The sequence below is a fragment of the Cellulomonas sp. B6 genome (genome assembly GCF_001462455.1).
Taxonomy (GTDB): Bacteria; Actinomycetota; Actinomycetes; order Actinomycetales; family Cellulomonadaceae; genus Cellulomonas.
Genome location: NZ_LNTD01000072.1, coordinates 1 through 97,975, shown reverse-complemented (window position 1 = coordinate 97,975; position 97,975 = coordinate 1). Strand labels below are relative to the sequence as shown.

At 75.3% G+C, this 97,975-nt stretch carries 80 protein-coding genes and 1 pseudogene; 23 read left to right on the top strand and 58 right to left on the bottom strand.

Going from position 1 to position 97,975, the window contains the following annotated elements:
• The 11 genes from ATM99_RS06535 to mraZ form a co-directional block, all read right to left on the bottom strand.
• A partial coding sequence (locus tag ATM99_RS06535) for a cell division protein FtsQ/DivIB (RefSeq protein WP_223304832.1) occupies positions 1-773 on the bottom strand: 773 nt, incomplete at its 3' end.
• Entirely contained in the window at positions 770-3,433 is a 2,664-nt protein-coding gene (murC, locus tag ATM99_RS19910; protein WP_062102098.1) for a UDP-N-acetylmuramate--L-alanine ligase, read from the bottom strand. The genes ATM99_RS06535 and murC, both read right to left, overlap by 4 nt.
• Entirely contained in the window at positions 3,426-4,697 is a 1,272-nt protein-coding gene (gene ftsW, locus ATM99_RS06525) for a putative lipid II flippase FtsW (RefSeq protein WP_082659352.1), read from the bottom strand. The genes murC and ftsW overlap by 8 nt, the downstream gene beginning before the upstream one ends.
• Positions 4,694-6,157 carry a UDP-N-acetylmuramoyl-L-alanine--D-glutamate ligase gene (murD, locus tag ATM99_RS06520; RefSeq protein WP_062102097.1) on the bottom strand — a complete coding sequence of 488 codons (1,464 nt, stop codon included), beginning with the start codon at positions 6,155-6,157 and terminating at the stop codon, positions 4,694-4,696. The genes ftsW and murD overlap by 4 nt, the downstream gene beginning before the upstream one ends.
• A complete protein-coding gene (gene mraY, locus ATM99_RS06515) occupies positions 6,158-7,240 on the bottom strand; it encodes a phospho-N-acetylmuramoyl-pentapeptide-transferase (protein ID WP_062102096.1) in 1,083 nt (360 codons plus the stop codon). It lies immediately after the preceding gene.
• Positions 7,237-8,667: a UDP-N-acetylmuramoyl-tripeptide--D-alanyl-D-alanine ligase gene (gene murF, locus ATM99_RS06510; protein WP_062102116.1), complete on the bottom strand. Its 1,431-nt coding sequence runs from the start codon at positions 8,665-8,667 to the stop codon at positions 7,237-7,239. The genes mraY and murF overlap by 4 nt, the downstream gene beginning before the upstream one ends.
• On the bottom strand, positions 8,664-10,226 hold the full coding sequence (locus ATM99_RS06505) for a UDP-N-acetylmuramoyl-L-alanyl-D-glutamate--2,6-diaminopimelate ligase (protein WP_062102095.1): 1,563 nt from the start codon (positions 10,224-10,226) through the stop codon (positions 8,664-8,666). The genes murF and ATM99_RS06505 overlap by 4 nt, the downstream gene beginning before the upstream one ends.
• 23 nt (positions 10,227-10,249) lie before the next feature.
• The gene (locus ATM99_RS06500; protein WP_223304831.1) at positions 10,250-12,118 is read right to left on the bottom strand and encodes a penicillin-binding protein 2; all 1,869 of its coding nucleotides are present in this window, start codon (positions 12,116-12,118) and stop codon (positions 10,250-10,252) included.
• 116 nt (positions 12,119-12,234) lie between these two features.
• On the bottom strand, positions 12,235-12,654 hold the full coding sequence (locus tag ATM99_RS06495; RefSeq protein ID WP_062102094.1) for a hypothetical protein: 420 nt from the start codon (positions 12,652-12,654) through the stop codon (positions 12,235-12,237).
• Positions 12,651-13,649 (bottom strand): 16S rRNA (cytosine(1402)-N(4))-methyltransferase RsmH, encoded by a 999-nt coding sequence (gene rsmH, locus ATM99_RS06490; protein ID WP_062102093.1) that lies wholly within the window; start codon positions 13,647-13,649, stop codon positions 12,651-12,653. Before rsmH ends, ATM99_RS06495 begins: the two co-directional genes overlap by 4 nt.
• A gap of 218 nt (positions 13,650-13,867) precedes the next feature.
• Positions 13,868-14,341 carry a division/cell wall cluster transcriptional repressor MraZ gene (gene mraZ, locus ATM99_RS06485; protein ID WP_046528177.1) on the bottom strand — a complete coding sequence of 158 codons (474 nt, stop codon included), beginning with the start codon at positions 14,339-14,341 and terminating at the stop codon, positions 13,868-13,870.
• 477 nt (positions 14,342-14,818) lie between these two features.
• Here mraZ and ATM99_RS06480 point away from each other — a divergent pair, with 477 nt between their 5' ends.
• Genes ATM99_RS06480 through ATM99_RS06470 form a run of 3 tightly spaced genes read left to right on the top strand, consistent with a single transcriptional unit; the run spans position 14,819 to position 19,499 of the window.
• Positions 14,819-15,817 carry a MoxR family ATPase gene (locus ATM99_RS06480; RefSeq protein ID WP_062102092.1) on the top strand — a complete coding sequence of 333 codons (999 nt, stop codon included), beginning with the start codon at positions 14,819-14,821 and terminating at the stop codon, positions 15,815-15,817.
• Complete coding sequence (locus ATM99_RS06475) at positions 15,817-17,073, top strand: DUF58 domain-containing protein (protein ID WP_062102091.1); 1,257 nt, start codon at positions 15,817-15,819, stop codon at positions 17,071-17,073. The genes ATM99_RS06480 and ATM99_RS06475 overlap by 1 nt, the downstream gene beginning before the upstream one ends.
• Complete coding sequence (locus ATM99_RS06470; RefSeq protein WP_150118174.1) at positions 17,070-19,499, top strand: DUF3488 and transglutaminase-like domain-containing protein; 2,430 nt, start codon at positions 17,070-17,072, stop codon at positions 19,497-19,499. The genes ATM99_RS06475 and ATM99_RS06470 overlap by 4 nt, the downstream gene beginning before the upstream one ends.
• A 67-nt stretch (positions 19,500-19,566) precedes the next feature.
• Here ATM99_RS06470 and ATM99_RS06465 read toward each other — a convergent pair whose 3' ends face one another.
• The 3 genes from ATM99_RS06465 to ATM99_RS06455 all read right to left on the bottom strand — a co-directional run bounded on the left by ATM99_RS06465 (position 19,567) and on the right by ATM99_RS06455 (position 20,947).
• Complete coding sequence (locus ATM99_RS06465; protein ID WP_062102089.1) at positions 19,567-19,881, bottom strand: hypothetical protein; 315 nt, start codon at positions 19,879-19,881, stop codon at positions 19,567-19,569.
• A 69-nt stretch (positions 19,882-19,950) separates the two neighbouring features.
• Complete coding sequence (locus ATM99_RS06460) at positions 19,951-20,355, bottom strand: DUF3040 domain-containing protein (RefSeq protein WP_062102088.1); 405 nt, start codon at positions 20,353-20,355, stop codon at positions 19,951-19,953.
• Between the two features lie 151 nt (positions 20,356-20,506).
• Entirely contained in the window at positions 20,507-20,947 is a 441-nt protein-coding gene (locus tag ATM99_RS06455; protein ID WP_062102087.1) for an SAV_6107 family HEPN domain-containing protein, read from the bottom strand.
• A gap of 202 nt (positions 20,948-21,149) precedes the next feature.
• Between ATM99_RS06455 and ATM99_RS06450 the strand changes: the two genes are divergently transcribed.
• Entirely contained in the window at positions 21,150-21,995 is an 846-nt protein-coding gene (locus tag ATM99_RS06450; RefSeq protein WP_223304830.1) for a spermidine synthase, read from the top strand.
• A gap of 49 nt (positions 21,996-22,044) precedes the next feature.
• Here the strand turns inward: ATM99_RS06450 and ATM99_RS06445 are convergent, their stop codons facing one another.
• The 5 genes from ATM99_RS06445 to ATM99_RS06425 all read right to left on the bottom strand — a co-directional run bounded on the left by ATM99_RS06445 (position 22,045) and on the right by ATM99_RS06425 (position 26,862).
• Complete coding sequence (locus tag ATM99_RS06445) at positions 22,045-22,248, bottom strand: cold-shock protein (RefSeq protein ID WP_046528172.1); 204 nt, start codon at positions 22,246-22,248, stop codon at positions 22,045-22,047.
• Positions 22,249-22,562: 314 nt separating this feature from the next.
• Positions 22,563-23,501: a proteasome assembly chaperone family protein gene (locus ATM99_RS06440; RefSeq protein ID WP_062102086.1), complete on the bottom strand. Its 939-nt coding sequence runs from the start codon at positions 23,499-23,501 to the stop codon at positions 22,563-22,565.
• A gap of 85 nt (positions 23,502-23,586) precedes the next feature.
• Positions 23,587-24,024: a response regulator gene (locus ATM99_RS06435; RefSeq protein WP_062102085.1), complete on the bottom strand. Its 438-nt coding sequence runs from the start codon at positions 24,022-24,024 to the stop codon at positions 23,587-23,589.
• A 1-nt stretch (position 24,025) separates the two neighbouring features.
• Positions 24,026-25,618, bottom strand: coding sequence for an ATP-binding protein (locus ATM99_RS06430; protein ID WP_062102113.1), 1,593 nt, complete (start codon positions 25,616-25,618; stop codon positions 24,026-24,028).
• The gene (locus ATM99_RS06425; protein ID WP_369798009.1) at positions 25,615-26,862 is read right to left on the bottom strand and encodes a PP2C family protein-serine/threonine phosphatase; all 1,248 of its coding nucleotides are present in this window, start codon (positions 26,860-26,862) and stop codon (positions 25,615-25,617) included. The genes ATM99_RS06430 and ATM99_RS06425 overlap by 4 nt, the downstream gene beginning before the upstream one ends.
• A gap of 193 nt (positions 26,863-27,055) precedes the next feature.
• Between ATM99_RS06425 and ATM99_RS06420 the strand changes: the two genes are divergently transcribed.
• Positions 27,056-29,326, top strand: a complete 2,271-nt coding sequence (locus ATM99_RS06420) for an AAA family ATPase (protein ID WP_062102111.1) — start codon at positions 27,056-27,058, stop codon at positions 29,324-29,326.
• 109 nt (positions 29,327-29,435) lie between these two features.
• Positions 29,436-30,635: a phosphoglycerate dehydrogenase gene (serA, locus tag ATM99_RS06415; RefSeq protein WP_062102084.1), complete on the top strand. Its 1,200-nt coding sequence runs from the start codon at positions 29,436-29,438 to the stop codon at positions 30,633-30,635.
• Positions 30,636-30,782: 147 nt separating this feature from the next.
• On the opposite strand, the gene ATM99_RS06410 is transcribed toward serA, so the two are convergent.
• From ATM99_RS06410 to ATM99_RS19640, 3 genes are all read right to left on the bottom strand, one after another.
• A complete protein-coding gene (locus ATM99_RS06410) occupies positions 30,783-30,971 on the bottom strand; it encodes a DUF5302 domain-containing protein (RefSeq protein WP_062102083.1) in 189 nt (62 codons plus the stop codon).
• A 132-nt stretch (positions 30,972-31,103) separates the two neighbouring features.
• Positions 31,104-31,601, bottom strand: coding sequence for a transcriptional regulator NrdR (gene nrdR / locus ATM99_RS06405; RefSeq protein ID WP_062102110.1), 498 nt, complete (start codon positions 31,599-31,601; stop codon positions 31,104-31,106).
• A 479-nt stretch (positions 31,602-32,080) separates the two neighbouring features.
• Positions 32,081-32,329, bottom strand: coding sequence for a LysM peptidoglycan-binding domain-containing protein (locus ATM99_RS19640; RefSeq protein ID WP_062102082.1), 249 nt, complete (start codon positions 32,327-32,329; stop codon positions 32,081-32,083).
• Between the two features lie 485 nt (positions 32,330-32,814).
• On the opposite strand from ATM99_RS19640, the gene lexA reads away from it, so the two are divergent.
• Positions 32,815-33,585: a transcriptional repressor LexA gene (gene lexA / locus ATM99_RS06395; RefSeq protein ID WP_062102081.1), complete on the top strand. Its 771-nt coding sequence runs from the start codon at positions 32,815-32,817 to the stop codon at positions 33,583-33,585.
• An 89-nt stretch (positions 33,586-33,674) separates the two neighbouring features.
• Positions 33,675-33,947 (top strand): Rho termination factor N-terminal domain-containing protein, encoded by a 273-nt coding sequence (locus tag ATM99_RS06390; protein WP_062102080.1) that lies wholly within the window; start codon positions 33,675-33,677, stop codon positions 33,945-33,947.
• Positions 33,948-34,047: 100 nt separating this feature from the next.
• On the opposite strand, the gene ATM99_RS06385 is transcribed toward ATM99_RS06390, so the two are convergent.
• From ATM99_RS06385 to hflX, 4 genes are all read right to left on the bottom strand, one after another.
• Positions 34,048-35,049: an L-lactate dehydrogenase gene (locus ATM99_RS06385; protein WP_062102079.1), complete on the bottom strand. Its 1,002-nt coding sequence runs from the start codon at positions 35,047-35,049 to the stop codon at positions 34,048-34,050.
• A 79-nt stretch (positions 35,050-35,128) separates the two neighbouring features.
• Positions 35,129-37,174 carry an ATP-dependent DNA helicase gene (locus tag ATM99_RS06380; RefSeq protein WP_223304833.1) on the bottom strand — a complete coding sequence of 682 codons (2,046 nt, stop codon included), beginning with the start codon at positions 37,172-37,174 and terminating at the stop codon, positions 35,129-35,131.
• A gap of 231 nt (positions 37,175-37,405) precedes the next feature.
• On the bottom strand, positions 37,406-39,433 hold the full coding sequence (locus ATM99_RS06375; protein ID WP_062102078.1) for a S9 family peptidase: 2,028 nt from the start codon (positions 39,431-39,433) through the stop codon (positions 37,406-37,408).
• Between the two features lie 80 nt (positions 39,434-39,513).
• Positions 39,514-41,004 carry a GTPase HflX gene (hflX, locus tag ATM99_RS06370; protein WP_062102108.1) on the bottom strand — a complete coding sequence of 497 codons (1,491 nt, stop codon included), beginning with the start codon at positions 41,002-41,004 and terminating at the stop codon, positions 39,514-39,516.
• Between the two features lie 137 nt (positions 41,005-41,141).
• Here hflX and ATM99_RS06365 point away from each other — a divergent pair, with 137 nt between their 5' ends.
• Both ATM99_RS06365 and ATM99_RS06360 read left to right on the top strand, forming a co-directional pair.
• Positions 41,142-41,759: a class I SAM-dependent methyltransferase gene (locus tag ATM99_RS06365; protein ID WP_062102077.1), complete on the top strand. Its 618-nt coding sequence runs from the start codon at positions 41,142-41,144 to the stop codon at positions 41,757-41,759.
• Positions 41,756-43,315, top strand: coding sequence for an MFS transporter (locus ATM99_RS06360; protein WP_223304829.1), 1,560 nt, complete (start codon positions 41,756-41,758; stop codon positions 43,313-43,315). The genes ATM99_RS06365 and ATM99_RS06360 overlap by 4 nt, the downstream gene beginning before the upstream one ends.
• A 26-nt stretch (positions 43,316-43,341) precedes the next feature.
• Here ATM99_RS06360 and ATM99_RS19635 read toward each other — a convergent pair.
• From ATM99_RS19635 to ATM99_RS06345, 4 genes and pseudogenes are all read right to left on the bottom strand, one after another.
• Positions 43,342-43,533: pseudogene (locus tag ATM99_RS19635) on the bottom strand (thioredoxin family protein); the annotation flags it as partial.
• A 62-nt stretch (positions 43,534-43,595) separates the two neighbouring features.
• A complete protein-coding gene (gene dapF, locus ATM99_RS06355) occupies positions 43,596-44,564 on the bottom strand; it encodes a diaminopimelate epimerase (protein ID WP_082659346.1) in 969 nt (322 codons plus the stop codon).
• Entirely contained in the window at positions 44,561-45,517 is a 957-nt protein-coding gene (miaA, locus tag ATM99_RS06350; protein ID WP_062102106.1) for a tRNA (adenosine(37)-N6)-dimethylallyltransferase MiaA, read from the bottom strand. Before miaA ends, dapF begins: the two co-directional genes overlap by 4 nt.
• Complete coding sequence (locus ATM99_RS06345) at positions 45,514-46,278, bottom strand: hypothetical protein (protein ID WP_150118172.1); 765 nt, start codon at positions 46,276-46,278, stop codon at positions 45,514-45,516. The genes miaA and ATM99_RS06345 overlap by 4 nt, the downstream gene beginning before the upstream one ends.
• An 88-nt stretch (positions 46,279-46,366) precedes the next feature.
• On the opposite strand from ATM99_RS06345, the gene ATM99_RS06340 reads away from it, so the two are divergent.
• The gene (locus tag ATM99_RS06340; protein ID WP_062102075.1) at positions 46,367-46,951 is read left to right on the top strand and encodes a YbjN domain-containing protein; all 585 of its coding nucleotides are present in this window, start codon (positions 46,367-46,369) and stop codon (positions 46,949-46,951) included.
• Positions 46,948-47,469 (top strand): YbjN domain-containing protein, encoded by a 522-nt coding sequence (locus ATM99_RS06335; RefSeq protein WP_062102074.1) that lies wholly within the window; start codon positions 46,948-46,950, stop codon positions 47,467-47,469. Before ATM99_RS06340 ends, ATM99_RS06335 begins: the two co-directional genes overlap by 4 nt.
• 44 nt (positions 47,470-47,513) lie before the next feature.
• Here ATM99_RS06335 and ATM99_RS06330 read toward each other — a convergent pair whose 3' ends face one another.
• Positions 47,514-49,103, bottom strand: coding sequence for an aspartate:alanine exchanger family transporter (locus tag ATM99_RS06330; protein WP_062102105.1), 1,590 nt, complete (start codon positions 49,101-49,103; stop codon positions 47,514-47,516).
• 149 nt (positions 49,104-49,252) lie between these two features.
• Positions 49,253-50,854, bottom strand: a complete 1,602-nt coding sequence (miaB, locus tag ATM99_RS06325; RefSeq protein ID WP_062102073.1) for a tRNA (N6-isopentenyl adenosine(37)-C2)-methylthiotransferase MiaB — start codon at positions 50,852-50,854, stop codon at positions 49,253-49,255.
• A gap of 153 nt (positions 50,855-51,007) precedes the next feature.
• On the opposite strand from miaB, the gene ATM99_RS06320 reads away from it, so the two are divergent.
• The 4 genes from ATM99_RS06320 to ATM99_RS06305 all read left to right on the top strand — a co-directional run bounded on the left by ATM99_RS06320 (position 51,008) and on the right by ATM99_RS06305 (position 54,384).
• Complete coding sequence (locus ATM99_RS06320) at positions 51,008-51,802, top strand: amino acid ABC transporter ATP-binding protein (RefSeq protein WP_062102072.1); 795 nt, start codon at positions 51,008-51,010, stop codon at positions 51,800-51,802.
• Positions 51,803-51,878: 76 nt separating this feature from the next.
• The gene (locus tag ATM99_RS06315; protein WP_062102071.1) at positions 51,879-52,745 is read left to right on the top strand and encodes a glutamate ABC transporter substrate-binding protein; all 867 of its coding nucleotides are present in this window, start codon (positions 51,879-51,881) and stop codon (positions 52,743-52,745) included.
• 89 nt (positions 52,746-52,834) lie between these two features.
• Positions 52,835-53,524: an amino acid ABC transporter permease gene (locus tag ATM99_RS06310; protein WP_046528151.1), complete on the top strand. Its 690-nt coding sequence runs from the start codon at positions 52,835-52,837 to the stop codon at positions 53,522-53,524.
• Positions 53,521-54,384, top strand: a complete 864-nt coding sequence (locus ATM99_RS06305; RefSeq protein ID WP_062102070.1) for an amino acid ABC transporter permease — start codon at positions 53,521-53,523, stop codon at positions 54,382-54,384. Before ATM99_RS06310 ends, ATM99_RS06305 begins: the two co-directional genes overlap by 4 nt.
• A 66-nt stretch (positions 54,385-54,450) precedes the next feature.
• Here ATM99_RS06305 and rny read toward each other — a convergent pair whose 3' ends face one another.
• The 6 genes from rny to ATM99_RS06275 form a co-directional block, all read right to left on the bottom strand.
• Entirely contained in the window at positions 54,451-55,983 is a 1,533-nt protein-coding gene (gene rny / locus ATM99_RS06300) for a ribonuclease Y (RefSeq protein ID WP_190278785.1), read from the bottom strand.
• Between the two features lie 128 nt (positions 55,984-56,111).
• On the bottom strand, positions 56,112-56,699 hold the full coding sequence (locus ATM99_RS06295) for a regulatory protein RecX (protein ID WP_062102068.1): 588 nt from the start codon (positions 56,697-56,699) through the stop codon (positions 56,112-56,114).
• Between the two features lie 5 nt (positions 56,700-56,704).
• Positions 56,705-57,742 carry a recombinase RecA gene (gene recA, locus ATM99_RS06290; protein ID WP_062102067.1) on the bottom strand — a complete coding sequence of 346 codons (1,038 nt, stop codon included), beginning with the start codon at positions 57,740-57,742 and terminating at the stop codon, positions 56,705-56,707.
• 250 nt (positions 57,743-57,992) lie between these two features.
• The gene (locus ATM99_RS06285) at positions 57,993-58,814 is read right to left on the bottom strand and encodes an MBL fold metallo-hydrolase (protein ID WP_062102066.1); all 822 of its coding nucleotides are present in this window, start codon (positions 58,812-58,814) and stop codon (positions 57,993-57,995) included.
• On the bottom strand, positions 58,811-61,042 hold the full coding sequence (locus ATM99_RS06280) for an alkaline phosphatase family protein (RefSeq protein WP_223304828.1): 2,232 nt from the start codon (positions 61,040-61,042) through the stop codon (positions 58,811-58,813). The genes ATM99_RS06285 and ATM99_RS06280 overlap by 4 nt, the downstream gene beginning before the upstream one ends.
• 53 nt (positions 61,043-61,095) lie before the next feature.
• Positions 61,096-61,338, bottom strand: coding sequence for a DUF3046 domain-containing protein (locus ATM99_RS06275; RefSeq protein ID WP_062102065.1), 243 nt, complete (start codon positions 61,336-61,338; stop codon positions 61,096-61,098).
• Between the two features lie 63 nt (positions 61,339-61,401).
• On the opposite strand from ATM99_RS06275, the gene ATM99_RS06270 reads away from it, so the two are divergent.
• Positions 61,402-66,492, top strand: coding sequence for a DEAD/DEAH box helicase (locus ATM99_RS06270; protein WP_062102064.1), 5,091 nt, complete (start codon positions 61,402-61,404; stop codon positions 66,490-66,492).
• Between the two features lie 123 nt (positions 66,493-66,615).
• Complete coding sequence (locus ATM99_RS06265) at positions 66,616-67,437, top strand: DNA-formamidopyrimidine glycosylase family protein (RefSeq protein WP_062102063.1); 822 nt, start codon at positions 66,616-66,618, stop codon at positions 67,435-67,437.
• Between the two features lie 69 nt (positions 67,438-67,506).
• Here ATM99_RS06265 and ATM99_RS06260 read toward each other — a convergent pair whose 3' ends face one another.
• The 3 genes from ATM99_RS06260 to pgsA all read right to left on the bottom strand — a co-directional run bounded on the left by ATM99_RS06260 (position 67,507) and on the right by pgsA (position 69,148).
• Complete coding sequence (locus ATM99_RS06260) at positions 67,507-67,866, bottom strand: helix-turn-helix domain-containing protein (RefSeq protein WP_150118171.1); 360 nt, start codon at positions 67,864-67,866, stop codon at positions 67,507-67,509.
• A 191-nt stretch (positions 67,867-68,057) separates the two neighbouring features.
• On the bottom strand, positions 68,058-68,558 hold the full coding sequence (locus ATM99_RS06255; protein ID WP_062102062.1) for a CinA family protein: 501 nt from the start codon (positions 68,556-68,558) through the stop codon (positions 68,058-68,060).
• Entirely contained in the window at positions 68,555-69,148 is a 594-nt protein-coding gene (pgsA, locus tag ATM99_RS06250; RefSeq protein ID WP_062102061.1) for a CDP-diacylglycerol--glycerol-3-phosphate 3-phosphatidyltransferase, read from the bottom strand. Before pgsA ends, ATM99_RS06255 begins: the two co-directional genes overlap by 4 nt.
• Before the next feature lie 111 nt (positions 69,149-69,259).
• Between pgsA and ATM99_RS06245 the strand changes: the two genes are divergently transcribed.
• Entirely contained in the window at positions 69,260-70,591 is a 1,332-nt protein-coding gene (locus tag ATM99_RS06245; protein WP_062102060.1) for a CapA family protein, read from the top strand.
• A gap of 9 nt (positions 70,592-70,600) precedes the next feature.
• On the opposite strand, the gene ATM99_RS06240 is transcribed toward ATM99_RS06245, so the two are convergent.
• The 6 genes from ATM99_RS06240 to ATM99_RS06215 form a co-directional block, all read right to left on the bottom strand.
• Positions 70,601-72,766 (bottom strand): bifunctional diguanylate cyclase/phosphodiesterase, encoded by a 2,166-nt coding sequence (locus ATM99_RS06240; protein WP_062102059.1) that lies wholly within the window; start codon positions 72,764-72,766, stop codon positions 70,601-70,603.
• A gap of 11 nt (positions 72,767-72,777) precedes the next feature.
• Positions 72,778-75,393, bottom strand: a complete 2,616-nt coding sequence (locus tag ATM99_RS06235; protein WP_082659344.1) for a DNA translocase FtsK — start codon at positions 75,391-75,393, stop codon at positions 72,778-72,780.
• Positions 75,394-75,571: 178 nt separating this feature from the next.
• Positions 75,572-77,257 (bottom strand): ribonuclease J, encoded by a 1,686-nt coding sequence (locus ATM99_RS06230; RefSeq protein WP_062102058.1) that lies wholly within the window; start codon positions 77,255-77,257, stop codon positions 75,572-75,574.
• A gap of 37 nt (positions 77,258-77,294) precedes the next feature.
• Positions 77,295-78,224 carry a 4-hydroxy-tetrahydrodipicolinate synthase gene (dapA, locus tag ATM99_RS06225; RefSeq protein WP_062102102.1) on the bottom strand — a complete coding sequence of 310 codons (930 nt, stop codon included), beginning with the start codon at positions 78,222-78,224 and terminating at the stop codon, positions 77,295-77,297.
• Positions 78,225-78,288: 64 nt separating this feature from the next.
• Positions 78,289-78,771: a dihydrofolate reductase gene (locus ATM99_RS06220; protein WP_062102057.1), complete on the bottom strand. Its 483-nt coding sequence runs from the start codon at positions 78,769-78,771 to the stop codon at positions 78,289-78,291.
• A gap of 2 nt (positions 78,772-78,773) precedes the next feature.
• On the bottom strand, positions 78,774-79,610 hold the full coding sequence (locus ATM99_RS06215; RefSeq protein WP_062102056.1) for a thymidylate synthase: 837 nt from the start codon (positions 79,608-79,610) through the stop codon (positions 78,774-78,776).
• 71 nt (positions 79,611-79,681) lie between these two features.
• Here ATM99_RS06215 and ATM99_RS06210 point away from each other — a divergent pair, with 71 nt between their 5' ends.
• From ATM99_RS06210 to ATM99_RS06195, 4 genes are all read left to right on the top strand, one after another.
• Positions 79,682-81,151, top strand: a complete 1,470-nt coding sequence (locus ATM99_RS06210; protein ID WP_062102101.1) for an NAD-dependent succinate-semialdehyde dehydrogenase — start codon at positions 79,682-79,684, stop codon at positions 81,149-81,151.
• Positions 81,152-81,238: 87 nt separating this feature from the next.
• Positions 81,239-81,943, top strand: coding sequence for an AzlC family ABC transporter permease (locus tag ATM99_RS06205; RefSeq protein WP_082659343.1), 705 nt, complete (start codon positions 81,239-81,241; stop codon positions 81,941-81,943).
• A complete protein-coding gene (locus ATM99_RS06200) occupies positions 81,940-82,254 on the top strand; it encodes an AzlD domain-containing protein (protein WP_062102054.1) in 315 nt (104 codons plus the stop codon). Before ATM99_RS06205 ends, ATM99_RS06200 begins: the two co-directional genes overlap by 4 nt.
• A 27-nt stretch (positions 82,255-82,281) precedes the next feature.
• Positions 82,282-82,833, top strand: a complete 552-nt coding sequence (locus ATM99_RS06195) for a GNAT family N-acetyltransferase (RefSeq protein ID WP_062102100.1) — start codon at positions 82,282-82,284, stop codon at positions 82,831-82,833.
• A 57-nt stretch (positions 82,834-82,890) separates the two neighbouring features.
• Here ATM99_RS06195 and ATM99_RS06190 read toward each other — a convergent pair whose 3' ends face one another.
• The 11 genes from ATM99_RS06190 to infB all read right to left on the bottom strand — a co-directional run.
• Positions 82,891-83,382, bottom strand: a complete 492-nt coding sequence (locus ATM99_RS06190; protein ID WP_062102053.1) for a hypothetical protein — start codon at positions 83,380-83,382, stop codon at positions 82,891-82,893.
• Positions 83,379-84,137, bottom strand: a complete 759-nt coding sequence (gene dapB / locus ATM99_RS06185) for a 4-hydroxy-tetrahydrodipicolinate reductase (protein WP_082659354.1) — start codon at positions 84,135-84,137, stop codon at positions 83,379-83,381. Before dapB ends, ATM99_RS06190 begins: the two co-directional genes overlap by 4 nt.
• 82 nt (positions 84,138-84,219) lie before the next feature.
• Positions 84,220-85,047 (bottom strand): helix-turn-helix transcriptional regulator, encoded by an 828-nt coding sequence (locus ATM99_RS06180; protein WP_062102052.1) that lies wholly within the window; start codon positions 85,045-85,047, stop codon positions 84,220-84,222.
• Between the two features lie 78 nt (positions 85,048-85,125).
• Positions 85,126-86,448, bottom strand: coding sequence for a pitrilysin family protein (locus ATM99_RS06175; protein ID WP_062102051.1), 1,323 nt, complete (start codon positions 86,446-86,448; stop codon positions 85,126-85,128).
• A 1-nt stretch (position 86,449) separates the two neighbouring features.
• Complete coding sequence (locus ATM99_RS06170) at positions 86,450-88,690, bottom strand: polyribonucleotide nucleotidyltransferase (protein WP_062102050.1); 2,241 nt, start codon at positions 88,688-88,690, stop codon at positions 86,450-86,452.
• Positions 88,691-88,893: 203 nt separating this feature from the next.
• On the bottom strand, positions 88,894-89,163 hold the full coding sequence (gene rpsO / locus ATM99_RS06165; RefSeq protein WP_046528127.1) for a 30S ribosomal protein S15: 270 nt from the start codon (positions 89,161-89,163) through the stop codon (positions 88,894-88,896).
• Positions 89,164-89,298: 135 nt separating this feature from the next.
• Positions 89,299-90,285 (bottom strand): bifunctional riboflavin kinase/FAD synthetase, encoded by a 987-nt coding sequence (locus tag ATM99_RS06160; RefSeq protein ID WP_062102049.1) that lies wholly within the window; start codon positions 90,283-90,285, stop codon positions 89,299-89,301.
• A 172-nt stretch (positions 90,286-90,457) separates the two neighbouring features.
• Positions 90,458-93,721 carry a glycoside hydrolase family 9 protein gene (locus ATM99_RS06155; RefSeq protein WP_223304827.1) on the bottom strand — a complete coding sequence of 1,088 codons (3,264 nt, stop codon included), beginning with the start codon at positions 93,719-93,721 and terminating at the stop codon, positions 90,458-90,460.
• A 201-nt stretch (positions 93,722-93,922) separates the two neighbouring features.
• Positions 93,923-94,879 (bottom strand): tRNA pseudouridine(55) synthase TruB, encoded by a 957-nt coding sequence (gene truB / locus ATM99_RS06150; RefSeq protein ID WP_062102047.1) that lies wholly within the window; start codon positions 94,877-94,879, stop codon positions 93,923-93,925.
• Positions 94,876-95,310 (bottom strand): 30S ribosome-binding factor RbfA, encoded by a 435-nt coding sequence (gene rbfA / locus ATM99_RS06145; protein ID WP_062102046.1) that lies wholly within the window; start codon positions 95,308-95,310, stop codon positions 94,876-94,878. Before rbfA ends, truB begins: the two co-directional genes overlap by 4 nt.
• A gap of 196 nt (positions 95,311-95,506) precedes the next feature.
• Positions 95,507-97,975: translation initiation factor IF-2 (gene infB / locus ATM99_RS06140; protein WP_062102045.1), on the bottom strand; the 2,469-nt coding region annotated here is incomplete at its 5' end.

Genomic DNA, 97,975 nt, shown 5'->3' with positions numbered 1-97,975 from the left:
GCCGCGACGGGCTCGCGCGACACGAGCTGCACGGCGAGGCCGTCCGGCCACTCCCGCACGACGCGCGCCTCCCGCACGCCCGGCACGTCGAGCACCGCGTCCCGCAGGCCGACCGTGTCCAGGCGCGGCAGCGGCGTGCCCGCGCGCTCGGCGACCACCGCGAGCACCTGGTCGACCGCGACCACGGTCCCCGCGCCCGTCACCTCGACCTTCGTGGGGTCGAGCGCCAGCACGGGCGACACGAGCAGCAGCCACGCCAGACCACCGACGCCCAGCACGCCGCCCGCCGTGAGCAGGACCTGCCGACGCGCGAGGTTGCGGCGTGCCCGCGCGCGCTCGGCGAACCGCTCGCGCGACGTCGTCGAGACGACCGCCGGTCGCACCGGCCCGGTGAAACCGCCGGTGGTGTACGTGGTGACCGTCCGGGTCGGCCCGGTCGGGGGCTCCGAGCCGCGGGTCCGCGCGCCGCCCGGCTCCTCGGCGTCGGGCGCGAGACGGTCCGCCCGCGGACGCACGGGGCGCGGCGGCACGTCGGGACGCGCGCGGTCACGCACCGGGCGTGCGCCGTCGGCGGCGGGCGCGTCGCCGCGGCCGGCCGGCGTCGCGCGCGGCGACCGGGCCGCCGGTGCACCGACGCGCGTCGGCGTGGTGTCGGGCGACTCGTCCGTCGCGGGTGGTGCGGCGGGCCGGTCGGGGCGACCGGGCGCGCGCCGCGGCGTCGCCGGCCGCGACGCCGCCGGGCGTCGTGGCGTCGGCGGACGCTGGGGGCTCACGGCCGTGCACCACCCGGGAGGTCGTCGGCGGGGTCCTCGCGCGTCGCCCGCGCCGCGAGGTCGGCCAGCACGACCGGGCCGAGATCGGTGACGTCGCCCGCCCCGACCGTGAGCAGCAGGTCGCCGGGTCGGGCGAGCGCCGCGGCCGCGTGCGCCGCGTCCACCCGGCCCGGGACGAACACGGCCTTGCCGGGCGTGGGCACGTGGTCGACGACGAGGGCGCCCGTCACGCTCGGGTCCGGGTCCTCGCGCGCGGCGTAGACGTCCGTCACGACGACCGCGTCGGCGAGGTCGAACGCCGCGCCGAACTCGCGCGCGAACGTCCGCGTGCGGGAGAACAGGTGGGGCTGGAACAGCGCGACCACCCGGCCGCCGCCCGCGACCTGGCGCGCGGCGCGCAGCAGCGCGGCCACCTCGGTCGGGTGGTGGGCGTAGTCGTCGACCACCCGCACGCCGTCGGCCGTGCCCCGGTCCTCGAACCTCCGCCCCGTCCCGACGAAGTCGTCGAGGCCCGCGGCCGCGGCCTCGCCGGCGACGCCCAGGCGCCGCAGCGCGCACCACGCGGCGGCGGCGTCGAGCGCCAGGTGCGCACCCGCCACGCGCAGGTGCAGCGTCACCGCGGGCTCGTCGCGCGGCGTCAGCTCGACGCGCCACCGACCGTCGCCGGTCGGCGTGCTCTCCCCCACGCGCACGTCGGCGTCCGCGGCCGTGCCGAACGTGCGCACCGCGACGCCACGCGCCGCGAGCCGCTCCCGCACGGCGTCGACCAGGCGCACCGCGCCGTCGTCGTCGGCGCACACGACGAGCAGACCGCCGTCGCGCACGCGGTCCGCGAACCGCTCGAACGCGGCCTCGAAGCGCTCACGCGTGCCGTAGTGGTCCAGGTGGTCGGGCTCGACGTTCAGCACCACCGCCACGAGCGGCTCGTACGCGAGGAACGACCCGTCGGACTCGTCGGCCTCGGCGACGAACGGGCCGTCGCCGTGCCGCGCACCACCCAGCGTGCCGGCGGTCGCCCGCACGACCCCGCCGATCGCGAAGGACGGGTCGGCACCGGCGTGCACGAGGGCCGCCGCGACCATGCCCGAGGTCGTGGTCTTGCCGTGCGCGCCCGCCACCGCGACCGCGTCGCGGTCCGCCATGAGCGCGGCGAGCGCCTCGGAGCGGTGCAGCACCGGGACGCCCCGCTCGCGCGCCCGGACGACCTCCGGGTTGGTGTCCCGCACAGCCGAGGACACCACGAGGGTGTCGACGTCCTCGACGTGCGCCGCGTCGTGACCGACGTGCACCGTCACGCCCGCGGCGCGCAGCCCGGCGAGGGCCGGGCCGTCGTGCGCGTCGGAGCCGCTGACCCGCAGGCCGCGAGCCGCGAGCAGCGGCGCGATCGCGGACATGCCGGCGCCGCCGACCCCCACGAGGTGGACGCGTCCGAGGTCGGCCAGCGCCACGGGACCGCGCTCCCCCGGGTCGGCGACCGCGGGTGCGGGCCGCGAGGTGGTCGGCGCCACGACCGGCGTCGCGGCCGCGACCACGTGCGGCGGCAGCTGGGCCTCGACGAGGTCGGCGACGCGCGCGGACGCGTCCGGCACGCCGGCCGCCGCCGCGGCGGCGCCCATGCGCTCACGCGTCGCGGCCGCCTCGCCGCCGCCGAGCAGCTCCGGGACGTGAGCGGCGACCCACCCGCTCGTGAGGTCGCGGTCGTCGACCAGGACGCCACCGCCGGCGGCGACGATCCCCGCCGCGTTGAGCCGCTGCTCGCCGTTGCCGATGGGCAGCGGCACGTAGACGGCCGGCAGGCCGAGCGCGGCGAGCTCGCAGACCGTGCCGGCGCCCGCGCGACCGACGACGACGTCCGCGACCGCCAGCGCACGCTCCATCGCGGTGAGGTACTCGACCACGTGGTACCGCTCGGCCCCGGGCACGCCGGTCAGCGCGGCGCGGACCTCGTCCGCCTTGCCGCGGCCGGTGAGGTGGAGCACCTGCGCGCCCGTCGCCAGGAGCGCCGTCGCCGCACCGGCGACCGCACGGTTGACGCTCACCGCACCGCTCGACCCGCCCGTGACGAGGAGGGTGGTGAGCGCCGGGTCGAGGTCGAGGGCCGCGGCGCCCGCGCGGCGCGCCGCGTCGGGGTCGCTCGCGCGCGCGACGAGCAGGTCCTGCACGGCCGTGCGCAGCGGCAGCCCCGTGACCTGTGCGCCCGGGAGGGCCGTCGTCGGGAAGGTCACCGCGACCGCGGCGGCCCAGCGTGCGCCGAGCCGGTTCGCGATGCCCGGGCGCGCGTTCTGCTCGTGCACGACGACCGGCAGCCCGCGACGCCGCGCGGCGAGGTAGGCGGGCGTCGCGACGTAGCCGCCGAAGCCGACGACGACCTGCGCGTCGACCGCGTCGATCGCGTCCTCGGCCGCGCGGACCGCGGCGCGCAGGCGGCCGGGCAGGCGCAGCCAGTCCGGCGTGGGACGGCGCGGCAGCGGCACGCGCGGCACGACGTGCAGGTCGTACCCGTGCTCGGGCACGAGCCGCGCCTCGAGACCCTCCGCGGTCCCGAGGACGCCGAACCGCCCGTGCGGGTGCCGGCGACGCAGCTCGTCGGCGACCGCGAGCAGCGGGTTGACGTGCCCGGCGGTACCACCGCCGGCCAGCAGGACGCCGGCCTCAGCCACGGGTGCGCCCGATCACCGCGAGCGAGCGGCGCACGACCGACGGGCGCGCGGCCAGCGCCTCGGCGGCGCCCGGCTCGGTGCGGGCGAACGACAGCAGCATGCCCAGGGCGGCCATGGTCATGATGAGTGCGGAACCTCCGGCGGAGACGAGCGGCAGCGGCACGCCGATGACGGGCAGCAGACCGATGACGACGGCGATGTTGATGACGGCCTGCCCGATGACCCACGCGAACACCGCCGCCGTGGCGATCTTGACGAACGGGTCGGTGTGGCGCCGCATGATGCGCACCATCGCGAACGCGAGCAGCGCGAAGAGCGCGAGCACGAGCAGCGTCCCGACCAGGCCGAGCTCCTCGCCGAGGATCGCGAAGATGAAGTCGTTGTGGGCGGCGGGCAGGTACGACCACTTCTCGGCGCTCTGGCCGAGGCCGACGCCGCTCCAGCCGCCCGTGGCCAGTCCCCACGCCGCGTGCTGCGTCTGGTAGCACTCGTTGGTCACGTCGCAGTCGGCGGAGAGCCACGCCGTGATGCGGTTGACCCGGTTCGGGCTCGTGATGGCCAGCACGGCGACCCCCGCCGCGGCGAGGATCCCCGCGACCCCGAAGATCCGCAGCGGGACGCCCGCGACGAACATCGCCCCCGCGACGAGCAGGACCATGACCATCGCCGTGCCGAGGTCGTGCCCCAGCAGGACGGCGCCGATCGCGACGCCGGCGACCGGCACCACCGGCACCAGCGCGTGCTTCCACTCGTGGATCAGCCGCAGCTTGCGCGAGAGCACGGCCGCGAGCCAGACCACCAGGGCGAGCTTCACGGCCTCCGAGGGCTGGGCGCTGAAACCCGGGACGCACACCCAGTTCCGGTTGCCGCCGGACCCGCACCCCAGGCCCGGCACGAACACCAGCATCTGGAAGGCGATGCCCGCGACGAGGGCGGGCCACGCCGCGGACCGCAGCACCCGGACCGGCAGCCGCGACATCACCAGGAGCACCGGCAGGCCCATGAGCGCGTACTGCGCCTGGCTGAAGAACACCGCGTAGGGCGACTTGCCCGCCGCGAGGGACTCCACGCTCGAGCTCGACAGCACCATGACGAGGCCGATGGCCGCGAGCAGCAGCGTCGCACCGAGCAGCACGTAGTAGCTCGTGACCGCGGAGTTCCACGTCCCGAGGAACGCGGGCTCGCGGGCCTCGGGCGTCCCGCCGGGAGGTGTCACGGCCGGCGTGGGCGCCGTGCGGGGACGCGCGGTCGGCGGCGTGCTCACGGCGCGCCGTCCGCGAGCCGCTCCTGCCCGGCCTCGGCGAGCGCACGCACGGCCGCGGCGAACGCGTCGCCCCGAGCGGCGTAGGACGTGAACTGGTCCATCGACGCGCACGCCGGGGCGAGCAGGACGGTCGTCGGCAGCCCGGCGGGCGCACCGGCGGCGAGCCGACGCGCTGCGGTCACGGCGCGGTCCATCACCGGTTCAGTGTCACCGGCGTCGACCTCGACGACCGGGACGTCGGGCGCGTGTCGGGCGAGCGCGTCCCGCAGCGGCGCGCGGTCGACGCCGACGAGCACGACGCCGCGCAGCCGGTCGCGCCGGTCGCGCACGAGGTCGTCGAACGCGGCACCCTTGGCGAGCCCGCCCGCGACCCACACCACGGACGCCGGCTCGAACGCCGCGAGCGAGGCCGACGCGGCGTGCGCGTTCGTGGCCTTGGAGTCGTCGACGTACGCGACGCCGTCGACGCGTCCGACCGTGACGATCCGGTGCGCGCCCGGCGCGAACGCCCGCAGCCCGTCCCGCACGTGCCCCGGCTCGACGCCGTGCGCGAGCGCGAGGGCCGCGGCCGCCAGGGCGTTGCGCACGACGTGCGGCGGCACGACGCCGCCGGGCCCGGCGAGCTCCGCGAGGTCGGCCAGGGTGCCCAGCTCGGCGGCGTGCGTGTGGCGCAGGCGCGCGAAGCCGCGGTCCACGAGCACGTCGTCCACGAGCCCGAGCTGCCCGACGCCGGGCGTCCCGAGCGTGAAGCCCACCGCGACGCAGCCGTCGACGACGTCGGCCTCGCGCACGAGCTCCTCGGTGACGGGCTGCGTCGCGTCGTAGACGCACGCGACCTGCGCGCGCTCGTAGACGCGTCCCTTGTCCGCCGCGTACGCCGTCATCGAGCCGTGCCAGTCCAGGTGGTCGGGCGCGACGTTGAGCACGGCCGCCGCCTGCGCCGACATCGAGTGCGTGTGGTGCAGCTGGAAGCTCGAGAGCTCGACGGCCAGCACGTCGAGCGTCGGGTCGGTCGCCGCCAGCACGACGGGCGTGCCGACGTTGCCGACCGCGGCCGTGTGCCGGCCCGCGGCACGCAGGATCGACTCGAGCATGCCGACCGTCGTCGTCTTGCCGTTGGTTCCGGTCACGGCGAGCCAGGGCGCGGGCTCGCCGACGCCGTCGCGGGCGACGCGGACCTGCCAGGCCAGCTCGACCTCGCTCCACACGGGCACGTCCCGCTCGCGCGCGGCGACCAGCAGCGCGTGGTGCGGGGGCAGCCCGGGCGACACGACGACGAGGTCGGCACCCGCGAGACCGTCGGCGACGAGCGCGGCGACGTCACGGACGTCCGCCTCGGGCGCACGGTCGTCGTACGTCACGACGTGCGCCCCGCGGTCGGCCAGGACCTGCGCCGCCGCCCTGCCGGAGACCCCGAGGCCCGCGACGAGGACCGTGCGGCCGTCGAACCGTGCGTCCACCTACTGCGCCACCCACTCCGCGTAGAAGATGCCGACCCCGAGCGCCACGAAGAGGCCGGCGATGATCCAGAACCTGATGACGATCGTCACCTCGCCCCACCCCGACAGCTCGAAGTGGTGGTGCAGCGGTGCCATCTTGAACACCCGCTTGCCGGTCATCTTGAAGAAGCCGATCTGGATGACGTCCGACAGCACGATGAGCACGAACAGGCCGCCGATGATCGCGCCGAGGATCTCGGTGCGGGTGAGGATGGTCAGTGCTGCCAGCGCGCCACCCAGCGCGAGCGAGCCCGTGTCACCCATGAAGATCTTGGCGGGGCTCGCGTTCCACCACAGGAACCCGAACAGCGCGCCGGTGATGGCTGCGGCGACCACCGCGAGGTCGAGGGGGTCGCGCGTCTCGTAGCACCGTGGCCCGGCGGACAGGATGGCCTGGCAGCTCTGGTTGAACTGCCACACGCCCACCAGGACGTAGGCACCGAAGACGATGAGCGAGACGCCTGTCGCGAGACCGTCCAGGCCGTCGGTGAGGTTCACCGCGTTGGACCACGCCGTGATGAGGAAGTTGGCCCAGATCACGAACAGCACGAGGCCGACGGTGACGCCCGCGAACGCGAGGTCCAGGTTCGTGTCGCGGATGAACGAGATCCGCGTCGAGGCCGGCGTGCGGAACTGCCCGTTGGGGAACTGCAGCGCGAGCACCGAGAACACGACGCCGACGACGCCCTGCCCCACGATCTTCCACAGCGGCGACAGGCCGAGCGACCGTTGCCGCGAGATCTTGATGAAGTCGTCGAGGAACCCGACGACGCCCAGCCCCGTCATGAGGAACAGCGCGAGCAGCGCCGACGCGCTCGGGCGCGTCCCGGTCAGCAGCAGGCCGAGCGCCCAGCCGACCAGCGTCGCGCCGATGATGACGACGCCGCCCATCGTGGGCGTGCCGCGCTTGGTGAAGTGCGCGGTCGGCCCGTCCTGCCGGATGAACTGGCCGTACTGCCGACGGACCAGGAACCGGATGAACAGCGGCGTGCCGAGCAGCGCGAGCAGCATCGAGATGCCGCCCGAGATGAGGACGGCCCTCATGCGTCGGCCCCCGTGAGGATGTCGCCGAGACGCCACAGGCCCGCGTCGTACGACGACTTCACGAGCACGACGTCGCCGGCGCGCAGCTCGTCGGCGAGGAACGCGGCGGCCGCGTCGACGTCGTCGGCCAGCACGACCTCGTCACCCCACGACCCCTCGTGGTTGGCGCCGTCACGGATCGCCCGCGCGCGCTCCCCCACCACGACCGTCAGACCGATGTTGAGCCGCACGACGAGCCGCCCGATCGCGTCGTGCGCCGCGCGGTGCTCGTCGCCGAGCTCGCGCATCTCCCCCAGCACCGCGACGGACCGACGCTCACGGCCCGCGATGACCGCGAGGGCCTTGAGCGCCGCACGCATCGAGTCCGGGTTCGCGTTGTACGAGTCGTCGACGACCGTCACGCCGTCGGCCCGGTCGACCACGTGCATGCGGTGCGGCGACAGCGCGTCCGCGGCCGACAGGCCCGCGACGACGTCGTCGAGGTCGAGACCGAGCGCGAGCGCGGCGGCCGCGGACGCGAGCGCGTTGTGCACGTGGTGCTCGCCCACGAGCCGCAGGTCCACGCGCCGCTCCTGCGCGCCGTGCACACCCGCGTGCACGAGCGTGAACGACGCGCGCCCGACCGCGTCCAGACGCACGTCGGCCGCGCGGACCTGCGCGTCGGGGGCCACGCCGAACAGCACGACCGGCCCGGGCGCCTGCGCCGACATGGCGCGCACCCGGTGGTCGTCGGCGTTGAGGACCGCGGTGCCGCCCGGCACGAGGCCCGCGACGATCTCCGCCTTGGCGCGCGCGACGCCCTCGACCGTCCCGCCGAAGCCGCCGAGGTGGGCGTGCCCGACGAGCAGCACGACCGCCACGTCGGGCGGGGCGACGTCCGTGAGGTACGTGAGGTGCCCCGGACCGCTCGCGCCCATCTCGAGGACCAGGAACCGCGTCGACTCGTCGGCGCGCAGCACGGTCAGCGGCAGGCCGATCTCGTTGTTGAACGAGCGCACCGGTGCGACCGTCGGACCGGCCGCGCCGCACAGCTGCGCCAGGAGGTCCTTGGTCGTGGTCTTGCCAACCGAGCCGGTGACGCCCAGCACCTGCAGACCGCTGCCGCCGGGAGCGGCCGCGGCCTCGCGCAGGCGCACCAGCACGTCACGCGCGAGGTCGCCCAGCGCGCGCTCGACGTCCGGGACCACGACGCACGGCACGCCGTCGAGCGGGCGCGCGGCGAGCACGAGCGCCGCACCGGCCTCGACCGCGGCGTGGGCGTAGTCGTGCCCGTCGACGTGCTCGCCGGGCAGCGCGACGAACAGCCCGCCGGGCAGGACCTCGCGCGAGTCGATCACGACGGGACCGGTGACCACCTGACCGGGCGCGACGCCCGCGGGCGCACCGCCCGTCGCGGCGGCGATCTCGGCGACGGTGAGCGCGATCACGCGTGCTGCTCCCGGCACTCGGCGCGCACGGCGAGGAACACGTCACGGTCGTTGTAGCGGTGGAACACCCCGGCGATCTCCTGGGTCGGTTCGTGGCCCTTGCCCGTGACGATCACGGTGTCGTCCGGGCCTGCCAGACGAAGGGCGTCGCGGATGGCCTGCGCGCGGCTGGTCGCCTCGTGCACGTCGGCCAGGTCGGGGCGCACGTCGCGCACGCCCTCGAGGATGGCGGCGCGGATGGACGCGGGGTCCTCCGAGCGCGGGTTCTCGTCGGTGACGACGAGCACGTCGGCCAGGCGCGCGCCCACCTGCCCCATGATGGGCCGCTTGCCGCGGTCGCGGTCGCCGTCCGAGCCGTAGACCAGCACGAGACGGCCAGGCGTGATGGGGCGCACCGCCTCGAGCGCGAGCGTCAGCGCGTCGGGCGTGTGCGCGTAGTCGACGAGGCACAGGGGCAGGCCCTCGCCGCGCTCGACCACGCGCTCCATGCGCCCGGGGATCGCGTGCGCCTGCCCGACCGCGGCGATCGCGACGTCGAGCGGCACGCCGGAGGCGTGCGCGAGCACGACGGCCAGCGCCGCGTTGGAGACGTTGACGAGTCCGGGCAGCGGGCTGTGGGCCTCGTGGACGCGCCCGTCCGGACCGCGCAGCGAGAACCGCGACCCGACGCCGTCGAGACCGACGTCGGCGTCGACGACCACCCAGTCGGCACCCGCGCACACGGGCGTGCCGGGACGCGTCGCGACGCTCTCCACGGGGATCGGCGACTCCTCCGCGAGCCGCTGGCCCCACGCGTCGTCGACCACGACGACGCCACGGCGCGCCTGCTCGGGCGAGAACAGCCGCGCCTTGTCGCGGAAGTAGCCCTCCATGTCGCCGTGGAAGTCGAGGTGGTCGCGCTGCAGGTTGCTGAAGCCCACGACGTCGAACCGTGTGCCCAGCACGCGGCCGAGAGCGAGGGCGTGCGACGACACCTCGGTGGTCAGCGCGCTGGCACCGCGCTCGAGCGCGAGCGCCAGCAGCGACTGCAGCACCGGCGCCTCGACGGTCGTGCGGGGGCTCTCGACGGCGTCGTCGCCCACGCGCAGCTCGACCGTGCCGAGCACCGCGGTCACCGGGTGCACGGCGCGCAGCGCGGCGTCCACGAAGTACGTCGTCGTCGTCTTGCCGTTCGTGCCCGTCACGCCGACGGTCACGAGCCGCTCACCGGGGTCGCCCAGCGCCCACGCGGCCACGGGGCCGGCCAGCAGACGGGGGTCCTCGGACAGCAGCACCGGCGTGCCGGTCGGCACCAGCGCGGCGCCGTCGTCGTCGGTCAGCACGGCCACGGCCCCGCGAGCGACCGCGTCGGCGGCGAACCGGGCGCCGTGCACCTTCAGGCCCGGGACCGCGACGAACACGTCGCCCGGCTCCACGTCGCCGCTCGCCATGGACACACCCGTGAAGGTGGTCCCGGCGGGGTCGCTGCCGGTGGTCCGCAGCGCGAACGCCGCGACGAGGTCGTCGACCCTGCGGACCGGCGGGTGCTCAGGGCGCAGCCGGCCCAGGGGGGACGTCATGGGGAGGAATCTACCCCGGCCGGTCACTCCCACGTCGCCGGGTACAGCGTGGGGGCGGTGCCCGACGGGGCGATCCCCAGCTGGCGCAGCGCGTAGCCGGTGACGTCCGCGAAGACCGGCGCGGCCACCGTCCCGCCGTACGTCGAGGTGCGCGGGTTGTGCAGGATCACGGCCGTGACGACCTGCGGGTCGTCGACCGGCGCGACCCCGATGAACGAGGACGTGTAGCCGCTCGGGTTGAAGCGCTGCGCGGTGCCGGTCTTGCCCGCGACGCGGTAGCCGGGGATCGCGGCGTTGCCGCCGGTCCCGTCGTCGACGACGCTCTCCATCATCGACAGCACGCTCGCGGCCGTCTGCTCCGAGACGACGCGCGTGGCCTCGGGCGCCGGCTTCTCCTGGAACGTGCCGTCCTGGTCGGTGTACCCGGCGACCATGTGCGGCGGGACGCGCACGCCGCCGTTGGCGATCGTGGCGAAGACGCTCGCGGCCTGCAGCGCGTTGACCGACACGGCCTGGCCGAACATGACCGCGTACTCGTCGCGACCCTGCCACTTGTCGGGCGTGCGCAGGCTGCCGGCCGTCTCGCCGGGCATCTCGATGCCGGTGCGCTGGCCGAACCCGAACCTGCTCATGTAGTCGTACCGCTGCTGCTTGGACAGCCGCTGCCCGAACTCGACGGTCCCCACGTTCGACGACTCGGCGAAGATCCCGGTGGCCGTGAGCTTGAGCACGGGGTGGTCGTGCGAGTCCTTGATGGTCTCGCCCTGCGGCGTCTGCCACCGGTCGGCGACCTCGAACCGCTCGGTCGGCTGCACCAGCCCCTCCTCCAGCGCGGCCGCCATCGTCACGACCTTGCTGGTGGAGCCCGGTTCGAACGGGTCGGCGACGCTGCGCGAGAGCGCCCCCGCCGCGGCGTCCCCGGGCGCGTTGGGGTCGAACGGCGTCGAGTCCGCGAGCGCGAGCACGCGCCCGTCCTTGGACATCACGACGACCGTCCCGCCCTCGGCACCCGTCGCGGCGACCTGGTTGCGCAGCGCCTCCTCGGCCTTCCACTGCAGGTCGGAGTCGAGCGTGAGCCGCACGGACCGGCCGTCGCGCGCGGGGGTCTGCTCGTTGACGCCGCCCGGCAGCGGCTGCCCGCCGCGCCCGCGCTCGAAGCTCTCCTTCCCCGCGGTGCCCACGAGCTGGTCGTTGAGGGTGTACTCCAACCCTTGCAGCCCGACGCCCTCGGAGTTGACGAAGCCGACGATGTTCCCCGCGACGGCCCCCTTGGGGTACACACGCTCCGCGACGCGCCGGACGGTGATCCCGTCCAGCCGCAGCGCGCGGATCTCGCGAGCGATCTCGGGCAGCACGTCGTTGGCGACGACGAGCCACCCACGGTCACCCACCAGACGACCGCCGAGCTCGGCGGCGCTCATGCCGAGCAGCGGCGCGAGCTGCTGCGCGACGCCCGCGGCACCGTCCATCGCGTCGGTCGTGCCGCGAGCGCGGTACTGCGCCACGAGGCGCTGGTTCACCTCGACCTCGTAGCGCTCGACCGACGACGCGAGCACGACGCCGTGGGCGTCGGTGATCGCCCCGCGCTCCCCGATCGTCGAGACCGTGGTCATGCGCTTGCCCCGCGCCTCCGCCGCGAGCTCGGGACCCGCGACGCCCTGCACGTAGACGAGTCGGCCCACGAACACGGACAGCACGAGCGCGAACACCACGACGAGCGCGACCACGCGACCACGCGACGCGACGACGGTCCGTGGGGCCGGCGGGTCCTGCGGAGGACGCCCGCCGGCGCGGACCGAGCCCGTCGCCGGGCGCGCCGCGACGCCGCCGGTCCGGGTCGACCGCACCGCGTCGGGCCGGCGGCGCGGGACGGTCGTGCTGCGCTCGCTCACGCCGCCCACCGTGCCACGCGGTGCGCGCCGGTCCGCCGCGACGCGCGGGACCGCCGCACCACCACGGGCGTGGGGTACGCGCCGGACGCGGGGGGACTCCCCCCGGGCGCGGGTGGTCATCCGGCGGCGGGTGCGGGGGCTCCCTGGACGCTGCCGTCCGCGAGCCGGAGCCACCCGGTGCCGTTGGCCTCGACCATGCCCAGTCCGCGCGCGGCCTGCGCCAGCTGCGTCGGCGACGACTTCGCGTCGAGCTGGGCCACGAGGTCCATGCGGTCCTGGCGGAGCTGGCCGAGCTCGTTCGACAGCTCGTACCGCTCGAACGCGAGCGAGGCGACCTGCGTGTTGAGCAGCAGGGCCGCCAGCAGCGCACCGCCCAGCACCGCCATGCAGGCCAGTACGAACGGCACACGGGACCGCGCCTGCGCGGGCGCGCGGACGACGCGCAGCCGCGGCGGGGGCGCCGCCGCGGGACGTGCGGGCTGTGGGTACGCACGGGCCGCGCCGGTGCGGGCGGCGGCCAGGGGCAGGGCGCTCATGCGGCTCTCCTCGGGGTGCGCAGGTGGTCGGGGGTGGGACGCAGCCGCTCGGCGGCGCGCAGGCGGACGGACTGGGAACGCGGGTTGCGGGCGAGCTCGGCGTCGTCCGCCTCCTCCGCGCCGCGGGTCAGCAGACGCAGGTAGGGCGCGTGGGTCGCGGGCTCGACCGGCAGGTCGGGCGGCGCGCTCGACGTGGCGCCCGCGGCGAGCGCGCGCTTGACGAGCCGGTCCTCGAGCGACTGGTACGACTCGACGACGATCCGACCGCCGACGGCGAGCGCCTCGACCGACGCCGGCAGCGCGCGCTCGAGCGCGGCGAGCTCGCCGTTGACCTCGATGCGCAGCGCCTGGAACGTGCGCTTGGCCGGGTGGCCGCCCGTGCGTCGCGTGGCCGCGGGCACGCCGGCGCGCACGACGTCGACGAGCTCGGACGTGCGCGTCAGCGGCTGCTGCTCGCGGCGGCGCACGACGCCCCGGGCGATCCGTGCGGCGAAGCGCTCCTCGCCGTACTCGCGCAGGACCCGCGCGATCGCGCGCTCGTCGTACGTGTTGAGCACGTCGGCCGCGGTGGCCCCGGTGGTGGGGTCCATGCGCATGTCGAGCGGTGCGTCGTGGGCGTAGGCGAAGCCCCGGTCCGCCTCGTCGAGCTGCAGCGACGACACGCCGAGGTCCATGAGGACGCCCTGCACCGCGGGGACGCCGAGGTCGTCGAGCACGTCCCGGATCTCGTCGTAGACGGCGTGGACGCCGGTGAACCGGTCGCCGAACGGCGCGAGCCGGTCCGACGCGAGCGCGAGCGCCTGGGGGTCGCGGTCGATGCCGATCACCCGCACGTGCTCGAACGCCCGCAGGACGCCCTCGGTGTGGCCGCCCATGCCGAGGGTGGAGTCGACCATCACGGCACCCGGCTCGCTCAGCGCGGGGGCGAGCAGGTCGAGGCAGCGCTGCAGCAGGACCGGCGTGTGCCGGCTCGCGGCCTCGTGCTGCTCGTCCATCTGCCCTCCCCTGCGGGTCTCGGTCGTGCCGGTCTCGGTCCTGCGCGTCGGTGGTGCTCGTCGTGCTGGTGGATGGCCGGACGGTCCCTCCTCCGTCCGGCCAGATCCCCCACCGACCCTCTGGCGCCGGGGAAGTGGCGTCAGAGCGGACGGGAGGAGGTCTCGTCGGGCGGAGCAGCGGTCGTGCGGCGGTCGTGCGGTCGTCGTCGTGGGTCGGGCTAGAAGGGGCCGTTCGGGAAGACCTCCTCGGTGGTGTCGGCGTACCCGGCCTCCTGCTCGGCCAGGTACGTCTCCCAGGCCTGCAGGTCCCAGATCTCGACGCGGGTGCCGGTGCCGATGACCGCGACGTCCCGGTCGAGACCCGCGTAGGTGCGCAGCATCGGCGGGATCGAGATGCGGCCCTGCTTGTCGGGCTGCTCGTCGCTGGCGCCGGACAGGAACACGCGCAGGTAGTCGCGGGCCTGCTTGCTCGTGACCGGCGCGGTGCGCAGCTGGTCGTGCATGCGGCGGAACTCGTCCATCGGGAGCACGAAGAGGCAGCGCTCCTGCCCGCGGGTCATCACGAGCCCACCGGCCAGCTGCGGCCGGAACTTGGCCGGGAGGATGAGCCGCCCCTTGTCGTCCAGGCGCGGCGTGTACGTCCCGAGGAAGGGCGCGAAGGAGCCGAAGGCGCCGGACGACTCATACGACACCTCACTCCCCTCCCGATCGCCCCGACCCGTGTGGACCATCCCCGGCGCGGTCCTCGCGGAGCGTGCGCGGCGGCGGCCAGGGCCGGTTCCCCCCAGCCCTCACCACGTGCCTCCACGGTACTCCACTTCCCTCCACCCGCATCTTCTGATACCGCCAAGTTCACCCGTTCGATCGGCGTCGTCGCAGGTCAGAGCGGTGGTGCAGAGTGGAGGGCGCGATCTGCCAGGAAGAGCGCCACGGCCACGTCGCGCCCGGACGAACCAGTGCGAACGACGGCAATCCGGCACGCCGAGAGGCCCACACGCGCCGACGAGGTGCGCACGGGGAGCCACCGTGGGGGGAAGTGGGGGGGGCGCCCGCCGCGCCCCGCCACCCGCGCCCGACCCGCGCGGACGGGTGAGGTCCGCCCGCCAAGCCCGCCCGCACGCCCTGCGCGATGCGTACGCTCGTCCCAGTCCGACGAGGGAGCCGCACACATGTCGTCACTGCCGACACCGGACGAGCTCGCCGGGCTCGTCGCCGTCACCACCCGCCTGCGCACGAGCATCGAGTCCGTCGTCACGGGCCGACCCGAGCTGGTGCGCACGTCGCTGGCGGTCCTGCTGGCCGAGGGGCACCTGCTCCTCGAGGACGTCCCCGGGGTCGGCAAGACCACGCTCGCCAAGGCGATCGCGCGCAGCATCGACGCCCAGGTCGGCCGCATCCAGTTCACGCCCGACCTGCTCCCGAGCGACCTCACGGGCGTCAACATCTTCCGCGCGCAGACGCACGAGTTCGAGTTCCGGCCGGGCCCGGTCTTCGCGCACGTCGTGATCGGCGACGAGATCAACCGCGCGTCACCCAAGACGCAGTCCGCGCTGCTCGAGTGCATGCAGGAGGCGCAGGCCACCGTCGACGGCCGGTCGTACCCGCTCCCCCGCCCGTTCCTGGTCGTCGCGACGCAGAACCCGGTCGAGATGGAAGGCACCTACCCGCTGCCCGAGGCGCAGCGCGACCGCTTCATGGCGCGCCTGACGGTCGGGTACCCGAGCGTCGAGGCCGAGCTCGACATGCTCGACGCGCAGGAGCTCGCCGACCCGCTCGCGCGCCTGCGGCCCGTCACCGACGCCGCCGAGATCCAGCGCTGCATCGACGTCGCGCGCCGGCTGCACGCGGCCCCCTCCGTCAAGCGGTACGTCGTGGACCTCGTGACGGCGTCGCGTTCCGACCCGGGCCTGCGGCTGGGCGCGTCCCCGCGCGCCGCGATCCAGCTGCTGCGTGCCGCGAAGTCCGCCGCGGCCATGGCGGGCCGCGACCACGTGCTGCCCGACGACGTGCAGGAGCTCGCCGTCGCCGTCCTCGCGCACCGGTTGCTCCCGAGCACCGAGTCCCGCCTCGCCGGCCGCACGACGCAGGACGTCGTCGCCGGCATCGTCGCCCGGACGCCGCTGCCGACGGTCGAGCCCGCCGTGCACGCACGGCGGACGTCGGGCTGATGCGCCTGCGCCCGACGCCGCGCGGCTGGGCGCTCGCCGCGGCCGGGGTCGTCGCGCTGCAGGTCGGCATCGGCCTCGGCTCGCTCGACCTCGTGCGGATCGGGCTCCTGCTGCTCGCGCTGCCGCTCGTCGCGCTCGTCGTCGCGCTCACGCTGGACGCCACCCGCGGCCGGCGCGGCCTGGACGTGCGTCGCGTCGTGACGCCCGACCCGGTGCACGCCGGGCAGGAGGCCGACGTGCGCGTCGAGATCCGCGCGACCGACCGGGCCGGTCGCGCCCGGCTCGCAGGGCTGCGGTTCTCGGAGCAGGCGGCCGTCGAGCTGTCGGGCGGTCGCGCGCTGCGGGCGCGCGTCGTGCGGCACGCCGACCGCGCCACCGTGCGCTACCCCGTGCGCGCCACCCAGCGTGGGCGCTGGCCGCTGGGGCCGCTCGTCGTGACGCGCACCGACACGTTCGGCGTCGTGCGCTCCCGCCGGACCCTGGGCGAGGAGTCCCAGGTGGCGGTGTGGCCCGCGGTGGCGACCCTGCCTGCGCCGTCCGACGTCCTGGTCGGCGAGCCCGACCGCGTCGCGCTGGGTGCGCGGACGCCGTCGACGGACGACGCGAACCTGCGCGACTACCGCGAGGGCGACGACCTGCGTCGCGTCCACTGGCGCTCGAGCGCCCGGCGCGGCTCGCTGCTCGTGCGCTCCGACGAGCGTGCGGGCATGCGGCCCGTCACCGTGCTGCTGGACCTGCCCGTCCGTGCGAGCTCGGCCGAGTGGACGATCTCGCTCGCGGCCTCGATGGCCCTGGCGATGCTCGACAACGGCCACCCGGTGCGACTGGCGGGCGCCGGGATCTCGACCGGCGACCGGCCGGGTGCCTCCCCGTTCGTCCACGCCCGCAGCGGCCCCGAGTCGCGGGCCGCCCTCCTGGACCTCACGCTCGACCTGGCCCCCGCGCGCTCGGCGGCCGAGGGCGAGTCGGCGCTGCTCGACGCGGTCCGGGTGCTCGGCACCCATCACAGCGCGGGCGAGATCGTGCTCGCGGTGCTGGGCCCGCTGACGGCCTCGGCGCGCGGCGCGCTCGCGCACCTGGGCGACCAGGCGCAGGCGTGGGCGGTCGTGCGGGAGGACGCGCGCCACACCGGTGACGCGCGCGACACGCACGTCACCGCGACCGCGCTGCAGCGCGCCGGGTGGCGCACCGCGCGCGCCGGCAGCGGCGAGGACCTGCTGGCGTGCTGGACGCGCCTGCTGGGGAGCGCACGATGACGCCGGCGCCGGAGCAGGGGGTGCGCGCGCTCCTCGGGTCCGCGCTGGGCGTGCTGGCGACCTGGGCCGCGCTCCTGGCCCTCACCGGGCTCATCGCCGGGACGCGCTGGTTCGTCGTGGCGGCGACCGCGGTGCTCGTCGTCGGCGCGACGACCGCGCTCGCGCGCGCCGTGACACGGCGCTGGTGGGTGCCGACGCTCGTGGGCACGCTCGTGGCGCTCCTCGGGCTCGTGCTGCGCTACGGCGCGCCGCCCGGGCGCCCGCAGTTCCTGCCCGACCTCGACGCCGTGGGACGCGCGTGGGCGACCGCGCGTCAGGGCGTGACGGTGGTCAACGACTCGTTCGTGCCGATGCCCGACATCCGGCCCGGCGAGATGCTGGTCGTGATCGGTGCGGTCGCGGTCGTGCTGCTGGTCGACGCCGCGGTGCTCGCGCTGCGCGTCCCCGCGCTCAGCGGCGTGCCGCTGCTCGCGCTGTGGGTGCCGGCGGTCGTCCTCGGGTTCCCGGCCGGCGCGGCCGCGGTGTTCTGGACGGCGACCGCCTATCTCGCGCTGCTCGCCTACGGCGCCGCGCCGCTGCACGTGCGGGCAGGTCGGGCCCGGCGCGCCGTGGTCGCGGTCGGCACGGCCGCGTCGCTGGGCGGCCTGACGGTCGTGGCGGGGCCGCCGCTCATGGCCGCGCCCGGGTGGGCGAGCGTCTCCCTGCCGTCGTTCGGGTCCGGGCCGGTCGGCCCGCTCGAGCTGAGCGACGACCTGGACCTGCGCGACAGCCTGGGTCAACGCTCGTCGCAGGTGGTCCTGACGTACCGCGTCGTGGACCCCCTCGCCCCCGCGCCGGGCGCGGACGCCGAGGACGCGACCTCGTCGGACGCCCCGCAGGACGACGTCGCGGCGGACGACGCGCCGTCCGACGACGGGGTGGGCGACGACGGGGTGGGCGACGACCCGGTGGGCGACGACCCGGACGACGCGGCCGGCGGGGACGCGAGCGCTGACGGCGCGAGCGACGAGACGACGTCCGGGACCTCGTCGCCGAGCGTGGACGCACGCCTCGTCGGACCGCTCCGGGCCTTCACGCTCGCGACGTTCGACGGCCGCCTGTGGGAGCGCACGGACAGCGACCGCCTCACCGACTGGGACCCGGCGCTCCTGCTCTCCTCCGACCCGGCGCTGCGCGGCCTGCCGCCGTCGTCCGGGCCGGGCACCCTCGCGCTGGTCGACGTCGAGGTGGGGGCGCTGCGCGAGCGGCGCCTGCCGATGAGCACGTTCGCGCGCACGCTCGCGGTCGAGGGCTCGTGGGCGTACGACGAGCAGCGCGACGAGGTGGTCGGTCAGCGACCGACACGGTCGGGCCTGACCTACCAGATGCAGGTGCAGGTGCCCGCGCTGAGCGCCGCCGACCTGCGCGACGCACGCGTCGGGGTGCCCGAGGACGCCGGGCTGTACACGGCCGTGCCCGACACCGAGCACCGCGACGACATCGCCGCGCTCGCCGCCGAGGTCACGGCCGGCGCGTCCGGACCCTACGAGCAGGCGCTCGCCCTCCAGACGTGGCTGCGGTCCGTCGCGAACTTCACGTACGACACCCGGGTGCCGCCGGCCCGCTCGTCCGACGCCGTGTGGGACTTCCTCGAGGACCGCCGCGGCTACTGCGTGCAGTTCGCCACGGCGATGGCGATGATGTCGCGCACGCTGGACATCCCCTCACGCGTCGGCGTGGGGTTCCTGCCGGGCGAGCGCACGCGCGACGACACGTACGTCGTGACCGGCCGGCTCGCGCACGCGTGGCCCGAGCTGTACTTCGAGGGCCAGGGGTGGGTGCGGTTCGAGCCGACCCCCGCGTCGCAGACCGGCCCCCCGCCCGTGTGGGCCGACCCGTTCGCGGCGTCCACGGCGAGCGACCAGACCCCGGACGACGACATCGCCGCCGCCCAGCCGGGCGGCGCACCGTCGACGGCTCCGAGCCCTCCGTCGACGAGCGCGGCGTCGCCCGACCCGCAGGAGCGGTCCTCCGTGCTGCCGGTGGCGCTCACGGTGTCGGCGGGCGCCGTCCTGCTCCTCGGTGCGGTCGCGGTCGCGTTGCTCGCGCGGCGTCGCGGGAGGTCGGCGACGTCGCCGGAGCACGCGTGGACGCTGCTGCGCCGGGACCTCGCCCGGTCGGATCTGCGCTGGTCCGACGCGGTCACCCCCCGGGGGGCGGTCCGCGAGGTCCAGGACGCCCTGTCCCGCCGCTGCGGCGCGGCACTCGAGGGGCGTCCGCTCGCCGCGCTCGAGGACCTGGCACGGGCGGTCGAGATGAGCCGCTACGCGCCGACGCCGCCGAGCGTCGGGACGACCGTCCTCGACGACTGGCGGCAGAGCGTGCGCGCGGGCGTCGCGGAGGTCCTTGCCGCCCCGCGCGCCGGTGAGCGGGTCGCCACGTCCTAGGCGACCTCGGTCCTCGCGGGTCGACCGGGCGTGCGCGACGCACCGGACCTGCGACGCTCAGCGGCGCTCAGCGCGCCGACGGGTCGATCGGCACGTCCTCGAACACCGTGACGACCGGGCCGGAGGCGAGCAGGTCGTGCCAGCGCGCCAGCAGCGCACGCATGCGCGGGTCGGACTCGACACGCAGCTGGTCACGGCGGTAGGAGGCGTCGTCGGGGTAGTCCATGATCTCGACGAAGGCGTCGGGGTCGTCGAGGGACCACTGCAGGCGCACGGAGACACCGTCGGGCTCCTCGTACACGGGCCGCGCCTCGACGAGGAACCGCTCGAGGTCGGCGCGCCGACCAGGCAGCACGCAGGCGTGCAGGTAGAGATGGATCACGCAGGCGACACTGTCACCTGCGGGTCGCGCGGGCGCGGGACGGTCGTCCCGGCGGACGACGCGGCGACGTCAGCGCCCGTCGCCGTCGCGGCGACGGTCCCACCGCTCCTCGAAGCGCGACATGAATCCCTGCTTCTTCGTGGGGGCGGCGCCGCGGCGGGCGGGACGCACCGTCCCGTCGGGGGCGACGGTGCCCTGCGGACCGGTGTGCTCGCGACGCGGCGTCGCGAAGGCGAAGCCGACCGCCGCGAACATCACGACGAACCCGGCAGCCCCGAGCCACGGGAGCGACGTCGCCGCACCGATGACGAGCAGCAGGAGACCGACGACGGCCCCACCGCCCGCGACGGCGTAGCGCACGACAGGTCGGCGACCGCCGCGCGGCGCGAGCGTGTTCGCGAGCCGCGGGTCGTCAGACGTCAGCTGACGCTCCATCTGCTCGAGCACGCGCTGCTCGTACTCGGAGAGTGGCATCCCGACCCCCGTCGCACTCCGGTGGACTGTGTGGCCTCAGGATAGATCGGCTGACCCCAAGGTGGTAGTCGAGCGTCCGTCTGGCAGGGCGAACATCATGCGTCACGAACCTGTGCGCGCGCCACCTCCGGCCACGCCGCACACCGAGGCTTCACCTGCTCGCCACGCGTCGACCCTCGGCGTCACCCGCGGCGTCGTCGGCGAGCAGGGCCCGGACCGCGTCGACCATGTCCTCCGCCGCGCACAGGGCGCGCTCGGCACGAGCCGGCGCGACGAGCTCGAAGCGGCCCGCGTCCACCGCGGCGCGCAGCGTCGCCGCGTGCGCGAAGAACGCCGCGTGCACGTGGAGCTCCGGGGCCACGACGTCGAGCATCCCCCACACGGTCCGCGGCGCACCACGCCCCGTCGGCCGACCACGCGCCGCCACGAGGGCCGCACCGGCGCGCAGCGCCGCGAGGTGGGCGTGCGAGAACATCTCCCACGCCTCACCCGAGAACTGCGCCGCGAGCAGCTCGGCGTCCGCGCGCCCGAGCATCTCCACGGTCTGCGGCGGGAGCGCCTCGGCGTGCAGCACAGCGATCTTCGCGCTCATCTCGCGCCACCCCCTCCGCTCGACGGGACGTCCGTCGTGGAACCATCTTCGAACACGTGTTCGAATCCGTCAACGCCTGGCCGACCCCCGGTACCACCCGACGTACGGTGTGCACGTGGCTGCCCGACGTCGTGACCCATCGTCCCGCCGACCACCGACATCCCGGTCGGCCACGGCGACGCCCGCCTGGCCCGTCGGCCCCGTGCCCGTGTCGACCGGCACGGCGGAGGTCGTTCCCGAGCCCGGGCGCCCGCACGCCGCCACCCTGCTCGTCAACGGGGTACCCAGCTCGTACGTCGACCTCGACGACCCCGGACTGCTCGACTTCGAGTACATGCAGCAGGCCGCGGCCGTGGTCGACGTCGTCGCCGCGGACCGCCCCGACCTGACGGTCCTGCACCTCGGCGCCGGCGGGTGCGCGCTCGCGCGCGCCCTCGCGCACCACCACCCCGAGGCGCGCCAGCTGGCGGTGGAGCTCGACGGCGAGCTCGCACGGCTCGCACGCGCGTGGTTCGCGCTACCACGCGCACCTCGGCTGCGGCTGCGCACGGGTGAGGCCCGCGCGGAGCTGACGGCCCTTCCCGACGCGTCGTTCGACGTCGTCGTCCGCGACGTGTTCGCCGGGGACCGCACGCCCGAGCACCTCACGACACGCGAGTTCACGGGCGAGGTCGCGCGGGTGCTCCGTCCCGGCGGCGTCTACCTCGCCAACTGCGCCGACCGCCCCCCGCTCGCGCTGGCGCGCACCGAGGTCGCGACGCTCCTCGACGTGTTCGGGCACGTGGGCGTCGTGGCCGAGCCGGCGATCCTGCGGGGCCGCCGCTACGGGAACCTCGTGCTCGTCGGCACCGACGACCCGACCGTGCTCGCCGACCCCGGCCTCGCGCGCACGCTACGGACCCTGCCCGTGCCCGCGCGCCTGCTCGCGGCCGACGAGACGCGCACGCTCGCCGGCCGAGCAGCCGTGCGCCACGACCCCGGGCCGGCCGACGGGCGGACGGACGGACCCGCGGACCCCCCGGACGCGCGTGGGGCCGCACCGTCGTGACGGTGCGGCCCCACGGCTCACGACCCCCGGATCACCCGGAGGGCGGGGGTCACAGCGGGCGGACGTGCTCCGCCTGCGGACCCTTCTGGCCCTGCGTGATGTCGAACTCCACGCGCTGACCCTCGTCGAGCGAGCGGTAGCCCTGCGTGTCGATCGCCGAGTAGTGGACGAAGACGTCGGCGCCGCCGTCGTCCTGAGCGATGAAGCCGAAGCCCTTCTCGGCGTTGAACCACTTGACCGAGCCCTGTGCCATGTCCCGCATCCTTCTGTCCCACCGTGTGACGGTGCGTGCCGACTGCCCGCACCGCGCCGCAATGCCTCACGACCTGCACCGGGCGGTCCGGTCCCTCACGGGGACGGGCGGAACCTCATGCCACCGCGACCGAGGTCGTGGCGCGAGACCGGTCAAGCGTCCGTACGTCACTGCAACGCCTGAAATCCTCCCACGCCGCTGTGGCGTACGCCACGGAACGGGCCGTTTCGTCCCCCGCGGACGGCAACGATCCGGTCACGGCGCCCTCACACGCCGGACGCGTCGCCCGGCGACCCCGGACGACCTGTGACGGCTCAGACGTCTCCGTCGGCGTCGTCCACCTGCGTCGCGAGGAAGCGCTCGAGCTCCGCACCGATCTCCTCGGCGGTGGGCAGGTCGGTCGCCTGGGCCAGCAGACTCGTGCGGCCGACGCTGCGCGTGAACGCGTCGTACTGCTCCTCGAGCGCCTGCACGACCGCGGAGACCTCGCTCGACCCCTCGACCTGCCGCTCGACCTCGCGCATCGCCTCGGCCGCGGCCGGTTCGAGCTCGGCGAGCCGCAGGTCCAGGCCCGTCGCGCGCTGCACGTGGCGCAGCCCCGCCAGGCCCGCGGCCGGGTACGGCGCCTGCGCGAGGTAGTGCGGCACGTGCACGGCGAAGCCCATCGCGTCGTGCCCCGACTCCCCCAGCCGCAGCTCGAGCAGCGCGGACGCGCTCGCCGGGACCTGCACGGCGCCGAAGAACGACGTGTGGTCGGCGACGAGCTCGGGACGCGTCGCGTGCGCGGTCACCGAGATCGGGCGCGTGTGCGGCACTCCCATCGGGATGCCGTGCAGCCCGACGACCAGCGGCACGTCGAACCTGTCGACGACCTGCCGGACGGCGGCGACCCAGCGCTCCCACTGCACGTCCGGCTCCAGACCGTGCAGCAGCAGGAACGGCGTGCCCTGCGCGTCGTGCAGCAGGTCGACCGCGAGCTCGGGGGCGTCGTAGGCGGTCCAGCCCTCGTCGAACGTCATGACGGGACGACGCGACCGGTAGTCGACCAGCTGGTCGACGTCGAAGGTCACGAGCCGCTCGCCCGCGCCGCCCGCCACCAGGTGGTCGACGGCCACCTGGCCGGCCTGACCCGCGTCGACGAAGCCGCGCACGGCGTGCAGGAGCACCGGCCCGCTGCCGCCGCTGCGGGCCGTCGCGTCCACGCGCTCGGCCACGTCGACGTCCACGTCGTAGATGTCCCGGGGGTCCAGCATCGCTCACTCGCCTCTCGTCGTGCGGTCGAGTGGTGCAACGCCGGACCGGTCCGGTGTCTTCCCGGGCCGGCGGCCCGGGGACGGGTCAGTGTCCGGGGAGCCGCACGACCTCGACGAAGAACTCGTCGATCTGCCGCACGACGTCGATGAAGCGGTCGAAGTCGACCGGCTTGGTGACGTACGCGTTGGCGTGCAGCGAGTAGGACCGCAGGACGTCCTCCTCGGCCTCGGAGGTCGTCAGCACGACGACGGGGATGGCGCGCAGCGTCGCGTCGGACTTCATGGCCTCGAGGACCTCGCGGCCGTCCATGCGCGGCAGGTTGAGGTCCAGCAGCACGAGGTCCGGCGTCGGGGCGTCGGCGTGCTCGCCCTCCTTGCGCAGGAACTCCAGCGCGCTCACGCCGTCGGCGACGACCGACAGCCGGTTGCGCACCTTGTTGTGCTCGAACGCCTCGCGCGTCATGAGGACGTCGCCCGGGTCGTCCTCGACCAGCAGCACGTCGATCGGCTTCTGCAGCGACACGTCAGCTCTCCTCGTCCCCGGGGGCGGGGCGCTCGTCGTCGGCCGCCGGCAGCGTCCAGCGGATGCTGGTGCCGTCCCCGGCGGTCTCCGGGATCCAGATGCGACCGCCGTGGAACTCGACGATCTTCTTGCACAGCGCGAGCCCGATGCCGGTGCCCTCGTACAGGTCCTTGGCGTGCAGCCGCTGGAAGATGACGAAGACCCGGTCGGCGTACTGCGGGTCGATCCCGATGCCGTTGTCGCGGCACTCGAGCTCCCAGGAGTCTTCCACACGGGTCGCGCTGACGTGCACGTGCGGCACCCGGTCCGGGTGCCGGAACTTCAGGGCGTTCCCGACGAGGTTCTGCAGGAGCTGGACCAGCAGGGGCTCCTCGCCCCGCACGACCGGGAGCTCGTCGTGCGTGACGACCGCGCCGGTCTCCTCGACCCGTTCGGAGAGCTGGTCGACCGCGCGGTCGAGCGCCCGGGCCATGTCGACGTCCACGACCTCGCCCCCGACCCTGCCGACGCGGGAGAACCCGAGCAGGTCCTGGATGAGCCGCTGCATGCGCTTGGCGCCGTCGACCGCGAAGTCGATGTACTGGTCGGCGCGCTCGTCGAGCTGTCCGCCGTACCGCTTCTGCAGCAGCTGCGTGAAGCTCGCGACCTTGCGCAGCGGCTCCTGCAGGTCGTGCGAGGCCACGTAAGCGAACTGCTCGAGGTCGCGGTTGGAGCGCCGCAGCTCCTCGGCCTGCTCCGACAGCCGGTCGTGCGCGCCCGCGATCTCCCGGCGCGACTCCTCGAGCGCAGCGAGCTGCGTCACCAGACCGACGCGCATGGTCTCGACGTCGGACGCGAGCTGCACGAACTCCCCGGGGCCGTCGACCCGCACCACGTGGCTCAGGTCGCCCGACGACACGGCACGGCTCGCGGACGCGAGCTGGTCGACGGGCGCCAGGACCCAGCGGCGCAGCACGACCCACAGGACCGTGCCGACCGCGAGCGCGGCCACCACGAGGCCCGCGATGATCACGGCGGTCAGCCGCTGCCACCCCTCGACGGAGTCGACGGCCTCGAGCCGGTTGGCGCGCAGCTCGGTGTTGTACTCCTCGACGGCCGTGCGCGTCGCGTCGAACAGCACGCGCCCGCGCTCCACGTCGGCCGCGTCGACCGCCTGCGGGCCGCCGGCGCTCACGGCCGCGATGGTCGGCTCGGCGAACTCGTCGTACCAGCGGTCGGCCGCGTCGCGCGCGGCGCGAGCCGTCGCGACCAGGTCCTCGTCCTGCGAACGCTCCTCGACGCGCCGGGCGACGTCGGCGATCGAGTCCTCCTGCTCGCGCGAGCGGTGGTAGGGCTCGAGCGTGACGTCGTCGCCCGTGAGCGCGAACCCGCGCACCGCGGTCTCGGCGTCGACCAGCCGGATGTAGGCCGCGTCGGCGCGCGTCACCGCGTCGAAGTAGGTGGTCGTGACGAGCTCCTGTGCCTCGGACGACCGCGCCGCCACGTACCCGGTCAGGACGAGCACGCCTCCGAGGACCGCACCCGCGACACCGAGCAGCACCGCGAGGCGACGCCGCAGGGTCGCCCGCGTCGCGACCGCGCGCGGCCCGCTCACGCGCGCCACCCGACGAGCACGACGGCGGCGTCGTCGACCAGGTCGCCGCCGTGCCGCTCGCGCACGGCCGACAGCAGCCGACCCAGCACGGGGTCCTCGTCGGGCGCGATCCCGTCGCCCCCGGGCCCGGGCCCGGGCTCGGCGTTCAGCGTCCGGTCGGCGAGCTCGAGCAGGCCGGGCTTGCCCAGACGCGTCCCCGCGTCGTCCACCGTGGCCTCGAGCAGGCCGTCGGTGTAGAGCAGGACGCGCCACGACGGCGCGAGCTCGAGCCGACGCGCCGGCCAGCCGCCGCCCACGGGGATGCCGAGCGCCCGGCCGCGCGCGTCGGACGGCAGCAGGGTCGACCGCTCGTCGACCAGCAGCGGCACGGGGTGACCGGCGAGGTAGAGGTCCGCCGAGCGCCGGTCCGGGTGGATCGCGAGCATCGAGGCGGTCGTGAAGACCTCGGGCCGCGACCGCTCGGCCTGCAGCACGCGCTCCAGCAGGCCGAGGATCTCGTCGGCCGGCGTCCCCGCGATGACGAGCGTGCGCCAGGCCGTGCGCAGCGTCGCGCCGAGGGCGGCCTCGTCGGGGCCGTGCCCGCACACGTCGCCCACCATCACCAGGACCGTGCCGTCAGGGCGCTCGACCACGTCGTAGAAGTCACCGCCGAGCAGCCCGTCGCGTCCCGCGCGGTACCCCACACGGACCTCGAGGCGCTCGTCGGCCACGCGCGGCGTGGGCAGCAGCGCGCGCTCGAGGCGCGTGGTCTCGGCCGCCCGCACGAGGCTGCGGTAGAGCGCGCGGCCGGTGTCCTCGAGCCGACGACGCTGCACCGCGTACCGCACCGAGCGCGCGAGGACGTCGGGGTGCACGTCGCCCTTGACGAGGAAGTCCTGCGCGCCCGCGGCCACCGCCTCGACGCCGGCGTCCGTGCCCGTGAGGCCGGTGAGCACCACCACGGGGGGCGCCCCGGCGTCGAGCACGCGCTGCAGCGCACCCAGCCCCATGGCGTCGGGCAGCCCGAGGTCGAGGAGGACGCAGTCGACGTCGAGGTTCTCGAGCGCCTCGTCGACGGTGCGGACCCAGACGGTCTCGTGGGCGAGACCCGCGTCGTAGAGGTGCTCCTGGACGAGGAGGGCGTCCCCCTCGTCGTCCTCCACGACGAGGATGCGCATCGGCAGGTCGTCCGCGGGGGCGGCAGGGGGTGCCTGCGCCTCGCGCGCTGCGGAGCCGTGCATGGGGTCCTTCCCGTCGGTGTGCACGCACTGTATGGCAGGACCGTCACCGACGTGCGACCAGAGCCACGATCGGGTGCCGCGCGCGTCGTGGCCCGGGCACCGGCCCGACGAGCGGATAATGGACGGCCGCCCGCGACGGGCGGCGCGCCGTCGGGGCCGGTCCCGACGGCCTCGACGACCGGGTGCGCACCGGGTGCGGCAGGGGTGGGACGGGCTGGTGGCTGGGATCGACAGCGAGCTGGACGGCGAGCAGCGGGTCGTCGACGGTCTCTACGCGCGGCTCGACGCGCTGCGCGCCCAGACCCGGCGCCGGCTCGGCTCCGTCCGCCGCGCGGGACCCTCGGGGTCGCCGCAGAACCGCTCGGAGCGCGACGCGTTCGCGACGCTCTACGAGGACCGGCTCGCACAGCTCGAGGCGGTCGAGGACCGGCTCGCGTTCGGGCGTCTCGACCTGCGCGCGGGCGAACGTCGCTACATCGGGCGGCTCGGGCTGACCGACGAGGAGCAGACCCCGCTGCTCACCGACTGGCGCGCCCCGGCAGCGCAGGCGTTCTACCGGGCGACCGCCGCCCACCCCGACGGCGTCGTGCGGCGTCGCCACCTCGTCACCTCCGGGCGGCAGGTCACGGGCCTCGAGGACGACGTGCTCGACGTCGACGCGCTCGACGAGGCGGGCGTCGACCCCGGCACGCTCGCCGGCGTCTCCGGCGAGGGCGCGCTGCTCGCGGCGCTCGGCGCCGCGCGGACCGGTCGCATGGGCGACATCGTCGCGACCATCCAGGCCGAGCAGGACGCGATCATCCGCTCCGAGCTGGCCGGCGCGCTGGTGGTGCAGGGCGGCCCCGGCACGGGGAAGACCGCCGTCGCGCTGCACCGTGCCGCGTTCCTGCTGTACGCGCACCGGCGGCTCCTCGAGCGCTCGGGCGTGCTGCTCGTCGGCCCCTCGCGCACGTTCCTGCGGTACATCGACCAGGTCCTGCCCTCGCTCGGCGAGACCGGCGTGGTCACGGCGACGCTCGCCGAGCTCTACCCGGGCGTCGAGGCGCGCGGCACCGAGCCCGACGCGGTCGCCGAGATCAAGGGCCGCGCGCTCATGGCCCGCGTCGTCGAGCGCGCCGTGCGCCAGCGCCAGCGCGTGCCGGAGCGTCCGACCAGCGTGCGCATCGACGGGCGCACCGTCGTCGTGCGCCCCCAGGACGTGGCCGGGGCCATCGCCCGCGCACGGCGCCAGCACCGCCCGCACAACGTCGCACGCGTGACGTTCGTCCGGGACATGCTGGCGCGGCTGGCCGACCAGTACGTCAAGCAGCTCGCGTGGGACGTGCCGCCCGAGGACCGCGCCGAGATCGTCGAGGACCTGCGCACGACGCGCGAGATCCGCATCGCGCTCAACCTCGCGTGGATGCCGCTGACGCCGCAGGGCCTGCTCACCGACCTGTGGACCAAGCCCCAGCGGCTCGCCGCGGCCGCCCCCGGGCTGTCGGACGACGAGCGGCGCCTGCTGGCCCGACCGGCGGACGCCCCCTGGACGCCCGCCGACGTGCCGCTCCTCGACGAGGCGGCCGAGCTCCTGGGCGAGGACGACCAGGCCGCCCGGGCGCAGGCGCGCGCCGACGCCGAGCGGCGCACGCAGGAGCTCGAGTACGCGCGCCAGGTGCTGCGCAGCACGGGTGCGGGCGACCTCGTCTCCGCCGAGGCGCTGGCCGACCGGTTCGCCAGCAGCGGTCCGTCGCTCACCACCGCCGAGCGCGCCGCCGCGGACCGCTCGTGGACGTACGGGCACGTCGTGGTCGACGAGGCCCAGGAGCTGTCGGCGATGGCGTGGCGCGCGCTGCTGCGCCGCGTCCCCACCCGGTCGCTGACCATCGTCGGCGACGTCGCGCAGACCTCGTCGGCGGGTGGCACGCACGACTGGGAGGCCATGCTCGGACCGCTGCTGCGGGGGTCCTGGCGGCTGGCCGAGCTCACGGTGAACTACCGCACGCCCGCCACGGTCGCCGAGGCGGCGCGGCGCGTCGCGCTCGCCGCTGGCCTACCGGTGAGCCCGCAGACGTCGGCGCGCGACGTGCCCGACGCCCTGCGGGTCGTCCGCGCGGACCCCGCGAGGCTGGCCGCGGAGGCCGCGCGCACCGCGCGCGACCTCGCCGCGGCGGTCGGTCAGAGCTCGGGCGCCGGACGCGTCGCGCTGGTCGCGGCCGACAGCCGCGTCGCCGAGGTGCGACGCGCCCTGGGCGGCACCGCCGACGACCCGACCCCGGGGACGGCACCGGGCCACCGCGCCGCGCTGCCCGACCTGGACGCCACGCTCGTGGTGCTCACGCCGGGGCAGGCCAAGGGGCTCGAGTTCGACGTCGTCGTGCTCGTCGAGCCGGCCGAAGTGCTCGAGGCCTCGGCGGGCGACCTGTACGTCGCGATGACGCGCCCGACGCACGCGCTGCACGTCCTGCACGCGCGGGACCTGCCCGCGGGTCTTCTCGACCCGTCCTGAGGGGCGGCGTCCGGCGGCCCCGCGGCACCAGGTCGGCGCGGTCGGGCGTGCGCGTCCCGTCCTTCGGGACGGCTTTGGTCCGGCTCGCGGACCGGGAGCACCATGGGGCGTGCCTACCGCGCTGCTCCTCGAGAACCTCCACCCCCACGCCCGGACGATCCTCGAGTCCGCGGGCTTCGACGTCGTGACGCGCACCGGCGCGCTCGACGAGGACGAGCTCGCCGACGCGCTGTCCGGGGTCCAGGTCCTCGGGATCCGCTCCAAGACCCAGGTGTCCGCGGACGTGCTGGCCGCCGCGTCCGACCTCGAGGTGGTCGGCGCGTTCTGCATCGGCACCAACCAGGTCGACCTCGCCGCGGCCGCCGGGCGCGGCATCGCGGTCTTCAACGCACCGTTCTCCAACACGCGCTCGGTCGTCGAGATCGCGATCGCCGACATCATCTCGCTGACGCGACGCCAGACCGTGCTGGACAAGGAGATGCACGCGGGCGTCTGGAACAAGTCCGCGACCGGCGCGCACGAGGTGCGGGGCCGCACGCTCGGCATCATCGGCTACGGCAACATCGGCACGCAGCTGTCGGTGCTCGCGGAGAACCTCGGCATGTCGGTCGTGTTCTACGACACCGCGGAGAAGCTCGCGCTGGGCAACGCGCGCCGCATGCGCACGCTCGACGAGCTGCTCGAGACCGCCGACGTCGTCACGCTGCACGTCGACGGGCGCGCGGGCAACGCCGGCATGTTCGGCGCCAAGCAGATCGCCCGCATGAAGCCGGGCGCGATCTTCCTCAACCTCTCGCGCGGGTTCGTCGTGGACTACGCCGCGCTGCGTGACGCCGTGCTGGCCGGCCAGGTCGCCGGGGCTGCTGTCGACGTCTTCCCCGAGGAGCCGAAGCGCAAGGGCGACCCGTTCGTCTCCGAGCTGCAGGGGCTGCCGAACGTGATCCTCACGCCGCACACGGGCGGGTCCACCGAGGAGGCGCAGGAGGCGATCGGCCAGTTCGTCGCGCACAAGGTCCGCGACTACCTCGCGACCGGCTCCACGAACCTCTCGGTGAACCTGCCGAACCTCGCGCTCGACCAGCGCCCGGACGCGCACCGCGTCGCGTACCTGCACCGCAACGTGCCCGGCGTCCTGGCGACCATCAACGCGACGCTCGCCGAGCACGGCGTGAACATCGAGGGCCAGCTGCTCGCGACGCGCGGCGAGTACGGCTACGTCGTCACCGACGTGTCGTCGCCCGTCGCGCCGGCCGTCGTCGACGTGCTCGCGGGGCGTCCGGAGTCGCTGCGTCTGCGGCTGCTCGACTGACCGCAGCCGCCAGGACCGCCGCGGGCGATCCGTCCGCGACGCACGAAGGCCGCGCAGCTGCTGCTGCGCGGCCTTCGTCGTTCCTCCGGGTGGGTCGTCACGCACCGGGCGACACCGCCCGAGCGCGACGACCCGTCCGGGCGTCGGTCAGGCAGACCCCGACTTGCGCTGGAAGCGGCGCTGCACGGGCCCGGCGGTCTCCGAGCCGTGCACGGCCCCGGTGTTCCGGTCGCCGTCCGCCGTGCGGTGGCCGCTCGCCCTCTTGCGCTCGAGCGCCTCGCGGAACCGCTCCCTGGTCTCGTCGCTCACTGCCGACGGCTTCTCGTCCTGCGTCATGCGATGGTCCTCCGCTCTCGCGAGGTGGTCGTCGGGCTCCCCCAGCGTGGTGGACTCGGGGCCCCGACGCCACCGGTTTGTCGGCCGCCACGGGTGCGTGGCAGCCGGAGCTCCTGGAGCGCCGTGCGCACGTCAGGCGTCGCGGGCCGGTTCCGCGCCGACGGGCGTGCCGTCGGAGCCACCCGCGTTCTCCGCGCGCAGGGTGCCGATCGCAGTCTCGAAGTCCTCGAGCGAGTCGAACGCCTGGTACACGGAGGCGAACCGCAGGTAGGCGACCTCGTCGAGCTCGCGCAGCGGCCCGAGGATCGCCAGGCCGATGTCACCCGCGTCGATCTCGGCGGAGCCGGCGGTGCGCAGGTTCTCCTCGACCTTCTGCGCGAGCAGCGCGAGGTCGTCCTCGCTCACCGGACGCCCCTGGCACGCCTTGCGCACGCCGTTCGCGATCTTGGTCCTGCTGAACGGTTCGGTCGCGCCCGAGCGCTTGACCACCGAGAGGCTCGCGGTCTCGATGGTCGTGAACCGGCGCTGACAGCTCGGGCACTGGCGCCGCCGCCGGATCGACGATCCGTCGTCGGACGTGCGGGAGTCGACCACGCGCGAGTCGGGGTGCCGGCAGAAGGGACAGTGCACAACGAACCTCTCGGCCTTGCCGGTCACGGGACGACGTCCGGCGCGGCACGACGCCGCGCGGACGCACGCGACGCTAGGACGTCGCGCGCGCGACCGCAACATCGATCCCGGTGGGCCCCGCAGGCCGGGCCCCGCGACGCCCCGCGCGGGAGGCATGACGGGTGCACACGGGCGGGCCCGCGGTGCAGGGCCGAGCGCCCGGGCGTCGCGCGTCTCGGGGTCGCGCAGCCGCCGAGGAGCACGAGGGCGGCCGTCGTTCGACGGCCGCCCTCGCGGGGACGCCCCCGTCCCTCGTGGCGCCGACTCGCCTCGGCACCACCTGCTGCTGCGCGACGTGCACCGGTCGCACCGGGTCGTCGCACACACCTCCGGCCGGCCCCCCAGCCCGCCGAATGAGGTAAGGCTAACCTACTGGGCTCCGTTCGCGCTGACAACCCACGCTCCCCCTGATGAGCAGCGATCGCCCCGTGCCACTGGGGTCAGCCGGTCGGGACCACGATCGTCTGGCCGGCAGCCAGCCCGCCGGACGGGAGCTCGTTCATCCGCATCAGCATGAGGACGACGTCCCGCACGTCCTCACCCGGGGCGGCCACCTCCGCCGCGATGGCCCACAGCGTGTCGCCCGGCTGGACCACGACGCGCTCGACCTCGCTCCCGACGCTCGGCCCGTCGGCGTGCGCCGAGAGCGTCGCACCCCCGGCACCCGCGGCCAGCGCGAGACCGAGCACCCCGACAACGACGCGGCCGCGCCGAGTGAGGCGCAGCGGAGCCGGCTCCCGCGCGGAACGCTCGCGCGCGAAACAGCCCCGCGCCGCGAGGCGGGATGCCGAGGGCGACCCGACCCGCGCTCGCGGAACCCCACGGACCGCGTGCGGAGCGATGGTGATCGCGCTCATGTCGTGCCCCTCTCGCCGTGCGCCCGCCGTCCGGGCCGCCTGCCGCGTTCGAACGCCTGTACGTCGAACATCTGTACGATGTCTACCAGAGATCGCCGACATCGTCGAGACACGCTCGAACAGATGTTTGAAACACCTGGTCCACCCGCCTAGGGTGACTGCTGCAGCGAGTGCACCACCGACCACTGACATCTCCTGCGGGGACGTCGGGGCGCACCCGCGGGACGAGCTCCTCACCAGGAACGACACCCGTGGGCCGCGGTGCGCGGCTGAGCGCGGGGCCGCCGGCCCCGCGTCGACGGACGGCAGGAGGCGCAGTGGACGTGCAGGAGCGCTCGACGACGGGCACGGGCAGTGCCGGCACGACGACCGGCAGCGCGGCCGGTGCACCCACCGACGCCACCGAGGTGCCGGGGGACGGCCTCACGTCCCGTCAGCGGCTCGTGCTGGAGACCGTCCGGTCCTCGGTCGAGCGCCGCGGCTACCCACCGAGCATGCGCGAGATCGGCGAGGCCGTCGGCCTCACGAGCCCCTCGAGCGTCAAGCACCAGCTGACCGCGCTCGAGCGCAAGGGGTACCTGCGGCGCGACCCCAACCGCCCCCGCGCGATGGAGGTCGTGCAGCCCGACGACGCACGCACCGTCGCCGCGCTGCCCGACCGCCCCCGGCCGACCGTCGTGGACCCCGACTCCCCCGAGCGCGACAGTGCGCCCGCACCGTCCTACGTGCCGGTCGTGGGCCGCATCGCCGCCGGTGGACCGATCCTGGCCGAGCAGGTCGTGGAGGACGTGTTCCCGCTGCCCCGCCAGCTCGTCGGCGAGGGTGAGCTGTTCCTGCTCAAGGTCGCGGGCGACTCGATGGTCGAGGCCGCGATCTGCGACGGCGACTGGGTGGTGGTGCGCCGCCAGCCCGTCGCCGAGAACGGTGAGATCGTGGCCGCGATGATCGACGGCGAGGCCACCGTCAAGACCCTCAAGCGCGTCGACGGGCACGTGTGGCTGCTGCCGCACAACGCGGCCTACTCCCCCATCGACGGCGACGAGGCGACCGTGCTCGGCCGGGTCGTGAGCGTGCTGCGGGCGCTGTGAGGCCGTGCGCGTGCGGGCGCGCACCGCGCGCGTGAGGCTGGACGCGAGCCGCCGGCAGCCGCCGGCGCGACGACCGCGAGGAGGCCCCCGTGCCCGCACGCCGTGACCCCGGCCCCAGCGTCAAGGACCCCGAGCTCTACGAGTCGCTCCGCGACGACGGCAACAGCAAGGAGAAGTCCGCGCGCATCGCCAACGCCGCCGCGGCGCGCGGCCGCTCGTCGGTCGCGCGTGCGGGTGGGCGCGCGAGCGACTACGAGGACTGGACCGTCGAGGACCTGCGGCGCCGCGCGGCCGAGCTCGGGATCGCGGGCCGGTCACGCCTGCGCAAGGGCGAGCTGATCGACGCGCTGCGCCGCCACTGACGTCGGGCCGCCGCGGGCCGCGTACGAGCACCGACGGCACGAGGGCCGGGCGGGAGCACCCGCCCGGCCCTCCGACCGACCCTCGCCCGTCACGGCAGGCTCAGAAGCCGAACCGCCGGGCCACCGACCGCACGGCCTCGGCCGAGCGCCGCATCCCCATGAGCTCGTCCGACGACATCGGGACCTCGAGGCGCTCGTGCACCCCGGACGACCCGACGATCGAGGGCACGCTCAGGCACACGTCCGACATCCCGAGGTAGCCGTCGAGGAGCGACGACACGGGCAGGATGCGCCGCTCGTCCTTGAGGACCGCCTCGATGATGCGGGAGCCGGCCAGCGCGATCGCGTAGTTCGTCGCGCCCTTGCCCTCGATGATCCGGTAGGCCGACTCGACGACCTCGCGCGCGATGGCGTCGCGCACCTCGCGCGTCAGGGGTCCGCCCTCGCCGCTCGACCACTCGAGGATCGGGACGGAACCGATCGTCGCCGAGCTCCACAGCGGGAGCTCGGTGTCGCCGTGCTCCCCCGCGACGTACGCGTGCACGTTCTGCACCGCGACACCCGTGTGCCGGGCGATGAGGTAGCGCAGGCGCGAGGAGTCGAGGACCGTTCCCGAGCCGAACAGCTGCGAGGGCGGCAGGCCGGAGATCTTCAGCGCCGCGTACGTCACGACGTCGACCGGGTTGGTCACCATCACGTAGACCGCGTTCGGGGCGACCTCGACGATGCCGGGCAGCACCTTCTTGACCAGGGAGATCGTCGCCTCCGCGAGGTCCAGGCGCGACTGGCCCGGCCTCTGCTTGGCGCCGGCCGTGAACATGACGACGTCGCAGTCGGCCATCACGGACACGTCGTCGGAGCCCATGACCTCGGCCATCGACATGAACTGGATGCCGTGCGAGAGGTCGAGGACCTCGGCCTCGACCTTGGCCTTGTTGACGTCGAGCAGCGCCACCGTGCGGGCCGCGCCGCGCATCAGCGCGGCGTAGGCCATCGTCGAGCCCACCGCCCCGGCGCCCACGATCCCCAGCTTGGACGTGCGCCGCGGCACGGACGGCGTCGGGCTGAAGGCGAACTCGTCGCCCTCGATGGCGTCGACCATGGTCGTTTCCCCTCGTCACGGGCGCGGAACCGGTGGTGCGGGGCGCGCCCGCCCGGTGCGGCACGTCCCGCACCCGAGGCTAGTCGGAACCGGCGAGCCGACGTAGCGCGGAGACCACGACGTCGCGGTCCGTGGTGCGCCAGAACGGCGGCATCGAGCGCTGCAGGTACTCGCCGTAGCGCGCGGTGGCGAGCCGCGGGTCCAGCACCGCCACGACGCCGCGGTCCTGCGACGACCGCACGAGACGGCCCGCGCCCTGCGCGAGCAGGAGGGCCGCGTGCGTCGCCGAGACCGACATGAAGCCGTTGCCGCCGGCCCGCGCCACCGCGTCGGAGCGCGCGGACCGCACGGGGTCGTCGGGCCGTGGGAACGGGATGCGGTCGATCACGACGAGCCGGCACGCCGGGCCGGGCACGTCGACGCCCTGCCACAGCGAGAGGGTGCCGAACAGGCAGGTCGGCTCGTCGTCGGAGAACCGCCGCACGAGCGTCGGCAGCTGGTCGTCGCCCTGGAGCAGGACCGGCACGTCGAGCCGCTCGCGCATCGCCTCGGCCGCGACGGTCGCGGCGCGCCGCGACGTGAACAGGCCGAGCGTGCGCCCGCCAGCCGCCTCGACGAGGGTGGCGATCTCGTCGAGCTGCGCCTCGGTGGCCGGCTCGCGGCCCGGCGGCGGCAGGCGCTTGGCGACGTAGCAGATGCCCTGCCTCGGGTAGTCGAACGGGCTGCCGACGTCCAGGCCGCGCCAGCGCTGCGGCGCGTCGGCGGCCGGCCGACCGCCCCCCGGCGCGGCCGTCGCCTCCCCGGCCGGCCGCGCGTCGCCCGCGCCGCCGGTGGCGGCGTCACCGGTGCCGACGAGCGTCACAGGACCGACGGGTGCGGCGTCAGGTCGCTGCGCGAGGCCGACCGCGCGCGCGGTCGCGTCGAAGGACCCGCCCAGCGTGAGGGTCGCGGACGTCAGGACGCCCGAGCGGCCCGCGAGCAGGTGCGTGCGCACGAGGCCGGCGACGGCGAGGGGCGCCGCGTGCAGCCGGGTCGTGGTCACTCCACGACGGTCCTCGCCGCGCGCGCACCACAGCACGGTCGCGGCGTTCTGCTCGGGGTCGGCGGCCATCCGCTCGGCGACCTCGAACAGCGCGAGCATCGTCGACGTGGCCATCTTGCGGCCGCCGTCGGCGGCGTCGCGCGCACCGTCGGGCTTGAGCGCCGTGAGCATCGTGCGCGCGGCGTCCCGCACGGTCGCGACCGCGGTGCGCACGTCGTCGGGCAGTCCCTGCGGGAAGCGGCCCTCGGGCAGCGGGACGATCACGCTCGCGAGGTGCTGACCGGCGGTGTCGAGGTCGGTGGTCGGCACGCCGCCGTGCCGGCGGGCCAGGCGTGCGGCGTGGTCGATGGTCGGCAGGGACAGCTCGGCGGTGGCCTGGGCCGTGACACGGTCGGCGAGCTCGTGGGCCTCGTCGACGACGATCACCTGGTGCTCGGGCAGGACGTTCGGCGACCCGGACGCCGCGATGCCGAGCATGGCGTGGTTGGTCACGACGACGTCGGCCTCGCGCGAGCGCGCGCGGGCGGCCTCGGGGAAGCACTGCGCGAGCATCGGGCACTGCCCGCCCAGGCACTCCATCGCCGTGACGGACACCTGCCGCCAGGCACGGTCCGAGACACCGGGCACGAGGTCGTCGCGGTCGCCCGTCGCCGTCTCCTCGGCCCACTCGCGCAGGCGCACGACCTGGTCGCCGAGGGACTCGCGCCCGGAGTCGGTGTCCTCGGGCGGGTGCTCTGCGGCGCCCGGCCGCTCGGGGACGTCGAACAGCGTGCCCTGCTCGTCCGACGGGTAGCCCCCCGCGACCTTGTGCACGCACAGGTAGTTGTGCCAGCCCTTGAGCAGCGCGATCTGCGCCGGGCGTGGGAGGTGCGACGCGAGCGCGGTCGTCACGAGCGGCAGGTCGCGCGTGAGCACCTGGCGCTGCAGGGCGAGCGTCGCGGTCGAGACGACGACGCGCTCGTCGGCGCGGACCGCGTGCCGCACCGCCGGCACGAGGTAGCCCAGGGACTTGCCCGTGCCCGTGCCCGCCTGGACGAGCAGGTGCTCACCCGTGCGCAGCGACTCGGCGACCGCGACGGCCATCGTGTGCTGACCCTCGCGGCGACCGCCGCCCAGCGCACCGACCGCCAGGTCGAGCAGCTCGCCGACCTCGGCGACCTCCTGCGCGTCGCGGCCGGGTGCGGTCACGGTCGACGCGCCCTGCGCCGGGTCGGCCGGGGCAGGGGTCGGGTCGGGGTCGGGCACCGCGACAGCGTAGTCGCGGCCCCCGACACCCCCGGCACCCTCGACGTGGCGGGTCGGCACGCCCCGGGCTCAGCCGCCGACGGGCAGGTGCCGCGCCCACCAGTCGAGCAGGTGCTCGAACCGCGCGCGCCGGTGCGTCGGCCGCCCCGAGCGGGACAGCTCGTGCCCCTCGCCGGGGAACAGCAGCAGCTCGGCCTCGACGCCGCGGCGGCGCAGCTCGACGTACCAGCGCTGCCCCTGCTCGACGGGGCAGCGCCAGTCGTGCTCCGAGTGGACGACGAGCGTGGGGGTCGTGACCTGCCCGACGTGCGCCATGGGCGACTGCGCCGCGACCGCGACCGGGTCGACCGCATGGTCGCCGACGTACTCCAGCCCGAACCACCAGCCGATGTCGGCCGACCCGGTGAAGCTCACGGGGTCGAGGAAGCCGCGCTCGACGACGGCGGCGGCGAACCGGTCGGTGCGCGTCGTCAGCCACGCCGTGAGGTAGCCGCCGTACGAGCCGCCGAGGACGCCGACGCGTGCCGCGTCGAGCTCCTGCGGGTGGGCCTCGAGCGCGGCGTCGAGCAGCGCGAGCACGTCGTCGGTGTCGACCGTGCCCATCGCCTGCCGGATCGCGCGCCCGTGCGCGCGTCCCCGGCCGGAGGATCCCCGGGGGTTGCCGAGCACGACCGCGTAGCCCGCGCCCGTGAGCACCTGCACCTCGTCGAACAGCGCGTGGGTGTACTGCGCGAACGGGCCGCCGTGGATCATCAGCAGCGTCGGGTGCGGTCCCGCGCCGTGGCGCGCGGGGTCGGGCAGAGCGAGCCAGCCGTGGACCTCGTAGCCGTCGGGCGACGTGGCCGTCAGGGGCGCCGGCAGCACCGTGCGGCCGGTCGCGCGCAGCGGGCCGGACCAGTCGGCGAGGACCCGGCCGTCGTCGTCGACGCGCAGCAGGGCTCCCGCGCTGGTCGGGGTCGCGGCGCTCGCGACGACGCGCAGGTCGCCGTCGTGGACGACGGCAGCGGCGCCGAGCACGACGTGCGGCGCGTCCAGCAGGCGCGTCGTGGTGCCGTCCGCGGCCACGTGCGCGAGGACGACGGCGCCGCGCTCCTCGAGCGTCACGAGCGCGCCGCCGCGCGTCGGGTGGAGGACACCGCCGAGGTCGGTGCGCTCGGCGTCGGTGAGCCGCTCGGGCGCCGCGGCCGTCCGCAGCGCGCTGCCGGCGCCCGTCAGGGGCGCCCGGAAGAGCCCCGTGAGGGCCGCGACCGTGTCCGTCCCGTCCGCCCCGAGGTCCGCGGCGAGCAGCCACAGGGTGTCGCCGTCGACCTGGACGGCGTCGACGCGCAGCGTGCTGCCCGCGTCGGCGTCGGTCAGCGGCACGACCGCCGCCGGGCCCGTCGCACCGCGCGGCGCGGCCACGAGCACCGCGTCCCGGCGCACATCGCGCTCGCGCGCCGCGTGCCGTGCGCACGTCGCGACGAGCGCCAGGCCGTCCGGGGCCCAGGCGGCGTCGGTGACCTCGAGCGGACCCGAGGTGAGCGCCACGGCCGCGGGCACCTCGGGCGCACCGCCCGGGTCGGCGGGCACGTCGAGCACGTGCACGTGCCGCGGGCGGTCGGACACGAACCCGGCGCCGTCCTCGCGGTAGGAGAACGTCGTGATGTGCCGGGGCGCCTCGGCGGACGGGTCGCCGCCGGGCAGGTAGCGCCCGGGCTCGGGCACGCGGGCGGTGAAGGCGAGGCGGGTGCCGTCGGGCGACCAGCGCGGCGACGCGGCGCCCAGCAGTGCGTCGGTGAGTCGCGCGGGCTCCCCGCCGAGGAGCGGCAGGACGTGCACCTGCGCCGGCCCGCCGGTCAGCGGCGCGCGGGTGAACGCGACCCAGCGCCCGTCGGGCGAGACCTGCGGGTCGGCGTCGCGGTGGCCGTGCGTGAGCCGGCGCGCGTCGCCCGTGCCGTCGGGGGCGTCGCGGCCGTCGAGCGGCACGAGCCACAGCTCGCCGCGGTACGCGTCGGCGGCGACGTCGGGCCGGGTCACGGCGACGACCGCGGCCGAGCCGTCGGGCAGCAGGGTCGGGGCGCCGGGAGTGGTCAGTAGGTCCAGGTCGGTGGGCAGCACCCCTCGACCCTAGGCGTCCTGCAGGGGCGTCACGGCGCACCGACGTGCCGGGGTCGCGTCACGTCGGTGCACCGCGGGGCTCACGCGGTGCGGGACGCCGCCTCGAGCTCGGCCGCGAGGCCCTCGTCGACGCGCGCCCGCAGCAGCGTGCCGTCGGGCGTGTGCTCCTCGTGGTCGATGTCCCCGTGCTCGTGCACGCGGCTCACGAGGTCGCCGCGCGAGTAGGGCACCACGAGGTCGACGCTCACGCCCGGGCGCGGCAGCTGGTCGGCGATGAGCTCCTGCAGTTCGGCCACGCCCTCGCCCGTGTGCGCGGACACCACGACCGAGTGCACCTCGCGCGAGCGCAGGCGCGCGACCGCCTCGGGCGACGCGAGGTCCGCCTTGTTGAGCACGATGATCTCGGGCACGTCCATCGCCCCCGGGATGTCGGCGAACACGTGCCGCACGGCTGCGATCTGCCCCTCGGGGTCGGGATGCGCCGCGTCCACGACGTGCAGGATGAGGTCGGCGTCGGCGACCTCCTCGAGCGTCGAGCGGAACGCCTCGACGAGCTGGTGCGGCAGCGCGCGCACGAACCCGACCGTGTCGGCGAGCGTGTAGACGCGCCCGTCGGTGGTCTCGGCCCGGCGCACGGTCGGGTCGAGCGTCGCGAACAGCGCGTTCTCGACGAGCACGCCCGCGTGCGTCAGCCGGTTCAGCAGCGAGGACTTCCCGGCGTTGGTGTACCCGGCGATCGCGACCGACGGGATCGCGTTGCGCCGGCGCGACGCGCGCTTGGTCTCGCGCGCGGGCGCCATCGCCGCGATCTCGCGGCGCAGCTTGGCCATGCGGTTGCGGATGCGCCGACGGTCGAGCTCGATCTTCGTCTCGCCCGGACCGCGCGAGCCCATGCCCGCGCCCGCGCCGCCGACCTGGCCGCCCGCCTGCCGGCTCATCGACTCGCCCCAGCCGCGCAGGCGCGGCAGCAGGTACTCGAGCTGCGCGAGCTCGACCTGCGCCTTGCCCTCCCGGGACTTCGCGTGCTGCGCGAAGATGTCGAGGATCAGCGCGGTCCGGTCGACGACCTTGACCTTGACGACGTCCTCGAGCGCGCGCCGCTGCGACGGTGCGAGCTCGCCGTCGACGACGACCGTGTCGGCGCCGACCGCGGCGACCACCGTCGCGAGCTCGGCCGCCTTGCCCGATCCGAGGAACGTGCCCGGGTCGGGCGTCCGCCGCCGCTGCAGCAGGCCGTCCATGACCTGCGAGCCCGCGGTCTCGGCGAGCGCCGCGAGCTCGCGCAGCGAGATCTCGGCCTCCTCGGCCGTGCCGGCACCCCACAGGCCGACCAGCACGACCTTCTCGAGCCGCAGCTGGCGGTACTCGACCTCGGTGACGTCCTCGAGCTCGGTCGACAGGTTCGCCACGCGGCGCAGCGACGTGCGCTCCTCGAGGTCCAGCTGGTCGCCGTCGAACGCCGTGTGGTCGGTGCCACCCGCCTGCAGCGCGGTCCCGGCCCGTGCGAGCACCCGTGCGACGACGTCGTCGGCCACCTCCTGCGCGCTGCGCGCCGACGCCTGCGGCGTCATGTCGGTGGTGTGCTCTCGGTCGTCCACGCGGGGCCTCTCGTCCGGGATCGGGGTGTGTCCAGGATCGCACGCACGTACGAGCGTCGCGACGGGATTTCGCTGCCGGCACAGCGCCGCGCGGCCGTTAGCCTCGGCGGGTGACCGGCACCGACGACCCGCAGGGTGAGCACTACTTCACGGCCCGTCCGGCCTCCGCCGAGCAGCGCAGGACGCGCCACGTGCGCCTGGCCGGCCGGGACGTCGAGGTCGAGACCGCGGGCGGCGTCTTCTCGCCCGACCACGTCGACCTCGGCACGCAGGTGCTGCTGCGCACCGTGCCGCAGCCGCCCGCCGCGGGCGACCTCCTCGACCTCGGGTGCGGCTGGGGCCCGGTCGCGCTGACGCTCGCGCTGACGTCGCCCGACGCACGCGTGTGGGCGGTCGACGTCAACGAGCGCGCGCTCGACCTCGTGGCCCGCAACGCCGCACGCCTCGGGCTCGACAACGTCGTCGCGACGCTCCCGGACGACGTGCCCGACGACGTGCGGTTCGCGACCTGCTGGTCGAACCCGCCCGTGCGGATCGGCAAGCCCGCGCTGCACGACCTGCTGCGGCGCTGGCTGCCGCGCGTCGCCCCCGGCGGTGACGCGTGGCTCGTGGTCGGCAAGAACCTCGGCGCCGACCCGCTGCAACGCTGGCTCACGGAGGAGGCCGGCCTGCCGACGTCCCGCGAGGCGAGCGCCAAGGGCTTCCGCGTGCTGCGGGTCGTGCCGTGAGCGCGGGGACCGCCGGAGCAGCCGCGACCCCGCCCGAGCCCGCCGCGACGTCGCCCGAGGCGATGTGGCGCGCACGCCGCACGACCTCGCTCGCGATGTTCGCGCTCGTCGTGCTCGTGGCGTTCGAGTCGTTCGCCGTCACGACCGTCATGCCCGAGGTCGCCGCCGTGCTCGACGGCCGCTCGCTGTACGCGTTCGCGTTCGCCGGGCCGCTCGCGACGGGCGTCGTCGGCATGGTGCTGGCCGGGGCGTGGGCCGACCGCCGCGGACCGGCCGCGCCGTTCGCGGCGGGCACCGTCGTGTTCGTCCTGGGTCTGGTCGTGGCCGGCGTCGCGACGAGCATGCCCGTCCTCGTCGCGGGCCGGCTCGCGCAGGGGCTGGGCGGCGGCGTCGTCAACGTGACCCTGCTCGTCGCCGTGGCCCGCGCCTACCCGGCCGTGCTGCACCCGCGCGTGTTCGCGTGGTTCTCGACCGCCTGGGTTCTGCCCTCGATCGTCGGCCCCGCGGTCGCGGGGTTCCTCGCCGAGCTCGCCGGGTGGCGATCGGTGTTCCTCGGCGTCGCCCTGCTCGTCGTGCCGGCGACCGTGCCCCTGCTGGGCGCGGTGCGCGGCCTGGGCCCCGCGCGGCCGGACGCCGTGCCGGACACCGACCGCGGTCCCGCGCCGCGCGACGACGCGGGCCGGCGCGTGCTGTGGGCCGTCCTGGTCGCGGGCGCCGTGCTCGCGCTCAACGTCGCCGCGCAGCTGCCGCGCCCCTGGTCGGCACCGGTCGCGGTGGTCGCCGCGGTCGCGGCCCTCGCGGCCGCGCGTCCCCTGCTGCCGCGCGGGACGCTGCGCGCACGGGTCGGTCTGCCGTCGGTGATCACGACCCGCGTGCTGGTGTCCGGCGCGTTCTTCGGGGCGCAGGTGTACGTGCCCTACCTGCTCGTGGACCGGGACGGCTGGTCGACCGCGGCCAGCGGGCTCGGGCTGTCGACCGCGGCGCTGGCCTGGTCGGCGTCCTCGATCGTGCAGGGCCGCCTCGGGCACCGGCTGCCCAGCCGCCGCGCCGTGCGCATCGGCACGACGCTCGTCGCGGTCGCCGTCGTGGGCGCGACGGTCGTCACCGTGCTCGGGCTGCCCGCCTGGGCCGTGGTGGCCGTGTGGACCGCCGCGGGCGCCGGCATGGGCATGGCGTCCTCACGCCTCAACGTCCTGGTCCTGGGCTGGTCCGCACCGCGCGACCAGGGGCGCAACTCGGCGGCGCACAACATCGGCGACTCGGTGGGCGCGTCGCTCGCGCTCGCGCTCACGGGCGTCGTGGTCGTGCTCGCCGGCGGCGGAGCCGGCTACGCCGGGCCGGGGCCGTTCGTCGCGGCGTTCGCGCTCACGGCGGTGCTCGCGCTCGCAGCGGTCGCGACCGCGCCGCGGGTCGGGGTGCCGCCCACCGAGCGGGTCACGGTGCCGGGTGCCGCGCCCTCGGCCGCCGCCGCGCCCGACGCCGCGGGCTCGGCCGTCTCGCCGCCGCCGCCGCTCGCGACGGACGGCAGCGCGCCGACGAGCGCGTCCAGCACCTGACGGGGCGTCGGCACCCCCGCGGCGCGCGTGACGACCGTCCCGGTCGCGTCGAGCACGACGACGGTGGGGGTGCTGACGACCTGCAGCAGGTCCGCGAGCGCGGGCGCGTCGGCGACGTCGACCTCGACGTGCCGGACCCCGGGCACCGCGTCGGCGACGCGGGCCAGGACGCGCCGCGCGGCGCGGCACGGCGCGCAGAACGCCGTCGAGACCTGCACGAGCGTCGCGCGCTCGCCGAGCGGTGCGCCGAGGTCGCGCGGCGCGAGCACCAGCGGCTCGCTCACGCGGGGAGCGCCGCCAGGTCGACGTCGAGCTCGGCCACGAGCAGCGCGGGTCCGGCCAGCTCGGCGTGGCCGTCGGCGCGCAGCGTGACGCGCACCGTGCCGCCGGGCACGTCGACGAGCCAGACGTCAGGGGCCTGCGGCCCGCCCCACGCGCGCACCGCCGCCGCGGCCGCGACGGCGCCGGTGCCGCACGAGCGCGTCTCCCCCACACCCCGCTCGTGCACACGCATGCGCACGTGACCACGGGGCCGGCCGTCGGGTCCGACCTCCTCGCCGAGCGGGACCACGAGCTCGACGTTCGTCCCCTCGGGCGGCACGGGCACGACGCCCGGCGCGGTCGTCAGGTCGGCGCGGGCCAGGTCGGCGCCGTCGGCCAGCACGACGACCGTGTGCGGGTTCCCGACGTCGACCGACAGCCCCGGGCGGGTGACGGACAGCCCCGCGACGTCGACGTGCGCGTCGCCGCCGTCCGCGAGCGCACCCGGGCCGGCCGGCAGCGTGACGGGGCCCATGCCGACCTCGAACCACGGCCCGTCGCCGACCTCGGGCGCGACGGCCGCGACGGTGCGCAGCCCCGCGCGCGTGCCGACGTCGAGCGGGCCCGTCACGGGGTCCCAGAGGCCGAGCCGCTGCGCGTAGGCCGCGAACACGCGGACGCCGTTGCCGCACATCTGCGCGACCGACCCGTCGGCGTTGCGGTAGTCCATGAACCACCGCGCCGCACGGGCCGCGGCGGGTGCGTCCTCGACGTGCTCGGTGGCGACCAGGCGGATCACGCCGTCGGCGCCGACGCCCGCGCGGCGCTCGCAGAGCTGTCGTACGCGCGCGGGGACGAGGACGAGCGTGCCGTCGCGGTCGTCGAGGAGCACGAAGTCGTTCTGCGTGCCGTGGCCCTTGGTCGCGACGATCCGGGCGCGGTCCGGTGCGGGCGCGGACGTCGGGGTCGGGGCGAGGGCGTCGGTCACGACCCCAGGGTACGGCGCACGCGAGCGGCGGGGTCGGGCGCGGCGAGGCGGCCCTCGTCGGCCTGCGCGACGACGTCGAGAGCGCGCGCCACGAGGTCCGGGTCGCGCGCGTCCAGCCAGTGCACGCGCGGGTCGCGGCCGAACCAGCCCATCTGCTTGCGCGCCAGACGACGCGTCCCCGCAGCGGTCTCGGCGCGTGCCTGCGCACCGTCGAGCGCGCCGGCGATCTCCGCGAGCGCCTGCGCGTACCCGACGGCGCGCGAGGCCGTGCGCCCCAGGCCGTGCGCGCTCAGCGCGCGCACCTCCGCGAGCAGTCCGTCGTCCCACATGCGCGCCACCCGGCGCTCGATGCGCTCGTCGAGCGCGGCGCGGTCGCAGTCGAGCCCGATCTGCACGGCGGGGACCTCGTACTCGTGCCGCGGCAGGTTCGCCGAGTACGGACGTCCGGTGAGCTCGATGACCTCGAGCGCGCGCACGACGCGGCGCGCGTTGCGCGGGCCGATGCTCTCCGCGGCCACGGGGTCGAGCGCCGCGAGCTCGGCGTGCAGCGCGCGCGGCCCCTCGGCCTCGGCACGCGCCTCGAGCGCGGCGCGGACGTCCGGGTCGGTGCCGGGGAACTCCATGCGGTCGAGCAGGGCGCGCACGTACAGCCCCGACCCGCCCACGGCGACCGCGCGCACGCCGCGGCTCGCGAGGTCGGCCAGCACGCCGCGCGCCCGCGTCTGGTAGTCCGCCACGGAGGCCTCGTCGCGCGGGTCGAGCACGTCGAGCAGGTGGTGCGGGACCCCGCGTCGCTCGTCGGGCGCGAGCTTGGCCGTGCCGACGTCCATGCCGCGGTACAGCTGCAGGGCGTCGGTGTTGACGACCTCGCCGCCCAGCGCCTGCGCGAGATCGAGCGCCAGGTCGGACTTGCCGGTCGCCGTGGGGCCGACGACGGCCACGACGAGGCTCACGATGCGACCCGCCACAGCGCCGCCGCGTGCGCGGCGCCGCGCCACACGGTCGCGTGCCGCACGTCGGTGCGGTCGTCCGCCGGATCGCCCGACCCGGCGTCGAGCGCGCCCACCAGCACCTGCCACGGCGCCCAGCCCGTCACGGCGAGCGCCGTCGCCGTCGGCTCCGGGAGGGCCGCCAGCGCCGACCGGGCCGCGGCACCGCCCTGCTGCAGCGCCGCGAGCAGCGCCGCGTCGACGGCGGACGCACGCGCGTCGCCGGGCAGCGGTGCGTCGTCCCCGTGACGTGCCGAGCCGGACCCGACCACCACGAGCACGGTGCCCGTGCCCTCGCCCAGGGCCGCCCCCGTCGCCCGCAGCGGGGGGACCGGACCGGGTGCGACCTCGAGCGCGTGCAGGCGGTGCGCGGGCACGCCCGCGGCGAGCGCGAGACGCAGCCCGACGACGGTGCCCGACCCGACTGCCCCCCAGCCCGTCGACGGGCCGACGCCCGGCGGGTCCAGACGGACCGTCGGCACGGGCTCGCGCAGCAGGGCGTCGGGAACGCCGGCGGCTGCTGCGCCGAGGGCGACGTCGCCGACGACCGCACGGTCCGCACGGCCCGGCGCGACGACCACCACGCGCACGGCCCCGGCGACCGCGTCCGCGACGACCGCCGCCGCGGCCGCCCGCAGCGCCACGAGCACCGGCTCGTCGGGCCCGCGACCGGCGACGCCGGGCAGCAGCAGGACGGTGTCCGGGACGAGGGCGGCGGCGAGCACGGACCGACGGTAACGCGCCGCACGCCGACGCCCCGCCTCGTGCGGCCCCACCCCGCGGACGGTCGGTGGGGCCAGGTAGGGTCGCGGCATGGGATGGTTCCGTCTGCGCGCTGCGCGCTGGAGGGCTCGCACGCGTCCCGCACCCGCGTCCGTCGCGGACCCGGTCACGGACCGCGAGCTGCACGACCGCGTCGCCGAGCTGCTGGTGCGCGAGCTGGGTGACGCGCAGCCCTCGACCACCTCGCCCGCCCCCGTGTCGCCCGCGCGCATCGCGTCGTGGATGGCCGAGAACCAGTTCTCCTACTTCGTCGACAACGACGGCGACCTGGGTGGGCTGTGGCGCGGCAGGCTCTTCTACTTCTTCCTGTTCGGCGAGCGCTCGGAGATCCTGCAGGTGCGGGGTCAGTGGCACCGCGAGCTGACCATCGAGCGGCTCGAGGAGGTGCTCGACCTGTGCAACGAGTGGAACGCGGAGCGCATCTGGCCCAAGGCGTACGCGCGCGTGCGTGACAACGGCCGCGTGCACGTCGTCTCGGAGGTCGCGACGGACCTCGAGCACGGCGTGACCGACGCCCAGCTCAGCCAGCTGCTGTTCTGCGGCCTGTCCACCGGCAGCATGCTGTTCGACGCGTTCGACGAGCGGTACCCCGACCCCGCGGTGACGGCCCCGTGAGCGCGCCCGGCTGGCTGCTGCGCGTCCTGGGCGGGCTGCCCAAGCCGACCAAGCCGCGCCCGCAGGACGACGAGCCGCCCCAGCCCCTGACGCGCGACCGCGTCGCGGACTACCTGCTGGGCCGCGGGTACCGGTTCGTGATCGACGAGGACGGCGACCTCACCGGCACGTGGGACGGCAGCCGGTTCTGGTTCCTGCTGCTGGGCGAGCAGTCGGAGATCCTGCAGGTGCGCGGGCGCTGGCACCGCAGCCTGCCGCTCGAGCAGCGCCGTGCGATCGCGCTGGCGATCAACGACTGGAACCGCGAGCGCATCTGGCCCAAGGCGTACGTGCGCGAGGAGGAGGGCGAGCTCGCGGTGTACGCCGAGGTGTCCGCCGACCTCGAGCAGGGCGTGACGGACCTGCAGCTCGCACAGCTGCTGGCGTGCGGGCTCGGCACGGGCGTCCAGCTGTTCGCGGCGCTCGACCCGGTCGTGCCCGCGGAGGGCACGCCGCCACCCGACGTCCCCGACAACTGACACCTGCGACCCGCGGCGCCCCGCGCGTCCCGCGGCGCCGGTTCTCACAGGCCCCCGAGCACCTGCCCCAGGACGATCTTGGTGATCATCGCCGCCGGGTACACCAGGGCGTACCCGAGCGCGACGCGCGCGTCGTAGCCGGTGCGCGCGTTGGCGAACGCGAGCACCGCCGGCTGGGTCTGCGTGCCCCCGACGACGCCGGACAGCCGCGTGCCGCCGACCCGGAACACCCGCCGCATGACGAGGTGGAGCCCGACCCCGACCGTCGCGGTGACCAGCACGCCCAGCACCAGGATGCGCAACCACTCGCCCGACGTGAACGCCGCGCCGATCTGCGCACCGGCGCGCGACCCGGCCTGCGCGAGGAACACCAGCAGCCCGAGCTCGGCGATCGCCTGGGCGGCCGTGTACGGCATGGCCGTCACGAGCGGGCCCACCCGCCCGATCCGACCGAGGACGAGGCCGACCAGCAGCGTGCCGGCGGCGGACCCGATCGAGAAGACGCGTCCGGGCACCGGGAACGCGACCGCTCCGAGCAGGATCCCGAGCGCCATGCCGACGCCCAGCACCACCGGGGTGATGTCGGACAGCCCGCGCGAGGAGTCGCCGAACCAGCGCGACACCTCGGTCATGCGCTCGCGTGGCGCGATCACGCGCACGCGGTCCCCGAGCTGCAGCTGGAAGTCGTCGGTCGCGACCACGTCGACGTCGCCGCGGCGCACGCGCGAGATCGTCGCGCCGAACCGGTGCAGCAGGTCCAGCTCGGCGATGGTGTGACCGGCGGCCCGCTCGGCCGACACCGTGACGCGGCGCATGTCGAGGTACATGCGGTCGGCCTCGAGCCGGTGCGAGGACGCGTGGCCGAGCTCACGCGTGACGGCGTCGACGTCCTCGACCGGCCCGACGACGGTGACCAGGTCGTCGAGGACGAGCAGGTCGGCGTCGTCGGCGGTGCGGATCGGCGAGGTCTCCCCGCGCCGCACGCGCGAGAACTTGATGCGGTCGCGGTGCCGCTCCTCGAGGTCGCGCACGCTCGACCCGGACGTGGCCTCGACGCGCACGGTGCGGCTGACGAGGGTCGGCGGGGCGTCGGTGTCGTGCTCGCGGTGGCGCAGCGCGACCGACACCGCGACGAGCATGCCGATCACGCCGAAGAGGTAGGTGACCGCGTAGCCGATCGTGGGCGTCGTCGCGTCGCCGGCCGCGTCGCGCGCGGCCGCGAGCGCGGGCGTGTTCGTGACCGCCCCGGCCCACGCACCGGCCACGGTCGGGGCGTCCAGGCCCAGCACGCGCCCCGCTCCCACCGCGACCACCGCGCTGACGACCAGGACGCCGGCCGTCGCGAGGATCGGCGCCAGCGAGCGGCGCAGCGAGGAGAAGAACGTCGCGCCCGACACCAGGCCGACGCAGAACGTGAACAGCGTCAGGCCGAGCGTCCCGAGCGCCTCGGTGATCTCGAGGTCGACGTCGTACGACGACGCCCACGCCGAGAGCGCGATCGCCAGGAACAGCACGGCGGCCGCCCCGAGCCCGACGCCGCGGACCTTGACGTGGCCCACCGCGGAGCCCACGCCGATGACGACGAAGAGCAGCAGCACGGGCTGCTGGGCGAGGAACAGGAAGACGTCTCGCATGACGGGCTCCACTGACGCTGCGACGTGGCGACACTGCCGCGTTCATTGAAGCCCTGACCCGTGCCGTGGTCCTGGTCCCTAGGGCCCGGGTCACCGCACCCCGGTGGCGGACCCGCCCGCGTCGACGGGCACGGATCGAGCCGGAGGTCTCAGCGCGTGGGGCGGCCGAGCGTCGGCAGCCCCAGCACGACGGGCCCCGCCGGCGCGGGTGCGCCGGTCCCGCAGGCCGAGCCGCCGTGGTCGTGCTCGTCACCGCCCTCGGCGCGCGCCTGCCACGCGTCGCCGGCGCGCGTGCGACGCACCCGGAACGTGCCCCCGGGCGCGAGCGCCGAGTCCGCGACCAGGTGGTGCGGCGCGCTGCGGGTGACCTGCACCGTGACGAGGTCGCCGGGGCGCGGCGCGTCCTGCGGCGCGAGGTCAGCGGGCAGCGCGAGGTGCACGAGCCGGTTGTCCTCCGCCCGGCCCGAGATGCGCGCGGTCGCGCCGTCCTTGCGCCCCTCGCCCTCGGCGACGAGCACGTCCAGCGTGCGCCCCACCTGGGCGGCGTTCTCCTCGGCCGAGATCCGCTCCTGCAGCGCGACGAGCCGCTCGTAACGCTCCTGCACGACGGCCTTCGGCAGCTGGTCGGGCAGGTCGGCGGCGGGGGTGCCCGGGCGGGGCGAGTACTGGAACGTGAACGCCGACGAGAACCGCGACGCCTCGACGACGCGCAGGGTCTCGGCGAAGTCCTCCTCGGTCTCCCCGGGGAAGCCGACGATGACGTCGGTCGTGATGGCGGCGTGCGGGATCGCCGCGCGCACGCGCTCGAGGATCCCGAGGAACCGGTCCGAGCGGTACGACCGGCGCATCGCGCGCAGCACACGGTCGGAGCCCGACTGCAGCGGCATGTGCAGCTGCGGCATGACGGTCGGCGTCTGCGCCATGGCCTCGATCACGTCGTCCGTGAACGCGGCCGGGTGGGGGGACGTGAAGCGCACGCGCTCGAGCCCGGGCACGGTGCCGACGGCCCGCAGCAGCTTGCCGAACGCGTGCCGGTCGCCGAAACCGACGCCGTAGGAGTTGACGTTCTGCCCGAGCAGCGTGACCTCGATCGCGCCGGCCGCGACGAGCGCCTCGACCTCGGCGAGGATCTCCCCCGGTCGCCGGTCGCGCTCCTTGCCGCGCAGGTGGGGCACGATGCAGAACGTGCACGTGTTGTTGCAGCCGACGCTGATCGAGACCCAGCCGGCGTAGACCGACTCGCGGCGCGTCGGGAGCGTGGACGGGAAGACCTGCAGCGACTCGGCGATCTCGACCTGCGCGGCCTCGTTGTGGCGCGCGCGCTCGAGCAGCGCCGGCAGCACGTCGAGGTTGTGGGTGCCGAACACGACGTCGACCCACGGCGCGCGCTCGACGATGCCGGCACGGTCCTTCTGGGCGAGGCAGCCGCCCACGGCGATCTGCATGCCGCCGGGCCGCGTGCGCTTGGTGCCCGCGAGCCGCCCGAGGTTGCCGTAGAGCTTGTCGGCCGCGTTCTCGCGCACCGCGCACGTGTTGATGACCATGACGTCGACGTCCTCAGCCGCGGCCTGCGCGGGCGGCGCCGGCACGTAGCCCGCCTGCTCGAGCATGCCCGCCATGTGCTCGGAGTCGTGCACGTTCATCTGGCAGCCGAGCGTCTTGACGAGGTACGTGCGAGGGCGCGCGTCGACGCCCGCGGGTGCGCTGGGCGAGTCCTGCGGGGCGGCGGCGGTGGTCAGGGTCGTGGACATCGCCCACCAGGGTACGACCCGCGTGGTGGCACCTCCGAGGCGCCCGGACGAGCACGCCCACGCCACGGAAGGGACCTTTCGTGTGAACCCGCTGTTACGCGACCGTGACGCGCACACGTGGCATACGCAACATCTCACCCGTAGGTTCGGTCCATGGCCGACAGCATCACGGCGGAGCCCGGACCTGCCGACGTGGACACGCGTCCGACCGGTGAGCCGCTCCTCGTCCTCGACCACGTCGACAAGCACTTCGGTGCGCTCCACGTGCTCAAGGACGTCAACCTGACCGTCCACCGCGGCGAGGTCGTCGTCGTCATCGGGCCGTCGGGGTCCGGCAAGTCGACGCTGTGCCGCACGATCAACCGCCTCGAGACGATCGACTCGGGCACGATCACGATCGACGGCAGACCCCTGCCCGCGGAGGGGCGCGAGCTCGCGCGGCTGCGCGCCGACGTGGGCATGGTGTTCCAGTCGTTCAACCTCTTCGCGCACAAGACCGTGCTCGAGAACGTCACGCTCGGCCAGGTCAAGGCCAAGGGCGTCAAGCCCGCGACGGCGAAGGCCACGGCCATGGAGCTGCTCGAGCGCGTCGGCGTCGCGAACCAGGCGCAGAAGCGGCCCGCGCAGCTCTCGGGCGGTCAGCAGCAGCGGGTCGCGATCGCCCGGGCGCTGGCGATGAAGCCCAAGGCCATGCTCTTCGACGAGCCGACCTCGGCGCTCGACCCCGAGATGATCAACGAGGTCCTCGACGTGATGGTCAGCCTCGCGCGGGACGGCATGACGATGGTCGTCGTCACGCACGAGATGGGGTTCGCGCGCCGCGCGGCGCACCGCGTGGTGTTCATGGACGCCGGGCAGATCGTCGAGGAGGCCGAGCCCGAGACGTTCTTCACCGCGCCGCGCAGCGACCGGGCGAAGGACTTCCTGTCCAAGATCCTCACGCACTGACCCGACCGACCCGCACCGACCCGACCACCGACCTCCCGACCCTGACCGACGTAGGACGAACGAAGGGGAAGCACACATGCGTGCACGACGACTGGCCCTCGCACTGACCGCGGTGGCCGCGCTCACGCTCGGCGCCTGTTCCGGCGGCGACGACGCACCCGCCGAGACCGGCGGCGCGGGCGGCGGCGAGACCTCCGGCGGCGGCGCCGACGGCACGATCCGCATCGGCATCAAGTTCGACCAGCCGGGCCTCGGCTTCCAGGACGGCAGCGACTACACCGGCTTCGACGTCGACGTCGCGAAGTACGTCGCCGGCGAGCTCGGCTACGGGCCCGACCAGATCGAGTGGGTGCAGGCGCCGTCGGCGCAGCGCGAGACGATGCTGCAGAACGGCCAGGTCGACATGATCTTCGCGACGTACTCGATCACCGACAAGCGCAAGGAGGTCGTGGCGTTCGCGGGGCCGTACTTCGTCGCCGGGCAGGACCTGCTGGTGGCGGAGGACGACGACTCGATCTCCGGTCCCGAGGACCTCGAGGGCAAGAACCTGTGCTCGGTGACCGGCTCGACGTCGGCGCAGCGCATCAAGGACGAGTACGCGGCAGGCACCAACCTGCTCGAGCAGCCGGGCTACGGCGAGTGCGTGACGGCGCTCGTCGCCGGCACGGTGGACGCCGTGACGACCGACGACATCATCCTCGCGGGCCTCGCGGCGCTGCCGGCCAACGAGGGCAAGGTCAAGGTCGTCGGCAACCCGTTCTCCGAGGAGAACTACGGCGTCGGCCTGCCGAAGGACAACGACGTCTGCCAGGACGTCAACACGGCGATCGAGAAGATGATCTCCGACGGCGCGTGGCAGAAGGCGCTCGACGACAACGTCGGCGCCTCGGGGTACACGCCGAACGAGTCCCTCAACCCGCCGAAGGTCGACACCTGCGCGTGACGCAGCACTGACCGTCGGCCCGGGGCCGGACCCGCACCACGCGGGCCGGCCCCGGGTCCTCCCACCCCACCGCACACCCGGGAGGCCGCGTGGACGAGGGCTACCTCGACCAGTTCGTGTCCCTGTTCGACCAGTACGACGTGCTCGGCGCGTTCTGGGTGAACATCCAGCTCACGGCGTACGCCGCCGTGCTGGCGCTCGTCATCGGCACGGTGCTCGCCGTCATGCGGATCTCCCCCGTGCCGAGCCTGCGGTGGGCCGGCACGACGTACGTCACGCTGCTGCGGAACACACCGCTGACGATCATCATCGTGTTCTGCGTGCTGGGCCTGTGGGGTCAGCTCGGCATCACGCTGTCGAGCGACTTCCAGACGAACTTCTTCCGGCTCGCCGTGCTGGGGCTCGCGGTCTACCACGCGGCGTTCGTGTGCGAGGCGCTGCGCTCGGGAGTCAACACCGTGCCGGTGGGCCAGGCCGAGGCGGCACGCGCCATCGGCCTCGGCTTCTGGCCGGCCGCGCGGCTCGTGATCCTGCCGCAGGCGTTCCGGGGCGCCGTCGCCCCGCTCGGCAACGTCCTCATCGCCCTCATCAAGAACTCGACCGTGGCCGCGGCCGGCTCGGTCGCGGAGACCTCCGGCCTGATGAAGACCATGATCGAGTTCCGCCCGGACGTCATCCTCGCGGTGTTCCTCACGTTCGCGATCGGCTACGTGATCATCGTCGTCCCCGTCGGGCTGGCGACGACGTCCCTCTCGCGACGGCTGGCGGTGGCCCGATGAGCAACCTCGTCCTCTTCGACGTCCCGGGTCCGCGCACGCGCCGCCGGATGGTGGTCGTCAACGTCGTGGCGGCGCTCGTCGTCGCGGGCATCGCCGCGTGGGCGCTCGTCCTGCTGGACCGCAAGGGCCAGCTCGAGCCCGCGATGTGGGAGCCGTTCGCGCAGCCGCGCACGTGGACGGCCTACCTGCTCCCGGGTCTGCTGCAGACCCTGCGCGCGGCGGGTCTCGCGATCGTCGGGTCCGCCGTGTTCGGGCTGGTGTTCGGGATGGGTCGGCTGTCCGGCTCACGTGTGGTGCGCTGGGTCAGCGGCACGGTCGTGGAGTTCTTCCGCGCCGTCCCCGTCCTGCTCATGATGGTCTTCTTCTACAGCGGCATCGCCCAGCTGCGGGTCGTCGACCCCCCGGACGTCCCGCTGCTCGCCGTGGTCCTGGCGCTCACGCTCTACAACGGATCGGTGTTCGCCGAGCTCGTGCGCTCGGGCGTGCACAACCTGCCGAAGGGTCAGCGCGAGGCGGCGCTCGTCGTGGGGCTGCGCCCGTCGCAGTCGCTGCGGCTCGTGGAGGTGCCGCAGGCGCTCATCGCGATGCTCCCGGCCATCGCGAGCCAGCTCGTCGTGATCCTCAAGGACACCGCGCTCGGCGCGATCATCACCTACCCCGAGCTCCTGGACGCCGCCCGTCGCTTCGGATCGGGCAACGGGAACATGCTGCAGGCGCTGCTGATCGCGGCGCTCGTCTTCATCGTCATCAACTACGCGCTGACGACGCTCGCCGAGCGCCTCGCGTCACGCGTCGGACGGCTGACGGCGGGTGACGCGACGGCGGAGGCGCCGGCGATGGCAGCCACGACGACCCGATAGCGCGCGACGCCCGGTCGGCGCTGCGGTGCCGCCACCCGATGAGGCCGTCGGCGGGCGCCGGCCAACTCACCCCGCGGTGGCGCTGGCCCGCAGCTCCCGGACGACGGTCACCCGGATCTCGCCGGGGTAGGTGAGGTCGGCCTCGATGTGCTGGGCGATCGCGCGCGCCAGGTGCGGCAGCGCACGGTCGTCGACCTCCTCGGGCTCGACCACGACGCGCACCTCGCGCCCCGCGGACATCGCGAGCGCGCGTCGCACGCCCTGGTGCTCCGCGACGAGCGTCTCCAGCTCCACCATGCGCTCGACGTACTGGTCGAGCTCCTGCCGCCGCGCCCCGGTGCGGGCGGCGGAGATCGCGTCGGCAGCCTGCACGAGCACGGCCTCGACGGTGGACGGCGGCACCTCGTCGTGGTGCGCGGCGATCGCGTTCACCACGGCGTCGCTCTCGCCGTGGCGGCGCGCGAGGTCCGCACCGACCGCGGCGTGCGTGCCGGGCACCTGCGCCGTGAGCGCCTTGCCGAGGTCGTGCAGGAACGCGCCGCGCCGTGCGACGTCGACGTCCGCACCGATCTCGGCGGCGATCGAGGCAGCGACCTGCGCGCACTCGACCAGGTGCTCGAGCACGTTCTGACCGTAGGACGACCGCAGCCGCAGGCGGCCCACGGTCCGCACGACCTCGGCGTGCAGACCCGCGACGCCGGCACGCTCGGCGGCGTCGTGACCGGCGGCGTCGTGCCGCTCGTCGGCACCGGCGAGCGCGTCGGCGTACGCGGCCTCGATGCGCTGCGGGTGGATGCGCCCGTCGGCCATGAGCGTGTCCAGCGTGACCTGGGCGATCTCGCGACGTTCGGCGTCGAAGCACGACAGCACCACGGTGTCGGGCGTCTCGTCGACGAGCACGTTGACACCGGTCAGCGCCTCGAAGTGCCGGATGTTGCGACCCTCCTTGCCGATGATGCGGCCCTTCATCTCGTCCGAGGGCAGCGGCAGCACGGTGAGCGCGCTCTGCGCGCTGCTCGGCACGGCGAGACGCTGGACGGCTGTCGACACGATCCGGCGTGCCCGCGCGTCCGCGGTGCGGCGCGCCTGCGCCTCGGCGCGGCGCACCTGTGCCGCCGCGTCGTTCGCCGCCTGGTCGGCGATGCGACGTGTCAGCTCGGCGAGGGCCTCGTCCTGGGTGAGCCCGCTGACGGACTCGAGCTCGGCACGGGCCTGCGAGCGGGCGTCGGCGAGCCGCTCGTTGGCCGCACGGTCGGCGTCCGCGAGCGTGCGGGCCGCGACGTGCTCGGCGCGGTCCAGGGCGCGGGCGGCGGAGCGCTCGGACTCCGCCACCGCCTCCGCGTCGGCGCGCGTGCGGCGTTCGAGCTCGGCGACCTCGGCGCGCTGCGTCGCGATCTCGTGCTCACGCTCGACGACGCGCCGCACGCGACGCTCGGCGTCGGCGAGCATCTCCCGGGCGTCCTGCCGGATCCGCTCGACGTCCTCCGACGCCCGGCGGCGCTGCTGGTCGGCCTCGCGGCGTGCGACGAGCACGAGCAGCAGCGCGACGAGGCACGCCCCGAGCAGCCCGACGATGGTCGCGATCGCGCTCTGCTCCACGTCACCTCCCGACGAAGGGTGCCGCGGCGGCGCCCGTGCGTTCATTGTGCAGGTCGGACGCGTCGGCCGTGACCAGCGACGTCCGTCGGGACGTCGACCTGACCCACGGACCACCGCTCGCCGGCAGGCTAGGGCGCCTCGTCGGCGCCGTCGCCGTCGCCCTCGGCGGCGAGCTCTTCGCGCACGAGGCGCGCGACGAGCCCGCCGGGGTACCCCTTGCGCCCCAGCACGCCGTACACGCGACGCACCCGCACGTCCCGGTCCAGGCCCGCGGTCGACCGCAGACGGCGACGCACGATCTCGCGCGCCGCGTGCTCCTCGTCGTCGTCGTCGACGCCCGCCAGCGCGGTGGCGGCGGTCTCGTCGTCGATGCCCTTGCGGCGCAGCTCGACGGCCAGCGCCCGGCGCGACAGCCCGCGTTCGGCGTGCCGCGACCGCACGAGGATCCGCGCGTACTCCTGGTCGTCGACGAGTCCGACCTCGGTGAAGCGGTCGAGAACACGGGACGCGACGTCCTCGGGGACGTCCCGACGCGCCAGCGCCTCGGCCAGCTGGGCGCGCGACTGGGGCGCCCCGGTGAGCCGTCGCAGCACGATCGCGCGGGCGACGGACTCGGGGTCCGGCTCCGCGTCCTGCGCGGCCGCACCGGCGTCCGGCGGCTCGGCGGCCGGCCGGCCGCGGCGACGCGCCGCGGGCCGGCCGGTGAGGTCCCCCACGCCGATCAGAAGTCGACGGGGACCGGCGCGTCGGCCGGGGCGTCGACCTTGGCGCCGATGCCGAGCTTCTCCTTGATCTTCTTGTCGAGCTCGTTGGCCAGGTCAGGGTTGTCGCGCAGGAACTTGCGCGCGTTCTCCTTGCCCTGACCCAGCTGGTCGCCCTCGTAGGTGAACCAGGCCCCGGACTTGCGGATGAACCCGTGCTCGACACCCAGGTCGATGAGCGACCCCTCGCGCGAGATGCCGACGCCGTAGAGGATGTCGAACTCCGCCTGCTTGAACGGCGGGGCCATCTTGTTCTTCACGACCTTGACGCGCGTGCGGTTGCCGACCGCGTCGGTGCCCTCCTTGAGGGTCTCGATGCGTCGGATGTCCATGCGCACCGAGGCGTAGAACTTCAGCGCCTTGCCGCCGGTCGTCGTCTCCGGGCTGCCGAAGAACACGCCGATCTTCTCGCGCAGCTGGTTGATGAAGATCGCCGTGGTGCCCGACGAGTTGAGCGCACCGGTGATCTTGCGCAGCGCCTGCGACATCAGGCGCGCCTGGAGGCCGACGTGCGAGTCGCCCATCTCGCCCTCGATCTCTGCCTTCGGCACGAGGGCCGCGACCGAGTCGATGACGATGATGTCGATCGCGCCGGACCGGATCAGCGTGTCCATGATCTCGAGCGCCTGCTCGCCGGTGTCCGGCTGGGACACGAGCAGCGCGTCGGTGTCGACGCCCAGCTTCTTCGCGTACTCGGGATCGAGCGCGTGCTCGGCGTCGATGAACGCCGCGATGCCGCCGGCCTTCTGCGCGTTCGCCACGGCGTGGAGCGCGACGGTCGTCTTGCCGGAGGACTCGGGGCCGTACACCTCGATGATGCGGCCGCGCGGGAGCCCGCCGATGCCGAGCGCGACGTCGAGCGCGATCGAGCCGGTGGGGATCACCTCGACGGGAGCGCGGCTCTCGTCGCCGAGGCGCATGACCGACCCCTTGCCGAACTGGCGGTCGATCTGGCTGAGGGCGGCCTCGAGGGCCTTCGCGCGATCCGGAGCGGCCATGATGTACCTCGTCGTGTCGTGCAGCGTCGCGCTGCTCCTGCGGGAACTGGTCTTGTCGTGCGTGACGCTATGCCCGACCACCGACATCCCGGCCGGGCCGCCCCTCGCCCGTGGTCCGGCGGTGCGCCGGCGGGTCTGTGGTCGGTTCGACCGTGTCACCGCCGCACACGCTACCCGAACACGTGTTCGACGCACGCACCGGCGCGCGTGTCGCGTGTCGCGACGTCAGGACCCGAGCGTCGTGCCGCTCTCAGGCGTCGTCCGCCGTCGGACCGACCTCGCCCGGACCCCCGCGGCGCACGGCCGTCACCTCGGTCGCCGCCCCCGGCACGAGGACGCGCACGTCCACGTCCGGCGCGACGCGCCGGGCCGCGGCCTCGAAGGCGTGCCCGGCGCGGTCCATCCAGCCCGGCGGCAGGCGCCGCGCGGCGGGCGCGTGCAGCGTCCCCCAGTGCACGGGCACCGCGACGCGCGCGCCCACGGCGGCGCACACGCGCGCCGCCTCGAGCGGGTCCAGGTGCCCGCCCGACAGACGCGGGCCCCAGCCGCCCACCGGGACGAGCGCGAGGTCGACCGGCGCCCCCGCGAGCTCGGGCACGCGCGCCAGGCCCGGGAACGGCCCGGTGTCGCCGGCGAACCACACCGTGACTCCGCCGCCCCGGACGACGAAGCCCGTCGCGGCGTTGGGCCGGTGCGGCATCGGCCGGTGGCCGTGCTCGGCCGGCACGGTCCGGACGCGGACGTCCGCGCCGTCGGGCGGCGCCCACCACGCGTCGTCGGCCAGGCCGACGCCGGACAACCCGTGGTCGACGAACCAGCGCGCGCTCGACGGCGCGGCGAGCACCGGGACGGGGCCGAGCAGGCGCAGCGAGCCGAGCTCGGCGTGGTCGTGGTGCAGGTGCGAGACGAGCGCCGCGGCGGCCCCCCGCCAGTCGGCGGCGTGCGGTGCGCGCCCGCCACGACGTCGCAGCACGCCCGCGTGCCGCCGCAGCAGCGGGTCCGTCACGAGCCGCACGCCGGCGAGGTCCAGCACGACGGTCGCGTGCCCCAGCCACCGGACCCGCACGCTCACGTCGCCTCCCCCGCACCGCGCGCAGCCCCGCCCGCGACGTCGTCGCCGACCCCGGACCCGACGTCGTCCCCGACCGCGGGCGCGCCGCCGACGGCGTGACCGGCGCCCCGACCGACGTCGTGCCGCGTCCCGGGGCCGACCGGCCGCACGCCGCGCGCCACGAGCCACGCGACGAGCTGCGCGTGCACCGCGTCCGGGCCGACCAGCACCCGGCCGCCGGCGGCGTCCTCGCACAGGGCGTCGTCGACCGCGAGGTCGCTCGGGTGCAGCAGGAACGCGAGGTTCTGCGGGCCACCGAGCCCGCCGTGCGAACCGACCTGCCCCTCGAACGCGTGCACGTGCCCGCGCGCGTCGACCGCCGAGACGACCAGCAGGTCGCCCGTGTGCGGGAGCCGCGCGGCCCGGACGAGGTCGGCGCGCGCCCGGCCCGGGTAGGCCGCGAGCGGGTCGTCGCCCTCGACGACGTCCCCCTCGGCCTCCAGCAGGCGCAGCCCCGACCGCCCCACGGCGACGAGGCCGCGGGTCCGCGAGTCGACGACGACGACCCCCACCGCGGGACGGGCCGCGAGGCCCGCCACCAGACCGGGCCAGCGCTCCTGCACCTCCTCGAGCACGAGCCGCGCGGGCGCGTCGGGGAACCACACGAGTCCGAGGTTGCCCGAGCCGACGACCACGACGTCGGGCACGGCGTCGTCGGACCCCGTGCCGTCGGCTCGTGGCGCCCGGCCGTGCTCGCGCACGCGCGGGACGCCGCCGTCGCGGCGCGCCCGTCCCCGGCGGCGCTCCGGACCGGCGTCGGGGCCGAGCACGACCGGGTCGCCCGGCCGCCCGAGCACGCTCGTGAGCAGCGCGTTGAGCGGTCCCCAGTCCTCGCCGTCCGTGCTCTCGAGGCCGTCGACGTCGGGCTCGGCCATGAGGGCGCGCACGGTCGCCAGGAGCGACCGACCCTCGACCTGCTCGAACGTCGAGCCCAGGCTCTGGCCGTGGTCGGACAGCACGACGAGGTCGTACTCGCGCGGCGCCACGCGCACGACCTGCTCGAGGATCCGCAGCACCTGGTCCAGCCCCTCGAGCGAGCGCAGCGACTCGGGGCGCGTCGGGCCGGCGTGGTGCGCGACCTCGTCGTGGTCCACGAGGTCGACGAACACCGTCGGGTCGCCGCGCACCAGCGCGTCCGCCACGAGCGACGTCGCCAGGTCGCGCAGCAGGACGTTCGTCACGGCGCGCAGCAGCACGTACCAGCCGCCGCGCGGCACGCGCGGACGCACGTCGTGCACCGTCTGGCGGCGCGCCTGGTACAGCTCCTTGACGACCTCGCCGACCGTCACCGTCACGGCCCGTGCCAGCACGAACGGCCGCGCGAAGAACCGCACGTAGCCGGGCCCCGGCCCGAGGCCGTGCCGGCGCCCGCGGCTCATCACGAGGTACGACGACGCCGCGTCGCCCGAGAACATCGTCGCGACCGCGGTGCCGCCGCCCGTCAGCAGCCCGGACCCGTCGCTCAGCCGCTCCTCGACGAGCGCCGCGTCGTCGGGGTGGTTCGTCACCACCAGCCGGCGCAGGTCGCGGTCCCACCACCGGAAGGCGGGGATCTGGTCGGCCGCGCCGTGCAGGATCCCGGCCTGCGCGGCGGGCGTGGTGCACGGCACGGTCGCCCACCAGGGCGCGAGCCGGTGCGTGCCGTCCTCGACCCACCGCTGCATCGTGGGGACGAGCCCGGCGTCGAACGCCTGGTCGAGCACGGGCGCGCTGACGCCGTCGAGCTGCACGACGAGCATGCCGCGCGGCCGCTCCCCCGGCTCGCCGGCGGGCACGCGGGCGCCACGCTGCGCCCGGCGCACGACGTCGGCGACCACGTACTCGTTGTCGCTCGCCCCCCACAGCCACCGCCCGACGGCCATGACCACGGACGTCAGGACCAGCACCCACAGCACGGCCCAGCCCGAGGTCACCTCGACCCCGGACGCCACGGACAGGGCGCCCCACAGCACCAGGACCTGCGCCGCGAGGCCCGCCACCAGCGCACCGCCCGCGCCCGCGACCGTCGCGAGCACCCGCAGCGGCGCCCGCAGCACCAGGTCGCCCACCGCGACCGCGAGCGCGGCGAGCAGGACTCCCCAGGGCGTCGTCGCGCTGACGCCGTCGACCACGACGATCGCGACGCCCAGCCCGAGGGCCGTGACCGCGAGAGAGACGAGCGCGTCGCCCACGTCGACCGCTCGCGGCACCAGGCGACGGCGGTCGTCGGGCGCGGGTGGGCGGGAGTCGCGGGCCACGGGGGTCAGCGGTCCGAGCGGCGCGGCGGCGCCTGGCGGTGCGGGTCGCTGCCCCAGCGGCGCGCGTCGGGGATGCCGAGCTCGTCGCACAGCGCGTGCCAGACGCTGCGCGGGTCCTCGCCGTCCGCGAGCGCGACGGCACCGGTGCGCCCCCCGAGCTCGCCGAGCACCAGCTCGTCGAGCAGCAGCCGGCCCTGGACCGGTCCCAGCACGTCGTCCACCAGGTCGGTCAGCTCGCGATACCTCACACCCCCAGCCTGCCACCGCCGCGCCGGGCCGCGCGTGTCGGTGCCAACCGACACAATGGCCCGGTGGTGCTCGACCGCTTCTCGGAGCCGACCCGTGCGTGGTTCACGGGCGCGTTCGCCGCGCCCACGGCCGCCCAGTCCGGGGCGTGGGAGGCGGTGTCGGGCGGTGACCACGCGCTGGTCGTCGCCCCGACCGGCTCGGGCAAGACGCTCGCGGCGTTCCTGTGGGCGCTCGACGGCCTGCTGACGGACGAGCCGCCGACCGACCCCGCCGAGCGGTGCCGCGTGGTGTACGTGTCGCCGCTCAAGGCGCTCGCGACCGACGTCGAGCGCAACCTGCGCTCGCCGCTCGTGGGCATCCGCCAGGCCGCGACGCGCCTGGGGCGCGCGCTGCCCGACGTGAGCGTCGGCATCCGCACCGGCGACACGCCGCCGAACGAGCGGCGGGCGTTCGCGACCGCACCGCCCGACGTGCTCATCACGACGCCCGAGTCGCTGTACCTCGTGCTCACCTCCGGCGCCCGCGCGGGGCTGGCGGGCGTCCGCACCGTGATCGTCGACGAGATCCACGCGGTCGCGGGGACCAAGCGGGGCGCCCACCTGGCCGTGAGCCTCGAACGGCTCGACGCGCTGCTCGAGCGCGACGGCGGCCCCGGCCCGGTGCAGCGCGTGGGCCTGTCCGCGACCGTGCGCCCGGTCGACGCCGTCGCGGCGTTCCTCGGCGGGTCACGGCCGCGCGACGAGGGCGGCCGCGAGGTCGTCGTCGTGCAGCCGCCGTCGCAGAAGGTCATCGAGGTCGAGGTCGTCGTGCCCGTGCCGGACCTGGGCGACCTGGCGTCGGCCGCGCGCCCCGGCGCCGCCGGGACCGTGCCCGGCTCGACGAACCGCTACGGCGGACCGGGCATCGACCCCGACCTCGCGGGCTTCGGGGCCCCCGCGCCGGGCTCCGCCGCCCCGGCCGTGGTCGACGAGGCCCCGCCGCGCACGTCGATCTGGCCGCACGTCGAGGAGCGCGTCGTGGACCTCGTCGCGGCCCACCGCTCGACGCTGGTCTTCACCAACTCGCGGCGCGGCGCCGAGCGCCTGACGGCACGCATCAACGAGGTGTGGGCCGAGCGGCAGGGTGAGGACGTCCCGGACCCGGGCGCCGTCCGGGTCGCCGAGGCGCCCGGCCAGTCGGGCGCCTCGGCGGGGGTCGACACGCGCGACGCCGCGACGATCGTCGCGCGCGCGCACCACGGCTCGATGAGCCGGGCCGAGCGCACCCGGACGGAGTCCGAGCTCAAGGCCGGGCGGCTGCCCGCGGTCGTGGCGACCAGCTCGCTCGAGCTCGGCATCGACATGGGCGCGCTCGACCTGGTCGTGCAGGTCGGCTCGCCCCCGTCGGTCGCGAGCGGCCTGCAGCGCGTGGGCCGGGCCGGGCACCAGGTCGGCGCGGTCTCGCGCGGCGTGGTGTTCCCGACCTACCGCGGCGAGCTGGTGCCCGCCGCCGTCACGGCGCAGCGCATGCGCACGGGCGACCTCGAGGCGCTCGCGGTGCCCGCCAACCCGCTGGACGTGCTCGCGCAGCAGGTGGTCGCGATGGTCGCGGTGGACGACTGGCCGGTCGAGGAGCTCGCGCGCGTCGTGCGCCGGGCCGCGCCGTTCGCGACCCTGGGCGAGGCCACGCTGCGCGCGGTCCTCGACATGCTCGCGGGGCGCTACCCGTCGGAGGACTTCGCCGAGCTGCGGCCGCGCGTCGTGTGGGACCGCGTCGCCGACGTCCTGTCGGGGCGGCCGGGCGCGCTGCGCCTCGCGGTGACCAGCGGCGGCACGATCCCCGACCGGGGCCTGTTCGGGGTGTTCCTGGCCGGCGGGGGCGAGACGAGCGACGTGCCCGCCGACGCCGAGCGCACCGGCGGCCGCGTGCGGGGCGGCAAGCGCGTGGGCGAGCTCGACGAGGAGATGGTCTACGAGTCGCGCGTCGGCGACACGTTCACGCTCGGCTCGAGCACGTGGCGGATCCAGGACATCACCCCGGACCGCGTGCTGGTGACGCCGGCGCCCGGCGTGCCGGGCCGCCTGCCGTTCTGGAAGGGTGACGCGCCCGGCCGGCCCGCCGAGCTGGGGCGCGCCGTCGGGGGCTGGGTCCGCGAGGTCGCCGCGCTGCCCGACGAGCGCGCCCGCGAGCGGGTCGAGGCCGCCGGGCTCGACGCGTGGGCCGCGGACAACCTGCTCGCGTACCTGCGCGAGCAGCAGGAGGCCACGGGCCAGCTCCCGAGCGACCGGGTCGTGGTGGTCGAGCGGTTCCGCGACGAGCTCGGCGACTGGCGCATCGTGCTGCACTCCCCCTACGGCGCGCGCGTGCACGCGCCGTGGGCGCTCGTGCTCGCGGCCCGGCTGCGGGAGCGGTACGGCGTCGACGCGGCCGCGATGCACGCCGACGACGGGATCGTGCTGCGGCTGCCGGACGTGCTCGACGGCGCGGCCGACGTCGCCTGGGGCGACGACGGCGGGGCCGACACCGGACCCCGGCTGTCGCTCGACGACCTGCTCCTCGACCCGGACGAGGTGCTCACGTCGGTGCGCGACGAGCTCGGAGCGTCGGCGATGTTCGCGGCCCGGTTCCGGGAGGCGGCGGGGCGCGCGCTGCTGCTGCCGCGCCGGCGCCCCGACCGCCGCCAGCCGCTGTGGCAGCAGCGTCAGCGGGCGGCGCAGCTGCTCGAGGTCGCCGCGCGCTACCCCGACTTCCCGATCCTGCTCGAGGCGGTGCGCGAGTGCCTGCAGGACGACTTCGACACCGACGCGCTCGTCGAGCTCATGCGCGACGTCGGCTCGGGCCGCGTGCGGGTCGTCGAGGTCACGACGACCCACCCCTCACCCTTCGCGCAGTCGTTGCTGTTCGGGTACACCGCGCAGTTCCTGTACGAGGGCGACGCGCCGCTGGCCGAGCGGCGGGCGGCCGCGCTCACGCTCGACCCGACCCTGCTGGCCGAGCTGCTCGGGTCGGGCGGCGAGTCCCAGCTGGCCGACCTGCTCGACCCCGAGGCCGTCGAGCGGACCGAGGCCGAGCTCGCCGGCACGGCCCCCGACCGCCAGGCGGGCACGCTCGAGCAGGTCGCCGACGTGCTGCGGCGGCACGGCCCGTTGACCGCGGACGACGTCCGCGCCCGCACGCGCCCCGACGTGCGCGAGCAGGTCGTGGACTGGCTCGACGAGCTCGCCGCGGCACGACGCGCGATCCGCGTGCGGCTCGGGGGCGTCGCCCCCGAGCGCGCCGAGCAGTGGGCGGCCGTCGAGGACGCCGGGAGGTTGCGTGACGCGCTCGGCGTCGCGCTGCCCGTCGGCGTGCCCGAGATCTTCACCGAGGTCCTGCCCGACCCGCTCGCCGACCTGCTGCGCCGGCACGCGCGCACGCACGGTCCGTTCCCGGCCGCGCAGGTGGCCGCGCGGTTCGGGCTCGGCGTCGCCGTGGTCGGCGAGGTGCTGCGGCGCCTGGAGTCGTCCGGCGTGCTCGTGCAGGGTCGGCTCCGTCCCGACGTGCTCGGCGGCACGGGCGACGAGTTCTGCGACGCCGACGTACTGCGGCGGCTGCGCCAGCGGTCGCTGGCGGCGCTGCGCAGCCAGGTCGAACCCGTGGACCCGCGGTCGCTCGGGGTGTTCCTGCCGCGCTGGCAGGGCGTGCAGGCGGTGGGTCGGCGACCGCAGGGTCTGCGCGGCGTCGACGCGGTCGCCCGCGCGGTCGAGCAGCTCGCGGGGTTCGCCGTGCCCGCCTCCGCGCTCGAGACGCACGTGCTGCCCGCGCGCGTACCCGACTACTCCCCCGCGATGCTCGACGAGCTGACCTCGGCCGGGGAGGTCCTGTGGGCCGGTCACGCCCCGTTGGCGGGGCACGACGGGACGGTGTCGCTGCACCCCGTGGCGGTGGCCGACCTCACGCTCGCGCCGCTCCCCGACCTCGACGACCCCGACGCACCGGCGAGCGGACCGGTGCACCGTGCGGTGCTCGCGGCGCTCGAGGGTGGCGGCGCGTGGTTCCTGGGACCGCTGGTGGACCGTGCGGCGGCGGTCTGGATCGACGAGGACCCCGCACCCGGGACGACCGCGGTCCTCGCGGCGCTGTGGGACCTGGTCTGGGCCGGTCGCGTGACGAACGACGGTCTCGGTCCGTTGCGCGCCTGGCTCGCGGGCGGCCCGACGGCGCACCGCACGCAGGCGGCGCCCGCGCGTGGTCGTCCGCTGCGGCCGCGGCTCGGTCTGCGGGCCGGCGCGCGCCTGGGCCTGCCCGCGACGGGCCGCGACGAGACGGCGCGCGTGGGTGGCACCACGACGGGTGCGGGAGCGGGTCGGTGGTCGCTGCTGCCCGTGCGGGAGCCCGACCCGACCGTGCGGGCGCACGCGCTCGCCGCGCAGCTGCTCGACCGCCACGGGGTCCTGACCCGCGCGGTGGCGCCCGCGGAGGGCGTCTCGGGCCGGTTCGCCGACGTGTACCGCGTGCTCAGCGCGCTCGAGCAGTCCGGGCAGGTGCGTCGCGGCTACTTCGTCGAGCGGCTCGGCGGCTCGCAGTTCGCGCTGCCCGGGGCGGTCGACCGGCTGCGCGCGGACGCCGAGGTCGTCGACCGTGCGCGCGAGCGCGCCGCCGACCGGCTCGACACCGCGCCGCTCGGCCCGGGCCTGCCGTGGCAGGACGTGGCAGCACCGGCGTGGGGCGCACCGGGCGGCCCCGGCACCTGGACGCCGGGCACGGTCGAGCCCGACCGGCGCGGCGGCGCCGACGTGCCGTGGGTCGTCGTGCTCGCCGCGACCGATCCGGCCAACCCCTACGGCGCGGCCCTGGCGTGGCCGGACGGGCCCGAGGGTCGCGACGGGCCCCGCCACCGTCCGGGGCGCAAGGCGGGGGCGCTGGTCGTGCTGGTCGACGGCGCCCTGACCCTGTACCTGGAGCGCGGCGGACGCACCCTGCTCACGTTCACCGACGACCGTTCCACGCTGGTCGCGGCGGCCGAGGCGCTCGTGCAGGCCGTGCGGGAGCGACGCGCCGGGCGGCTCACGGTCGGGCGCATCGACGGCGCCGAGGTGCTCCAGGCCGACGTCCTGGCCTCTCCTGCCGCGACCGCGCTCACCGGCGCGGGCTTCGTCACGACGCCGCGCGGCCTGCGGCTGCACACGTCGTGACGCGGTCGTGGCGTCGCCCCGGTACGGGCGGCCCGTCGGACGTGCCGACGGCAGGCGCGACAGCCGCCACAACGCGTCCCGTCCGGGGAACCGGGGGCCGGCGCACCACCACCGGAGCACGCCGTGCCCGAGGGTGACGTGCTGCGCCGGGCCGCCGCGCACCTCGACCGCGCGCTGGCGGGGCACCGGCTCGTGCGGGCCGACCTGCGCTGGCCCACGGCGGCGACGGTCGACCTGCGCGGGCGGACCGTGCTGGGCGCACGCCCCTACGGCAAGCACCTGCTCACGCGCTTCGACGACGGCCGCACGCTGCACACCCACCTGCGGATGGACGGCACGTGGCGCGTCGTCCCGTCGTCGGACCGGCGGGCCGCCGCGCGGTCGCCGCAGGTCCGGGCGGTGCTGGCCGTCGCAGGATGGACGGCCGTCGGGTTCCAGCTCGGCATGCTCGACGTCGTGCCGACCTCGGGCGAGCGGGCGCTGCTGGGGCACCTCGGCCCCGACGTCCTCGACGGCGACTTCGACGAGACCCCGGGCGTGCCGTGGGCGGGTCCTCCGGTGCTCGACCTGCCGACGCCGGGCATCGACGAGGCCGTGCGGCGGTGGCACGCGCAGGGCGCCCGCCCGGTCGGCGAGGTCCTGCTGGACCAGCGGGTCGTCGCAGGGCTGGGCACGATCTTCATGGCCGAGTCGCTGTTCGCGCGCGGCTGGTGGCCCTGGGCCCGGGCGGACGCCGTGGACGACGCGCACGAGGTGCTCCGCGCCGGTCGGGCCCTGCTGCGGGCCTCGGTGGCCACGGGACGTCCTGACGCGGCCGTGTACGGCCGCGAGGGACGCACCTGCATGCGCTGCGGTGCGCGCGTCGCACGCGACGAGATCGGTCAGGCTCCCACGCAGCGCCAGGTGTACTGGTGCCCCGGCTGCCAGGTGCGCGGACGCACCTGAGCCTCGGGTGCCGCGCGACCCGTCGGGGCGCGCACAGGAGCAGCACCGCTCCCGACAGGACGACCGACGTCAGCCGACGGGCGCGAGCTCCGAACGCGGCATCGCCCAACCGGCGTCGCCACCGAGCGTGCGGTCGACGCCGATCCCGGCACCGGCCGCCAGGTCCGCGGGGACGGTGTCGGGGATGTGCAGACCCTCCGCCACCGCCACACGATCGCTGACCTCGCGCAGCACGAGGGACAGCGGCACGTCGAGCGCGTCGCAGATGCTGCTGAGCAGCTCCGACGACGCCTCCTTCTGCCCGCGCTCGACCTCGCTCAGGTAGCCGAGGGAGACGCGGGCGGCCGAGGAGACCTCACGCAGGGTGCGGCCCTGGCGCTGGCGTGCGTCCCGCAGGACGTCGCCGATCTCTCGTCGCAGAACGACCATCTGGGCTCCCCCCTCCACGTCTCGTCCTCGGTCGACGGACGACCCCGCGGTGCGCGCGGCCGTCCCACTGGCTGCTCCCGGTCGCACGGCCGGGAGGCGACCACCGTACCGCGCACCGCCGACGCGTGCGCCGGGCGAGCGGGTGGTGGTCCGGGTGGTGTTCACACCCTCCCCAACGCGACCACGCGCCGTCATGTTCCCCGGAGACCTCGCCGCGGGTCGGTCAGGCACGTGCACGCGAGCGCGAGCACGGCCCGCACGGACGACTCCCGCACCTGCCGGCGGTCGCCCTCGATCGCGAGGGTGCGGACCTCGCGCACGTCCGGGCCGACCACCGCGACGTGGACGGTTCCGGGCGGGTGCCCGTCCTGCGGGTCCGGGCCGGCGACGCCCGTCGTCGCGAGGCCGACGTCGGCACCCAGGGCCGCGCGCGCACCGTCCGCCATCGCGAGGGCGACGCCGGGGTCGACCGCTCCCCGCTGCGCCAGCAGCGTCTCGTCGACGCCCAGCAGCCGAGCCTTGAGGTCGGTCGCGTACGCGACGACCCCACCACGCAGGACGCTCGACGCACCGGGGACGTCGACGACGCCCGCGACGACGAGACCACCCGTCAGGGACTCCGCCACGGCGAGCGTGCACCCGGACCGGACGAGCAGGTCGACCAGCGCCTGCGCCTCGGGCCGGGCGGTCACAGCCCCGCCGCGGGCGGCAGCCCCGCCGCCCGTCGGATCCGCAGGGCGGCCCGCACGTAGTCGACCCCCGTCACGAGCGTCACGGCGACCGCCGCGGCCATGACGACGGCCGCGACGACGGCCACGAACCCCGGCAGGTGGTCGAGCGGCAGCAGGTACAGCGACAGCGCGACCGACTGCAGCACGGTCTTGAGCTTGCCGCCGCGCGACGCGGGGAGCACGACGTAGCGCAGCAGGAAGAACCGCATGACCGTGATGCCCAGCTCGCGCACCAGCACGACCGCCGTCACGGCCCACCACAGGTCGCCCAACCAGGACAGCAGCACGAGGGCCGACCCGATGAGCAGCTTGTCGGCGATCGGGTCGAGCATCTTGCCGAGGTCGGTGACCTGGCCCGAGCGTCGCGCGAGCCAGCCGTCGAGGCGGTCCGACGCGGCGGCGAGCACGAACAGCCCGGTCGCCAGCAGACGACCGGTGACCGTGTGCCCGCCGTCGGAGAGCAGCGCGACCGCGAACAGCGGCACCACCGCGATGCGCAGGACCGTGACGACGTTGGCCGGGTTCCAGGCGGAGGGAGCGTCGGCGACCACGCGACCAGCCTACGGGTCGGGCGCCGCCGTGCCGTCACCGGCGGCCGTCACCCTCGGGAGCACCCGTTCGGCGGCGGCGTGCAGGACACCCGTCCGACTACCGTCGAGCACGTGCCTCGTCACGCCCGGCACCAGCGCGGTCCCGCGTTCCCCGCCGTGGTCGCCGGGGTGCTCACCGTCCTCGTGATCGCGGGGGTCGCCGGCGCGGCAGGAGCCTCGAACGCGCCGGGGGTGGCCCCCGTGGCGGCACCGACCGTCGCGGGTGCCTTCACGTCGGCTGCGACGCCGGCGGGGTCACCTGCAGCAGCGCCGCCACCCGCACCCACGCGGGCGCCCGACGTCGAGCTGAGCGTCGTCGCGGCCGGCGACGTGCTGCCGCACCTGCCGGTCCTGCGCTCCGCGCGGACGCGCGCCGGGTACGACTTCGCACCCGTGCTCGACCCGCTCGACCCCTGGGTGACGTCGGCCGACCTCGCCCTGTGCCACCTCGAGGTCCCCGTCGCGCCCACCGATTCCGCACCGTCGGGCTTCCCCGTGTTCGGAGCACCCGTGGAGCTCGCGGCCGGCCTCGCGGCACGCGGCTGGGACGGCTGCTCGACCGCGTCGAACCACTCCGTCGACCGGGGCTTCCCCGGCGTGGTCGCCACGCTCGACGCGCTGGACGCGGCCGGCCTCGGACACGTCGGCACGGCGCGGTCCGCCGCCGAGGACGCCCAGCCACAGCTGTACCGGCTCGAACGCGCCGGCCGGACCGTCACCGTCGCGCACCTGGCAGCCACGTACGGCACCAACGGCATGCCCGTCGACGCCGACAAGCCGTGGTCGGTGCACCTGCTGGACACCGAGGACGTGGTGGCACGCGCCACGGCGGCACGCGCCGCGGGCGCCGACGCCGTGCTCGTGAGCCTGCACTGGGGCACCGAGTACCGCACCGCTCCGACGGACGCGCAGCGCGACGTCGCGGCGCGGCTCGCGGCCGCGGGGGCCGTCGACCTCGTGATCGGGCACCACGCGCACGTGCCGCAGCCCGTCGAGCTGCTCCCGGGGGGCCCGTCCGGTGCGGGCATGTGGGTCGCCTACGGGCTGGGCAACTACGTCTCGAACCAGGACGAGCAGTGCTGCAGCCCCGCGACGGCCGCCGGGCTGCTCCTGACGGCCCAGGTCGTCGTGCCCGGTGACGACCCGTCGGGCCCCGCGCCCGCGCCCGCGGGCGCGGCGAGGGTCGCCGGCGTGCAGTGGACGCCGATCACGGTGGACCGCCGCGGGGGGCACCGCGTGCTCGCGCTCACGGACGTGCCCGACGGCACGGGCACGCTGCCGGCCGGCACCGTCGCGGCCCGGCACGACCGGGCCCGCGCGGCCGCCGGCACCCAGGCGCCCGAGCGGACGACCCCGACGACCGCCACCGGGGCGGCCCCCGTCGTCGTCGCGCGCACGCCCTGACGCCGCGGCTCACTCGAGCGGCAGCGCGCCCCCGTACAACCATCCCTGCCCGTACCGCCAGCCGTTGCGGCGCAGGAAGTCGGCCTGCTCCTCGTTCTCGATGCCCTCGGCGATCGTCACCATCGCCAGCTCGCGCGCGAGGGCGCCCAGCGCGCGCGTGACCTTGCCGGCCGTCGGGTCGTGCGGGATCCCGGACGTGAAGGACATGTCGAGCTTGACCCCCGCCACCGGGAGGTCCCGCAGGTACGACAGCGGCGACACACCGGTGCCGAAGTCGTCGAGCAGGATCGGCACTCCGGCCGCCGAGAGCTGCGTGAGCTCGTGCCGGATCCGCGTCCCGGACGCCACCAGCGACGACTCCGTCAGCTCCAGGACGAGCCGGCCGGCCGTCACCCGGTGACGCGAGAGGTCCTGCAGGAGCCGCGTGGCCAGCTCGGAGTCGCCGAGCTGGTCGGCCGAGACGTTGACGGACACCCACCGGGCGTCGCCGGCGGTCCGTGCGAGGAACTCCACGACGCGGGAGGCGACGAACTGCCCGAGCAGCACGGAGACGCCCGCCTCCTGGATGTGCGGCAGGAACGCGCCCGGCAGCAGCAGCCCGCGGTGCGGGTGCTGCCAGCGCACGAGCGCCTCGTAGCCCACGACGCGCTCGTCGGACAGGTCGACGATCGGCTGGTAGTGCACGACCAGCTCGTCGTTCTCGATCGCGTGGACGAGCTCGCGCTGCACGGTCGGCGTCGTCGACAGCTCCATCGACGCGTCGTACACCTCGGTGCGCCCGCGTCCGCCCTGCTTGGCGCGGTACAGCGCCGCGTCGGCCGCCGCCAGCAGCGTGGGCGCGCCGGCACCTGCCAGGTGCTGGTCGGCGAGCGCGATGCCGACGCTCGCCGCGACCGACAGCCGCCGCCGTCCCACGCGCACGGGTTCGGCCAGACCCGCGTGGATCGCGTTGGCGACCTCGAAGACCGCGCGCGCGGCGTGCACGGACTGCAGCACGACGACGAACTCGTCGCCGCCGAGGCGGGCGACGGTCCCCCCGCCGGCGGTGGCCGCGCGCAGCACCCCGGCGACGTGCACCAGGATGTCGTCGCCCGCGGCGTGGCCGTACCGGTCGTTGACCGCCTTGAAGCCGTCGAGGTCGCACGCCAGGACCGAGACGCGGTCGACGGCGCCCGGCTGGGACAGCGCGGCCTGCAGGACCTCCTGCAGCAGGGTGCGGTTCGCGAGCCCCGTCAACGGGTCGTGCATCGCCCGGTGCACCAGCATCTCGGCCTGCATGCGCGACTCGGTCGCGTCGCGCACCTGGACGACGAAGTGGTCGGGCCGCCCGTCGGGGGTCCGGACCAGTGCGGCGTCGAGCACGACCCACACGAGCTGCTCGTCGGCCCGCCGGCACCGCATCTCGAGCGAGAACTGCTGCTGCCCGCCCGCGAGCAGACGGTCCCTGGCCATGCGCTGCGCGGCCCGGTCCTCGGGTGCGCTCAGGTCGTCCAGCGGGTAGCCGCGCAGCGCCGACGCGTGCGTCCCGAGCAGCGCGGCCAGCGCGACGTTGGCCTCGGTGACCCGCCACTCGAGGTCGACCAGCGCCATGCCGATCGGCGCGTTCTCCATCGCGACGCGGAACTGGGTCTCGCTGCGCGACAGCGCGGCCTCGACCTCGTGCCGCGCCGTGATGTCGACGACGGTGGTGAGCACCGCGGCCTCGTCGTCCTCGGCGGGCACGCTGCGGCTCGTCACCTGGACGACCGAAGGACGCGCGCCGGGCAGCGGCGGGACGAGCGTGACGACCGTCGTGCGCTCGCCGTCCCCGTGGCCGGCCAGCACGTGCGCGGGGCTCACCGCGACGCCGCGGTCGTCGAGCAGGACGAGCGGGAGCCGGGCGACCTCGACGCCCACGACCGACGCCCGTGCGACGCCGAGGATCTCGGCCGCACGCTCCGACAGGTCCAGCACCCGGCCGTCGACCGACTGCACGACGACGCCCTCGTGGGTGACGCTCTGCAGCGCGTCGTACCGCCGCCGCAGCTGCCGCGCGACGTGCACGAGCTCGGCGTTGCGGCGCGCCTGGCCGCGTTCACGGCGCAGCAGCACGAGCACCGTCACGAGCGAGACGATCGCGACGACGGCGATCGCGGCGCTGACGACGCCGTACGGTCCGACCAGGTCTGCGCGCACCGCCGGCCCGCTCAGTCGTCGGCGAGACCCGGCTCGCCGTCGCTCTCCTCGTCAGCCTGCGGCTCGGCCGCGCCGCCGGTGTCACCACGGAGCATCGCGAGCGTGCCGGGCAGGTCGTCGGGCTGCACGAGGACCTCGCGCGCCTTCGAGCCCTCGGAGGGCCCGACGATCTCGCGCGACTCCAGGAGGTCCATCAGGCGCCCCGCCTTGGCGAAGCCGACCCGCAGCTTGCGCTGCAGCATCGACGTCGAGCCGAACTGCGTCGTGACGACGAGCTCGGCGGCCTGCAGCAGCAGGTCGAGGTCGTCGCCGATGTCCTCGTCGACCTGCTTCTTGGCGGCGACGACGGTGACGTCCTCGCGGTAGATCGGCTTGAGCTGCGCCTTGACGTGCTCGACGACCGCGTGGATCTCGGACTCGGCGACCCAGGCGCCCTGCGTGCGCATGGGCTTGGCCGCACCCATGGGCAGGAACAGCGCGTCGCCCTGGCCGATGAGCTTCTCGGCGCCCGGCTGGTCGAGAACGACCCGCGAGTCGGTGAGCGACGACGTCGCGAACGCGAGCCGCGACGGCACGTTGGCCTTGATGAGGCCCGTGACGACGTCGACCGAGGGGCGCTGCGTCGCGAGCACGAGGTGGATGCCGGCGGCGCGTGCGAGCTGCGTGATGCGCTGGATCGACGCCTCGACGTCGCGCGGCGCGACCATCATGAGGTCGGCGAGCTCGTCGACGATGACCAGCAGGTACGGGTAGGTCGCGATCTTGCGCTCGGAGCCCGGCAGCGGCTTGACCTTGCCGGCACGGACCGCGGCGTTGAAGTCGTCGATGTGCTTGTACCCGAACATCGCGAGGTCGTCGTACCGCGCCTCCATCTCCTTGACCACCCACTCGAGGGCCTCCGCGGCCTTCTTGGGGTTGGTGATGATGGGCGTGATGAGGTGCGGGATGCCCTCGTAGAGCGTGAGCTCGACGCGCTTGGGGTCGACGAGGATCATGCGGACCTCGTCGGGCGTCGAGCGCATGAGGATCGACACGATCATCGAGTTCACGAACGACGACTTGCCCGCGCCCGTGGCGCCCGCGACGAGCAGGTGCGGCATCTTGGCGAGGTTCGCCACGACGTAGCCGCCCTCGACGTCCTTGCCGACGCCGATGACCATGGGGTGCTCGGAGCGCTTGGCGGCGCTCGAGCGCAGCACGTCGCCGAGCGCGACGGTCTCGCGGTCGGTGTTGGGGATCTCGATCCCGATGGCCGACTTGCCGGGGATCGGCGACAGGATGCGCACGTCGGCGCTCGCGACCGCGTAGGCGATGTTCTTGCTCAGCGCCGTGACGCGCTCGACCTTGACGCCCTGGCCGAGCTCGACCTCGTACCGCGTGACGGTCGGGCCGCGCGTGAATCCCGTGACCTGCGCGTCGATCTGGAACTGCTCGAGCACCGACGTGAGCGACTCGACCACGCGGTCGTTCGCCGCCGAGCGCACCTTGTGCGGCGCCCCCTTGGCGAGCGCGTCCTCGTGCGGCAGCAGGTAGACGACGTCACCCTCGAGCATGGGCTGCTCGCCGCGCGGCACGCCCGTCGGTGCGGGCGCCGTCAGCTCGGGCGTCACGACGGCGGTCGGGGCGGTCTCGGCCGCCGCGGGCGGCATCCGGCGGGTCGCGACGACGTCGGGGACGTCGTCGACGTCGAGGTCCTCGTGGTGCACCTGGGCGGCGCGCTCGAACGCCTCGTCGCCCTCGTACTCGTCGAGGCGGCCGTCGTCGGGGTCGACGACCTCGGGCGCGCGGCGCCGACCGAGCAGCGCGCGGCGCTTCTTCGCGGGCGGCTCGGGGCGCGCGCTGTGCAGCGCCTCGATGACCAGCGGGGCGTCCTCGTCCTCGAGCGGCTCGCTCTCGTGCTGGCCGGTCAGGCGCCGGTAGGCGGCCTGCAGGCGCGGGCCGATCTGGTGCACGGGAGTCGCCGTGACGACCAGGACGCCGAAGAACGCGAGGATGCCCAGGAGCAGCCCCGCGACAACCGGCGTGAGCAGCGTCGCCAGGGGGGTCCCGACGGCGAACCCGACGATGCCGCCGGCGGCGCGCACGGCCGCCATGTCCTGCGTTCCCGGCAGACCGTGGGTGAGGTGGACGATGCCGCACACCGCGATCGTGATGGCGCTCAGACCGATCCCGATGCGGGAGTTCGCCTGCACGCGCTCCGGGTGCCGCATCAGCCGCACCGAGACGCCCAGCAGCACGACCGGCACGGCGACGCCGACGACGCCGAACGTCCCCGCCACCACGTTGTGGATGACGTCGCCCGCCGTGCCCGACAGGTCCCACCACTCGCGAGCGGCCACGACGACCGCCAGACCGAGCAGCGTCAGCGCGAGCCCGTCGCGCCGGTGGGCGGGGTCGAGGTCGCGCGCACCGGCACCCACGTGCCGGGCGGTGCCGCCGACGACGTGCGCGGCACCCATCCAGATGCCGCGGACGATGCGCAGCGGCAGCGCGGGACGCGGCGGCTCGACGGGCTTCTTCGCGGCGGGGCGCGAGCCGCCGCCGGACCTGCCGCTCTGGGGCGACCGCGACGACGCTCCGGAGGCGCGCGTCGAGCGCGCGGTGCCTGGGGTCGTACGGGTGGCCATGGTCCTCACGTTAGCGGCGCGGTGCGCCCGAGCCGCCCCGGTGGGGGCCGTGTCGCCGGATCCGACCCGTCCGTGCGACGCGTCGCACGTCACACCGACGTGCCGCGGGCCCCGGCGCGGCAGCGTCCGCTGCTGCGCCGGGGCCCGCGCGCGTCCGCCCCGGGACGGACCGGGGCCGCTACGCCTCGACGACCACGGGGATGATCATCGGCCGGCGTCGCAGCTTGTTCGACACGAACCGCCCGACGACACGCCGCATCACCTGCTGCAGCTGCTGCTTGTCGGTCGCGCCGCCGCGCACGGCCTCCTCGAGCGCAGCGGTGAGGTCAGGCAGCACGCCGTCGAAGACGTCGTCCTGCTCCGCGACGCCGCGCGCGTGGATCTGCGGACCGGCCAGGACCTTGCCGTCGGCCGAGGACACGACGGCGAAGATCGAGACGAAGCCCTCGTCGCCCAGGATCCGGCGGTCCTTGAGCTCGGCCTCCGTCAGCTCGCCCACGCTGGACCCGTCGACGTACACGTACCCGCAGGGCACGGCGCCGACGACGCTCGCGCGCCCGTCGACGAGGTCGACGACGACACCGTCCTCCGCGAGCACGACGCGGTCGGCCGGGACGCCCGTGCGCACCGCGAGCGCGGCGTTCGCGATGAGGTGGCGCACCTCGCCGTGCACGGGCATGACGTTGCGCGGGCGCAGGATGTTGTAGCAGTACAGGAGCTCGCCCGCGCTCGCGTGGCCCGAGACGTGCACCTTGGCGTTGCCCGAGTGCACGACGCGCGCGCCGAGGCGCATGAGCCCGTTGATGACGCGGAACACCGCGTTCTCGTTGCCCGGGATGAGGCTCGACGCGAGGACGACGGTGTCGCCGGGGCCGACGGACACCTTGTGGTCACCGTTGGCGATGCGCGACAGCGCCGCCATCGGCTCGCCCTGCGAGCCCGTGCACATCAGCACCACGCGGTCGTCGGCGAGCTTCTCGATCTGCTTCTGGTCGACCAGCACGCCGTCGGGCACGCGCAGGTAGCCGAGCTCGGCCGCGATGCCCATGTTGCGGACCATCGAGCGTCCCACCAGGGCGACCTTGCGCTCGTTGGCGACAGCGGCGTCGATGACCTGCTGCACGCGGTGCACGTGCGACGCGAACGACGCGACGACGACCCGACCCGTGGACTCCGCGAACACCTGGTCCAGCACGGGGCCGATCTCACGCTCGGGCGTGACGAACCCGGGGACCTCGGCGTTGGTCGAGTCGACCATGAACAGGTCGACGCCCTGCTCGCCGAGGCGCGCGAACGCGCGCAGGTCGGTGATCCGGCCGTCGAGCGGGAGCTGGTCCATCTTGAAGTCGCCCGTGTGCAGCACGGTGCCGGCCGGCGTGCGGACCGCGACCGCGAGCGCGTCGGGGATCGAGTGGTTGACCGCGACGAACTCGCACTCGAACGCGCCGAGCTTCTCGACCTGTCCCTCGCGCACCGCGAGCGTCAGCGGCGTGATGCGGTGCTCCTTGAGCTTCGCCTCGACGAACGCGAGCGTCAGCTGCGAGCCGACGAGCGGGATGTCCCGGCGCAGCCGCAGCAGGTACGGCACGGCACCGATGTGGTCCTCGTGCCCGTGCGTGAGGACGATCGCGTCGATGTCGTCGAGCCGGTCCCGGATGTAGTCGAAGTCCGGGAGGATCAGGTCGACGCCGGGCTGGTTGTCCTCGGGGAACAGCACGCCGCAGTCGATGACGAGCAGGCGTCCGCCGTACTCCAGCACGGCCATGTTGCGACCGACCTCGCCGAGGCCGCCGAGCGGGACGACACGCAGACCGCCGTCCGGCAGCGGCGGCGGCAGGGTCAGGTCGGGGTGGGGGTGACTCATGGATCTCCTGGGTGATCGGTGGGAGCCGACCCGTGCATCACGCGCGGTCGGCACCCGCGACGACGTCGAGCAGACCGCTGGCCGCCAGACCGGCGCGCACGTGCGCGGCCTCGTCGTCGGTGAAGGGGACGAGGGGCAGCCGCATGGCGCGACCGCTGAGGACGCCGAGCTCGACGAGCGCGGCCTTGGCGGCGGAGGCCTGGAAGCCCGCGCCGTTGACGGCCGTGACGGCCGGGAGGATCGATCGGTACACGTCCAGCGCGCCGGAGACGTCGCCCGCGTGCCACGCGGCGAAGAGTCGCGCGAACACCTCGGGCGCGACCTGCGTCGTGACGCCCACGAGCCCGACGGCGCCGTGCGCGAGGAACGCGAGCGCGAGCGCGTCGTCGCCGCCGTACCAGGCCAGGCCGGTGCGCGTGATCGCGCGCGCGGCCTCCACGACGTCGCCCGAGGCGTCCTTGACCGCGACGACGCGCTCGTGCTCCGCGAGGCGGTCGATCGTGGCCGGGGCGAGGCGGACGACCGCGCGGCCGGGCACGTCGTAGAGCATGACGGGCAGGTCGGTCGAGTCGGCGATCGCCGTGACGTGCCGCGCGACGCCCTCCTGCGAGGGGCGCGAGTAGTACGGGGTGACCACGAGCAGGCCGTGCGCACCGGCGGCCGCGGCCTGCTCGGCCATGCGGACCGCGTGGGCGGTGTCGTTGGAGCCGGCGCCCGCGACGACGTAGGCACGGTCGCCGACCGCCTCGACGACGGCCGCGACGACCGCCTCCTTCTCGGGCGAGTGGGTCGTGGACGCCTCGCCGGTGGTGCCGTTGAGGACGAGCCCGTCGTGCCCCGCGTCGACCAGGTGCTTCGCGAGCCGGACCGTCGCCTCGAGGTCGATCGTGCCGTCGGGGGTCATCGGGGTGACCATCGCCGACAGCAGCGACCCGAACGGGTGGGTGGCGGACGTCACGGCAGGCATGCGCACACGGTACCGCCCGACGACGGCCCCGCGCCGTGCCGTCCCGACGGTGGCACGCCCGTGCTCAGCGGCGCCACGTGTCGAAGCGGTACCGCGTCCCCGTGCGCGACACGAGCCACGGCGCGTCGGGGCCGCCGGAGACGCGGCGCCAGCCGGGTCCGACCGCCGGAGCGACGGTGTCGCCCGGCACGTCGAGGTCGACGACCGTCACCTCCAGCACGTCGGCGCGGTCGATCGCGGCGGCGTACACCGCTCCCCCGCCGATCACCCAGACGTCGGGCGCGGCGGCCAGCGCGACGTCCAGCCCGGCCACGACCTCGGCCCCGGGAGCGTCGAACGCGTCGTCGCGCGAGAGCACGACGTTGCGCCGTCCCGGCAGCGGGCGGAAGCGCTCCGGCAGCGACTGCCACGTCGCACGCCCCATGACGACCGTGCCGCCCGCCGTGACCTCGCGGAAGTGCGCCATGTCCTCCGGGACGTGCCACGGGATGGCCCCGGCGTCGCCGATCACCCCGGCGGGCGTCTGCGCCCAGACCAGTCCGATCACGCTCAGACCGCCACGGGCGCCGCGATGGCCGGGTGGTGCCGGTAGCCGACCACCTCGACGTCGTCCCACGTGTAGTCGAACAGCGACGCCGCGCGACGCAGGCGCAGCTGCGGCGCCGGGTACGCCTCGCGCGTGAGCTGCTCGCGCACCTGCTCGACGTGGTTGTCGTAGACGTGGCAGTCGCCGCCGGTCCACACCAGGTCGCCGACCTCGAGGTCGACCTGCTGCGCGACCATGTGGGTGAGCAGCGCGTACGACGCGATGTTGAACGGCACGCCGAGGAACAGGTCCGCCGAGCGCTGGTACAGCTGGCACGAGAGCCGACCGTCCGCGACGTAGAACTGGAAGAACGCGTGGCACGGCACGAGCGCCATGTCGTCGAGCGCCGCGACGTTCCACGCGGAGACGACGTGACGGCGCGAGTCCGGGTTCGCGCGCAGGTCGCCCAGGAGCTTCGTGAGCTGGTCGACGTGCCCGCCGTCGGGCGTCGGCCACGACCGCCACTGCACGCCGTACACGGGCCCGAGCTCGCCGTCGGCGTCGGCCCACTCGTCCCAGATGTGCACGTCCTTGGCGACGAGCGAGGCGATGTTCGACTCGCCGCGCAGGAACCAGAACAGCTCCTCGGCCACACCGCGGAAGAACACGCGCTTGGTCGTCACGAGCGGGAACCCGGCGCTCAGGTCGAACCGCATCTGGTGCCCGAACACCGAGCGCGTGCCCGTGCCCGTGCGGTCTGCCTTGGGGGTGCCCGTGGTCAGGACGTGGCGCAGCAGGTCCTCGTAGGGCGTGGGCACGGTGGTCGGGCGCGCGTCGTGCGCGGCGGCGAGGTCGGCCATGACGTCATGGTCGCACCCTCGGACGGTCGGCGGGGGTGCGGCCCGCCGCGGGCGCGACGAGGATGGCGGGCATGAGCACGTCGCTGCCGCCGGCCGTCGCCGCGCACCTGCCCACCGGTCTGCTCGTGGGCGGCCGGTGGCGCCCCGCCCGGTCGGGCGCGACGTTCGCGGTCGAGGACCCGGGCACGGCCACCACGCTGTTCGAGGTGGCCGACGGCGACGAGCAGGACGCCCGCGAGGCGCTCGACGCCGCGGTCAAGGCCGCCGAGCCGTGGCGCCGCACCTCGCCCCGCGAGCGCGCCGACCTGCTGCGCGCCGTGTTCGACGTCCTCACGGCACGCGCCGAGGACGTCGCGGCGCTCGTGACGGCCGAGGGCGGCAAGCCGCTGGCCGAGTCGCGCGCCGAGGTCGCGTACGCCGCGGACTACGTCCGCTGGTACGGCGAGCAGGCCGTGCGCGTCGACGGGCTCGCGCGCCGCGCCCCCGCCGGCACGCACCACCAGCTCGTGCTGCGACGCCCCGTCGGCCCCGCGCTGCTCATCGCGCCCTGGAACTTCCCCGTCGCGATGATCGCACGCAAGGTCGCGCCGGCGCTCGCCGCCGGGTGCACGTGCGTCGTCAAGCCCGCGCAGCTCACGCCCCTGACCACCGCGTACGTCGCCGAGCTGATCCGCGCCGAGCTCGAGGCGCGCGACCTGCCCGCGGGCGTGCTCAACGTCGTGCCCTCGTCGTCGGCGCGCCGCGTCAGCGAGCCGCTGCTCGCCGACCCGCGGCTGCGCAAGCTCTCGTTCACCGGCTCGACGCAGGTCGGGGCGACGCTGCTGGCCGCCGCCGCGCCGCACGTCCTGCGCACGTCGATGGAGCTCGGCGGCAACGCGCCGTTCCTGGTGTTCGCCGACGCCGACCTCGACGCCGCGGTGGAGGGCGCCGTGCAGGCCAAGATGCGCAACAGCGGGCAGACCTGCGTGGCCGCCAACCGGTTCCTCGTGCACGCGTCGGTCGCGCAGGAGTTCACGGCCCGGCTCACGGCCGCCTTCGACGCCCTCGTCGTGGGGCACGGCACCGAGCCGGGCGTGACCGTGGGCCCGCTGATCGAGCGCGCGGCGGTCGAGCGGGTCGCCGACGTCGTCGCCGAGGCCGCCGACGGCGGTGCGACCGTGCGCACGGGCGGCGACCCGCTGCGCCGCAGCGGGTACTTCTACGCGCCGACCGTGCTGTCCGGCGTCGCGCCCGACGCGCGCGTCGTCACCGAGGAGACGTTCGGGCCCGTCGCGCCCGTCGTGTCGTTCGACGACGAGGACGAGGCGCTGCGCCTGGCCAACGGCACGCCGTTCGGGCTCGTGGCCTACGCCTACACGCGCGACGTCGCACGGGCGATGCGCCTGGCCGAGGAGCTCGAGGCCGGCATGGTCGGGATCAACCGGGGCATGGTGTCCGACGCTACCGCGCCGTTCGGGGGCGTCAAGACCTCGGGCCTGGGCCGCGAGGGCGGCGAGGCCGGGCTCGAGGAGTACCTGGAGCCCGTGTACGTCGCGCTGTGACGCGCGTCGCGGCCCGGGCGACGCCACGACGACGGCCCCCGTGGACGCGCACCGGGGCGGCCCGGCGGCGTGTGCGACAGTGACCGCGTGACACCGCACGACCCCGTGACCGCCGCGCGGCGGCAGGCGATCTCGGTGTCCGTCGCCACGGGGCTGTACGGCGTGTCGTTCGGCGCGCTGTCGGTGGCGGCAGGGCTGGACGTCGCGCAGACCATGGCGCTGAGCCTGCTGATGTTCTCGGGCGGGTCGCAGTTCGCGTTCATCGGCGTCGCCGGCGGCGGCGGGGCGGCGGGTGCCGCGATCGCGTCGGCCGCGCTGCTGGGCGCGCGCAACGGGCTGTACGGCGCACAGCTCGCGCCGCTGCTCGCGCTGCCCCGGCGCTGGCGCCTGGCCGGCGCCCACCTGACGATCGACGAGTCGACGGCGGTGGCCACCGCGCAGCCGGACCGGCGGGCCGCCCGCGTCGGCTTCTGGTGGACGGGCGCCGGGATCTACGTGCTGTGGGGCCTGTTCACGCTGGTGGGCGCGCTCGCCGGCGACCGGCTGGGCGATCCCCGCGCGTACGGCCTCGACGCCGCGGCCGCCGCCGCGTTCCTCGCCCTCGTGTGGCCGCGGCTCGCGGGGCGCACCGCGCAGCTCGTGGCGCTCGCCGCCGTGGTCGTCGCCCTCGCGACGACGCCCGTGCTGCCGGCCGGCGTGCCCGTGCTCCTCGCCGCGCTCGTCGCGGTCGTCGTCGGCCTCGTCAGCACCGGTCCCCGGCCCCCGGGACCGGCCCCGGACGGTGTCGCGTGAGCGGGCTCTGGGTGGCCGTGCTGCTGGCGGGCGCGGCGTGCCTGGCCATCAAGCTCGCGGGCCACCTGCTGCCCGAGCACTGGCTCGCGCAGCCGCGCGTCGCGCGGGTCGCCGCGCTCGTGACCGTCGCGCTGCTGGCGGCGCTCGTCGCCGTGCAGACCGCCACGTCCGGCGGCCGGCTCACGCTGGACGCACGGCTGCCCGCGCTCGTCGTCGCGGCCGTCGCCCTGGCGCTGCGCGCGCCGTTCGTCGTGGTCGTGCTGCTGGCCGCCGCGACCGCCGCCGGTCTGCGGCTGCTCGGCCTGCCCTGACGGCCCGCGGGTTAGGCTCGCCCGGTGCTGCCCCCCACCGCCGACGTGTCCGTGCGCCCCGCCGTCCCCGGCGACGAGACGCGCATCGCGCACATCCAGCTGGCCGCGTGGCGCACCGCGCACGCCGACGTGCTCGGCGAGGTCGTGCTCGGCTCGCTCGACGAGGACGCGTTCGTCGCGCAGTGGGCGCTGGCCGTCACCGCTCCCCCCGGCCCCGGGTACCACGTGCTCGTCGCGTGCGACGGGCCGCACCTCGTCGGGTTCGCGTCCGTCGCCCCGATCCCGGCGCCCGACCCGACCGACGCGCCGGCGGGCGTCGTGCTCGCGCTCGAGGTCGACCCGCAGGCGCAGCGCGGCGGCCACGGCTCGCGGCTGCTGGCCGCAGCGGTCGACCTGCTGCGCGCCGACGGCGCGGACCAGGTGCAGACCTGGGTCATCGAGGGCGACGCCGCGCGCGAGCAGTTCCTCGAGGGCGCGGGCCTCGGCCCCGATGGTCTGACGCGTCGGCTCGCGACCGGCCCCGGGCCCGACGAGGAGGCGCACGTCGTCCTCGAACGGCGCTGGTACGCGGGCATCTGACCCTCACGGCCCGCACGAGGGCCGGCCGCGAGCACGCGCGACGACGCCGCAGGCCCGTCAGGGCAGCTCGGTGCGCGCCGTCCGGCCGCGGTGCAGGCGGCTCGCGGTCCGCAGCGCCGCGCGGGCGCGGGCGCGGTCGCCCGCGGCGTCGTAGGCGAACGCGAGGTGGTACCAGGCCCGCCAGTCGTCCGGGGTCGCGTCGACCCGCTCCCGGTGCGGCTCGAACGCGGCCCGCGCCGCCGCACGGTCGACGCGCCCCCCGGGTGAGCGCGGCAGGTCGTCGACCGGGAGCTCACCCGCGGCCGCGAGCGTGTCGGCCATGCGCTGCACGTCGAGCGCGAGCAGCCACTCGCGCACGATCAGCGCGAGCACCAGCAGCGGCGCCACGAGGAACGCGACGCCCAGCGCGACGCCGACGGGCTCGCCCGTGCCCATGAGCTGCACGGCGCGCACGCCCACCAGCCACACGTAGAGGGCGAGCAGCGCGCTCAGCGCGACGGCGGCGACGAGACCCGTCCGGCGCCGGCGGGACCGCGGGGCGTCGGTCATGCGTGCAGGTCCAGCAGGTCCTCGAGGCCGACGGTCAGGCCCGGACGGTCCACGACGCGACGGACCGCGAGCAGCACCCCGGGCATGAAGCTCACGCGGTCGAACGAGTCGTGGCGGATCGTGAGCATCTCGCCCGCGTTGCCCAGCAGGATCTCCTCGTGCGCCACGAGCCCGCGCAGCCGCACCGCGTGGACCCGCACGCCGTCGACGTCGGCACCGCGCGCGCCGTCGACGGCCTGCGTCGTCGCGTCCGGGACCGGCCCGAGGCCCGCGGCGGCACGCGCGGCGGCGATGCCCTGCGCGGTGTGCCGGGCCGTGCCGGACGGCGCGTCGACCTTGTCGGGGTGGTGCAGCTCGACGACCTCGGCCGACTCGAACCACCGGGCGGCCTGCCGCGCGAACGCCATGGCGAGCACCGCACCCAGCGCGAAGTTCGGCGCGATCACGACGCCCACGCCCGGTGCGCGCACCAGGTGGTCCCGGACGCGGCCCAGCGCCGCGTCGTCCCAGCCCGTGGTGCCGACCACCGCGTGCACGCCCGCGTCGACGAGCGTGTGCACGTGGCCCTCGGTCACGGACGGCACGGTGAAGTCGACGGCGACGTGCGCGCCCGCGTCGACGACGGCCCGCAGGTCGTCCCCGGCGTCCAGCCTGGCGACGAGCTCGAGGCCGTCCGCCTCCTCGACGGCGCGCGCGGTGGTGCCGCCCATGCGTCCGGACGCTCCCAGCACGGCTACGCGGATCGGTTCGCTCACGTCCCGCACCCTAACCGGGACGGCGCGCGCAAGGGCGTCGGGTCCGCGGGCGTCGGGTCCTGCGGCGTCAGGTCGTGCGGCGTCAGGTCGCGGCGGTGTGCAGGTGCAGCGCCAGGTGCTCGGCCAGGCGGCGCAGCTCCGCGGGCGGCAGGCCGGTGAACCGCTCGACCTCGCGCGGCGGGTAGCCCGCCTCGACGAACCACTCGACGGTCGCCACGGTCGCCGCGGCGTCGACGGGGCCGTGCCCGACGGACTCGCGCACGAACGTGCTGAACCGCACGGCCGCGAGGTGCTGCGCCGGCGCGACGCCCAGCAGGGTCGTGCACCACCGGTGCAGCTCGCCGACGCTCGCGCCGACCTCGCGCGCGATGTCACCCGCGCGCACGAGCCCGCGGTGCGCCTCGACGTAGGCGATCGCGTCCTCGAGCCGGTCGAGCTCGGCGCCGTCGTGCCGGGGACGGGCCGCGAGCGCGTCGAGCAGCGTGGCGACGGCCGCGTCGTCCGCCCCGTCGTCGAGCAGCGCGCCCGCCCGCGTGACCGCCTCGGCGGGCACGACCTCGTCGACGCCCGCCCAGGCGTCGGCGAGAGGCCGACCGCCGCGCAGGCGTGCCGGGCCGAGCGGGTGCAGCTGCACCCCCAACCGCACCACCGGGCCGCGCTGCCGCGCGACGACCGCGCGCGTCCAGGGTCCGCGCACGCCGTCGACGTCGGGCGTGCGCGCACCGGTCAGCGGGTCGACGAGCTCGCCGGGCGTGCCGCGCACGACCTGCAGGAGCCCGCGGCCGTCGGGCAGCAGCACCTCGACGTGGTCGGCGCCCGCCGCGTGGCGCGCGACCCACGCGTGCTCGGCGACGCCGCGCAGCACGGCGGGGACGGGATACCGGCGGTAGTGGTCGACGGCGACGGGCATGCCCCCATCATGCCGCGCGCGGCGGACGCCGGGAGCCGTCCCGGGGGCCATCCCGAGGGCCGGCGCGGACGGACGAGGTCAGGCGCCGAACGGGCCCACACGCACGACGCTGCGCGGCGCGGCCGCGAGCTCGGCCGCGAGCTCCTGCACCTGTGCCGCCGTCACGGCGCGCACGCGTTCCAGCGACTCGTCGACGTCGAGAAGCTCACCGTGCACCAGCTCCGCCTTGCCGAGCCGGCTCATGCGCGAGCCCGTGTCCTCCATGCCGAGCACGAGCCCGCCGCAGAGCTGGCCGATGCTGCGCGCGAGCTCCGCGGCACCCATGGGTGCGTCGGCCATGCGCTCGAGCTCGGCGACCATGAGCGCGGTCACCTCGTCGACGCGGGCGGGCGTGCAGCCCGCGTAGAGGCCGAACAGGCCCGTCTCGGCGTGGCCGGTCGCGAACGAGTACGTCGAGTACGCCAGGCCGCGCTTCTCGCGGATCTCCTGGAACAGCCGCGACGACATGCCGCCGCCGAGGGCCGCGCTGAGCACCGAGAGCACGAACCGGCGCGGGTCGGTCGAGGTCAGGCAGGGGCCGCCGACGATCACGTTGGCCTGCTCGGTCGAGCGGCGGATCGTCAGCTCGAGCGCCGCGGGCGGCACGGCGGCGCCGGCGGCGCGGCGTGCGCGCGGCGTGGCCGCGGGGTCGAGCGGCCAGCCGCCGGCCGCGAGAGCTGCCTCGACCTGCGCGCACAGGGCGTCGTGGTCGACTCCCCCGGCGGCGGTGACGACGAGGGTCTCGGGGCGGTAGTGCTCGCGGTAGTGCTCCCACACGGCGTCGCGCGGGACGTCGCGGATGGTCTGCGGGGTGCCCCCGATGGGACGCCCGAGCGGCGTGTCGCCGAAGACGGCGGCCGCGAACTGCTCGTGAGCGACGTCCGACGGGTCGTCGTCGTTCATCGCGAGCTCTTCGAGGATGACGCCGCGCTCGGTCTCGAGCTCGTCGGCGTCGAGCCGGGCGGACGTCACCATGTCGGCGATGACGTCGACGGCCATCGGCACGTCGGAGTCGAGCACGCGCGCGTAGTAGCACGTGTGCTCCTTGCCGGTGGCGGCGTTGGCCTCGCCGCCCACCGCGTCGAACGCCTCGGCGATGTCCATCGCCGAGCGTCGCGCGGTGCCCTTGAACAGCAGGTGCTCGAGGAAGTGCGTCGAGCCGAAGTGGCCCGACGTCTCGTCGCGCGAGCCGACGCCGACCCACGCGCCGACCGTGGCCGAGCGCAGCCCGGGCATGAGCTCGGTGAGGACCCGGACGCCGCCGGGCAGGACGGTGCGCCGCACGGCGGCGCCCCCGTCCTGCCCGACGACGAGGTCGGCCCCCGGCGAACCGGGGGCGACCAACGGAAGGGAGAGCGGCACGTCAGACGTCGGCGGGGGCGGACGCGTCCGCGGCCTCGTCCTGGCTGCCGGCCTCGGCCTCGTCGAGCACCGCGTGCAGCGAGAGCTTGCCGCGCGGGTCGATCTCGCCGATCTCGACCTGGACCTTCTGGCCGATCTTGACGACGTCCTCGACGTTCTCGACGCGCTTGCCGCCCACGAGCTTGCGGATCTGCGAGATGTGCAGCAGACCGTCCTTGCCCGGGGACAGCGAGATGAACGCGCCGAACGTCGTCGTCTTGACCACGGTGCCGACGAAGCGCTCGCCGACCTCGGGCATGTGCGGGTTGGCGATCGCGTTGATCGCCGCCCGCGCGGCCTCCGCCGACGGACCGTCGGTGGCGCCGATGTAGACCGTGCCGTCGTCCTCGATGGAGATGTCGGCGCCGGTCTCCTCCTGGATCTGGTTGATCATCTTGCCCTTCGGGCCGATGACCTCGCCGATCTTGTCGACCGGCACCTTCACCGAGATGACGCGGGGCGCGAACGGGCTCATCTCGTCCGGGACGTCGATCGCCTCGGCGATGACGTCGAGGATCGCGAGGCGCGCCTCCTTGGCCTGCGTCAGCGCGCCGGCCAGCACCGAGGCGGGGATGCCGTCGAGCTTGGTGTCGAGCTGGATCGCGGTGACGAACTCGCGCGTGCCGGCGACCTTGAAGTCCATGTCGCCGAACGCGTCCTCGGCGCCCAGGATGTCGGTGAGCGCCGCGTAGCGGGTCTCACCGTCGACCGTGTCGGACACCAGGCCCATGGCGATGCCCGCGACGGGCGCGCGCAGCGGGACACCGGCGTTGAGCAGCGACAGCGTCGCGGCGCAGACGGAACCCATCGAGGTCGAGCCGTTCGAGCCCAGCGCCTCGGAGACCTGGCGGATCGCGTAGGGGAAGTCCTCGCGGGCCGGCAGAACCGGGACGATCGCGCGCTCGGCGAGCGCGCCGTGCCCGATCTCGCGGCGCTTGGGCGAGCCCACACGGCCGGTCTCACCGGTCGAGTAGGGCGGGAAGTTGTAGTGGTGCATGTACCGCTTGCGCGTCTCGGGCGACAGCGAGTCGATCTGCTGCTCCATGCGGAGCATGTTCAGCGTCGTGACGCCGAGGATCTGCGTCTCGCCGCGCTCGAACAGCGCCGAGCCGTGCGCGCGGGGCAGCACCTCGACCTCGGCCGACAGCGTGCGGATGTCCCGCAGGCCACGGCCGTCGATGCGGAAGCCGTCGGTGAGGATCCGCTGGCGGATGAGCTGCTTCTGCAGCGAGCGGTACGCGGCGGAGATCTCCTTCTCGCGACCCTCGAACTGCGCGGCGAGCTCGCCGGCGACCTCGGACTTGATCTCGTCCAGGCGGTTCTCGCGGTCCTGCTTGCCCGCGATCTGCAGCGCGGCGGACAGGCGCTCGGACGCGGCCTGCTCGACGGCGGCGAACGCGTCGGGCTGGTAGTCCGGGAACGTCGGGAAGGTCTGCGTCTCCTTGGCGGCCTGCGCGGCGAGCTGCTGCTGCGCCTCGACCAGGGCCTTGATGAACGGCTTCGACGCCTCCAGGCCCTCGGCGACGACGGCCTCGGTCGGCGCGACGCCACCCTCGTTCTTGATGAGGTCCCACGACTTCTCGGGCGCCTCGGCCTCGATCATCGCGATGGCGACGTCGCCGCCCTCGACGACGCGACCGGCGACGACGATCTCGAAGGTGGCCCGCTCGCGCTCGGTGTAGCGCGGGAACGCGACCCACTGGCCGTCGATCAGCGCGATGCGCACGGCCCCGACGGGGCCCGTGAACGGCAGGCCGGAGATCTGGGTGCTGATCGACGCGGCGTTGATCGCCAGCACGTCGTACGCGTCGTCGGGGTTGATCGACAGGACCGTGACGACGACCTGGACCTCGTTGCGCAGGCCCTTGACGAACAGGGGGCGCAGCGGGCGGTCGATGAGACGGCACGCGAGGATCGCGTCGGTCGAGGGGCGGCCCTCGCGACGGAAGAACGAGCCGGGGATCTTGCCCGCGGCGTACTGGCGCTCCTCGACGTCGACCGTCAGGGGGAAGAAGTCGAAGCCCTCGCGCGGGTGCTTGCCGGCCGTCGTGGCCGACAGCAGCATCGTGTCGTCGTCGAGGTAGGCCACGGCGGAGCCGGCGGCCTGCTTGGCGATGCGGCCCGTCTCGAAGCGGACGGTGCGGGTGCCGAAGCGACCGTTGTCGATCACGGCCTCGGCGAACTGGATCTCGGGACCCTCCACGGGTGCCCTCCTTGTTCTCGAAGGCGCCGCCCAGCCCCGCGACGGTCTTCGACCGTGGTACCCGGACACGAGTTCCGGGAGCCACTACCGAGGACCGGACGAGCGGGTCGGCGCGGTGGGATGCGGTGGTGCGTGCGTGCGGGGTACCGACCCCGTACGCAGGACCAGCCCGGACCGAGACGGTCCGGGCTGGTCCAGGTGGTTCAGCGACGCAGGCCGAGCCGCTCGATGAGGGCGCGGTAGCGGTTGATGTCGATCTTCTGCAGGTAGGCCTGGAGGCGACGACGGCGCCCGACCAGGAGGAGCAGACCACGACGGCTGTGGTGGTCGTGCTTGTGCTCCTTGAGGTGCTCGTTCAGGTCGTTGATGCGGCGCGTCAGCACGGCGATCTGGACCTCGGGCGAGCCGGTGTCGCCCTCGTGGGTGGCGTACTCGGCCATGATGGCCTGCTTCGTGGCGGGGTCGAGCGACACGGTGTCTCCTCAGGATCTTCGTTGCGCGGTGCGCCGGGGCATGTCCACCCGGGCTCTCTCGGTCCGCGGCCGGTCGTACGGCACGGTCACTCTACCGCACCTCGGCACGTGCGGTCCGTGGGTCCGACGCCGTGATCAGGGTGCGGAGACCGCGAGCACCCGCCGCACGTCGTCGACGTCGCGGGCCATGCGCTCGAGCAGCGCGTCGACCGAGTCGAACCGCAGCGTCGGACGCAGCCGCTCGACGAGCTCGAGCACGACCTCGTCGTCGTAGAGGTCGAGGTCGGTGCGGTCCAGCACGTAGGCCTCGACGCGGCGGTCGCGCCCGTCGAAGGTCGGGTTGGTGCCGATCGACACGGCCGCGGGCAGCACGCGCTCGGACTCCGGCACGGACGTGCCGTCGGCGCGCCGCTCGCGGCGCAGCCACCCCGCGTACACGCCGTCGGCGGGGATCATGCCCGCGACGTCGCCCAGGTTCGCCGTGGGGTACCCGAGCTCGCGGCCGCGCGCGTCGCCGTGCACGACGACGCCCCGCACGTGGTGCGTGCGCCCGAGCACGTCGCTCGCGGCACGGACGTCACCGGCCGCGAGGAGCTCGCGCACCCACGTCGAGGACCAGCGTCGGTAGCCCGGCGCGTCCTCGTCGTCGGGACGCACGTCGTCGATGACCTCGACCTCGAAGCCGTGCCGCTCCCCCAGCTCGCGCATCGTCGTCAGGTCACCCGCGTTCTGCCAGCCGAACCGCACGTCACGGCCCACCACGACGGTCCGCGCGTGCAGCGCGTCCACGAGGTAGCGCCGCACGAATGCCTCAGGCGTCTGCCGCGCGAAGTCGAGCGTGTACGTGACGAGCAGCGCGGCGTCCAGCCCCGTGCCGGCGAGCAGCTCGAGCCGGTCCGCGTCGCCCAGCAGCAGCGGCGGCGCCTCGAGCGGCCGGTGCACCTGTGCGGGGTGCGGCGTGAACGTCACGGCGACCGCCTGCGCGCCCACGGCGCGCGCGTCGGCGACCATGCGCGTCAGCACCGCGACGTGCCCGCGGTGGACGCCGTCGAAGTTGCCGAGCGTCACGACGGACGGCCCCCACGCCGTGGGCACCTGCGACACGTCGGTCCAGACCTGCACACCCGCTCCCGTCTGCGCCCCGCGCACGCGGGACCCGGCGGACAAGCCTGCCACGCCCGGGGCCCGTGGCCGTCACCGGCCGCGGCGACGAGTCCGCCGGGGACGCGCGGCGACGTGCGGAGCACGGACGACGGCGCCCCGCCGGTCGCGACCGACGGGGCGCCGTCGCACCTCAGCGCCCGAACCGCAGCGTCAGCCGCGCCCCGTCGGAGGTGGCACGCCCGGCGTCGTTCGTGAAGACCGCGCGGTACTGCGTGCCGATCGCCAGCGGCGTGACCGGCACCCGCAGGGTCGTGGCGTGCGCACCGGGCACGGGCAGCCACGGACCGGAGAACCAGCGGAACTGCCAGCGGACCGTCGGCTGCGGGTACCCGCTCGCCGCCGCCTCGAACGTCGCCCAGGTGCCCAGGCGCGCCGTCGTGTCGGCCGGCTGCCGCACGACGACGGGCGCGGACGACGCGACGACCAGGCGGGCGACGTCGCTCGTCACGGAGCCCGACGCGTTCGTGAACACCGCGCGGTACCTCGTGCCGGCGTTCGCCGCGGTCGCGACGACGTCGAGCGACGCACCGGTCGCACCGGCGACGTCCCGCCACCCGCGACCGTCACCGACCTGCCACTGCACGGTCGGCGCCGGGACGCCCGAGGCGGCGGCCGTGAACGTCGCAGTCGCACCGAGCGCGACGCTGACGTCGACCGGCTGGGTCGTGACGGCGGGCGCGACCGCCGCGACCGACCCGTCGCGCTGGTCCGCGACGAACGACGCGACCCACGACAGCGCCGAGTTCCAGTTGATCGTGAGCTCGTTCGACGCCCACGAGCTGATCTCGTCGAGGTAGCAGGTGGCCGGTGCGCACCCCTCGGTGAACGCGGCCTGCATGGTCGGGTCCCACGTGGAGGCGATCGAGTTGGGCCCGCCGGCGAGCGAGCCGACCGGCGGGTGCGGCAGCGACGGGTCGAGCTGCGCCGCGAACCAGCGCGAGTGCTGGTTCTGCGACGACACCGTCCCCCAGCCCGTCACGTAGGAGTGGTTGAGGGCGTTGCGGCCGAACAGGTAGTCGAGGCCCTCGAGCGTGCCGCGCAGGTACCGCTCGTCGTGCGTGAGGTCGTACGCGGTCGCGGTCACGACGAGGATGTTCGCGACCGAGGAGTTCGAGCCCCAGTCGTACACGCCACCGGTCGGCGAGTACACCGAGCCCCACGGCTGCGCGTCCTGGGCCGCGAGGTACGCGTCGGCCGCGGCGACGACCGACGCCCTGGCCGCGTCGCGGTCGGGCAGCGCGTTCGGCACGGTCGCGAGCGTGAGCCGGCCCAGCGCGGCCGTGCTCCCCCACGAGAACCCGCCGACGCCGAACACGTCGCCCGTGTGGTGCCGGCTGGCCGCGACGTCGTCGGCGTACCGCTGCTCACCGGTCGTGACGAACAGCTCGGCGGCCGCCCAGTAGAACTCGTCGGTGACGTCGGCGTCGTCGTACGGGCCGCCGCCGTCGCTGCCCGCGGCGGCCGGTGCGTAGACGTCGGGGTGCGCGAGCGCCGCGTCGTACGTCGAGCGCGCCGCCGCGAGCAGCGTGTCGGCGAACCCCTGGTCGTACGGCGCGAACAGGCGCGCGCCCTGGGCCGCGACGGCCGCGACGTTGAGCGTCGCCGCCGTGGACGGCCGGTGCAGCGAGCGCGGCTGCGCGTCGTCCGCGGGCATGAGCGGCAGACCCGTCCAGCCCTCGTCGTGGATCTTGTGGTGCACCATGCCGGCGTACTCGCCGGACGGCGCGACCATCCGCAGCATCCAGTCGAGCTCCCAGCGCGCCTCGTCGAGGACGTCGGGGACGCCGTCGCCGTGCTCCGGCAGGGCGAGCGTGCCGTCGTCCAGCGCACCCGGCTGCGCCGTCGCGGCCGTGAGCGTGCGCTCGTACGTCGAGAGCAGCTGCGCGACGGCGATGCCGCCGTTGACGACGTACTTGCCGTGGTCGCCCGCGTCGTACCAGCCGCCGCTCACGTCGAGCGTGTAGTCGCACGTCCAGCCGTCGTAGTAGTCGCGCGGCCCGATGCACGGCACCGCGGTGTCGCCCTGGTTCGGGGCGACGCCGACGTGCCCGGCCTCGCGCGCGTACTGCTCGCCGACGATCGACGCCTCGATGTCGGTGCCCGACCGCGCGAGGTAGAAGTAGTTGAGCGCGTCGTACCGCAGCTGGGCGTACAGGTCCGCGGCGATCGCGAACGGGTGGCTCGTCTCGCCGTCCGCGACGAGCGTCAGACCGGTCCCCGTGGCCGTGACGTCGGAGAAGTCGACGACGTGCACGTCCCGACCCGACGACGCGTCCGCGCCGACGACCTGCGTCGTGCCCTGCGCGAGGGTCGCGCCGTCGGCGTCGTGCAGCTCCCACGCGACGGGCTCCGTCGCGTCGGTCACGAGCGTCGCGCGCTTCGGGCCCTGCGGCAGGTACCCCACCTGGTTGACGCGCACGCGCGGACCGGTGTCCGGCTCGTAGGCGGGCGGCGGGGTGGCGGACGTGGTCAACGAGACCTCCGAGAGGCAGAACGTGTACGGCGCGGCCTTGCCCAGGTGGAACGCCACCTGGCCGGCGGCCTCGCCGTCGGCGGGGAACGTGTGCGCCGCCGTGAACGGGTACGTCAGGGTCGTGGCCTGCGTCCCGAGCGGTGCGGCGGACTGGTCGAGCACCGTACGGTACGCACCGCCGCCCTCGCCGACGATCGCGCGCACGGGAGTGGCGGGCTCCGTGCGACCCGTGAAGGTCAGCACGTAGTTCTCGCCCTCCTCGATCGGCAGGCCCGTGAACGACAGACCCGCGTCCCACGGGTTCGCGTTGCCGCCGGGCACGTCGACGCACATCTCGCCGTCGGCGAACGTCGGGTCGCCCGTGCCGTACAGGCCCCAGGGCCCGAGGTCCTCGGCGAACGACGTGTGCGGCAGGAGCTCGGCGTCGCCGGAGAACGTGACGTCGTCGAGGCAGAACGTCCACGCGTCGGGCGTGAACCCGCCGAGCTGGAACGCGATCTGCCCCTCGGGCTCCTCGTCCGTCGCCGTCGCGGGGTAGGACGCGGTCGCGGTGAACACCTCCTCGACGGCCGTGGGTGAGGCCGTGAGGGACGGGCTCGTGTCGAGCACCGTGCCGTAGGGCGCGCCGTTCTGGCCGACGAGCGCCCGGATCGTGACGTCGGTCGACGCGCTGGCCGTGTACGCGAGCGTGTAGGTCGTCCCCTCCTCGACAGCGACGCCGTTGAGCACGACGCCCACGCCGTACTGCGCGGAGCCGGCAGGCACGTCGACGCACAGCGCCCCCGCGCTCGTGTCCACGTCGCCGTCCGTGCCGTAGGCGACCCACGCGCCGGGCCCGTCGTCGAAGTCGTCGTCGACCGCCGTCGCGGGCGCCAGCCCGGCGCCGGCGAGGACGGCGGCGGCCGTGAGGGCGGTCGCCACGCGGGCGGTCCGTCGTGCACGTCGAGAAACCACGTCGTCTCCCCTGGGTTCGGGAGCGCTCCCACCTCGGTGTGGGAGGCGCTCGTCGTGCGAGCCAGGGTAGGGGTGAACCGGACGATCCGGAAGAGTCCGACGTGCTGCGGTGCGCATCGGGGCGGCACGGCGTCCCATCACGCTCGTCCGCTCGACGCGGAGGAGCGCTCAGGACGCGGGCGAGAACACCACGACAGGCCGCAGCCGGGGCCCGCGACGCTCGACCACCGCGACGAGCGACCCGTCGGGCCCGAGCGCGGCGAGCGGCCCGTCCGGCGCACCGGTGGCGTCGACGCCCTGGCCGTAGGACAGCGCGCGGGCATCCGCCTCGTCGAGCTCGCGCGCCGGCAGCGCGGCACGCGCGGCGTCCGCGAGCGGAAGGACCGCCACCGCCCGGTCCTCGGGCGTGGCCGCGAGGGCGTCGAGCGTGCGTGCGTCGGCCAGCCCGTAGCCCGCCACACGGGTCCGGCGCAGCGCGGTGAGGTGCCCGCCGACGCCGAGCGCCGCACCCAGGTCCCTCGCCAGGGCACGGACGTACGTGCCCGACGAGCAGGTCACGGCCACGTCGACGTCGAGGACCCCGACGCCGTCGACGGTCGCGGGACGCACGTCGAGCACGTCGAGACGGGCCACGTGCACCGGGCGCGCGGCGAGCTCGACGTCCTCGCCGGACCGCACGCGGGCGTAGGCGCGCTGCCCGTCGACCTTGATGGCCGACACGCTGCTCGGCACCTGCTGGATGTCGCCGGTGAGCGCGGCCACGGGTGCGGCGAGGTCGTCCCGCGTGAGGCCCGACGCGTCGTGGACGACCACGGTCTCGCCCTCGGCGTCGTCGGTGGTCGTCGCGACCCCGAGGCGCACGGTGGCGGTGTAGTCCTTGTCGGCGCCCGTGACGTACGTGAGCAGACGGGTCGCACGCCCGACGCCGATCACCAGCACGCCCGTCGCCATGGGGTCGAGCGTGCCGGCGTGGCCGACCTTGCGGGTCGACGCCAGCCGCCGCACGCGGGCCACGACGTCGTGGCTGGTCCAGCCCGCGGGCTTGTCGACGACGAGCACGCCGTCGTCGGCCGTGGGGCGGCGCGGCCCGGCGGGCGGGCGGGCCGCCCGCTCGGGTCGGCTCACTCGGCGGTGTCGTCGTCGGCGCGGCGGTACGGGTCCTCGTCGCCGGCGTACCGGGCACCCTGCGCGAGGCGCGCGACCTCGGCGTCCCGACGGGCCGCCTCGGACAGCGCCGACTCGAGGTGCGCCGCGGTCTCGGGGACCGCGTCGAGGTGGAACGCGAGCGTCGGCGTGAGCCGGATGCCCGTCTGCTTGCCGACCTCGGAGCGGATGAGCCCCTTGGCGCTCTCGAGCGCCTTCGCGGACCCCGCGCGCGCCTCGTCGTCCCCGAGCACGGTGTAGTACACGTCCGCGTGCTGCAGGTCGCCGGTGACGCGCACGTCGGTCACCGTCACGAACCCGAGCCGCGGGTCCTTCACGCGCGTGTCGATCATCTGCGCGACGACCTGCTGCACCCGCTCCGCGAGCTTGCGCGCCCGCCCTGTGTCAGCCATGTGTCCAGCCTTCCTTCCAGGCCCTCCCCCTCCCGGGGGCGTGGGGTACCTCACCACTGACGAGGGTGGCCGCAGGGAGGGGTGCGGCGGGCCGTGGTGGGCCTGGCACGGGCCGCCAGGCCCGCGGTAGGCCCGCCGCACCCCTCCCGGAGGCCGCCCGGGGGCGAGCACGTGGCTCACCCCCGGGCAACGAACCTCACGAACGCGGCTTCTCCCGCATCTCCCACGTCTCGATGACGTCCTCGGGCTGCAGGTCGTTGAACGACCCGAGACCGATACCGCACTCGTAGCCCTCGCGGACCTCGGTCGCGTCGTCCTTGAAGCGCTTGAGCGACTCGATCGTGAGGTTGTCCCCCACGACCTTGCCGCCGCGCAGGACGCGGGCCTTCGAGTTGCGGACGATCGTGCCCGAGCGCACGAGCGAACCGGCGATGTTGCCGAACTTGGAGGAGCGGAACACCTCGCGCACCTCGGCGGTCCCGAGCTGCACCTCCTCGTACTCCGGCTTGAGCATGCCCTTGAGGGCCGCCTCGACGTCGTCGATCGCCTGGTAGATGACCGAGTAGAAGCGCACGTCGACGCCCTCGCGGTCGGCCAGCTCCTCGACGCGCTCCGCGTACTTCACGTTGAAGCCGATGATGATCGCGTTGTCGACGGTGGCGAGGTTGACGTCGTTCTGCGTGATGGCACCCACACCGCGGTGGATGACGCGCAGGTCGACCTCGTCGCCGACGTCGATCTTGAGCAGCGCGTCCTCGAGCGCCTCGACGGCACCCGACACGTCGCCCTTGAGGACGAGGTTGAGGGTCTCGACCTTGCCCTGCTGGAGCGCCTGCGTGAAGTCCTCGAGGCTGATGCGCTTGCGGCGCTTGGCCAGGAGGGCGGCACGCTCGGCCGCCTCGCGCTTCTCGGCGATCTGCCGCGCGGTCCGCTCGTCGGGCGCCACGAGGAACGTGTCACCCGCGCTCGGCACCGACGCCAGGCCGAGGACCTGGACCGGACGGGCCGGGCCCGCCTCGGCGACGGTCTCGCCGTGCTCGTCGAACATCGCGCGGACGCGGCCGTGGGCCGTGCCCGCGACGATCGCGTCACCGACGCGCAGCGTGCCGGACTGGACCAGGACGGTCGCGACCGCGCCGCGGCCCTTGTCGAGGTTCGCCTCGATGGCGACGCCACGCGCGTCCTTGTCGGGGTTGGCCCGCAGGTCGAGCGACGCGTCGGCGGTGAGCAGGACGGCCTCGAGGAGCTCGTCGATGCCCATGCGCTGCTTCGCCGAGACGTTGACGAACATCGTGTCGCCGCCGTACTCCTCGGCCACGAGGTTGTACTCGGTCAGCTGCTGGCGGATCTTGTCGGGGTTCGCCGACTCCTTGTCCACCTTGTTGACCGCCACGACGATCGGCACGTTGGCCGCCTGCGCGTGGTTGAGCGCCTCGATGGTCTGGGGCATCACGCCGTCGTCCGCCGCGACCACGAGGATCGCGATGTCGGTGACCTGCGCACCACGGGCACGCATGGCGGTGAACGCCTCGTGACCCGGGGTGTCGATGAACGTGATGGCCCGCTCCTGGCCCTCGTGCTCGGCACGGACCTGGTAGGCACCGATGTGCTGCGTGATGCCGCCGGCCTCGCCCGCGACGACGTCCGTGGAGCGGATCGCGTCGAGGAGCTTGGTCTTTCCGTGGTCGACGTGGCCCATGACGGTGACCACGGGGGGACGCGCCATGAGGTCGTCGTCGCCCTCGGCCTCGAGCTCGGCGTCGAGGTCGATGTCGAAGGACCCGAGCAGCTCGCGGTCCTCCTCCTCGGCCGACACCATCTCGATGACGTAGCCGAGCTCGGCCGCGAGCGTGCCGAACGTGTCCTCGTCGAGCGACTGCGTCGCGGTCGCCATCTCACCGAGGTGGAACAGCACCGTGACGAGGGCTGCCGGGTTGGCGTCGATCTTGTCGGCGAAGTCGTTGAGCGACGAGCCGTGACGCAGGCGGATGACCGTCTTGCCGTTGCCGCGCGGGACGCTGACGCCACCGAGCGACGGGGCCTGCATGGCCTCGAACTCCTGGCGCTTCGCGCGCTTCGACTTCCGCCCGCGGACCGGACGACCGCCGGCGCGACCGAACGCGCCCTGGGTCGAGCCGCGACCGGCACCGCCGGGACGACCGCCGCCGCCGGGACGACCGGCGAAGCCGCCGCCACCGCCGGGAGCACCGCCACCGGGTCGCGCACCGCCGCCGAAGCCGCCGCGACCGCCGCCGCCGCGACCGGCGCCCGCACCCGCGGGACGCTCGCCGGGGCGACCGACACCGCTCTGGGTGCGGCCGGGCATCATGCCCGGGTTGGGACGCGGGCCACCGGGACGCGGACCGCCCGGACGGGGACCGCCGGGACGCTCGCCCGCGGCCGCGGCCGGGGCGCCCTCGGCGGGACGCCGGTCACCGGGACGCGGCATGCCCTGCGAGGACGCGAACGGGTTGTTGCCCGGGCGGGGACCGCCGGGACGCGGACCGCCGGAGCGGTCGCCGCCGCGCGGCATGCCCTGCGAGGGCGCGAAGGGGTTGTTGCCGGGGCGAGCCGCGGGGCGCGGCGCGCCCGGACGGGCGCCACCGGGCGCACCGGAGCCGCCGCCCTGCGCGGGACGCGGGGCACCGGGACGGGCGCCGGGCGT

Excerpts from the sequence above, each read along its gene's own strand:
- ATM99_RS06460 (WP_062102088.1), bottom strand. The coding sequence starts at position 20,355 with ATGCCACTCTCCGAGTACGAGCAGCGCGTGCTCGAGCAGATGGAGCGT.
- ATM99_RS06260 (WP_150118171.1), bottom strand. The coding sequence starts at position 67,866 with ATGGTCGTTCTGCGACGAGAGATCGGCGACGTCCTGCGGGACGCACGC.
- ATM99_RS06210 (WP_062102101.1), top strand. The coding sequence starts at position 79,682 with ATGAGCACGTCGCTGCCGCCGGCCGTCGCCGCGCACCTGCCCACCGGT.
- ATM99_RS06180 (WP_062102052.1), bottom strand. The coding sequence starts at position 85,047 with ATGCCCGTCGCCGTCGACCACTACCGCCGGTATCCCGTCCCCGCCGTG.
- ATM99_RS06305 (WP_062102070.1), top strand. The coding sequence starts at position 53,521 with ATGAGCAACCTCGTCCTCTTCGACGTCCCGGGTCCGCGCACGCGCCGC.
- ATM99_RS06470 (WP_150118174.1), top strand. The coding sequence starts at position 17,070 with ATGACGCCGGCGCCGGAGCAGGGGGTGCGCGCGCTCCTCGGGTCCGCG.
- ATM99_RS06475 (WP_062102091.1), top strand. The coding sequence starts at position 15,817 with ATGCGCCTGCGCCCGACGCCGCGCGGCTGGGCGCTCGCCGCGGCCGGG.
- hflX (WP_062102108.1), bottom strand. The coding sequence starts at position 41,004 with ATGACGCCGCAGGCGTCGGCGCGCAGCGCGCAGGAGGTGGCCGACGAC.
- ATM99_RS06215 (WP_062102056.1), bottom strand. The coding sequence starts at position 79,610 with ATGGCCGACCTCGCCGCCGCGCACGACGCGCGCCCGACCACCGTGCCC.
- recA (WP_062102067.1), bottom strand. The coding sequence starts at position 57,742 with ATGGCCGCTCCGGATCGCGCGAAGGCCCTCGAGGCCGCCCTCAGCCAG.
- ATM99_RS06480 (WP_062102092.1), top strand. The coding sequence starts at position 14,819 with ATGTCGTCACTGCCGACACCGGACGAGCTCGCCGGGCTCGTCGCCGTC.
- rsmH (WP_062102093.1), bottom strand. The coding sequence starts at position 13,649 with ATGGACGAGCAGCACGAGGCCGCGAGCCGGCACACGCCGGTCCTGCTG.
- ATM99_RS06190 (WP_062102053.1), bottom strand. The coding sequence starts at position 83,382 with ATGACCGACGCCCCGCGGTCCCGCCGGCGCCGGACGGGTCTCGTCGCC.
- ATM99_RS06315 (WP_062102071.1), top strand. The coding sequence starts at position 51,879 with ATGCGTGCACGACGACTGGCCCTCGCACTGACCGCGGTGGCCGCGCTC.
- ATM99_RS06445 (WP_046528172.1), bottom strand. The coding sequence starts at position 22,248 with ATGGCACAGGGCTCGGTCAAGTGGTTCAACGCCGAGAAGGGCTTCGGC.
- ATM99_RS06410 (WP_062102083.1), bottom strand. The coding sequence starts at position 30,971 with ATGACGCAGGACGAGAAGCCGTCGGCAGTGAGCGACGAGACCAGGGAG.
- ATM99_RS06505 (WP_062102095.1), bottom strand. The coding sequence starts at position 10,226 with ATGACGTCCCCCCTGGGCCGGCTGCGCCCTGAGCACCCGCCGGTCCGC.
- ATM99_RS06235 (WP_082659344.1), bottom strand. The coding sequence starts at position 75,393 with ATGGCCACCCGTACGACCCCAGGCACCGCGCGCTCGACGCGCGCCTCC.
- miaB (WP_062102073.1), bottom strand. The coding sequence starts at position 50,854 with ATGTCCACGACCCTGACCACCGCCGCCGCCCCGCAGGACTCGCCCAGC.
- ATM99_RS06455 (WP_062102087.1), bottom strand. The coding sequence starts at position 20,947 with ATGAGCGCGAAGATCGCTGTGCTGCACGCCGAGGCGCTCCCGCCGCAG.
- ATM99_RS06380 (WP_223304833.1), bottom strand. The coding sequence starts at position 37,174 with ATGGCCGTCGCGGTCGCCGAGTCGCTGCGCACGGGTGAGCACCTGCTC.
- ATM99_RS06230 (WP_062102058.1), bottom strand. The coding sequence starts at position 77,257 with ATGAGTCACCCCCACCCCGACCTGACCCTGCCGCCGCCGCTGCCGGAC.
- ATM99_RS06495 (WP_062102094.1), bottom strand. The coding sequence starts at position 12,654 with ATGAGCGCCCTGCCCCTGGCCGCCGCCCGCACCGGCGCGGCCCGTGCG.
- ATM99_RS06440 (WP_062102086.1), bottom strand. The coding sequence starts at position 23,501 with ATGCTGGACCCCCGGGACATCTACGACGTGGACGTCGACGTGGCCGAG.
- rbfA (WP_062102046.1), bottom strand. The coding sequence starts at position 95,310 with ATGGCTGACACAGGGCGGGCGCGCAAGCTCGCGGAGCGGGTGCAGCAG.
- dapA (WP_062102102.1), bottom strand. The coding sequence starts at position 78,224 with ATGCCTGCCGTGACGTCCGCCACCCACCCGTTCGGGTCGCTGCTGTCG.
- mraY (WP_062102096.1), bottom strand. The coding sequence starts at position 7,240 with ATGAGGGCCGTCCTCATCTCGGGCGGCATCTCGATGCTGCTCGCGCTG.
- ATM99_RS06340 (WP_062102075.1), top strand. The coding sequence starts at position 46,367 with ATGGGATGGTTCCGTCTGCGCGCTGCGCGCTGGAGGGCTCGCACGCGT.
- ATM99_RS06385 (WP_062102079.1), bottom strand. The coding sequence starts at position 35,049 with ATGGTCGACGCCATCGAGGGCGACGAGTTCGCCTTCAGCCCGACGCCG.
- ATM99_RS06320 (WP_062102072.1), top strand. The coding sequence starts at position 51,008 with ATGGCCGACAGCATCACGGCGGAGCCCGGACCTGCCGACGTGGACACG.
- ATM99_RS06330 (WP_062102105.1), bottom strand. The coding sequence starts at position 49,103 with ATGCGAGACGTCTTCCTGTTCCTCGCCCAGCAGCCCGTGCTGCTGCTC.